Source organism: Streptomyces sp. NPDC033136, assembly GCF_055578235.1.
The window spans coordinates 207,525-320,468 of record NZ_JBVIPD010000002.1 but is presented as its reverse complement, the minus strand read 5'-3'; the positions used below and the strand labels follow the sequence as shown (position 1 = coordinate 320,468).

At 72.0% G+C, this 112,944-nt stretch carries 96 protein-coding genes, 1 tRNA gene and 11 pseudogenes; 46 read left to right on the top strand and 62 right to left on the bottom strand.

Annotated features, from left to right (window positions below; genetic code table 11):
• Positions 1–142 precede the first annotated feature (142 nt).
• The 3 genes from ACZ5TL_RS04600 to ACZ5TL_RS04590 all read right to left on the bottom strand — a co-directional run bounded on the left by ACZ5TL_RS04600 (position 143) and on the right by ACZ5TL_RS04590 (position 3,017).
• Positions 143–388, bottom strand: a complete 246-nt coding sequence (locus tag ACZ5TL_RS04600) for a WhiB family transcriptional regulator (RefSeq protein ID WP_468587604.1) — start codon at positions 386–388, stop codon at positions 143–145.
• A gap of 510 nt (positions 389–898) precedes the next feature.
• Positions 899–1,936, bottom strand: coding sequence for a LacI family DNA-binding transcriptional regulator (locus ACZ5TL_RS04595; protein ID WP_468587602.1), 1,038 nt, complete (start codon positions 1,934–1,936; stop codon positions 899–901).
• Positions 1,937–2,039: 103 nt separating this feature from the next.
• Positions 2,040–3,017 carry a multicopper oxidase domain-containing protein gene (locus ACZ5TL_RS04590; protein WP_468587600.1) on the bottom strand — a complete coding sequence of 326 codons (978 nt, stop codon included), beginning with the start codon at positions 3,015–3,017 and terminating at the stop codon, positions 2,040–2,042.
• Positions 3,018–3,206: 189 nt separating this feature from the next.
• On the opposite strand from ACZ5TL_RS04590, the gene ACZ5TL_RS04585 reads away from it, so the two are divergent.
• Complete coding sequence (locus tag ACZ5TL_RS04585) at positions 3,207–5,687, top strand: ThuA domain-containing protein (protein WP_468587598.1); 2,481 nt, start codon at positions 3,207–3,209, stop codon at positions 5,685–5,687.
• 44 nt (positions 5,688–5,731) lie between these two features.
• Entirely contained in the window at positions 5,732–7,876 is a 2,145-nt protein-coding gene (locus ACZ5TL_RS04580) for an OmpL47-type beta-barrel domain-containing protein (protein WP_468588005.1), read from the top strand.
• Between the two features lie 4 nt (positions 7,877–7,880).
• On the opposite strand, the gene ligD is transcribed toward ACZ5TL_RS04580, so the two are convergent.
• Positions 7,881–8,894, bottom strand: coding sequence for a non-homologous end-joining DNA ligase (gene ligD / locus ACZ5TL_RS04575; RefSeq protein WP_468587596.1), 1,014 nt, complete (start codon positions 8,892–8,894; stop codon positions 7,881–7,883).
• A 74-nt stretch (positions 8,895–8,968) separates the two neighbouring features.
• Here ligD and ACZ5TL_RS04570 point away from each other — a divergent pair, with 74 nt between their 5' ends.
• Positions 8,969–10,033 (top strand): ATP-dependent DNA ligase, encoded by a 1,065-nt coding sequence (locus ACZ5TL_RS04570; protein WP_468587594.1) that lies wholly within the window; start codon positions 8,969–8,971, stop codon positions 10,031–10,033.
• A gap of 7 nt (positions 10,034–10,040) precedes the next feature.
• On the opposite strand, the gene ACZ5TL_RS04565 is transcribed toward ACZ5TL_RS04570, so the two are convergent.
• Positions 10,041–11,231: a zinc-dependent alcohol dehydrogenase gene (locus tag ACZ5TL_RS04565; protein ID WP_468587592.1), complete on the bottom strand. Its 1,191-nt coding sequence runs from the start codon at positions 11,229–11,231 to the stop codon at positions 10,041–10,043.
• Positions 11,232–11,420: 189 nt separating this feature from the next.
• Between ACZ5TL_RS04565 and ACZ5TL_RS04560 the strand changes: the two genes are divergently transcribed.
• Positions 11,421–12,416 carry a DUF3048 domain-containing protein gene (locus tag ACZ5TL_RS04560; RefSeq protein ID WP_468587590.1) on the top strand — a complete coding sequence of 332 codons (996 nt, stop codon included), beginning with the start codon at positions 11,421–11,423 and terminating at the stop codon, positions 12,414–12,416.
• 10 nt (positions 12,417–12,426) lie between these two features.
• On the opposite strand, the gene ACZ5TL_RS04555 is transcribed toward ACZ5TL_RS04560, so the two are convergent.
• Entirely contained in the window at positions 12,427–12,894 is a 468-nt protein-coding gene (locus ACZ5TL_RS04555; protein ID WP_468587588.1) for a MarR family winged helix-turn-helix transcriptional regulator, read from the bottom strand.
• A gap of 206 nt (positions 12,895–13,100) precedes the next feature.
• Between ACZ5TL_RS04555 and ACZ5TL_RS04550 the strand changes: the two genes are divergently transcribed.
• The 8 genes and pseudogenes from ACZ5TL_RS04550 to ACZ5TL_RS04515 all read left to right on the top strand — a co-directional run.
• The gene (locus ACZ5TL_RS04550) at positions 13,101–13,856 is read left to right on the top strand and encodes a CoA transferase subunit A (RefSeq protein ID WP_468587586.1); all 756 of its coding nucleotides are present in this window, start codon (positions 13,101–13,103) and stop codon (positions 13,854–13,856) included.
• On the top strand, positions 13,856–14,500 hold the full coding sequence (locus ACZ5TL_RS04545; protein WP_468587584.1) for a CoA transferase subunit B: 645 nt from the start codon (positions 13,856–13,858) through the stop codon (positions 14,498–14,500). Before ACZ5TL_RS04550 ends, ACZ5TL_RS04545 begins: the two co-directional genes overlap by 1 nt.
• Positions 14,497–15,699: a thiolase family protein gene (locus ACZ5TL_RS04540; protein ID WP_468587582.1), complete on the top strand. Its 1,203-nt coding sequence runs from the start codon at positions 14,497–14,499 to the stop codon at positions 15,697–15,699. Before ACZ5TL_RS04545 ends, ACZ5TL_RS04540 begins: the two co-directional genes overlap by 4 nt.
• 17 nt (positions 15,700–15,716) lie before the next feature.
• Positions 15,717–16,490: a protocatechuate 3,4-dioxygenase subunit beta gene (gene pcaH, locus ACZ5TL_RS04535; RefSeq protein ID WP_468587580.1), complete on the top strand. Its 774-nt coding sequence runs from the start codon at positions 15,717–15,719 to the stop codon at positions 16,488–16,490.
• Between the two features lie 6 nt (positions 16,491–16,496).
• The gene (gene pcaG / locus ACZ5TL_RS04530) at positions 16,497–17,102 is read left to right on the top strand and encodes a protocatechuate 3,4-dioxygenase subunit alpha (protein WP_468587579.1); all 606 of its coding nucleotides are present in this window, start codon (positions 16,497–16,499) and stop codon (positions 17,100–17,102) included.
• The gene (gene pcaB / locus ACZ5TL_RS04525) at positions 17,099–18,394 is read left to right on the top strand and encodes a 3-carboxy-cis,cis-muconate cycloisomerase (protein ID WP_468587577.1); all 1,296 of its coding nucleotides are present in this window, start codon (positions 17,099–17,101) and stop codon (positions 18,392–18,394) included. The genes pcaG and pcaB overlap by 4 nt, the downstream gene beginning before the upstream one ends.
• The gene (gene pcaDC / locus ACZ5TL_RS04520; RefSeq protein ID WP_468587575.1) at positions 18,391–19,512 is read left to right on the top strand and encodes a bifunctional 3-oxoadipate enol-lactonase/4-carboxymuconolactone decarboxylase PcaDC; all 1,122 of its coding nucleotides are present in this window, start codon (positions 18,391–18,393) and stop codon (positions 19,510–19,512) included. The genes pcaB and pcaDC overlap by 4 nt, the downstream gene beginning before the upstream one ends.
• Positions 19,513–19,587: 75 nt before the next feature.
• Positions 19,588–19,758: pseudogene (locus ACZ5TL_RS04515) on the top strand (SDR family NAD(P)-dependent oxidoreductase); the annotation flags it as partial.
• A gap of 166 nt (positions 19,759–19,924) precedes the next feature.
• Here ACZ5TL_RS04515 and ACZ5TL_RS04510 read toward each other — a convergent pair.
• Positions 19,925–22,609, bottom strand: a complete 2,685-nt coding sequence (locus ACZ5TL_RS04510) for an ATP-binding protein (protein WP_468587573.1) — start codon at positions 22,607–22,609, stop codon at positions 19,925–19,927.
• 72 nt (positions 22,610–22,681) lie between these two features.
• On the opposite strand from ACZ5TL_RS04510, the pseudogene ACZ5TL_RS04505 reads away from it, so the two are divergent.
• A pseudogene (locus ACZ5TL_RS04505) lies at positions 22,682–23,302 on the top strand (DUF2510 domain-containing protein); the annotation flags it as partial.
• Positions 23,303–24,319: 1,017 nt separating this feature from the next.
• Positions 24,320–24,835, top strand: coding sequence for a hypothetical protein (locus tag ACZ5TL_RS04500; protein WP_468588031.1), 516 nt, complete (start codon positions 24,320–24,322; stop codon positions 24,833–24,835).
• Positions 24,836–25,144: 309 nt separating this feature from the next.
• Here the strand turns inward: ACZ5TL_RS04500 and ACZ5TL_RS04495 are convergent, their stop codons facing one another.
• The 5 genes from ACZ5TL_RS04495 to ACZ5TL_RS04475 form a co-directional block, all read right to left on the bottom strand.
• Positions 25,145–25,921: an IclR family transcriptional regulator domain-containing protein gene (locus ACZ5TL_RS04495; RefSeq protein ID WP_468587571.1), complete on the bottom strand. Its 777-nt coding sequence runs from the start codon at positions 25,919–25,921 to the stop codon at positions 25,145–25,147.
• Between the two features lie 29 nt (positions 25,922–25,950).
• On the bottom strand, positions 25,951–26,784 hold the full coding sequence (locus ACZ5TL_RS04490) for an ABC transporter ATP-binding protein (RefSeq protein WP_468587567.1): 834 nt from the start codon (positions 26,782–26,784) through the stop codon (positions 25,951–25,953).
• A 13-nt stretch (positions 26,785–26,797) separates the two neighbouring features.
• Entirely contained in the window at positions 26,798–27,589 is a 792-nt protein-coding gene (locus ACZ5TL_RS04485) for an ABC transporter permease (RefSeq protein WP_468587565.1), read from the bottom strand.
• Between the two features lie 4 nt (positions 27,590–27,593).
• Positions 27,594–28,364 (bottom strand): ABC transporter permease, encoded by a 771-nt coding sequence (locus tag ACZ5TL_RS04480; RefSeq protein WP_468588003.1) that lies wholly within the window; start codon positions 28,362–28,364, stop codon positions 27,594–27,596.
• Between the two features lie 98 nt (positions 28,365–28,462).
• Positions 28,463–29,437 (bottom strand): ABC transporter substrate-binding protein, encoded by a 975-nt coding sequence (locus ACZ5TL_RS04475; protein WP_468587563.1) that lies wholly within the window; start codon positions 29,435–29,437, stop codon positions 28,463–28,465.
• 285 nt (positions 29,438–29,722) lie between these two features.
• On the opposite strand from ACZ5TL_RS04475, the gene ACZ5TL_RS04470 reads away from it, so the two are divergent.
• From ACZ5TL_RS04470 to ACZ5TL_RS04460, 3 genes are read left to right on the top strand one after another with little or no spacing between them, the layout of a single operon-like run.
• A complete protein-coding gene (locus tag ACZ5TL_RS04470; RefSeq protein WP_468587561.1) occupies positions 29,723–30,793 on the top strand; it encodes a Rieske 2Fe-2S domain-containing protein in 1,071 nt (356 codons plus the stop codon).
• Positions 30,790–30,972, top strand: a complete 183-nt coding sequence (locus ACZ5TL_RS04465; RefSeq protein WP_468587559.1) for a hypothetical protein — start codon at positions 30,790–30,792, stop codon at positions 30,970–30,972. The genes ACZ5TL_RS04470 and ACZ5TL_RS04465 overlap by 4 nt, the downstream gene beginning before the upstream one ends.
• Positions 30,969–31,904: a PDR/VanB family oxidoreductase gene (locus tag ACZ5TL_RS04460; RefSeq protein ID WP_468587557.1), complete on the top strand. Its 936-nt coding sequence runs from the start codon at positions 30,969–30,971 to the stop codon at positions 31,902–31,904. Before ACZ5TL_RS04465 ends, ACZ5TL_RS04460 begins: the two co-directional genes overlap by 4 nt.
• Before the next feature lie 101 nt (positions 31,905–32,005).
• On the opposite strand, the gene ACZ5TL_RS04455 is transcribed toward ACZ5TL_RS04460, so the two are convergent.
• From ACZ5TL_RS04455 to ACZ5TL_RS04430, 6 genes are all read right to left on the bottom strand, one after another.
• The gene (locus tag ACZ5TL_RS04455) at positions 32,006–32,677 is read right to left on the bottom strand and encodes a GntR family transcriptional regulator (RefSeq protein WP_468587555.1); all 672 of its coding nucleotides are present in this window, start codon (positions 32,675–32,677) and stop codon (positions 32,006–32,008) included.
• Positions 32,678–32,732: 55 nt separating this feature from the next.
• A complete protein-coding gene (locus ACZ5TL_RS04450; protein ID WP_468587553.1) occupies positions 32,733–33,734 on the bottom strand; it encodes a proline racemase family protein in 1,002 nt (333 codons plus the stop codon).
• A gap of 5 nt (positions 33,735–33,739) precedes the next feature.
• A complete protein-coding gene (locus ACZ5TL_RS04445; protein ID WP_468587551.1) occupies positions 33,740–34,630 on the bottom strand; it encodes a dihydrodipicolinate synthase family protein in 891 nt (296 codons plus the stop codon).
• Positions 34,627–36,324, bottom strand: coding sequence for an FAD-dependent oxidoreductase (locus ACZ5TL_RS04440; protein WP_468587549.1), 1,698 nt, complete (start codon positions 36,322–36,324; stop codon positions 34,627–34,629). Before ACZ5TL_RS04440 ends, ACZ5TL_RS04445 begins: the two co-directional genes overlap by 4 nt.
• Positions 36,321–37,475: an NAD(P)/FAD-dependent oxidoreductase gene (locus ACZ5TL_RS04435; protein WP_468587547.1), complete on the bottom strand. Its 1,155-nt coding sequence runs from the start codon at positions 37,473–37,475 to the stop codon at positions 36,321–36,323. Before ACZ5TL_RS04435 ends, ACZ5TL_RS04440 begins: the two co-directional genes overlap by 4 nt.
• 71 nt (positions 37,476–37,546) lie before the next feature.
• Positions 37,547–38,206, bottom strand: coding sequence for an MmyB family transcriptional regulator (locus tag ACZ5TL_RS04430; protein WP_468587545.1), 660 nt, complete (start codon positions 38,204–38,206; stop codon positions 37,547–37,549).
• Positions 38,207–38,444: 238 nt separating this feature from the next.
• Here ACZ5TL_RS04430 and ACZ5TL_RS04425 point away from each other — a divergent pair, with 238 nt between their 5' ends.
• The 3 genes from ACZ5TL_RS04425 to ACZ5TL_RS04415 all read left to right on the top strand — a co-directional run bounded on the left by ACZ5TL_RS04425 (position 38,445) and on the right by ACZ5TL_RS04415 (position 40,067).
• Positions 38,445–39,104: a helix-turn-helix domain-containing protein gene (locus ACZ5TL_RS04425; protein ID WP_468587543.1), complete on the top strand. Its 660-nt coding sequence runs from the start codon at positions 38,445–38,447 to the stop codon at positions 39,102–39,104.
• A 32-nt stretch (positions 39,105–39,136) separates the two neighbouring features.
• The gene (locus tag ACZ5TL_RS04420) at positions 39,137–39,667 is read left to right on the top strand and encodes a toxin-antitoxin system, toxin component (protein ID WP_468588001.1); all 531 of its coding nucleotides are present in this window, start codon (positions 39,137–39,139) and stop codon (positions 39,665–39,667) included.
• 175 nt (positions 39,668–39,842) lie between these two features.
• Positions 39,843–40,067 (top strand): hypothetical protein, encoded by a 225-nt coding sequence (locus ACZ5TL_RS04415; RefSeq protein WP_468587541.1) that lies wholly within the window; start codon positions 39,843–39,845, stop codon positions 40,065–40,067.
• A 212-nt stretch (positions 40,068–40,279) separates the two neighbouring features.
• On the opposite strand, the gene ACZ5TL_RS04410 is transcribed toward ACZ5TL_RS04415, so the two are convergent.
• Positions 40,280–40,939, bottom strand: coding sequence for a 4'-phosphopantetheinyl transferase family protein (locus tag ACZ5TL_RS04410; protein WP_468587539.1), 660 nt, complete (start codon positions 40,937–40,939; stop codon positions 40,280–40,282).
• On the bottom strand, positions 40,936–41,796 hold the full coding sequence (locus ACZ5TL_RS04405) for a metallophosphoesterase family protein (RefSeq protein WP_468587537.1): 861 nt from the start codon (positions 41,794–41,796) through the stop codon (positions 40,936–40,938). The genes ACZ5TL_RS04410 and ACZ5TL_RS04405 overlap by 4 nt, the downstream gene beginning before the upstream one ends.
• A gap of 258 nt (positions 41,797–42,054) precedes the next feature.
• On the opposite strand from ACZ5TL_RS04405, the gene ACZ5TL_RS04400 reads away from it, so the two are divergent.
• Complete coding sequence (locus ACZ5TL_RS04400; protein ID WP_468587535.1) at positions 42,055–43,236, top strand: ATP-grasp domain-containing protein; 1,182 nt, start codon at positions 42,055–42,057, stop codon at positions 43,234–43,236.
• Here ACZ5TL_RS04400 and ACZ5TL_RS04395 read toward each other — a convergent pair.
• The 4 genes and pseudogenes from ACZ5TL_RS04395 to ACZ5TL_RS04380 form a co-directional block, all read right to left on the bottom strand.
• A complete protein-coding gene (locus tag ACZ5TL_RS04395) occupies positions 43,173–43,706 on the bottom strand; it encodes a cupin domain-containing protein (protein ID WP_468587533.1) in 534 nt (177 codons plus the stop codon). The two genes, ACZ5TL_RS04400 and ACZ5TL_RS04395, sit on opposite strands and share 64 nt — an antisense overlap.
• A gap of 188 nt (positions 43,707–43,894) precedes the next feature.
• A complete protein-coding gene (locus ACZ5TL_RS04390) occupies positions 43,895–46,975 on the bottom strand; it encodes an alpha-mannosidase (RefSeq protein ID WP_468587531.1) in 3,081 nt (1,026 codons plus the stop codon).
• Positions 46,976–47,027: 52 nt separating this feature from the next.
• The gene (locus ACZ5TL_RS04385; RefSeq protein ID WP_468587529.1) at positions 47,028–48,368 is read right to left on the bottom strand and encodes a 6-phospho-beta-glucosidase; all 1,341 of its coding nucleotides are present in this window, start codon (positions 48,366–48,368) and stop codon (positions 47,028–47,030) included.
• A 256-nt stretch (positions 48,369–48,624) separates the two neighbouring features.
• Positions 48,625–48,787: pseudogene (locus tag ACZ5TL_RS04380) on the bottom strand (ArsR family transcriptional regulator); the annotation flags it as partial.
• 430 nt (positions 48,788–49,217) lie between these two features.
• On the opposite strand from ACZ5TL_RS04380, the gene ACZ5TL_RS04375 reads away from it, so the two are divergent.
• Complete coding sequence (locus ACZ5TL_RS04375; protein WP_468587527.1) at positions 49,218–50,045, top strand: PaaX family transcriptional regulator; 828 nt, start codon at positions 49,218–49,220, stop codon at positions 50,043–50,045.
• On the opposite strand, the gene ACZ5TL_RS04370 is transcribed toward ACZ5TL_RS04375, so the two are convergent.
• Genes ACZ5TL_RS04370 through ACZ5TL_RS04355 form a run of 4 tightly spaced genes read right to left on the bottom strand, consistent with a single transcriptional unit; the run spans position 50,036 to position 53,826 of the window.
• The gene (locus ACZ5TL_RS04370) at positions 50,036–50,491 is read right to left on the bottom strand and encodes a MaoC family dehydratase (protein ID WP_468587525.1); all 456 of its coding nucleotides are present in this window, start codon (positions 50,489–50,491) and stop codon (positions 50,036–50,038) included. The genes ACZ5TL_RS04375 and ACZ5TL_RS04370 overlap by 10 nt on opposite strands.
• An 11-nt stretch (positions 50,492–50,502) precedes the next feature.
• A complete protein-coding gene (locus tag ACZ5TL_RS04365; RefSeq protein WP_468587523.1) occupies positions 50,503–52,011 on the bottom strand; it encodes an acyl-CoA synthetase in 1,509 nt (502 codons plus the stop codon).
• 10 nt (positions 52,012–52,021) lie between these two features.
• Positions 52,022–52,897: an amidohydrolase family protein gene (locus ACZ5TL_RS04360; protein WP_468587999.1), complete on the bottom strand. Its 876-nt coding sequence runs from the start codon at positions 52,895–52,897 to the stop codon at positions 52,022–52,024.
• Between the two features lie 11 nt (positions 52,898–52,908).
• Positions 52,909–53,826 carry an SDR family NAD(P)-dependent oxidoreductase gene (locus ACZ5TL_RS04355; RefSeq protein ID WP_468587521.1) on the bottom strand — a complete coding sequence of 306 codons (918 nt, stop codon included), beginning with the start codon at positions 53,824–53,826 and terminating at the stop codon, positions 52,909–52,911.
• Positions 53,827–54,017: 191 nt separating this feature from the next.
• Here ACZ5TL_RS04355 and ACZ5TL_RS04350 point away from each other — a divergent pair, with 191 nt between their 5' ends.
• A complete protein-coding gene (locus ACZ5TL_RS04350) occupies positions 54,018–54,479 on the top strand; it encodes a MarR family winged helix-turn-helix transcriptional regulator (RefSeq protein ID WP_468587519.1) in 462 nt (153 codons plus the stop codon).
• Between the two features lie 137 nt (positions 54,480–54,616).
• Positions 54,617–54,876: pseudogene (locus ACZ5TL_RS04345) on the top strand (MFS transporter); the annotation flags it as partial.
• Here ACZ5TL_RS04345 and ACZ5TL_RS04340 read toward each other — a convergent pair.
• On the bottom strand, positions 54,768–55,028 hold the full coding sequence (locus ACZ5TL_RS04340; protein WP_468587517.1) for a hypothetical protein: 261 nt from the start codon (positions 55,026–55,028) through the stop codon (positions 54,768–54,770). The pseudogene ACZ5TL_RS04345 and the gene ACZ5TL_RS04340 sit on opposite strands and share 109 nt — an antisense overlap.
• Before the next feature lie 50 nt (positions 55,029–55,078).
• Here ACZ5TL_RS04340 and ACZ5TL_RS04335 point away from each other — a divergent pair, with 50 nt between their 5' ends.
• Entirely contained in the window at positions 55,079–56,452 is a 1,374-nt protein-coding gene (locus ACZ5TL_RS04335; protein ID WP_468587515.1) for an alpha/beta hydrolase family protein, read from the top strand.
• On the top strand, positions 56,449–57,231 hold the full coding sequence (locus ACZ5TL_RS04330; RefSeq protein WP_468587514.1) for an IclR family transcriptional regulator: 783 nt from the start codon (positions 56,449–56,451) through the stop codon (positions 57,229–57,231). Before ACZ5TL_RS04335 ends, ACZ5TL_RS04330 begins: the two co-directional genes overlap by 4 nt.
• On the opposite strand, the gene ACZ5TL_RS04325 is transcribed toward ACZ5TL_RS04330, so the two are convergent.
• The 5 genes and pseudogenes from ACZ5TL_RS04325 to ACZ5TL_RS04305 all read right to left on the bottom strand — a co-directional run.
• Positions 57,205–58,080: an oxygenase MpaB family protein gene (locus ACZ5TL_RS04325; RefSeq protein WP_468587512.1), complete on the bottom strand. Its 876-nt coding sequence runs from the start codon at positions 58,078–58,080 to the stop codon at positions 57,205–57,207. The two genes, ACZ5TL_RS04330 and ACZ5TL_RS04325, sit on opposite strands and share 27 nt — an antisense overlap.
• Before the next feature lie 73 nt (positions 58,081–58,153).
• On the bottom strand, positions 58,154–59,035 hold the full coding sequence (locus tag ACZ5TL_RS04320; RefSeq protein WP_468587510.1) for an SDR family oxidoreductase: 882 nt from the start codon (positions 59,033–59,035) through the stop codon (positions 58,154–58,156).
• Positions 59,036–59,087: 52 nt separating this feature from the next.
• Entirely contained in the window at positions 59,088–60,707 is a 1,620-nt protein-coding gene (locus tag ACZ5TL_RS04315; protein WP_468587508.1) for a phytoene desaturase family protein, read from the bottom strand.
• Positions 60,700–61,221: an SRPBCC family protein gene (locus ACZ5TL_RS04310; protein WP_468587506.1), complete on the bottom strand. Its 522-nt coding sequence runs from the start codon at positions 61,219–61,221 to the stop codon at positions 60,700–60,702. The genes ACZ5TL_RS04315 and ACZ5TL_RS04310 overlap by 8 nt, the downstream gene beginning before the upstream one ends.
• Before the next feature lie 384 nt (positions 61,222–61,605).
• A pseudogene (locus tag ACZ5TL_RS04305) lies at positions 61,606–62,250 on the bottom strand (helix-turn-helix domain-containing protein); the annotation flags it as partial.
• A gap of 231 nt (positions 62,251–62,481) precedes the next feature.
• Between ACZ5TL_RS04305 and ACZ5TL_RS04300 the strand changes: the two are divergent.
• From ACZ5TL_RS04300 to ACZ5TL_RS04255, 10 genes and pseudogenes are all read left to right on the top strand, one after another.
• Positions 62,482–62,716: pseudogene (locus ACZ5TL_RS04300) on the top strand (transaldolase); the annotation flags it as partial.
• On the top strand, positions 62,713–64,401 hold the full coding sequence (zwf, locus tag ACZ5TL_RS04295; RefSeq protein ID WP_468587504.1) for a glucose-6-phosphate dehydrogenase: 1,689 nt from the start codon (positions 62,713–62,715) through the stop codon (positions 64,399–64,401). The pseudogene ACZ5TL_RS04300 and the gene zwf, both read left to right, overlap by 4 nt.
• Positions 64,398–65,333: a glucose-6-phosphate dehydrogenase assembly protein OpcA gene (gene opcA, locus ACZ5TL_RS04290; RefSeq protein WP_468587502.1), complete on the top strand. Its 936-nt coding sequence runs from the start codon at positions 64,398–64,400 to the stop codon at positions 65,331–65,333. The genes zwf and opcA overlap by 4 nt, the downstream gene beginning before the upstream one ends.
• Positions 65,326–67,014: a glucose-6-phosphate isomerase gene (gene pgi, locus ACZ5TL_RS04285; RefSeq protein ID WP_468587500.1), complete on the top strand. Its 1,689-nt coding sequence runs from the start codon at positions 65,326–65,328 to the stop codon at positions 67,012–67,014. Before opcA ends, pgi begins: the two co-directional genes overlap by 8 nt.
• 1 nt (position 67,015) lies before the next feature.
• Positions 67,016–67,900 carry a phosphogluconate dehydrogenase (NAD(+)-dependent, decarboxylating) gene (gnd, locus tag ACZ5TL_RS04280; protein ID WP_468587498.1) on the top strand — a complete coding sequence of 295 codons (885 nt, stop codon included), beginning with the start codon at positions 67,016–67,018 and terminating at the stop codon, positions 67,898–67,900.
• A gap of 3 nt (positions 67,901–67,903) precedes the next feature.
• Positions 67,904–68,491 (top strand): histidine phosphatase family protein, encoded by a 588-nt coding sequence (locus ACZ5TL_RS04275; protein WP_468587496.1) that lies wholly within the window; start codon positions 67,904–67,906, stop codon positions 68,489–68,491.
• 341 nt (positions 68,492–68,832) lie between these two features.
• Positions 68,833–68,925: pseudogene (locus ACZ5TL_RS04270) on the top strand (TetR/AcrR family transcriptional regulator); the annotation flags it as partial.
• 388 nt (positions 68,926–69,313) lie between these two features.
• Positions 69,314–69,475, top strand: a complete 162-nt coding sequence (locus tag ACZ5TL_RS04265) for a hypothetical protein (protein WP_468587494.1) — start codon at positions 69,314–69,316, stop codon at positions 69,473–69,475.
• 442 nt (positions 69,476–69,917) lie between these two features.
• A complete protein-coding gene (locus ACZ5TL_RS04260; protein ID WP_468587492.1) occupies positions 69,918–71,534 on the top strand; it encodes a hypothetical protein in 1,617 nt (538 codons plus the stop codon).
• A 350-nt stretch (positions 71,535–71,884) separates the two neighbouring features.
• The gene (locus tag ACZ5TL_RS04255; protein ID WP_468587490.1) at positions 71,885–73,114 is read left to right on the top strand and encodes a serine hydrolase domain-containing protein; all 1,230 of its coding nucleotides are present in this window, start codon (positions 71,885–71,887) and stop codon (positions 73,112–73,114) included.
• Between the two features lie 9 nt (positions 73,115–73,123).
• Here the strand turns inward: ACZ5TL_RS04255 and ACZ5TL_RS04250 are convergent, their stop codons facing one another.
• The 3 genes from ACZ5TL_RS04250 to ribA all read right to left on the bottom strand — a co-directional run bounded on the left by ACZ5TL_RS04250 (position 73,124) and on the right by ribA (position 76,140).
• Positions 73,124–74,281: a saccharopine dehydrogenase family protein gene (locus ACZ5TL_RS04250; RefSeq protein ID WP_468587488.1), complete on the bottom strand. Its 1,158-nt coding sequence runs from the start codon at positions 74,279–74,281 to the stop codon at positions 73,124–73,126.
• Positions 74,271–75,332 (bottom strand): saccharopine dehydrogenase, encoded by a 1,062-nt coding sequence (locus ACZ5TL_RS04245; RefSeq protein ID WP_468587486.1) that lies wholly within the window; start codon positions 75,330–75,332, stop codon positions 74,271–74,273. Before ACZ5TL_RS04245 ends, ACZ5TL_RS04250 begins: the two co-directional genes overlap by 11 nt.
• A gap of 148 nt (positions 75,333–75,480) precedes the next feature.
• A complete protein-coding gene (ribA, locus tag ACZ5TL_RS04240; protein ID WP_468587484.1) occupies positions 75,481–76,140 on the bottom strand; it encodes a GTP cyclohydrolase II in 660 nt (219 codons plus the stop codon).
• Between the two features lie 41 nt (positions 76,141–76,181).
• On the opposite strand from ribA, the gene ACZ5TL_RS04235 reads away from it, so the two are divergent.
• A complete protein-coding gene (locus ACZ5TL_RS04235; RefSeq protein WP_468587482.1) occupies positions 76,182–76,910 on the top strand; it encodes a creatininase family protein in 729 nt (242 codons plus the stop codon).
• Positions 76,911–77,068: 158 nt separating this feature from the next.
• Here ACZ5TL_RS04235 and ACZ5TL_RS04230 read toward each other — a convergent pair.
• The 5 genes and pseudogenes from ACZ5TL_RS04230 to ACZ5TL_RS04210 all read right to left on the bottom strand — a co-directional run.
• Positions 77,069–78,328, bottom strand: a pseudogene (locus ACZ5TL_RS04230) (lysylphosphatidylglycerol synthase transmembrane domain-containing protein); the annotation flags it as partial.
• Positions 78,325–79,452, bottom strand: a complete 1,128-nt coding sequence (locus tag ACZ5TL_RS04225) for a methyltransferase domain-containing protein (protein ID WP_468587480.1) — start codon at positions 79,450–79,452, stop codon at positions 78,325–78,327. The pseudogene ACZ5TL_RS04230 and the gene ACZ5TL_RS04225, both read right to left, overlap by 4 nt.
• A complete protein-coding gene (locus ACZ5TL_RS04220; protein ID WP_468587478.1) occupies positions 79,449–80,654 on the bottom strand; it encodes a glycosyltransferase family 4 protein in 1,206 nt (401 codons plus the stop codon). Before ACZ5TL_RS04220 ends, ACZ5TL_RS04225 begins: the two co-directional genes overlap by 4 nt.
• Positions 80,651–81,049 carry a 6-pyruvoyl trahydropterin synthase family protein gene (locus ACZ5TL_RS04215; protein ID WP_384859740.1) on the bottom strand — a complete coding sequence of 133 codons (399 nt, stop codon included), beginning with the start codon at positions 81,047–81,049 and terminating at the stop codon, positions 80,651–80,653. Before ACZ5TL_RS04215 ends, ACZ5TL_RS04220 begins: the two co-directional genes overlap by 4 nt.
• Before the next feature lie 160 nt (positions 81,050–81,209).
• On the bottom strand, positions 81,210–82,202 hold the full coding sequence (locus ACZ5TL_RS04210) for a zinc-dependent alcohol dehydrogenase (protein WP_468587476.1): 993 nt from the start codon (positions 82,200–82,202) through the stop codon (positions 81,210–81,212).
• Positions 82,203–82,310: 108 nt separating this feature from the next.
• Here ACZ5TL_RS04210 and ACZ5TL_RS04205 point away from each other — a divergent pair, with 108 nt between their 5' ends.
• Complete coding sequence (locus tag ACZ5TL_RS04205) at positions 82,311–83,072, top strand: CDP-alcohol phosphatidyltransferase family protein (RefSeq protein ID WP_468587474.1); 762 nt, start codon at positions 82,311–82,313, stop codon at positions 83,070–83,072.
• 25 nt (positions 83,073–83,097) lie between these two features.
• On the opposite strand, the gene ACZ5TL_RS04200 is transcribed toward ACZ5TL_RS04205, so the two are convergent.
• The gene (locus ACZ5TL_RS04200; protein ID WP_468587472.1) at positions 83,098–83,478 is read right to left on the bottom strand and encodes a winged helix-turn-helix transcriptional regulator; all 381 of its coding nucleotides are present in this window, start codon (positions 83,476–83,478) and stop codon (positions 83,098–83,100) included.
• Between the two features lie 113 nt (positions 83,479–83,591).
• Between ACZ5TL_RS04200 and ACZ5TL_RS04195 the strand changes: the two genes are divergently transcribed.
• Positions 83,592–84,011, top strand: coding sequence for a RidA family protein (locus ACZ5TL_RS04195; RefSeq protein ID WP_468587470.1), 420 nt, complete (start codon positions 83,592–83,594; stop codon positions 84,009–84,011).
• A gap of 152 nt (positions 84,012–84,163) precedes the next feature.
• On the top strand, positions 84,164–85,123 hold the full coding sequence (locus tag ACZ5TL_RS04190) for an ATP-binding protein (RefSeq protein ID WP_468587468.1): 960 nt from the start codon (positions 84,164–84,166) through the stop codon (positions 85,121–85,123).
• Positions 85,124–85,263: 140 nt separating this feature from the next.
• Here the strand turns inward: ACZ5TL_RS04190 and ACZ5TL_RS04185 are convergent, their stop codons facing one another.
• The gene (locus tag ACZ5TL_RS04185; RefSeq protein WP_468587466.1) at positions 85,264–85,806 is read right to left on the bottom strand and encodes a hypothetical protein; all 543 of its coding nucleotides are present in this window, start codon (positions 85,804–85,806) and stop codon (positions 85,264–85,266) included.
• A 158-nt stretch (positions 85,807–85,964) separates the two neighbouring features.
• Positions 85,965–86,423, bottom strand: a complete 459-nt coding sequence (locus ACZ5TL_RS04180) for a hypothetical protein (protein ID WP_468587464.1) — start codon at positions 86,421–86,423, stop codon at positions 85,965–85,967.
• Positions 86,424–86,795: 372 nt separating this feature from the next.
• On the opposite strand from ACZ5TL_RS04180, the gene ACZ5TL_RS04175 reads away from it, so the two are divergent.
• Complete coding sequence (locus ACZ5TL_RS04175) at positions 86,796–88,034, top strand: AAA family ATPase (protein WP_468587462.1); 1,239 nt, start codon at positions 86,796–86,798, stop codon at positions 88,032–88,034.
• Positions 88,031–88,699, top strand: a complete 669-nt coding sequence (locus tag ACZ5TL_RS04170) for a hypothetical protein (protein WP_468587460.1) — start codon at positions 88,031–88,033, stop codon at positions 88,697–88,699. Before ACZ5TL_RS04175 ends, ACZ5TL_RS04170 begins: the two co-directional genes overlap by 4 nt.
• 151 nt (positions 88,700–88,850) lie before the next feature.
• Here the strand turns inward: ACZ5TL_RS04170 and ACZ5TL_RS04165 are convergent, their stop codons facing one another.
• From ACZ5TL_RS04165 to ACZ5TL_RS04100, 14 genes and pseudogenes are all read right to left on the bottom strand, one after another.
• Positions 88,851–89,513 carry a hypothetical protein gene (locus ACZ5TL_RS04165; protein ID WP_468587458.1) on the bottom strand — a complete coding sequence of 221 codons (663 nt, stop codon included), beginning with the start codon at positions 89,511–89,513 and terminating at the stop codon, positions 88,851–88,853.
• Between the two features lie 115 nt (positions 89,514–89,628).
• Positions 89,629–91,686, bottom strand: a complete 2,058-nt coding sequence (locus ACZ5TL_RS04160; protein ID WP_468587456.1) for a ThiF family adenylyltransferase — start codon at positions 91,684–91,686, stop codon at positions 89,629–89,631.
• A gap of 153 nt (positions 91,687–91,839) precedes the next feature.
• Entirely contained in the window at positions 91,840–92,406 is a 567-nt protein-coding gene (locus ACZ5TL_RS04155; protein WP_468587454.1) for a hypothetical protein, read from the bottom strand.
• A gap of 76 nt (positions 92,407–92,482) precedes the next feature.
• The gene (locus ACZ5TL_RS04150) at positions 92,483–93,907 is read right to left on the bottom strand and encodes a serine/threonine-protein kinase (RefSeq protein ID WP_468587452.1); all 1,425 of its coding nucleotides are present in this window, start codon (positions 93,905–93,907) and stop codon (positions 92,483–92,485) included.
• Between the two features lie 120 nt (positions 93,908–94,027).
• A complete protein-coding gene (locus ACZ5TL_RS04145; protein WP_468587450.1) occupies positions 94,028–94,390 on the bottom strand; it encodes a hypothetical protein in 363 nt (120 codons plus the stop codon).
• A gap of 52 nt (positions 94,391–94,442) precedes the next feature.
• Positions 94,443–95,006, bottom strand: a pseudogene (locus tag ACZ5TL_RS04140) (GTP-binding protein); the annotation flags it as partial.
• A pseudogene (locus ACZ5TL_RS04135) lies at positions 95,003–95,175 on the bottom strand (YceI family protein); the annotation flags it as partial. The pseudogenes ACZ5TL_RS04140 and ACZ5TL_RS04135, both read right to left, overlap by 4 nt.
• A gap of 10 nt (positions 95,176–95,185) precedes the next feature.
• Positions 95,186–96,415, bottom strand: coding sequence for a patatin-like phospholipase family protein (locus ACZ5TL_RS04130; protein WP_468587448.1), 1,230 nt, complete (start codon positions 96,413–96,415; stop codon positions 95,186–95,188).
• Positions 96,416–96,480: 65 nt separating this feature from the next.
• Entirely contained in the window at positions 96,481–97,560 is a 1,080-nt protein-coding gene (locus ACZ5TL_RS04125; protein WP_468587446.1) for a ComEC/Rec2 family competence protein, read from the bottom strand.
• 28 nt (positions 97,561–97,588) lie between these two features.
• A complete protein-coding gene (locus ACZ5TL_RS04120; protein WP_468587444.1) occupies positions 97,589–99,406 on the bottom strand; it encodes a S8 family serine peptidase in 1,818 nt (605 codons plus the stop codon).
• Between the two features lie 358 nt (positions 99,407–99,764).
• A complete protein-coding gene (locus tag ACZ5TL_RS04115) occupies positions 99,765–100,862 on the bottom strand; it encodes a maleylacetate reductase (RefSeq protein WP_468587442.1) in 1,098 nt (365 codons plus the stop codon).
• Positions 100,859–101,728, bottom strand: a complete 870-nt coding sequence (locus ACZ5TL_RS04110) for an intradiol ring-cleavage dioxygenase (protein ID WP_468587997.1) — start codon at positions 101,726–101,728, stop codon at positions 100,859–100,861. The genes ACZ5TL_RS04115 and ACZ5TL_RS04110 overlap by 4 nt, the downstream gene beginning before the upstream one ends.
• A gap of 219 nt (positions 101,729–101,947) precedes the next feature.
• Positions 101,948–102,058, bottom strand: a pseudogene (locus ACZ5TL_RS04105) (hypothetical protein); the annotation flags it as partial.
• 221 nt (positions 102,059–102,279) lie between these two features.
• Positions 102,280–102,364: transfer RNA gene (locus ACZ5TL_RS04100), tRNA-Leu, on the bottom strand.
• Positions 102,365–102,506: 142 nt separating this feature from the next.
• On the opposite strand from ACZ5TL_RS04100, the gene ACZ5TL_RS04095 reads away from it, so the two are divergent.
• Entirely contained in the window at positions 102,507–103,838 is a 1,332-nt protein-coding gene (locus tag ACZ5TL_RS04095; protein ID WP_468587440.1) for a DUF2254 domain-containing protein, read from the top strand.
• A 71-nt stretch (positions 103,839–103,909) separates the two neighbouring features.
• Here the strand turns inward: ACZ5TL_RS04095 and ACZ5TL_RS04090 are convergent, their stop codons facing one another.
• The 3 genes from ACZ5TL_RS04090 to sucC are packed head-to-tail and all read right to left on the bottom strand — an operon-like array spanning position 103,910 to position 107,569.
• Entirely contained in the window at positions 103,910–105,451 is a 1,542-nt protein-coding gene (locus ACZ5TL_RS04090; RefSeq protein ID WP_468587438.1) for an aldehyde dehydrogenase family protein, read from the bottom strand.
• A 40-nt stretch (positions 105,452–105,491) separates the two neighbouring features.
• A complete protein-coding gene (gene sucD, locus ACZ5TL_RS04085) occupies positions 105,492–106,424 on the bottom strand; it encodes a succinate--CoA ligase subunit alpha (protein WP_468587436.1) in 933 nt (310 codons plus the stop codon).
• 14 nt (positions 106,425–106,438) lie between these two features.
• Entirely contained in the window at positions 106,439–107,569 is a 1,131-nt protein-coding gene (sucC, locus tag ACZ5TL_RS04080) for an ADP-forming succinate--CoA ligase subunit beta (RefSeq protein WP_468587434.1), read from the bottom strand.
• Between the two features lie 176 nt (positions 107,570–107,745).
• Here sucC and ACZ5TL_RS04075 point away from each other — a divergent pair, with 176 nt between their 5' ends.
• From ACZ5TL_RS04075 to ACZ5TL_RS04065, 3 genes are read left to right on the top strand one after another with little or no spacing between them, the layout of a single operon-like run.
• The gene (locus ACZ5TL_RS04075; protein ID WP_468587432.1) at positions 107,746–109,428 is read left to right on the top strand and encodes a thiamine pyrophosphate-binding protein; all 1,683 of its coding nucleotides are present in this window, start codon (positions 107,746–107,748) and stop codon (positions 109,426–109,428) included.
• 10 nt (positions 109,429–109,438) lie between these two features.
• Positions 109,439–110,680 (top strand): formyl-CoA transferase, encoded by a 1,242-nt coding sequence (frc, locus tag ACZ5TL_RS04070; RefSeq protein WP_468587430.1) that lies wholly within the window; start codon positions 109,439–109,441, stop codon positions 110,678–110,680.
• A 4-nt stretch (positions 110,681–110,684) separates the two neighbouring features.
• Positions 110,685–112,829 (top strand): acetate--CoA ligase family protein, encoded by a 2,145-nt coding sequence (locus tag ACZ5TL_RS04065; protein ID WP_468587428.1) that lies wholly within the window; start codon positions 110,685–110,687, stop codon positions 112,827–112,829.
• The last annotated feature ends 115 nt before the right edge of the window (positions 112,830–112,944 follow it).

The following is a 112,944-nucleotide window of genomic DNA, read 5'->3' as shown; positions in this document are numbered from 1 at the left end:
GGACCCGGCACCCACCTCCCGGAGGCCCCGACCGCCATGAGTGGTCGGGGCCTCCGGCGTGAACACGACCGCACCCCCGTGCCGTTCCACGACACGGAGCGGGTGAGCGAGCGCCGCGGGCCGGGAGGCGCGCACCGTGCGGCTACCGCGCCGTCCGCCGCAGCTCGAGCCGCTCCTTCTCCGACAGGCCGCCCCAGACCCCGAAGCGCTCGTCGTTGTCGATCGCGTACTCCAGGCAGGCGGTGCGGATCGGGCACATACCGCAGATCCGCTTCGCCTCCCGCACCGAGCTGCCGGGCTCGGGAAAGAAGAAGTCCGCCCCGGTCTGCGCGCACAGCGCCTCCTGCTGCCAGGCGAGCTCGGGTGAGGTGATGGTGTCGATGAGCATGGCCCGAGCGTCGCGGCCGGCGAAAAACGTTCGATCAACGCGGGATCAACACGGGGTTCACGGGCCTCCGGCCGTCTCGATGGTCGCCCGCCGGACGGGCCGACGCACGGCGGCGCGCGGAGACATCGAAAACTCGGGCACACGCCCCGACGGCCCCCCGGCGGCGGTCGTCCGTGGGCGGCGTGAGACCCGGCAGGGCAGACGAACGGGTCTCCCGGCCGACGACCCCGGCCGACGAGGAGGCGCACCGGCTTCCGCACTTCGAGGTCTTCGAAATCTTCGAACTTCGAGGTCTTCGAGGTCTTCGAGGTCAAGTCGCGGACACGGACGCTGTCGACGCCAGCGCCCGGGAGCCGGGCGGCGCGGTCCGCAGGCCCGCTACCGGCCTGCCCGGCGGCGGCCTGCCAGCCACGGCTCCTTCGCCCATCCGACGGACCCGTACGGCGCCCGTTCCGCGGTGATCCGCAGCGCATCGCGGCAGGACCAGAACCCGGCGTCTTCTTCCGTCTTCTAGGCGGACCCTCGCCGCACCAGCGTCGTCGGCAGCACCACGCTCGACGGCGTGCCCGTAACGCCCCCTCGGGGAGTGTCGCGCTCGAGGTCGCGGAGGAGGAGGCGGGCCATCAGGCGGCCCATCTCCTCGATGTCCTGACGGACGGTGGTGAGGGGCGGGTCGGTCTGTTCCGCGACGGGCTGCATGTCGTCGAAGCCGATGACGGCCACGTCGTCGGGGACGCGGCGGCCCGACGCGCGCAGGACGCGCAGCGCCCCGGCGGCCGTGAGGTCGTTGGCGGCGAAGACCGCGTCCACGTCCGGACAGCGGTCGAGGAGTTCGCGCATGGCCCGCTCGCCGCCGGCGGGGGTGAAGTCGGCCTCGACGATCAGGCGCGGGTCGGCGTCCACCATGACGTCCCGGTACCCGTCGAGCCGGTCGACGGCGGACGTCTGGTCGAGGGCACCGGTGATGTGCGCGATGCGGGTGCGGCCGAGGCCGGCCAGATGGCGGACCGCGTCGCGGGCACCGCCGCGGTTGTCGCTGTCGACGTACACCACGTCGCGCCGGTCGCCGCTCCAGCCGGGCCGCCCGCCGAAGACGGTGGGGATGCCGGCCCGCTGGGTCAGCTCCGGCAGCGGGTCGTCGAGGTGCAGGGAGAAGACGAGGGCCCCGTCGACGTGTCCGCCGGCGAGGTAGCGGCCGACCCGGGCGTGGTCGTCGCGGCCCTCCGTGAGCAGCAGGACGAGTTGGTTGTCGTGGGCCGTGAGCTCCTTGCTGATGCCGCGCAGCTGGAGCGCGAAGAAGGGGTCGGCGAACACGCGGGTCTCCGGTTCGGCGACGACGACGGCGACCGCGTCGTGCCGCCGGGTCACCAGGGACCGGGCGGCCTGGTTGGGCACGTAGCCGAGCTCTTCGACGGCCTTGCGGACCCGCTCCACGAGGATGTCCCTGACGCCGTCCCCGCCGTTGACCACGCGGGAGACGGTGGCCCGCGAGACACCGGCCCGGGCGGCCACGGCCTCCAGGGTGGGACGCGGCGCTGTGTCGGTCACTTCGGGGCTCCTCATCTGCGGTTGCGGATCAGGATAGCCCCGGTGGCGGGGTGGGTGAGAGCGCTCTCCCCCGGGCCGGGGAGCGCCCGGCCGCAGGCGCCCGTCAGTGCTCGTGACCGCCTCCCGCGGGCTCCTTTCCGTGCGCGTGCGGGTCGTACCCGGGAATCGTGCCGTCCGGCTTCTTCACCAGGAACAGCCCCACCATCCCCATGTCGGAGTGGCTCTGGACGTGGCAGTGGTACATCCAGGCGCCGGCCCCGGCCCCCTCCCCCGCGATCACCTGGAAGCCGAAGGAGTCGGCCGGGCCCGTGATCTTGTTGTCGATGACCTGGCTGGGGTCGTCGGGGCCGGTCAGCGTGCCGGTGCGGTTGTCCGCCCAGCGGTGACCGTGCAGGTGGAAGGTGTGGTAGAACTCGCCGTGCGTGATCACGACGAACTCGACCCGGTCGCCCACCGTGGCCTCGAAGTCGGGCCCGGAGTGCGGCGGCCTGTTGTTGATGAGCATGTCGTTGAAGACGACCGTGTGCGTCCGGTCGGGCAGGACGTCGCCCTCGCGGCGCACGACGACCGGCCCGTAGAGGCCCTTCTGAAGCCCCCGCGTACCGTGCTCCGTGCCGACGACGTGGTCGTGGTAGTGCCAGTAGCCCGCGCTGCCCGACCGCCACGTGCCGTCCTTGCGGCGGCCGGGGGCGTGGGTGCGCCAGGTGTAGGTGCGGGTGCCGCCCGGCTCGACATGGCTGCGGTTCAGTCTCGTGCCGTCACTGGTGATCTCGTAGTCCAGGCCGTGGACGTGCAGGCTCACCGCCACGTCCATGGTGTTCTCGAACTCGATGTGCAGCGTGTCGCCCTCGTTGAGCTCGATCAGCGGGCCGGGGACGGTCGCCTTGCCCTTCTCCAGCCCGTAGCCCATCTGACCGTCCGCCAGCTTCTCGGCGTACAGCTTGAGGCGCCTCACCTCACCTCCGGCGGGGGCCCTCTTCGCCGGCCTGTCGGCGCTGACGGCCTCCGGCGCCACGGACAACGAGGTCGCGACGGCCGCGCCGCCCAGCAGGACCCGCCGGTTGAAGCTGCGTCTGTCCATGCGGAACTCCCCACCCGGGTAAGGCTTTTACGGAGACGTACCTGTGATGAACCGGTGAGACGGTACCGGCCGTGCTCCCGTTTATCCACACTCAAGACAAAGTTGGCGCCATCGCGGTCATAGGTATTGGCGGGATGTGCAAAGGGGTTTAGCTTCCTTGGCTGTGTTGCTGTGACCGAGGAGGTGCCCATGCACTTACGAGGGCTGAGCAAGAGAAGACGTGCCGGAGCGGCCTCGATGGCCGCCGCAGCCGTGACCGCCGGACTCCTGTCCGGGCCCGCGGCGAGCGCGCGCCCGCATCCGGAGCCGTCACTGACAACGATGTCGATCAAGTCGCCGCCGGGCGGCGCGAACGTACGAGTGCTGATCTTCCACGGTTCCGCCGCGGCCGGGGACGAGTCGCCCGTGGTGAACGCCGGGATCGAGGCGATCGAGGACATCGGGCTGTCGGGACCGGCGGATCGCCGCTTCAAGGTCGAAGCCACCGGTGACGCCTCGGTGTTCACCCACGAGAAGAGGCTGGGCCGCTTCAACACGATCGTGTTCCTGACCGGCGGGGGCGATGTCCTCGACGCGGAGCAGGAGGCGGGCCTGGAAGCGTACATGGAGGCCGGCGGCGGGTTCGTCGGTATCCATGACGCGGCGCGCGCGGAGCCGTACTCCGACTGGTTCACCGGGCTGGTGGGCGCCCGCCCGGCCGCGTCGAGCCCCGCGGCCGTCCAGCGCGCGACCGTGGAGGTCGGCGACCGTCGGCACCCCGCCACCAAGAACCTGCCGGTGCAGTGGAAGCGCCCCGACAAGTGGCTGAACTGGGTGAAGAGCCCCTCGGGCGACGTCCACACGGTCGCCCGGGTCCGCGAGTCGGGCTACCAGCCGGGTACGGGTGCCAACGGCTGGGACCATCCCGTCAGTTGGTGCCGGGACTACGACGGCGGACGCTCCTTCTACACCGGCATGGGCGGCACGGTGTCGTCGTACGACGAGACCGACTTCCGGGCCCATCTGCGCGGTGCGCTGATGTGGACGACCCGTCTGGAGCAGGCCGACTGCAAGGCGACCATCAACGCCAACTACGCGGCGGAGCGACTGACCGAGCCGAACCAGCCGGGACAGAACGACCAGATCGGCGAACCGCACGGGCTGGTCACCGCGCCCGACGGCCGGGTGTTCTACATCGGCCGGGGCGGCGCGGACTCCTCGCAGCCCGTGATCACGGACTGGAACAATCCCGGCATCGGCAAGGGCAAGGGCGAGATCCACGTCTACGATCCCGAGACCAGGCAGGTCACCCTGGCCGGAGCGCTCACCGTCTTCGGCAACAAGGGCGGTGGCGACGAACTGGTCAAGGTCGAGGAGGGGCTGCTCGGTATCGAGCTGGACCCGGGGTTCGAGCGGAACGGCTGGGTGTATCTGCACTACACGCCGCACGAGCGGATCAACCGCGAGACGCGGATGGCCGAGCGGCGGGTCTCCCGGTTCACACTCGACCAGGCTACGAACAAGCTGGACCTCGGCAGCGAGAAGGTGCTGCTGAAGTGGCCGGTGCAGATCCACAGTTGCTGCCACGCGGGCGGCGGGATGGCCTGGGACTCCAAGGGCAACCTGTACATCGCCACGGGTGACAACAACTCCAGCGGGTTCAGCGACGGTTACTCGGGCAACAATCCGCAGCCGAACTACAAGGGCGTCTCCTTCGCGGACGCGCGCCGCACCGCCGGCAACACCAACAACCTCAACGGCAAGATCCTGCGCATCCACCCGGAGCCGGACGGGACGTACACCCTCCCCGAGGGCAACCTCTTCACCGGGGAGGAGACCGCCGAGGGCGGCGGCAAGACGCGCGGTGAGATCTACGTGATGGGTGTTCGCAACCCGGCGCGCATCTCCGTCGACACGCAGACCGACGTGCTCTACGCGGGCTGGGTCGGCCCGGACGCGAGCGCGCCCTCGACCACCTGGGGCCCGGCCAAGTACGACACGTTCGCCGTCATCACCGAGGCGGGCAACCGCGGCTGGCCGTACTGCATGGGCAACAAGCAACCCTACCGGGACCGTGGTCTGCCGGACCCGTCCAAGCCGCTGGGCTGGTACGACTGCGACCACCCGAGGAACGAGTCGCCGAACAACGACGGCCTGGTCGACCTGCCGCCGGTCACCGGCAACAACATCTGGTACGCACCTCAGGGGGGCGCGCCGGACTACCCGCGGGACGCGAACGGTGTGCCCTCGTACAAGCCGGAGGAGGCGACGTACCGGCTGCCCTGGCTGAAGGGCGGCGGGCAGGCGGCGATGAACGGGCCGGTCTACCGGTACGGCACGGTCGCGTCCGACAGCGCGGTCAAGTGGCCGGAGTACTGGGACGGCAAGTGGTTCGTCGGTGACTTCTACGACGCCGACCAGCCGCGCAACGCGGTGCTCATGGACCCGAGGACGCAAGGCGGCGGCGGACTGCCGGTGCACTCGGAGTCGCTGAAGAAGATCGTGCCGACCGGCAACGACGGCATCAAGAACCTCATGGACTGGAGGTTCGGTCCGGACGGCGCGCTGTACGTCCTCGACTACGGCCGCGGCTTCTTCACCTCCCATTCCAAGTCGGCCCTGTGGCGGGTCACCTACAAGGGCGGCGGGCCGACCCCGGCCGCCGGTCAGCTGGCGAGGGGGTCCGCGTGATCCGGAGACGAAGGATCCGGGCCGCCCTGGTGGCCGCCCTGCTCATGGTGCTCGGGCTGCAGGCGGTGCCCGCGGCCTCCGAACCGACGGCACAGGCGGCCGAGCAGGTGCTCACCTGGACGGCCGGCGACGACATCGACACGTACCTCTCGGCGCCGAGGACGGCGGTCGCCGGCACCGCGACGATCGTGTTCGAGAACAGCGTGGCCACCGGCAACACCACGGGCATGCCGCACACGCTGACGTTCGTGACCAGCGATCCCGAGTTCAACGACGACGTGCAGCTCAACATCCTGGCCAACCCGAACGACGCCCGGGGCGGCAAGCACACCGCCCAGGTCACGCTCACGCCCGGCCGGTACTTCTACCACTGCACGATCCCCGGCCACGGCCGGATGCAGGGCATCCTCGAGGTGACCGAGGGCACCGGCGAGGACACCACGGCGCCCGAGGCGTCGGCTCACGTGAGCGGCACGCGGAACACGCAGGGCCAGTACGTCGGTTCGGCGAGCGTGGCGCTGCACGCCACCGACGAGGGCGGCTCCGGAGTCGAGAAGATCGAGTACGCGCTCGGCGACGCGGGTGTCTGGCAGCCGTACACCGCGCCGGTCGTCGTCGACCAGGTCGGCAGCCACAAAATCCGCTATCGCGCGTTCGACAAGGCGGGGAATGTCTCCGCCGAGAAGAGCGCCGGGTTCACGGTGGTGGCACCGCAGTCGGACGACACCACCGCGCCGGAGACCTCGGCGACCGTGACCGGTGAGCGCGACCCGGACGGGGCGTACATCGGTATGGCGACGGTCACCGTCTCCGCGTCCGACACGGGTTCCGGGGTCAACACCATCGAGTACGCGGTGGGTTCCGGCGCCTGGCAGCCGTACACCGGGCCCGTGATGGTGCACGAGACGGGCGCGCACACCGTCCGCTACCGCGCCACCGACAAGGCCGGCAACGTCGCCGCCGAGAAGAGCGAGCGGTTCACGGTCGTCGCGGCGCCGCCCCAGGACACCACCCCGCCGGTGACGGGCGTGAGCGTGGAGGGAACGAAGAACTCCGACGGGGCGTACGTCAACAGCGCCCGGGTGACCGTCACGGCGACCGACGCGCACGGCTCGGGCGTCGAGAAGATCGAGTATGCGCTCGACGGCGGGCCGTACCTGGCGTACTCGGCGCCGGTGGTGGTCGACCGGGCGGGCGCGCACACCGTGGCGTACCGGGCGACGGACCAGGCCGGCAACACCGCGGCGGCCCGCACGGTGACCTTCACCGTCGTCTCCGGGCAGGTCCCGGCGCCGGACTGCCCGGAGTACGACGAGCGGTTGACGGTGATCGTCGGCACGGTCGACTCCGGGGTGCGCAACCGGGTGACCGACAACCGGTGCCGGATCGGCGAGCTGGTCGAGGACGAGAAGGAGTGGACGTCCCACGCGCTGTTCCTCAAGCACGTGACGTCCGTCCTCGACGCACTGCTGAAGGAAGGCGTGATCGACCAGCGGGAGTCCAGGGCCATCCGGAAGGCCGCCCGCCAGTCGGGCATCGGCAAGCCGGGGCAGACCGAGGGCTACCGGGCGCTCTTCGACGGCAGCGCGGAGTCGTTCGCCAAGTGGCAGCACGTGGGCGGCGGTTCGTTCGGGCTGAACGCCGACGGGACGATCACCTCCAGCACCACGACGCCCGGCATGGGCATGCTGTGGTTCCCGCAGCGCAAGTACGGCGACTTCTCGCTGAAGCTCCAGTGGCGGGACGACGCCCCGGGCACGGGCAACGCCAACTCCGGTGTGTTCGTGCGCTTCCCGTGGGTCCACGGCCACCCGGAGGAGTCCCGGCCGGAGTGGGTGGCCATCACGTACGGGCACGAGGTGCAGGTGCTCGACCGGCCCGACGGCGACATGTACAAGACCGGTTCGGTCTACGGCTTCGACCGCGTGGGTCTGGCCGGCGCGGGCGTGACACAGAAGGGCACCTGGAACGACTACGAGATCCGCGTGGAGGGCCAGCGCTACGCGGTGTTCCGCAACGGTGTGCTGATCAACGAGTTCGACAACACCGGCGGCCAGGAGTTCACCCCGCCCCGCTCGGACGACCCGGGCACGGACGGGCGGCGGTTCGCCTCCGGCCACATCGGGCTCCAGGTACACGGCACGACGGACGTGGTCTCGTACCGCGACATCCGGATCAAGGAGTTGTAGGCCCTCAGGGCGCCTTCCTGGCCCTGCTCGGCTGTACCCGTCTGGGTTCCCCCGGCATCTTCGGATACTCGGGCGGGTACGGCAGGTCCCCGAGCCCGTGGTCGTGCTCGTCACGGCGGGCGAGGTCGAGCAGGACCTCCAGGGAGTAGCGGTGGTCGTCCATGTCCGCGTGCACGTCGCCGAGTTCGGCGAAGCGCGCGGGCATGGTCGCGAGGTCGAAGTCCTGGGGGCGCGCGACCCCGACCTCGTCCCAGCGCAGGGGCGCGGAGACGGGGGCGTGCGGGCGGGGGCGTACGGAGTAGGCGGAGGCGATCGTGCGGTCGCGTGCCGTCTGGTTGTAGTCCAGGAAGATGCGCTTGCCCCGCTCCTCCTTCCACCACTTGATGGTCACGAGGTCCGGCATCCGCCGCTCCATCTCCCGGCCGACGGCGATGGCGGCGCGCCGGACCTGGGTGAAGGTCCAGCGCGGTTCGATGGGCACGAAGACGTGCAGGCCCCGGCCGCCGGAGGTCTTGGGGAAGCCGCGCAGTCCGCCGAACTCATCGAGCACCGCCCGCAGTTCGTGGGCGGCGCGGACGGCGTCCTCGTAGTCGGTGCCGGGCTGCGGGTCGAGGTCGACGCGGAGTTCGTCCGGGTGGTCGACGTCGTCGCGGCGGACGGGCCAGGGGTGGAAGGTGAGGGTGCCGAACTGTGCGGCCCACACCACGGCGCCCACCTCGGTGGGGCACATCTCGTCGGCGCTGCGGCCGCTGGGGAAGGTGATGTGCGCGGTCGGGATCCAGTCGGGCATGTTCTTCGGCGCCCGCTTCTGGAAGAAGTTCTCCCCGCCGACGCCCTCGGGGTAGCGCTCCAGGGTGGTCGGCCGGTCGCGCAGGGCGCGCAGGATGCCGGGGCCGACGGCCAGGTAGTAGCGGGCGAGGTCCAGCTTGGTGAAACCGCGCTCGGGGAAGAACATCTTGTCCGGGCTGGACAGCCGTACGGTGCGCCCGCCGGCCTCCAGCTCCACCGCGTCACCCATGCTCGCCACGGTAGGCGTAGCCCGCACACCTCGCACATCGGGCACACCAGGACACATCGGCGCAGAATCGACCCATGGATCTGCCGGTGATGCCCCCTGTCCTGCCGATGCTCGCCAAGTCCGTGGCAGCGATCCCCGCGGGCATGCAGTACGAGGCGAAGTGGGACGGGTTCCGGGCGATCGTGTTCCGGGACGGGGACGAGGTCGAGTTGGGAAGCCGTACCGGCAAGCCTCTGACCAGGTATTTTCCCGAGCTGGTGGTGGCCGTGCGGGAGCGGTTGCCCCGGCGGTGCGTGGTGGACGGGGAGATCGTGATCGCGCGGGAGGGGCATCTGGACTTCGACGCGCTGACGGAGCGGATCCATCCGGCGGACTCGCGGGTGCGGACGCTGGCGGAGCGGACGCCTGCTTCGCTGGTCGCGTTCGACCTGCTGGCGCTGGGCGACGCGTCACTGATGGACGCCCCGCTGACCGAACGGCGGGAGCTGCTGGTCGGGGAGCTGCCGGGGAAGACGGCGCCGGTGCATCTGGCGCCGGCGACCACCGACATCGAGGTGGCGCGGCAGTGGTTCGAGGAGTACGAGGGGGCCGGTCTCGACGGGGTCATCGCCAAGCCGCTGACCGTGCGCTACCGCCCGGACGAGCGGGCCATGTTCAAGATCAAGCACGAGCGGACGGCGGATGTCGTCGTCGCCGGGTACCGGTTGCACAAGAGCGGCCCCGTGGTGGGCTCGCTGCTGCTCGGCCTGTACGACGAGGGAGGCACGCTCCAGCACGTGGGAGTGTCCGCCGCCTTCACGATGAAGCGGCGCGCCGAGCTGGTGGAGGAACTGGAGCCGCTGCGCCTGGACGACGTGACGGGCCATCCGTGGGCGGCCTGGTCCGAGGAGGCCGCGCACGAGAAGGCCCGGCTGCCCGGGGCGCCGAGCCGCTGGTCGGGCCGCAAGGACCTGTCGTGGGTGCCGCTCAGGCCGGACCGGGTGGCGGAGGTGGCGTACGACCACATGGAGAACGGGCAGCGTTTCCGCCACACCGCCCGTTTCCGCCGCTGGCGCCCGGACCGGACCCCGGAGAGCTGCACCTACGCACAGTTGCAGGAGCCGGTCCGCTACGACCTCGCCGAGATCCTGGGCGCCTGACGGCTGCTCAGGGCTGCATCAGCACCTTGACGGCGCCGTCCTGTTTGCGCTGGAACATCTCGTAGGCGTGCGGCGCCTGCGACAGCGGCACCCGGTGGGTGGCGAAGTCGTCCACGCCGAGGGGGTCCTCGTCGGTCAGGTACGGGATGATGTCGTCGCTCCAGCGGCGGACGTTGGCCTGGCCCATCCGCAGCTGGACCTGCTTGTCGAACAGGGTGAGCAGCGGCAGCGGGTCCGCCGTGCCGCCGTAGACCCCGGACAGCGAGATGGTGCCGCCGCGGCGCACCAGGTCGATGGCGGTGTACAGCGCGGCGAGCCGGTCGACGCTGAAGCGCTCGGCCATCGGGCCGCTCAGCTTGCGCGGCAGCAGGGCGGCGGTGTTCTGCACCAGGCGGGCCGCCGCGCTGCCGTGGGCCTCCGTGCCGACGGCGTCGATCACGGCGTCGGGCCCGCGTCCGTCGGTCTCGTCGCGGATCGCGGCGACGAGTTCCTTCTCGTCGTCGAAGGACCTGAGGTCGTACGTCTCCACGCCCCGCGCGCGGGCCCGGCTCAGCCGTTCGGGGACCAGGTCCACACCGAACACCCGCCCCGCGCCGCGCGCCTGGGCGATGCGGCAGGCCATGTCGCCGATGGGCCCGAGGCCGAGCACGGCGATGCTGCCGCCCTGCGGGACGTCGGCGTAGGCGACCGCCTGCCAGGCGGTGGGCAGGACGTCGGAGAGGTAGACGAAACGGTCGTCGGCCGGGCCCTGAGGGACCTTGATCGGGCCGAACTGCGCCTGCGGGACCCGCAGGTACTCGGCCTGGGCCCCCGGCACCGCACCGTACAGACGGGTGTAGCCGAACAGGGCGGCACCCATGCCCTCGCCGTGGACCTGGGTGGTCTCGCACTGGGTGGGCAGGCCGGTGAGGCACATCCAGCAGGTGCCGCACGCGATCTGGAACGGCACCACGACCCGGTCGCCGGCCTGGAGGTCCGGGACGCCGGCGCCGACCTCCTCGACGATGCCCATCGGTTCGTGGCCGAGGATGTCTCCCGGGGTCATGAACGGGGTGAGCACTTCGTACAGGTGCAGATCGGACCCGCACAGCCCGGTGGAGGTGATGCGGATGATCGCGTCCGTCGGCTCCTGGATCTCCGGATCGGGCACGTTCTCCACCCGCACGTCCCGCTTGCCCTGCCAGGTCACTGCCCTCATCGCCTCGCGCTCCCTCCGTCAGCGTGCGCGTCGGTCGGTCGGCGTGGCCCGGGTACCCCTGGGTCCCGCGCTGAACCTTGAGCCGATCGACGGACGCCGTGGAGACACCCACGCGGCAAAATCAATCAACTATGGCCATCGATGTTCAGATAAGCGCACAATCGAGACAGATCGACGACATGAGGTGCGATGGCGACGGTGGGCAAGGGACGAGGGGCGCGCGGACGGCGCACCGCGACGACGGCGGCGCTGCTGGCCGTCACGGCGACGGCCGCCCTGGCGGCGGGCTGCACGAACGGGGGCGGTACCACCGACGACGGACGGGGGTCGTCGCGAGAGTCGGAGCGGGGCGCCTCACCCACGGCGACCGGCCCCTCGGTGCTCGCCGTCAAGATCGACAACGCGAGCGCGGCCCGTCCCCACACCGGTGTCGACGCCGCGGACGTGGTGTACGTCGAGCAGGTCGAGGGCGGACTGAGCCGGCTGATGGCGCTGTACGCCACCGAGCTCCCGGAGACGGTCGGCCCGGTGCGCAGCGCCCGCGAGTCGGATCTGGAGCTGCTGCGCCAGTTCGACCGTCCCACGCTCGCCTTCTCCGGTGCGCAGAAGAAGCTCCTGCCGCTGATCGACGAGGCGCCGCTGCGGGCCCGGACGCCGGCGAACGCCGCCGACGCCTACTTCCGGAGCGGCGGCAAGCCCGCCCCCCACAACCTCTACCTACGGCCCGAGCGGCTCGTGTCCGAGGCCCCGGGCCAGCTCGCGCTGACCACCGGTTTCCGCTACGGCTCCGCCCCCGGCGGCGGCACGGCGACGGACGCGCAGACGGTGCGCTACCCGGCGGCCCGTTTCACCTTCACCTGGTCGGACTCCCGCGACCGCTGGCTGGTCGGCATGGACGGCAGCCCCGCGACGACGGCCGACGGGCAGCGGATGGCGCCCGCGACGGTCGTCGTGCAGTACGTGAAGGTGCGCGAGTCCGCCTTCCAGGACTTCCTCGGCAACAACACGCCGTACACCGAGACGGTCGGCTCGGGTAAGGCGAAGGTGCTGCGCGACGGACGGGCCTGGGACGTGAACTGGGAGCGGGAGAGCGCCGCGGACGGCACGGCGTTCACCACCGGTGACGGCTCGCCGGTGAACTTCGCGAAGGGCCAGGTGTGGGTGGTGTACGCCGAGGCGTCCTGACCGGCCCGTGTCACTCACGGTTCACGGCCAGGGACTCCTCGGGGTTGCGCAGCCCCTCGGCCGCGTCCGCCACCCGCCGGATGAGATCGAAGAACACCGTCCGCTCGTCGGCGGTGAGCGGGGCGAGGAAGACCTGGTTCATCCGGGCGGTGCGCACGCTCAGCCTGCGATGCGTGCGCACGCCCTCGTCCGTCAGGCGCAGCAGGGAACGGCGGCCGTCCTGTGGGTCGCGGACCTTGTCGAGCAGCCCGCGCCGGCTCAGCCGGCTGATCACCTCGGCGATGGTGGACCGGTCGAGCCCGACCCGCTCCCCCACCGTGCGCTGGTCCAGGCCCGGCTCGTCGACGAGCGTGTTCAGGACCGCGAACTGGGGCGAGGTGATCTCCTCGGAGACCATCGTGTTCCACAGCAGGTAGTGCGCCTGCTGGAGCCGCCGGGCCAGGTGCCCGGGGTGGGTGGTGAGGTCCGCGGCCGCCATGTGCACCCCTCGGTCGTTTTCGTCGGTGCACTGAACAATAGTCGACCGATGCGGAGCCGTCTGCGGTCCGCGCAGGTAATCACAGACGCATATGCCGAGGTCTTGACGCCCCACTGTCCCGATGGCAGCGTGAGGGACAGCTCGCAGCATTACTCAGTGCCCTGATTAATATGGTCGGGTCACTCGGAAGAGATGGGGCCTCTCGGATGGACAAGGTGGTCGCCACAGCCCTGGAGGCGGTGGCCGACGTGCCGGACGGCGCGTCGCTCGCGGTGGGCGGTTTCGGGCTGAGCGGTGTGCCGAACGCGCTGATCCAGGCGCTCCACGAGCGCGGCGTGGCCGGGCTCTCGGTGATCTCGAACAACTGCGGGGCGATGGAGTCGGGCCTGGCGGTCCTGCTCACCGCCGGCCGGATCGCCCGGGTCACGGGCTCCTACATCGGTGGCAACAAGGAGTTCGCCCGGCAGTACCTGGCCGGGGAGATAGAGGTCGAGCTGATCCCGCAGGGCACGCTGGCCGAGCGGCTGCGGGCCGGTGGCGCCGGGATCCCCGCCTTCTACACCCCGGCCGGGGTGGGCACCCAGGTCGCCGACGGCGGGCTGCCCTGGCGCTACGACGGTCAGGGCGGGGTCGCACTCACCTCGCCGCCGAAGGAGGTCCGGGACTTCGACGGCACCCCGTACGTGCTGGAACGGGGCATCCGCACCGACTTCGCCCTGGTCAGGGCCGCGAAGGGCGACCGGCACGGCAACCTGGTCTTCAACAAGTCCTCCCGGAACTTCAACCCGCTGGCCGCGATGGCCGGGCGGATCACGGTCGCCGAGGTGGAGGAACTGGTGGAGCCCGGAGAGATCGACCCGGACGCGGTGCACCTGCCCGGCATCTTCGTGCAGCGGGTGCTCGCACTCACCCCTCAGCAGGCGGCGGACAAGAAGATCGAGCAGCGGACGGTGAGGTCCTGATGGCCTGGACGCGCGAGGAGATGGCCGCCCGGGCGGCGCGGGAGCTGAGGGACGGCCAGTACGTCAACCTCGGCATCGGCCTGCCCACACTCATCCCCAACCACCTCCCCGAGGGCGTCGAAGTCGTCCTCGAATCCGAGAACGGCATCCTGGGCACCGGCCCCTACCCCACCGAGGACACCGTCGACCCGGACCTGATCAACGCCGGGAAGGAGACGGTGACGGTCCTGCCCGGGGCGTCCTTCTTCGACTCGGCGCTGTCCTTCTCGATGATCCGGGGCGGGCACATCGATGTGGCCGTGCTCGGCGCCATGCAGGTCTCCGAGCGGGGCGACCTGGCCAACTGGGCCGTCCCGGGCAAGCTGGTCACCGGCATCGGCGGGGCGATGGACCTGGTGCACGGCGCCCGTACGGTCGTGGTCGTCATGACGCACACCGCCAAGGACGGCTCCCCGAAGATCCTCGCCGAGTGCGCCCTGCCGCTGACCGGCACGAGGTGCGTGAACCGGATCATCACCGACCTCGGCGTCCTCGACGTCACCGACGACGGACTCGTACTGGTGGAGACGGCGCCGGGCGTGACGGCCGAGGAGATCGTCGCGAAGACGGACGCCGAACTGACCGTGCCGGAGGGCGTGAAGTGAGGGACGTCTACATCGTCGACGCGGTCCGCACGCCGATCGGCCGCTACAACGGCTCACTGGCCCCGGTCCGCCCGGACGACCTGGCCGCGCACGCCATCCGTGAACTCCTCGCCCGTACGCCGGAGCTGGACCCGGCCCGGATCGAGGACGTGTACCTCGGCAACGCCAACGGCGCCGGAGAGGAGAACCGCAACGTCGGCCGCATGGCCGCCCTGCTCGCGGGCCTGCCCACCTCCGTGCCGGGCGTGACCGTCAACCGGCTGTGCGCGTCCGGGCTGGAGGCCGTGGTCCAGGCGGCCCGGGCGATCGCGCTCGGCGACGCCTCGATCGCGCTGGCGGGCGGTGTCGAGTCGATGACCCGGGCGCCCTACGTGCTGCCCAAGAGCGACAAGCCCTTCCCGGCCGGGCACACCGAGCTGTACTCCACGACCCTCGGCTGGCGCATGGTCAATCCGCGGATGGAACCGCAGTGGACCATTCCGCTGGGCGAGAGCGCGGAACTCATCGCGGACAAGCACAGGATCGGCCGGGAGCGGCAGGACGAGTTCGCGCTGCTCAGTCACGAGAAGGCCGCGGCCGCCCAGCGACAGGGCCTGTTCGACGTCGAGCTGACGCCGGTGACGATTCCCCGGCGCAAGGGCGACCCGGTGGTCGTCGCCGCCGACGAGAGCGTCCGCTCGGACGCCTCCCTGGCGGCGATGGCCAGGCTGAAGCCGTCGTTCCGTCCGGAGGGCGGGACGGTGACCGCGGGCAACGCCTCGCCGTTGAACGACGGTGCGGCGGCGCTGCTGCTCGTCGACGAGGAGGGGCTGAGGGCGACCGGTCGCGAGCCGCTCGCCCGCGTCCGCGCGTCGGGTGTCTCCGCGACCGACCCGCACTACTTCGGACTCGCCCCCGTCGAGGCCGTGGGCCGGGCACTGGCCAAGGCGGGCAAGGGGTTCGGCGACCTGTCCGTGCTGGAGCTGAACGAGGCGTTCGCCGCGCAGGTGCTGGGGTGTGTGGCCGAGTGGCCCGAGTTCGACCCGGCGATCCTCAATCCGCAGGGCGGTGCGATCGCCCTCGGCCATCCGCTGGGGGCGTCCGGAGCCCGGCTCGCCGGCACCGTCGCTCATCAACTGGCCCGGCGCGGCACCGGCGTCGGTGTCGCCACGCTGTGCATCGGGGTGGGCCAAGGTCTCGCCCTCGTCCTCGAACGCTGACGAAACGCAGGATCACCATGACTCTCACCCAGCACGACATCGATCAGGAGATCGCGGCGCGGCACGCCGCGTACGAGAAGCGGCTCGCCGACGGGGGGCCCGTCGAGCATCAGCCGCGCCGCGACTACGCGCCCTACCGCTCCTCGGTGCTCCGCCACCCCAAGCAGCCGCCCGTCCCCATCGACGTCAGCAAGGATCCGGAACTGGTGGAACTGGCTTCCCCGGCCTTCGGGGAGCGGGACATCACCGAGATCGACAACGACCTCACCCGGCAGCACGCCGGCGAGCCGATCGGTGAGCGCATCACCGTCTCCGGCCGGCTGCTGGACCGCGACGGCCGTCCGGTCCGCGGTCAGCTCGTGGAGATCTGGCAGGCCAACTCGGCGGGCCGCTACGCCCACCAGCGCGAGCAGCACGACGCGCCGCTGGATCCGAACTTCACGGGTGTGGGCCGCACGCTCACCGACGCCGAGGGCCACTACCACTTCACCACCGTCCAGCCGGGCCCGTACCCGTGGAGCCAGCACCTCAACGCCTGGCGGCCCGCGCACATCCACTTCTCCCTCTTCGGCACGGCGTTCACCCAGCGGCTCGTGACGCAGATGTACTTCCCGAGCGACCCGCTGTTCCCCTACGACCCGATCATCCAGTCCGTGACGGACGACGCGGCCCGGCAGCGGCTGGTCGCGACGTACGACCACAGCCTGTCGGTGCCGGAGTTCTCGATGGGCTACCACTGGGACATCGTGCTGGACGGCCCGATGGCCACCTGGATCGAAGAAGGGCGCTGACCTGCCATGACGAAGATCGACACCGCCCTGCCGGAGAGCGTGCTGCCCACCCCCTCGCACACCGTGGGCCCCTTCTACGGCCACGCCCTGCCGTTCCGCGGCGGCGAGGACATCGCGCCCCTCGGGCACCCGGAGACGGTCACCGTGCACGGCTACGTCACCGACGGCGAGGGCGGTCCGCTGCCCGACGCCCTGATCGAACTGTGGGGCCCGGACCCCGACGGCAACCTGCCGACCGCCGACGGCTCGATGCGGCGCGACCCGGCCTCGGGCGGCTTCCTCGGGCGCAACGGCGTGGAGTTCACGGGCTGGGGGCGCATCCAGACCGATACCGACGGCCACTGGTACGCGCGCACCCTGCGGCCCGGTGCGCGGGGGCGGAGCGCCCCGTACCTCAGCGTGTGCGTCTTCGCGCGCGGGCTGCTCGTGCACCTGTACACCCGGATCTACCTGCCGGGCGACGCGGCGGCCCTCGCCGCCGATCCGCTGCTGTCCCGGCTTGAGGACGCCCGCCGCGACACGCTGATCGCCGCCGTGGAGGGTGACGGCACGTACCGTTTCGACATCCGCCTTCAGGGCGAAGGCGAGACGGTCTTCCTGGAGTTCCAGTGACAGCTCCCCACGACGATCCCGGCCTGCTCGCCCCCGGGTGGGCAGCCTCGGCGGCCGCGACCGCCACGAGCGACCACGCGTATCTGCGGGCGCTGCTCGACGCGGAGGCCGCGCTGACCCGGGCCCAGGCGGCATCCGGGCTCGTCCCGGCCGAGGCAGCGACGGCGGTGACCGAGGCGGCCGGGACCGGCGCCTTCGACGTACGGTCCCTCGCCGAACGCGCCCGCGCGGGCGGCAACCCGGTCATCCCCCTGGTCGCGGATCTGACGGAGGCCGTGGGCGAGGCGTACGGCCCCTACGTCCACCGGGGCGCGACGAGCCAGGACATCCTGGACACCGCGGTCATGCTGGCCGCCGCGCGGACGCTGGACCTGGTCCTCGCCGACCTCGGCCGGACCGCGGCGGCCCTGGCGCGGCCGGCCGCCGAGCACCGTGACACGGCGATGCCGGGGCGGACGCTCACCCAGCACGCGGTGCCGACGACCTTCGGGCTGAAGGCCGCCGGATGGCGGTCACTGGTGCTCGACGCGCGGGACCGGGTGCAGATCGTACGAGAGTCCTTGCCCGTCCAACTCGGCGGGGCCGCCGGTACGTTGGCCGCCTTCGGCGCGTACGGCGCGAGCGATCCGACGGCGCTGCCGGCGGCATTCGCGCGCGAACTAGGACTCCGGGCACCGGAGTTGCCCTGGCACACCCTGCGGACGCCCATCGCCGATCTCGCCGGGTGTCTCGCCTTCACGGCGGGCGCGCTGGGCAAGGTCGCCGTGGACGTGCTGACGCTGTCGCGCACCGAGATCGCCGAGGTCGTGGAGGGCAGGGGCGGGGGGTCGTCCGCGATGCCGCACAAGTCCAACCCCGTGCGCAGCACCCTCATCGCCTCCGCCGCGCGGCGGGCACCACAGCTCGCGGCCACGCTGTACGGGTCGATGGCGGCGGAGGACGAGCGGCCGGCCGGGGCCTGGCACGCGGAGTGGGAGCCGCTGCGGGACCTGCTGCGGCTGGTGGGCGGGGCCGCCCGCGACGCCGTCGGGCTGGCCGAGGGACTGCGGGTCAGGGCCGACGTCATGCGCGAACACCTTGACCTCACGGGGGGGTTGATCGTCTCCGAGCGGCTGTCCGCCGAACTCGCCCCCGTGCTGGGCCGCGCCCGTGCCAAGGAACTGCTCACCCGGCTGGCCTCGGAGGGCCGCCCGCTCGCCGAGGCACCCGAGCTGGCGGACGCCGACCTCGATCCCACCCACTACACGGGCTCCGCCGGCGCCCTCACCGACCGTGCCCTGGAGCGACGTTGACCCTCCTGAACCACCGTGTCGAAGGGCCCGCCTCCGCGCCGCCCCTGCTGCTCGGCCCCTCGCTCGGCACGTCGTACGCCCTGTGGGACGAGGTGGCGCCCGAGCTGTCGATCACTCACCGGGTCGTCCGCTGGGACCTGCCGGGGCACGGCGGTTCGGCGGCCGGTCTCGTCCGGGCGGGCGCGACGGTCGGTGACCTCGCCGGGCTGGTGCTTGCGCTCGCCGACTCGCTCGGGATCGAGCGGTTCGCGTACGCGGGGGTGTCGCTGGGCGGGGCCGTGGGGCTGCATCTCGCGGTGCACCATCCGCAGCGGCTGTCGTCGCTGGCCGTGATCTGCTCGTCGGCGCACTTCAACGGGTCCGGTCCGTGGGAGGAGCGGGCCGCGCTGGTTCGGCGCGAGGGGCTGGCCGGGCTGGCGGAGAGCGCGCAGGCGCGCTGGTTCACATCCGGTTTCACCGTGCCGCGGCTGGTGCGGGACCACCGGGAGGCCGACCCGGAGGCGTACGCCGCCTGCTGTGACGCGCTCGCCGCGTTCGATCTGCGGGACCGGATGGCCGAGATCAGGGTGCCGGCCCTGCTGGTCGCCGGCCGTGAGGACCCGGCGACGCCGCCCGCGCATCTGCGTGAGATCGCCGACGCGGTGCCGGGCGCGACGCTAGTGGAGATCCCGGGCGCCTCACATCTGGCACCCGCACAGTGCCCGAAGGCGGTACTGACCGCGCTGCGGGCCCACCTCGGCCAGGACGCGCTCAGGGGCATGGCCGTGCGGCGGGAGGTGCTCGGCGACGCGCACGTCGACCGGGCACAGGCCCGTCAGACGCCCTTCACCGCCCGCTTCCAGGACTTCATCTCGCGCTACGCCTGGGGCGAGATCTGGACCGACCCGACGCTGTCGCGCCGCGAGCGCAGCATGATCACCCTCACCGCGCTGGTCGCGCACGGCCACTACGACGAGCTGGCCATGCACGTCCGGGCGGCGCGCCGCAACGGGCTCACCCCGGAGGAGATCGGCGCGGTGCTGCTGCAGACGGCGGTGTACTGCGGGGTGCCGGCGGCGAACTCGGCGTTCGCGACGGCCCAGCGGGTGCTGGCCGAGGAGGACTCCACGGGAGGGTGAACGGGAGGGTGGCCCTGCTGGTCCCAGCCTCGGCGGTGGCTCGCCCGGGCCGCACGGCGTGCCTACGGTGGGAGCATGTCCACCATCCTGATCACGGGCGCCACCTCGGGTCCCGGCCGGTACGTCGCCTTCGAACTGGTCCGGTCGGGGCATGTCGTCCTCGTCCACGGCCGGGACGCGGGCCGCACCGAGCGGCTGGCCGAGGAACTGCGCACCGAGGGGGACGCCGAGGCGTTCGTCGCCGACGGGGCGCCCGGCGTGCTGGCCCTGGCCACGCGGGACTCGGGCAGCGGCCGGTAATTCGACGGGACGCGTCCGGCACGGGCCCACGAGGCGGCGTACGAGCCGGGGGGTGCGGGCGCGGCCGGCCGCGGTGACCGATCAGCTGGTGCGCGCCTGAGGCACCGGTGGGCTACCGCAGCCCGGCTCCGGACGCCAGTTCGGCACGTGCCCGCGCCACCAGTCCGTCCGCCCCGCACGAGACCGCCAGGTCCAGGCCGCGGTCGAGGTCGCTCGCCGAGCGGGCGGCGATGCCGTACTCGATGCGGGCCGCCGCGTGCTCGTACTGGCAGGGCGAGGCCTCCAGATAGGTGACGGCCTGGGCGTGCAGCCGGACCGCGCGCTGGCCGGTCTCCAGGGCGGCGGCGCAGCGCAGGGCCTCCCCTATGGCGGTGTCCGTGCCGAAGCGCTCGGCCTGGCGGCGGACGTCCACGGCGAGCCGGGCGGCCCGGGCCGGGTCCTCGGTGCTGAGGGCGCGGGCGAGGTCGGTGGCCCAGGGGACGAGCACGGGGTTGTGGTGGCCGCGTGCCGCAGCGGCCTTCTCGGCGGCTTCCAGTTCGTTGATGCCGTCCTTGGTGCGACCGACGGCCAGCAGCAGCCGGCCGCGCACCGAGCGTGGGTCCGGCAGGACGATGGTGGAGGGGTAGGGCGGGGCGAAGCCGTACCGTTCGGCGACGTCCCAGGCCTTGTCGACGTGGCCGCGGGCGAGCAGCGTGTCGACGAGGTTGCACGTCGCGGACCAGTACAGGGGCAGGCCGCGGCCGACGCGTTCGGCGAGGCGCAGCGACTCCCGCAGGGACGCCTCCGCCTCCTTCAGACGGCCGCGCCTGCGGTGGCCGAGCCCGACGTAGGCGTGGGCCAGGGCGAGGTGGCCGCCGCTCCAGCCGGCCGTCTCGTAGGCGCGCAGGGCCTCGTTGTAGAGGGTCTCGGCGCGGTCGAGGCGGTCGGTGAAGGCGTACGCGTTGGCGAGCATCAACAGCAGTTCGATGCCCCATTCGGTGTCGGTCCAGCCGAGGCCCGGGGCCAGGCGGCCGTTGACGAGGGCGCGGTCGCACAGCTCGGCGACCTCCTCGGCGTTCTCGCCATGCATGAGGGCGTCGAAGCCGCGCAGGATGAGCAGGGCGCGTTCGGAGTTGTCCCGGCCGGTGCAGGTGCTCGCCAGGTCGGCCAGCCGCCGGGAGCGGTCGGGTGAGGTGGCCTCGCCGGCGTGGAGGCACTCCCACATGAAGTGCACGGCGTGGAGCCGCATTTGGGCGGGGCCGGGCCGGAGCCGGGCGGCCTCCGCCTCGACCGTGCGGACGGCCTCCTCCAGCTGGTCGTTGTGCAGGAGCGCCTGGGAGAGCCGGAAGACGGCGTCCACCCGCTGGTCGCCGTCGAGGCCGGGCATGGCGAGCGCGGCCCGCAGATGGCCGATGGTGCGGGCGGGCGCGGTCAGGAAGGTGGCCTCGGCCAGTTCGTAGAGCACCTGCGGGTGGGTGTCGGGCCGGGGCGGTTCCCGCAGGGCGCGTTCCAGGCAACGGCGGGCGGCGTCGGGTGCACCGACGGCGAGGTGCTCCCGGGCGGCCTCCCGCAGTTGCCCGACGAGTTCCTCGTCGTCGTCCGCGTGGACTTCGAGGAGGTGGCGGGCGGCGGCCGCGGCGCCGTGCCCCTCGTCGGTGACGATGCGGGCGGCGATGCCGTGCATGGCGGTGCGCAGGGCGTCGGGGATGGAGTTGTAGACGGCGGTGGCGATGAGGGGATGGACGAACTCCAGGTCGCCCTCGGCGGTGCGGCCGGTCGCGGGGTCGGGGGCGGTGAGGATGCGGGCGGTGCGCAGCAGTTCCGCGCAGCGGCGGGCGTCACCGGGTCCGAGGGTGGCGAGCTTGGCGACCAGGTCGATGGAGATGCCGGTGCCGAGGATGGCGGCTGCCCAGGCGAACCTGGTGGCGTCGATGCCGAGTTCCTCCAGGCGGGCGACGAGGCCGCCGCCGCGGGCCGAGCGGTTCAGTTCGCGCAGTTCCCCGGCCCGGGCCTCGACCGGTTCGAGTTCGCTGTCCCGCACCTTGGCGAGGAGTTCGACGGTGTCGTAGGGGTTGCCGGCGGTGACGGCCCAGACCTCGCGGCAGAACGCGGCGTCGGCGTGTGTGCCGAGGGTGGCGCGGGTGAGGCCGGCGGTCGCGGCCGGGGTGAGGGCGCTCAGCGTCGTGACGGGGCCCTCCGCGGCGGCGGCGACGGTGTCGAGGTGGCGGGCGCTCGTGCCGGAAACCTTGTCCGGGCGGCGGGTGACGACGACCAGGACGGACATCTCGTCGAGGCGCTGGGCGAGCCCCGCGAGCCAGTGCAGGGTCTCCTGGTCGGCCCAGTGGGCGTCGTCGATCAGCAGCACGAGCGGCCAGTCCCGGCGGGCGAGCCGGCGCACGGCGGCGACCAGGCCGTCGCACACGCCCTGCGGGTCGGCCTGCCGCTCGCCGGGGTCCGCTATGCCGAGGGCGGGGCCGGCGATGTCGTACCAGTCGCCGAGGTACTCGCGGGCCTCCTCCGGCAGCATCGACACCAGCGCGGGCTGCAGCAACTGCCGTACCACGTTGAAGGGGACCGACCTGAGGGTCTCGCCGCCGCGGGCCGACCAGACCGTGCAGCCGCGGGCCTCGGCGATGCGGCGGGTTTCGGCCAGCAGCGCGGTCTTTCCGAGTCCGGCCTCGCCGCGGAAGAGCAGTAGTCCGCCGGACGAGGAGCGGTCGGCGCACAGGTTGCCGACCGCCCGTGCGACGGCGGCGACTTCCTCGTCTCGCTCCCACAGGGAAGCCGAGGCTCCGGCCGTGGGCCGTACCTCCGTCATCCCGCTACCTCCCCAAGTCGCCCGAATGACGTACAGACGTCGAGCGTAGCCGTCCGATTGCCCGAGTGGAGGATGCTCGGGGCACCAGTTGCCGTGACGGGTGACACCGGGTGCGGCCGGACGACGCGCCCCGGCCCGCCACCAGGGACCTTCGGGTCAACTGTGCGCGGCTGTAAGGGAAATGACGTTCATTCACCGAAATCGGGACACAGGGCGCGGGCGACGGGCGCCGGCCGCGGCGTCGGTGGGCCACCTCACCGGGTGGTACGGGTTCGGCGTCTACGGCCGGCTCGTGACGATCATCGCCGCGCGGTTCCTCACAGCCGGAGGGCGGCAGCAAGGCCGAGGCTCTGGAGAGGGCCTACACCTCCTGCGCGCTCGCGTTCTCCCTCCGGCCCGTCGGCGGCGATTTTCAGCCACCTCGGCGACCGGGCCGCCCGGCGTCCGGCACCGGTCCTGGTGATGACGCTGATGACGGTCGCGCCGACGCTGACCGGCGTGCCGCCGACGCGCGGAACAACTGGGTCCGGCTCCTCTCATGCCTCTTTCACCGACGCCTCATACGGTGGGGGCATGACGCAGGAGACTCCACCCGGGTGGTACCCCGACCCCGGACAGACAAGCGACGGGCCCGCCACGGAGCGCTGGTGGGACGGCAAGGCGTGGACGGCCACCATCCGACCGGCACAACCACCCACGGCTTGGAGCCCCCCGGCAACGGGGGCCTTCCCCTCGACTCCGGTTCCTGACGGGTCTCCGTCGGGGGATGTGACGCCCTCGGGGGATACGGCGACGGCGGGGCAGCCGGAGGCTGCCGGAGCGCCGACCGGCGCGGAGCAGCCGGGGGGTGGACGGCCGGCTCACCGCGAGCAGTCGGGGGCTGCCGGGCACCCGGGTGCCGCCGGGCAGCCGACCGGCGACGAGGCTCCGGGAGCCTCCACCGACCCAGGCGATACCGCACAGCAAGGGTCCCCCGGAGGCCCGGCCGACCCCGGACAGCCGGGCGGCGCCACGGAGCCGGGAGGTGCCGGTCAGCCGGATGCCGCCGGGCATCAGGCCGGCCCCGGACAGCCGGCCGGCGCGGAGTCAGGGACTGCCGAACACCTGGGCGCCTCCGGGCATGCGGAACGTGCAGGGCAGCCGGAAGCCACCGGGCATCAGGCCGGCCCCGGGCATCCGACCGGCGCTGGTACACCCGGAGCCGCCGGCTATCAGGCCGGTGCCGGACAGCCGAGCCCCTCCGGATACCCGGGTGGTGCCGGACAGCCGGCCGACGCCGGGTATCCCGGTGCTGCCGGACAGCCGGCCGGCGCCGGGTATCCGACGGGCGCGGGGTATCCGCCCGGCCCGGGATACCCGGCGGCAAGCCCCGGGTATCCCACCTACCCCGCGGCGCCTCCGCCCGGTAAGGGCCGCCGGCTGCGGATAGGCGCGGCCGTCGCCGCGGCCGTCGTGGTGCTCGCCAGCATCGGCGTGGGGGTGTACGCGCTGACCGACAACGGAGGTTCCGGCGGCGGCACCGCCGGCTCACAGGGGCCCGGCGGCGGCCCCGGAGGCCAGGGCGGGCCGTTCGGCGGACCGGGCGGATCCGGCGGGTCCGGCGGGTCCGGCGGGTCCGGCGGGTCCGGCGGGTCCGGCGGGTCCGGTGGTTCCGGCGGGCGGAGTCCGCAGCCCGAGCAGTCCGAGCCTCCGAAGATCAAGAGTGGTTCCGTGACCGACGCGGTCAACGGGATCAGCCTGCCGATCCCGAAGGGCTGGTACGGGCAGCAGATCAACGCCGGCGCGCAGGTGACGTCCGAGGACTCCTACAAGTGCCCGGGCGACACCTCCTCGACCTGCACCAAGGGCGGCGCCTACTCGGTCCCGGCCCTGGCCCTCGGTACCAAGGGCGACACCGTCGAGGAGATGGCCGAGGCGGACATCGCGGCGAACGCCGAGGAGTCCTACGGCGGCAAGTCCTACGGCGGGATCACCTCCCACGACGTGCTGGCCTCCAGGGCCGTGACTGTCGCCGGGCAGAAGGGCTACATGGTCCGTTGGAAGGCCGTCACGAGCAAGGGCGCCGACGGCATCGTGCAGTCGCTCGTTTTCCCCTCCCCCGCGAACGCGCGGCAGATGGTCGTCGTCCGGGTCGGCGTCGACGCCGACCAGAAGGAGTCCGTCCTCGACGACATCACCAAGGGCATCAAGGTGTCGACGGGCAACGGCAACGGCCAGGACGTCTGACCCACGTCCTCGCCGCCGGACACCGTCGGCCGGGTGGGGCGCCCCCGCCGCTCACAGGGGAACCCCCACCCGGCCGGGGGTGCGCGCCGCCCCGGTCCCCACGGGTCGGCGCGGTCGGGGCCGACCCGGCGCGGGTGCCCCGGCCGCACGACCCGGCCGCCCGTTCTCGACGTGCCCCGCGAACCGCCGCGGAACGCCGTGTCGCCCTCGGCGGTGACCGCCAGGTCGTACCAGCGGCGGCTGACGGCGCCTGACCGGGGCCCCGGTTGGTGTGGCGGACCGCCAGCTCGGCGTCGGCGTCCGGAGCGGCTAGCCGAGGACTTTCAGCTCGGCCTCGATGTCGGCGGCGGTGGCCAGGAGGGGCGGCAGCAGATCGTGGCGTATCGAGTCCGGTGTGCGCCGGCTGACGTGGGTGGCGAGGTTGATGCCCGCCACCACCCGCCGCGCCTCGTTCCGGATGGGTACGCCGATCGCGATGAGGCCCTGTTCCAGTTGCTGGTCCACCAGACACCAGCCCTGTGCCCGCACTTGTTCCAGTTCCGCGGCGAGTGCCTCCCTGGAGGTGATGGTGCCGGGGGTGAGCGGCGTCAGGGAGGCGGTGTCCAGGTAGTGCCGCAGCTGGGGCTCGTCGAGGTGGGCGAGCAGGACCCGGCCCAGGGAGGTGGCATGGGCGGGGAAGCGGGTCCCGATACTGATGGAGACCGTCATGATCCGCCGGGTGGGCACCCGGCTGACGTACACCACGTCCTCGCCGTCCAGGACCGCCACCGACGAGGACTCACGGACCTCGGCGACCAGCTGCTCCAGGTGGGGCTGGGCGATCTCCGCCAGGGACATGCTGGACAGGTAGGCGTAGCCCAGTTCCAGGACCCGGGGCGTGAGGCGGAAGTCGCGGCCGTCCGTGGCCATGTACCCCAGGTCGGCGAAGGTCAGCAGGAACCGCCGTGCGGTGGCACGGCTCATGCCGGTGGTCCTGGCCACCTCCGAGAGGGTCATCGCGGGCCTGTCGGCGCTGAACGCACGGATGACGGCCAGCCCTCGCTCGAGGGACTGCACGAAGTAACGCCCGGGTTCGTTGTCGTCCATACGCTGTGGCTCCTGTGTCGGACGGGGTGTCAGGACTCGGACATGTGCGAGGTGAGCGCGTCACTTCGGTCGGGCACCGTCGTGTCCGTGTCGCCGTTGTGGTGTTTGGCGCGCTGGATCTGCTCGTAGACGTGGGCGCGCAGTTCGGCGAAACGGGTGCTGGAGCGGGTGTGCAGCTGGTCGCGTTCGTCGGGGAGGTCGATGGTGAGGTCCTCCAGTACGACGGTCGGCGAGGTGGACAGGATGAGGGTGCGCTGGCCGAGGTAGACCGCCTCGTCGATGTCGTGGGTGACGAACAGGACGGTGACGCCCAGCTCGTGCCACAGGCGCCGGATGAGGTCCTCGAGTTCGGCGCGGGTCTGGGCGTCGACGGCCGCGAAGGGCTCGTCCATGAGCAGCACCTTCGGCTCGAAGGCCACCGCGCGGGCGATGGCGACGCGCTGCTGCATGCCTCCGGAGAGCTGCCAGGGATAGGCCTGGTGGGCGTCGGCGAGACCGACCACCTCCAGGGCGTGGTCCACCAGTTCCCGGGTCCGCGCCTTGCCGAGCTTCTTGCGGCGCAGAGGCAGGGCGACGTTGTCGCGTACGTTCATCCAGGCGAACAGGGAACGGCCGTACTCCTGGAAGACCACCGCCATGCCGGGCGGCGGCCCGCTCACCGGGCGGCCGTCCAGGCGGACTTCGCCGCTGGTCGGCGTGAGCAGTCCGGCCATGCACTTCAGGAGGGTGGTCTTGCCGCAGCCCGACGGCCCGACCAGGCACACGAGTTCACCGGCACCGATATGGAATGTCAGGTTGCGCAGCGCTTCGACGCTGCGGTTGCGTCCTGCGTAGATCTTCTTCAGGTTGCGTACGTCGAGCATCGACGTCTCCTTGTCAGAGGTTGCGCTGAGCCCGGCGCAGGCCTTGGTACCAGGCCAGGACCCGGTTCTCGGCGAATCGGAAGAGCAGCGACAGGGCGAAGCCGAGCAGGCCGAGCAGCAGGACGCCGCTCCACATCTCGGGAATGGCGAACGAGCGCTGGAACTGCACGATCGTGAAGCCGAGCCCGTTGCTGGCGGCGAACATCTCGCTGATGACCATGAGGATGATCCCGATCGAGAGGGCCTGGCGCATGCCCGTGACGATCTGCGGGCTCGCCGAGCGCAGCACCAGGTGCCGGAGTCGGGCGGTGCCGGTGATGCCGTAGGAACGGCAGGTGTCGCTGAGCACCTCGTCCACGGCGCGGACGCCCTCGACCGTGTTGAGCAGGACCGGCCACATACAGCCGCTGACGATGACGAGGACCTTCATGGTGTCGCCGATGCCCGCGAAGAGCATGATCACCGGCACCAGCACCGGGGGCGGGATGGCCCGGAAGAGCTCCAGGACCGGCTCCAGCACGTCGCGCGCGACGCGGCTCATGCCCACCACCAGCCCCAGGCCGACGCCGATGACGACGGCGAGAAGATAGCCCGTGGCCAGCCGGAGCAGACTGGGTACGGCGTCCGACAGCAGCCGCTCCCCCGTCCACACCTCCCCGAACTTCTCCAGGATGGTGGCCAGCGGCGGGACGTAGAAGTCGGTGCTGTCCGCGGTGGCGAACCACCACACGGCGAACAGGACCGCGGGCAGGCCCAGGATCAGCGCGGCCCGCCGGGCCATGGTGAGGACTGTCGTTGGGATCATCCGGCTATCCCTCCCTGCGAATGGACTGATGCCAGTGCAGCGCCCGCCGCTCGACAGCCCGGGCCACCAGGTTGATCGCGACTCCCAGCACCCCGGTGACCAGGACCAGGGCGTAGACCCGCGGCACGGCGCCGGATGTCTGCGCCACGGCGATCAGATGGCCCAGCCCGGGCGAACCGATGACGAGTTCCGCGGTGATGGCGAGGACGAGCGCCACGGTCGCGGCCAGCCGCACACCCGTCATCACATACGGCAGCGCGGTGGGCCACATGACGTACCGCACCCGCCCCCACCTGCCCATCCGGTAGCTGCGGGCGGTGTCGTCCGCGACCGGGTCGACGTCCTGCATTCCGGCCAGCACCTGGACGAGCACCTGCCAGAAGGAGGCGTACACCACCAGCAGCAGCTTCGACCTCAGGTCGGTGCCGTAGAGCAGGACCGCCACCGGGATCAGGGCCACCGACGGTATCGGCCTCAGGAACTCGATGGTGGAGGCGGTCACCGCCCGCAGCACGGGCACCGAGCCGATCACGATTCCGGCCACCACGCCCGTCACGACGGCGATGGCGAGCCCCAGGCCCCAGCCGGTCAGCGTGTCACCGAGCGCGGTCCAGAACGTGTCCTCGGCGAGCAGGAGCCACAGGGCCCGGCCCATCTCCGACGCGGGCGGAAGGTAGTCGGCGGACACCAGCCCGCTGTACGGAAGGACCTGAAGCAGGATCACCAGCCCGGCCAGGCCGGCCAGTCCGCGCAGCGGGGTGGCGGCTCCCTCCAGCACACGCCGGGCGCGGCCACCGCCCGGACCGCCGGGAGCCGTATCGGCTCCGGCGGCTCCGACGGTCTTCGTCAGCGCGGAAGTGCTCCCTGACCCGGTCACGAGAACAGTGCGGCCAGGTCGGGCTTCTTGCCGTCGAACATGCCGTCCTGCTCACCGAGAGAGGCCACCTTCTCCAGCGAGGCCATGTCGTACTCCGTCGGCCAGGTCGGCAGGGTCAGGCTCTTCAGCACCTCACCGTCGATCTTGGTGTACGTCGTGACGATCTGACGTGCCTCGTCCGGGTGCTCCGAGGCGTACTCGAGCGACTCGGACACCGCCTCGGTGAACTTCTTCACCAGATCGGGGTTCTCCTGCGCCAGCTTGGCGGAGGCGAAATACGTCGCGATGGTGAGCTTCGGGTCGGTCTCCGCGAACGGCGACGCCACGACCCGTGCGCCCTGCCCCCTGGCGATGGTCAGCGCGGGCTCGCCCATCCAGGCGGCGTCCACCTGCCCGCCGTCCAGCGCGGCCGGCATCTGATCGAACGGCATCTCGATGAACTTGACCTTCGAGGGGTCACCGCCGTCCTTGCGTACCGACTCGCGGACGGTGGTGTCCCCGATGTTCCGCAGCGTGTTCACCGCCACGGTCTTGCCGACGAGGTCCTTGGCCGACTTGACCGGGCTGTCCTTCTTGACGCCCACTCCGCTGATGTCCTTGTCGGTGTCACCGGTGGAGGCGGCTCCGTTGACCACGGACTTGATCGGCACGCCCTTGGTCTGGGCGATCATCAGCGAAGTGACGTTGCTGAACCCGAACTGGAACTGACCGCTCACCACACCGGGGATGATCGCGGCACCGCCCTGGGCGGACTCCATCTTCAGGTCGATTCCGCGGCTGCTGAAGAAGCCCTTCTTCTGTCCCAGATACAGCGGCGCCACATCGACGATCGGGATGATCCCCACTTTGACCTGGGTGGCCTTGCCCTCACCCGAGGAGGATGAACCACCGGTCCCGGAAGACGATCCGCATCCGGCCGCGGCCGCGACCGTCACTACCGCTACGGCAAGCCCAAGAACGCGTCTTTGCATGGGTCCTCCTGATGAGAACGATGTGTGCGCATTGCGAACGTTTGTACGTTTACCGAACAAGGCATGCGGAGGCTATGCCCGTGCCCGAATCGCGTCAATAGCTCGCGCCGGGCGCAGTCGCCGACGCCGGCGAGCACGGCAGCCGAAGGCGCGGAGACCAGCACCTTCTCGGGAGCCCTTCCGCCTGGCGGAAGTCGCCTTGCCGAAGCGGCCCCGGCATCACGACCCTGATTCCAACCACGGCACGCGGGGCGACGGCGCCCCGCCGACAGGGACGGGAACCCCATGCCTCACACCACCGCCTTCGCCAGGAACCAGTGGTACGTCGCCGCCTACAGTCACGAGGTCGGGCGGGAGTTGCTCGGACGGACGATCCTCGGCGAGACGCTCGTGCTTTACCGGACCGAGGAGGAGGGCACACCGGTCGTGCTGCACGACCGGTGTGTGCACCGCCGGTACCCGCTGTCGGAGGCGCCGACGCGGCTGGACGGGGACCGGATCGTGTGCGGGTACCACGGCTTCACCTACGACACGACCGGCACGTGCGTGTACGTGCCGGGACAGAAGCGGGTGCCGCGCACGGCCCGGGTCGCCTCCTACCCCGTCATCGAGCAGGACTCGCTGATCTGGGTGTGGATCGGTGACCCGGCGCTCGCCGACCCGCAGGTCATCCCCCGGGCGAGGCACCTGGACTCCCCGGGCTGGGTCACCGTGCGCGGCATGGAGCCCATCGACTGCGACTACGGCCTGCTGGTCGACAACCTCCTCGACCTGTCCCACGAGACGTATCTGCACGGCGGTTACATCGGCACCCCCGAGGTCGCCGAGACGCCGATCACGACGGAGGTCGACGAGGGCGCCGGGATCGTCCGGGTCAGCCGGCACATGGACGACGCCGAGTGCCCGCCGTTCTACGCGAGGTCCACCGGCATCGAGGGCCGGATCACCCGCTGGCAGGACATCGAGTACCACGCCCCCTGCCTGTACCTGCTGCACAGCCGTATCGCGCCGGTCGGAGTGGAGCCCGAGGCGGACGGCAGCGACCCGAACGGCTTCCACACCGAGATCACGTACGCGATCACCCCGTCCGGCGACGGCAAGGTGTACGACTTCTGGGCGGTCTCGCGCGACTGGGCGACGGACGACGCCGAGGTCACCGAGTTCCTGCGGGGCAACAACCACACGGTCGTGATGCAGGACGTCACCGCGCTCAACCTGCTCCAGAAGACGCTCGGCACCGAGCGGACCGGCTACCAGGAGCTGAGCATCAACATCGACACCGGCGGTCTGGCCGCCCGCCGCATCCTCGCCCGGCTGGTGGAGCAGGGCGAGAAGCCCGTGGAGAAGGTCCAGTGACGGCTCCGACCGGCGAGATCTACCGCATCGACTGGCTGCCCGGCACCGACGTCCTGCACGGCACGTGCCACTGCGGCCGTGAGCACACCGCGCAGGACCCGGTCGAGATGTGGGAGTGGATGCTCGCCCATCCACAGGGGCACGTGAGGACCGACGAGCCGCGAGGGGACAGCTCATGAGCGTGTACGAGGCCGAACTGGTCGTCGAGAAGCGGGAGTTCGCGGCCGAGGGGGTGCTCGCCCTGACCCTGCGTCATCCGCTGGGCGAGCCGCTTGCGCCCTGGGAGCCGGGCGCGCACCTCGACGTCGTGCTCGGACCCGGCCTGGAGCGGCAGTACTCACTGTGCGGCGATCCGGCGGACCGGTCCGCCTGGCGGATCGCGGTGCTGCGCGAGCCCGCCGGGCGGGGCGGCTCCGCCCATGTGCACGAGCAGCTCGGCGAGGGCGCCAAGCTCCGGGTGCGCGGGCCCCGGAACAACTTCGGCCTGGAGTCCGCCCCCCGGTACCGATTCGTCGCGGGCGGCATCGGGATCACCCCGATCCTGCCGATGCTGGCGGCGGCCGAGGCGGCGGGCGCCGAGTGGACCCTGCTGTACGGCGGCCGCACCCGCCGGTCCATGGCGTTCTGCGGGGAACTGGCCCGCTACGGGGACCGGGTGACGATCGCGCCCGAGGACGAGACGGGGCTGCTGGACCTGCCGCCGGTGCTGGACGACGTACCCGAGGGCACCCTCGTCTACTGCTGCGGCCCCGGGCCGCTGCTGGACGCGGTCGAGGCCCGGTGCCCCTCGGGGGTGCTGCGCGTCGAGCGGTTCCAGCCGAAGAAGCGGGAGACCGGTGAGAACACCGGGTTCGAGGTGGAGCTGGCGCGCAGCGGCCGGACGCTCAGCGTCGCACCGGACGTGTCCGTCCTCGACGCCGTGCGCGCCGCCGGGATCGAGGTGCTGTACTCCTGTACCGAGGGCACCTGCGGCACGTGCGAGACCGAGGTCCTGGAGGGCGAGCCGGACCACCGCGACTCCGTCCTGACCGACGACGAGCGCGCGGCGGGCGAGACCATGCTCATCTGCGTGTCCCGCTGCCGAGGGAAGCGGCTCGTGCTGGATCTGTGAACCCCGAGGGGGCGTCAACATGCTGTTGCAGCAGGGGCGTTCACTCCGGCTCGGAGTGGGCTCCTCATGGGGCCCCTCGCGAGGCAGGAGGTCGGGATCGGTCAGGGGGCTGCCCACAGGCCACGGACGTGCCCGAGGTGCCGGGTCATCACCGCCCGTACGGCCTCTTCGTCCCGGGCGAGCAGCGCGTCCAGGATCTCCAGGTGCTCCTCGGCGGACGCCTCCAGCCGTCCCTGCTGCACCAGCGCGGTCAGCCCGTACAGCCGGGAGCGGCGTCTGAGGTCCCGTACGACGTCGACGAGGTGGCCGTTGCCGGCGAGGGCCAGCAGGCCGAGGTGGAAGCGCAGGTCGGCCTCTACGTACGCGATGAGGTCGCCCGCCGCGGCGGAGGTGACGATCTCCCGGGCGACCGGGCGGAGCGCCTCCAGTGCCACCGGTTCGGCCGTGCGGGCCAGGCCGGCCGTCGTGGGGATCTCGATCAGCGCGCGGATGTGGGTGTACTCGTCGAGTTGCCTCTCGGAGACGGCGGTGACGCGGAAGCCCTTGTTGGGCACGGTGTCGACCAGGCCTTCCTTTGCCAGGTCGAGCATGGCCTCGCGCACGGGGGTGGCCGAGACACCGAACCGGGCGGCGAGGCCGGGGGCCGAGTAGACCTCGCCGGGGCGCAGTTCACCGGCGATCAGGGCGGCCCGCAGCGCGTCCGCGACCCGCTCCCGGTGACTGGGTTTCCTGCTGCCCAGCACGGGCAGGGCGGGGGTGTGCCGCGGGGCCATGTCGGTCGGGGTTCCTCTCTGGTGCACAGGTCGTGTCCGGCTCACCGGGGCCGGTTCACAGGACGAACCCGGCCGGGAACGGGTCCTCGGGGTCGAGCAGGTACTGGGCGGTGCCGGTGATCCAGGCGCGTCCGGTGAAGCTGGGCAGCACGGCCGGGCGGCCGGCGACCTCGGTCGTGCCGAGCAGTCTGCCGGTGAACCGGGTGCCGATGAAGGACTCGTTCACGAACTCGGTGTGCGGGGGGAGTTCACCGCGTGCGTGGAGCTGCGCCATGCGGGCGCTGGTGCCCGTGCCGCAGGGCGAGCGGTCGAACCAGCCGGGGTGGATGGCCATGGCGTGCCGGGAGTGCCGGGCGGTCGAGCCGGGGGCGGCCAGGTAGACGTGGTGGAGGCCGTGGATGGACGGGTCCTCCGGGTGGACGGGCGGGTCCTCGGCGTTGACGGCGGCCATGAGGGACAGGCCCGCGGCGAGGATCTCGTCCTTGCGGGACCGGTCGAAGGGCAGGCCGAGCCGCTCCAGGGGCAGGATGGCGTAGAAGTTGCCGCCGAAGGCCAGGTCGTAGGTGACCGTCCGGCCGTCGGCGAGGGTGGCCTCTCGGTCGAGGGCGACCGCGAAGGAGGGGACGTTCCGGAGGGTGACCGCCTTGGCGGCGCCGTTCTCGACCGCGACCTCGGCGACGACCGGGCCCGCCGGGGTGTCGAGCCGGATGGTGGTGACCGGTTCGGTCGCCTCGACCATGCCGGTCTCGACGAGCACGGTCGCCACGCCGATGGTGCCGTGCCCGCACATCGGCAGATAGCCGGAGACCTCGATGTAGACGACGCCCCAGTCGCAGTCGGGCCGGGTCGGCGGCTGGAGGATCGCGCCGCTCATGGCGGAGTGGCCGCGCGGCTCGTTCATCAGCAACTGCTTGATGTCGTCGCGGTGCTCGCGGAACCACAGCCGCCGTTCGTTCATGGTGGCGCCGGGGATGGTGCCGATGCCGCCGGTGATCACGCGGGTCGGCATGCCCTCGGTGTGTGAGTCGACGGCGTGCAGGACGAGTCTGCTGCGCATGATCCCTACGACAATCCGGCCGCGACGGCCTTCTCGGTGGCGGCTCGGACGGCGGCCTCCTGCCCGGGCAGCAGCGGCACGCGCGGCGGGCGGCAGGGTCCGCCGTGACGGCCGACGACGTCCATGGACAGCTTGATGGCCTGGACGAACTCCACCCGCGAGTCCCACCGCAGCAGCGGATGCAGCTGCCGGTACAGGGGCAGCGCGGTGTCGAGGTCGCCTGCGACGGCCGCGCGGTACAGCTCGGCCGAGGCGCGGGGCAGCGCGTTCGGGTAGCCGGCCACCCACCCCTTCGCGCCCGCGACGGCCAGTTCCAGCAGGACGTCGTCCGCGCCGATCAGCAGGTCGAGTCCGGGCGCGAGTTCGGCGATCCGGTAGGCCCGGCGGACGTCGCCCGAGAACTCCTTCACGCCCTGGATGTGCCCCTCGCCGTGCAGCCGGGCGAGCAGTTCCGGTACCAGGTCGACCTTGGTGTCGATCGGGTTGTTGTACGCGACGACCGGCAGGCCCGCCTTCGCGACCTCGGCGTAGTGGGCGAGGACGGACCGCTCGTCGGCCCGGTAGGCGTTCGGCGGCAGCAGCATCACCGCCCGGCAGCCCGCCTCACCCGCCTGCTCGGCCCAGCGCCGGGACTCGGCGGAGCCGTAGGCGGCGACGCCGGGCATGACACGCTGCCCGCCGATCGCGGCGACGGCCGTCTCCACGACCCGGGCGCGCTCCTCGGGGGTGAGCACCTGGTACTCGCCGAGGGAACCGTTGGGCACCACGCCGTCGCAGCCGTTCTCGACGAGCCAGGCGCAGTGCTCGGCGTACTGGTCGTAGTTCACGGAGAGGTCGGCGTTCAGCGGGAGCGCGGTGGCGACGAGGACGCCGCGCCAGGGGCGGTGTTCGGTCATGACGGTCCCTCCTGGGGGTGTTGCCGGGCGAGGACGCCGAGCGGCACGGGCCGGGCGAACGGCCGTCTGGACGGGGTGGGGTCACAGCCGGCGAGACCCGCGACCGCGGTGGCGCACATCCGGCCCTGGCACCAGCCCATCCCGGCCCGGGTGAGCAGCTTCACGGTGCGCTCGTCGCCGGCTCCGAGCTCCCGTGCCTCCCGTACGGTCCCGGCGGTGACCTCCTCGCAGCGGCAGACCACGGTGTCGTCGGTGACCTGCTCGGGCCAGTGGGCGGGCGGGGCGTAGGCGGAGTCGAGGGAGGCGGCGGATCTCCTGAGCCGGGTACGGGCCTTCAGGGCGGCGGGGGCCGGCTCGGGGGCGGTGCCGCGCAGGCGGGCCGCGGCGGAGGAGCCGGCGATGTGTCCCTCGGCGAGGGCGAGGGCGGCGCCGCCGATGCCGGTGGCTTCCCCGGCCGCCCAGACGCCGGGCACGCTCGTGCGCTGCTCGGTGTCGACGGCCACGGTGAGCCCGTCGAGCCGGCAGCCGAGGCCGTCGGCGAGGTCGGTGTGCGGGAGCATGCCGTGGCCGACGGCCAGGGTGTCGCAGGGCAGGTGCCGCTCGGTGCCGGGCCGGACGCGGCCGTCGGGGTCGAGCGCGGCGACCGTGACACCGGTCAGCCGGTCGTCGCCGTGGGCACGGACGACGGTGTGGCGGGCGAGGACCGGCACGCGGTGGCGCAGCAGCCGGGCGGCGTGTCCGGCGCCCTCCGGGAGCTTGCCGGCCAGGGCCCCGGCGTGGCCGGCCAGACGCCGGGGGGCGGTGGACTCCACCAGCGCGGCGACCTCGACACCGGCTGCCGCGAGTCCGGTCGCCACGGGCAGCAGCAGCGGCCCGGTCCCGGCCACGACTGCCCGGCGCCCCGGCACCACGAGCCCGCCCTTGAGCATGGCCTGCGCTCCTCCGGCGGTGACGACACCCGGGAGGGTCCAGCCGGGGAAGGGCAGCACCTTCTCGTATCCCCCGGTGGCCAGGAGCACGGCCCGGGTATGCACTTCGGCCCCCACCTCCTGTCCGGGCCCGAGCAGCGCGTGCACCGTGCAGCCGCCGGACGTGCGCTCCACACACCACACATGGTGATCCGTCAGGACGCGCACGGCACTGGCGGCGAGCCCGTCGCGCAGCCGCTCCCAGGTCCGCCACCGGTGGTGCAGCGCCTCGGGCCGTGCGGCCCCGAGCCCGGCGGCGGGCTGCCGGTAGAACTGCCCGCCCGGCTCGGTCGCGGCATCGACGAGCGTGACCCGCGCACCGCGCGCGGAGGCCGCCAGGGCGGCGGCCAGCCCGGCCGGTCCGGCGCCGATCACGGCGAGGTCGGTCCGCACGACCGGCCCCTCGTCGCCCGCTCCCCCACCGGCCGGCCTCGTGTGGCCCGTCCCGTCCTGCGTCGCGATCACGTCCCCCGGCCGCACCGTCACCAGGCAGGCCCGTTGGTCGGGCCGTCCGTTGACGCTCACCAGGCAGTCGAAGCAGACGCCGATCCCGCAGAACACCCCGCGTGGGCGGCCCTCGCCCCGGGTGGTGCGCCAGGACGTGACGCCCGCCGCCCACAGCACGGCGGCGACCGTCTGCCCGGGCCGTGCCTCGACCGGCCGCCCGTCGAAGGTGACGGTGAAGGCGGGGCCGGGCCTGGCTCCCGCCAGTTCCAGCGGATTCACACGGCCTCCTCGGGGAAGCGGTCGGGCCGGAACGGGCCGAGGTCCAGGTCGGGCGTCCGCTCCGTCAGTACCTGGGCGATCAGTTGCCCGGTGCCGGTGGCCAGCCCGATGCCCGCGCCCTCGTGCCCGCAGGCGTGCAGCAGCCCGGGCGCCCGCGGGTCGGGGCCGATCGCGGGCAGATGGTCCGGCAGATACGGCCGGAAGCCGGCGTAGGTCCGCAGGGCCCGGACTCCGGCCAGGAACGGGAAGAGCCCGGTCGCGCCCGCCGCCAGCGCCCGGACGGCCGGGAGGGACAACGACCGGTCGAAACCGACCCGTTCGCGGCTGGCGCCGATGAGGACCGGCCCCGCGGGCGTGCCCTCCACCACCGGAGAGGTCTGCAGCGCCGCCGAGTCGCTCGCGACGTCGGCCACGTAGTCGGCGGCGTACACCTTGTGCCGGATCCGGGGCGGCAGCGGCTCGGTGACCAGGACGAAGCCGCGCCGCGGCAGCACCGGCAGGGACATTCCGGCCCGGGCCGCCACCTCGCCGCCCCAGGTGCCGGCCGCGTTGACGACGGCCGGGGCGTGGAGGTCGCCCCGGTCGGTCCGCACGCCGCGCACCGCGCCGTCGGGCCCTCGCAGCACCCCGGTCACCTCCTGGCCGGTGAGGATCCGGGCGTTCGAGGCGCGCAGCAGGTGCGCGGCGGCGAGGGCGGGCATCACCTGGGCGTCCTGCGGGTAGTGCACGCCGCCCGCGAGGCCCGGGCGGAGATACGGCTCCAGGTCGGGCAGCCGGTCGGGCGGCACCGGGACCGCCTCTACCCCGGCGGCCCGCTGTGCGATGGCGAGTTCCTCCAGCCCGGCCAGGGCCCTGCCGGTGCCGGCGACGACGACACCGCCCTTGGCCTCGTACTCGACCGCCTTCCCCAGTCCTTCCGCGGCCAGTTCGGCCCACAGGCGGGCGGAGAGCAGGGCCAGTTCGAGCTCGGGTCCGGGTTCCTTGTCGGAGACGAGGAGGTTCCCCTCCCCCGCGCCGGTCGTGCCGCCGGCCACCGGGCCCCGGTCCACCACGACGGCGTCGAGACCCGCCCGGGCCGCGTACAGGGCGCAGGCGGCGCCCACCACTCCGGCTCCGACCACCACGACATCGCAGGTCAGCGGCTCGCTCACGGTAGTACTATGTCACACAGCACATTGCCTGGGAATGGGGCGGACCGGGGTCGCGGAGCAGTCGGGCGCGGTCAGTCGGCCGCGGGCACGACCCTGAGGTGGGAGGCGGTACGGCGCGTGCGGCGGTCCCGGGAGGGGGCGCGGCGGGCCTCGCGCAGGACGAAGGTGATCCGGGTGCAGCCCAGTTCGTCGAGCACCCGGGACGTCTCGGCGACGAGCCGGCACTCGGTGGCGCCCCGGCGCGGGTCCGGGTGCAGCAGCGGCCGTACGGCACCGTCCTGCTCGACGGCGCCCTCGCCGACCGAGCGGATCCAGTGCGGCAGGCCCTGCCGGTAGGCGGCCTCCATGATCGGGTCCTGCGCGATGTCCCGGCGGATGGCCTGGAGCCCGTGGTCGGGGCCGAGGCTCTCCACGGTCCGCGCGAAGTGCGCGAGCATCGGCAGGCACCAGCTCGCCTCGTGCTCGCCGAGCACGGTGGGCGCGTCGGGGTGGAAGAGCACGAACCGGAGGAAGTTGTCGCCCGGCATCGCCGTCGGATGCGGTCCGACCGCACTGAAAAGTGACCGGAAGGCGCTGTTGGTCAGCACCACGTCCCAGCAGTGGTCGACGACGAGGGAGGGGAAGGAGACCGCCTCCAGGAGCCCGGCGTAGTCGTCCAGGTAGGCCTGGGCCTCGGGAGTCTCGGGGACGGGCCGCGGTGCCGGCCGCTGCCCTCCTGCCTGATATGCCATCGGGAGGTCACCCCTCTTGCCTGTGCGGCCTTGACGCGGCGCCCCGATCCTGCTGCCCGGAGCTGAGGCGTGTCAACTATCGTGGCATTCCGCGCCCGTTGGCGGCTGAAATTGGCCACAGTTGTGGCGAGACCTGGATGTGAGTTCGAAGCACCCGCTACGCTCCGGGAAGTTCACGCCGGGGTAAGTCACGGCATCCACTTGTGAGAAGCCTGTGAGAGACGTAGGAGATCTGTCGGTGACGGGTGGCTTCGTCGAGGGTCCGGGCGTCACGCCGACGGCCGTGCTACCGGCCGTCGTCTCCCGTGTCGGCGCGCTCGCCGACCGGATCGGCGTGCCGCACGCCGAGGTCTTCGACACCGGCCGGCTGTCCGTCGCCTCCGGGGTCCCTGAGCCCGTGGTGCGGGCTCTCCTCAGCGGCCGGCCGGCGGGGGAGCCCGATGTGCAGGCCCGGTTCCTGCAGCGCCTGGACCTGCTGCGCCGGACCCGGCTCAAGCCCAACGGCCGCAAGTACACCCAGCAGGAGATCGCCGACGGCGCGGGCATGTCCCGGCAGCAGGCCGGGGCCCTCATCAACGGCGACCGGCGGCCGACCATGGAGCACTGCGACGCCCTCCAGCGGTTCTTCCGGGTGCACGCCGGTTTCCTGACGGCCGAGGATCCCGAGGCCCTCGTGAGCGCTCTCCAGCACAGCGAGCAGGAGTTGCTGCAGAAGCTCGCCGACCGGGAGCGGGAGGCGGCCGCGGCGGCGGACGACCCCCTGGAGCGGCTGCTGCAGGACCACGGCGTGCGCGGCATCGCCTGGCGGGCCGCTCAGCTGCCCACCGACCAGCACCGCGACAAGGTCGCGGAGTGGCTGGACATGCTCCTGGAGAGCGTCAAGCGGCCCGAGTCGTGACCGTGGGGAGAACTGTGGGCATCGGTAGGGAAATGCGCCGCCTGTGCGGCGAACTGGTCGCGGAGCTGACCCTCCCCGCGCCGGCACGGCCCGACGAGTTGTACACCGCGCTGTGCGACGCCATGAGCAGACGCCGCGGCCGCCCCGTCCACTTCCGTACGGCCGCCTTCCCAGTCGGGACCGCCAGCGGGCTGTGGCTCGACATGGCCGAGCAGGACCTCGTGGTGATCGAGGAACGCACCGCTCCCGATCATCAGTTGGTGATCCTGGGGCACGAGCTGTGGCACATGAACGCCGGGCACTGCTCCCACCACGTGGAGGGCGCGTCCGTCGCCGCGCGGCTGCTGAACGACGGCGCCGATCTCCAGGCGACCGTGCTGAAGGTCGCCGCGCGCACCCGCTTCGACCTCGACGACGAGAAGGAGGCCGAGAGCTTCGGGCTACTGCTCGCCAGCAAGTGCCGGGCGTGGCTCGCTGGTTCGTCGTCGCGGGGGCCGGTGCAGCGGGATCATCTGGCCGGGCGGATCGAGGCGTCACTGGGGTACCGGGGGCCGCAGGGCTGACGGCCGCCGCCCGGCGGCACGCAGCGGTTCCGCCTCCGCCGAGCGGGCGAACCGGAGGGCTGCGCGGCCGGATTGTCAGTGGTGGACGGCAAGCTGGAGGTGCGCCACCGCTGTGCGGGGCGTGCGCGCCTCGCGGGCGCGGGACCGATGCCGCCGACACGGGGAGAGCCGACCGATGCCCACCGCCGTTCTGACCGACCGCGAACGCACCGCCGTCCAGGCCTATCTGCGGCTGCTCCACACCGTCCGCGCCGCCTTCGACCGCGACGGCGGCCCGCCCCTGGTCCCGCCCGCGGTCCTCGCCGAGGCCGAACAGGCCCTGGAGCGGGCCGGCCTGACGGGCAACGAGGAGACGTTCTTCCGCCTGCTGGAGAGCTGGTGTCCAGAGCCGGGCCCCTGAACGCCGGCTGCCCCGGCAGGCCCGGCCCGGCCTGCCGGGGCGGGTGCCCGGCTTCCGGGCCGAAACGCGCGCCCGGCCCGGCCCGCCGAGGCCCGGGCCTGCCGAGAACCGAGCCCACATTCCGGACCTGACGCGCGCCCGGCCCTGCCGAGTCCCTGTGCCGCGGCTCCGGGCCGAACTGCCGTGACCCGGGCGCGCAAAGGGCGATACACCTAGGCGTGCGGTACGGCGACCGCCGTCGCGACCAGGCCGTGGGCGGTGGTCCAGCGGCCCTCGAAGTGGTCGAGGCGGCGGTCGCCGAGCAGCGGGCCGGGCACGAGCAGCGCCGCGCGGAAGGTGCCGTCCGCGGTGAGCTCGATGTCGGCCTCCATGAAGTCCAGCCACCTGCCGGTGAGGGGGAACCAGGCCTTGTAGACGGACTCCTTGGCGCTGAACAGCAGCCGGTCCCCGTGGATGTCGGGGCGTTCGGCGGCGAGCCGCCGCAGCCGGGCCGCCTCCGTCGGCAGGGCCACGGCCTCCAGGACCCCCTCGGGCAGAGGTCCGTGGACCTCCGCGTCGATGCCGAGGGAGGCCAGGTCGGCGGCGCGGACCAGCGCGGCGGCGCAGTAGCCGTCGCAGTGGGTCATGCTGCCGGCCAGCCCCGCCGGCCAGCCCGGGGCGCCGCGCTCCCCGGGCAGGATCGGCTGGGGCGGCACGCCGAGCTTCTCCATGGCGCGGCGCGCGCAGGAGCGTACGGCGGCGAACTCCCGCCGCCGCTTGGCGACCGCCCGTGCCAAGAGTGCCGCCTCCTCCGGGTACAGCGGGGTGCCCGCGTCCTCGTCGCCGTGCGCCTCCACCGTGACCACCGTGCCGGGCAGCAGTTCCTCGATCATCGTTCCTCGCCCTCTCCCGGCAGGATGCGCCGCAGCCGCCCCGGCGGCCCGGACCGTTTGCGCCACTCGCGCGGATAGCCCACCGACACCTCCTCGAAGCGCACGCCCTCGTGGACGGTGCTGCGGGGGATGTGGAGATGGCCGTAGACCATGGTGTGGACGGGGAGTCTGTGATGCCAGTCGGCGGTCAGGGCCGTGCCGCACCACATGGCGAACTCGGGGTGCCACAGGACGTCCATGGGGTGCCGGTGCAGCGGGTAGTGGTTGACGGGGATCACGGGCAGGCCGTCGGGCAGTTCGGCGAGTCTGCGCTCCGTCCCGGCGACCCGGGCCCGGCACCAGGCCTCCCGGCTCGGGTAGGGGTCGGGGTGCAGCAGGTACTCGTCGGTGCACACGATCCCCGTGCCGTGCGCGTACCTGAGCCCCTGCTCCTTGGTCGCGCACCCGGCCGGCAGGAACGAGTAGTCGTAGAGCAGGAACAGCGGGGCGACGGCCACCGGCCCGCCGGGGCCCTCCCAGACGGGATAGGGGTCCTCGGGTGTCGTCACGCCGAGTTCCCGGCACAGTGCGACCAGGTACTCGTACCGGGCGACGCCGCGCAGGGTGACGGGATCGCTCGGATGGGTCCACAGCTCGTGGTTCCCGGGCACCCAGACGACCTTGCGGAAGCGGGCCGCGAGCGTTTCGAGGGCCCAGCGGATGTCGGCCACGGTCTCCGCGACGTCACCGGCGACGAGCAGCCAGTCCTCGTCCGTGCCGGGCCGCATCTCCTCGACCAGGGCACGGTTCTCCGGGTAACCGATGTGCAGATCGCTGATGGCCAGCAACTGTGCGGCACCACCGGCCGTCGACGTCACCTCTCACCCCTTCGCGCTCCCCGAGACCTCCCCCAAGAGATCACACGGACGCGCCAGGGACAAGGGCGGCCGGACGGCACCGGGCGGAGAACTCGTTCACACGAGCGTTGCACGAGAAGCTCCGCCGAAGCCGTATGATCTGCCCCAACACCACCGCTTCGAACCTCCCTTCCACAGGGGCGGTTTGGTGTCCCTCCATTCATCCTGCCCGGGCACGGGCCGCTGAGCCCTGCCCGCGAACCGTGAAAGGCGGCCTGCATGGTCTCTCGCGTACGCGTCTGGCTCAACCGCACGTACGCGGAGAACGTGTTCTTCATGGATCAGCTGCGGAGAAATCCCAGCGACCGGGCGGTCGAGATCCACGCCACCCACGGCGACCCCGACTCCCCCGTCCTGGCCGCCGCCGACACCGCCGAGCTGGAACCCGAGAACCTCTCCCCCGCCGGGTATGTCGAGTACGCGCTGGACCAGTGCGCGCGGCGCGGCATCGACGTGTTCGTGCCCCGGCTGCACCAGTCGGCGATCGTGGCGCACCGTGCCGAGTTCGAGGCGGCCGGTACGACGGTGCTGGCGCCGCCGCCCGAGGCGGTGGCCGTCTTCCACGACAAGGTGATCGCCTACGAGGCGGTCCAGGCGATCGGCGTGCCGGTGCCGCCGTGGTGGCGGGTCCGGTCGGGTGACGAACTGTTGTCCGCCGTGGAGGAGTTGGAGGCCGCCGGGCACAAGGCGTGCTTCAAGCCGGCGTCCGGGGCGGGCGGGGTGGGCTTCCGCGTGATCACGCGCTCCCCCTTCTCGCTGATGCACCTGAACGGGTTCCCGAGCCCGTACGTGCCGCTGGACCTGGTGCTGGAGGCGCTGGGGCGGGCCGAGGAGCCGGTGGACTGGCTGGTGATGCCGCGCCTGGAGCAGCCCGAGGTGTCGGTGGACTGCCTGACCGGTCCGGACAACCGGGTCCGGCTGGCCGTCGGCCGCACCAAGAACGGCCGCCGCCGGGGCTTCACGCTGCACGAGCAGTGGCTGGAGCCCGCCCGGCGGATCGCGGAGGGATTCGGCCTGCACTACCTGTCCAACATCCAGTTCCGGATGTTCGGTGAGCGGCCGGTCCTCATGGACGTCAACACCCGACCGGCCGGCGGTCTGCACCAGCTGTCCCTGTGTGGCGTCAACGCCCCCTGGGCCGCCGTGCAGCTGGCGCTCGGCGAGGACCCGGGCGAGGTGGTCCCGCCGTTCCTGGGCCAGGACTACACGGTGGTGTCGGGGCCGCGTCCGCTGCGGCCGCTGTCGCTGCCGCAGCAGCGGCCGGAGGCGGCGGAGCCGCTGTCGGCGGTACCCGCGCCCGCGGCGGCCGAGCCGGTCGGCACCGTCGGGGCGGCGGCTCAGGCGGTGCCGCTCCCGGGCCTGGCCGCGAGCGCCTCGCGCCACACCGGGCTGTCGACGTAGTGGTTGTCGAAGCGTTCCGAGGAGGCCTCGATCTCCTGCGGGTCGGCCTCGCCGCGTGCCACGCGGCCCAGTAGCCGGAGATAGTCGAAGCGTCCCGCGCCCGGCGTGAAGACGAACAGTACGTCGGCTGTCGCTCCGGGCGCGGCGGCGAAGGCGTGCGGGGTGTTCGGCGGCACCAGGAGGAAGTCGCCGGCCTCCAGCACCGTGATCTCCTCGCCCACCAGCACCTGGAGCGCACCGTCGATCACATGGAACATCTCGGACGCCTTGGTGTGCAGGTGGGCGGGCGCGCCGACCGTGCCCTCGGCGAACGCCGAGCGGTAGGCGGTGAGCCGCCCGCCGGTGTCCCCGGAGTCGGCGAGGAGGGTCATCACGCTGCTCGGGTCCCGCGTCGTCGCGGCCTCGGCGGCACGGGTGAGAACCGGTGCGAAGCCGCCGGTGTGGCCCGTCTCGTTCGGTGTCGTCGTCATGGCAATGACCCTACGGAGCCGGGCGACCCACGACAGGGGGCATTCCGCTACCGCGATCGTGGGTCAATTCAGCGGCGTCAGAAGCGGCCCTCCCCCCGGGACGGCGCCGGTTCCCCTTCCCGTTCCACGGCCGACGCCGTGGCGTGCGGGACGGTGCCGTCCTGGAACCACGGTCGCATGGCCACCGGTCAGGCCCTTCGCAGGCGCAGCGTCAGGATCTGGAAGGGGCGCAGAGCGACGGCGACACCGCCGCCGGTGATCTCCGCGTCCTCCAGCGGGCGCTCCAGCAGGTCGGTGACCTGGGCCCCGGCCAGCGGGAACCCGGTGCGCAGCACACCCGAGGCACGGCCGCCGCGGGACTCGTAGAGCCGTACGACGACGTCGCCCGAGGCGTCGTCGGCGAGCTTGACCGCTTCCACGGTGACGCCCTCGCCCTCGACGGAGACGACCGGTGCGGGGGCGCCGGCCGCGTCGGCCACCCGGAGCGGGAGGTTGAGGGCATAGCCCTCGGCGACGGCGTCCTCGATGCGCGCGCCGGGCAGCAGCGCGTAGGTGAAGCGGTGGCGGCCCTGGTCTGCCTCGGGGTCCGGGATGCGCGGGGCGCGGACCAGGGAGAGACGGACGGTGGTCGTGGTGCCTCCCCCAGCCTCCGGCCGAGGGGACCCCCAACTCGCTTCGCTCGCCTCGCGGACGGTGCGGGAGATGTCGTGGCCGTAGGTGGAGTCGTTGATGACGGCGACGCCGTAGCCGGGTTCGCCGATGTGCACCCAGCGGTGGCCGGAGACCTCGAAGCGGGCCGCCTCCCAGCTGGTGTTGGTGTGGGTGGGGCGCTGGATGTGCCCGAACTGGATCTCGGCGGAGGAGTGCGGGGCACGGATGTCGACCGGGAAGGCGGCCTTGAGGATCTTCTCGGTCTCGCGCCAGTCGAGGTCCGTCTCGATGTCGATCCGGGGGCTGCCGGCGCGGACGGTGATCGTCTGGGTGATCTTCGAGCCCTTGCCGAAGTCGCGCTCGACGCGGATCGCGCCGATCAGCGGGTCCTGCTCGACGACCGTGACGGACGAGGCGTCGAGGAGGTCCGTGTAGCGGTTCCTGTAGTGCTTGTCGATGTCCCAGGCGTCCCAGTAGTTGGGCAGGTCGGTGTGCAGGCGGAGCAGGTTGCCCGGCTCGGCCAGGACCTCGCGGCCGGCGCGCAGGTCGCGGACGGAGGCCAGGGTGCCGTCCTCGGCCACCTCGACGCGGACCAGCCCGTTGTCGAGGACCAGGCCGTCCACCGTCACCGGCCGCGCGGGCTCGGCGCCGGTGAGCGGCGCGGAGCCGCCCGCGGGCACCTCCACGTACACCGGTGCGCCGTCGGCGGTGCGGACCACCTCGGCGCGGTCGTACGGGCTCGTGTTGAAGACGCGGGTCCCGCCGGCACCGAGCGCGGCCACCGCCTCTGCGGTCAGCGCCCGCAGCTCGCGGGCGACGCGGGCGTACTCGGCCTCGGCCTCGCGGTGCACCCAGGCGATGGAGGAGCCGGGCAGGATGTCGTGGAACTGGTGCAGCAGCACCGTCTTCCAGAGCCGGTCCAGCTTCTCGTACGGGTAGGCGTAACCCGGCGCGTTCAGCGCGGCCGTGGTCGCCCACAGTTCGGCCTCGCGCAGGAGGTGCTCGCAGCGGCGGTTGCCCTGCTTGGTGCGGGCCTGGGAGGTGTAGGTGGCGCGGTGCAGTTCCAGGTAGAGCTCGCCCACCCAGACGGGCGCGTCCGGGTACTCCTCACGGGCCTTGGTGAAGAACGCGTCGGGGTGTTCGACGACGACCTTCGCGGAGCCCTCCAGGTCCGCCAGCCGGCGGGCGCGTTCCATGATCTCGCGGGTGGGGCCGCCGCCGCCGTCGCCCCAGCCGAAGGGGGCCAGGGAGCGGGAGGCGCCGCCCTTCTCCCGGTAGTTGCGCACCGCGCGGGACATCTCCACGCCGCTGAAGCGGGCGTTGTAGGTGTCGACCGGCGGGAAGTGGGTGAAGATGCGGGTGCCGTCGATGCCCTCCCACCAGAAGGTGTGGTGGGGGAACTTGTTGGTCTGGTTCCAGGAGATCTTCTGGGTGAGGAACCACTCGTTGCCGGCGAGCTTGGCGAGCTGCGGGTAGGCCGCGTTGTAGCCGAAGGAGTCCGGCAGCCACACGCCCTTGGTCTCGATGCCGAAGTGCTCGATGAAGAACCGCTTGCCGTGGATGAACTGGCGGGCGACGGCCTCGCCGCCGGGCAGGTTGCCGTCGGCCTCGACCCACATGCCGCCGACCGGTGCCCACTGGCCGTTCTTGACCGACTCCTGGATGCGGGCCCAGACCTTGGGGTAGTGGTCGCGGACCCACTCGTACTGCTGGGCCTGGGAGCAGGCGAAGATGAAGTCGTCGTACTCGTCGGCCAGGGACGTGACGTTGGAGAAGGTGCGGGAGGTCTTGCGCTTGGTCTCGCGGATCGGCCAGAGCCAGGCGGAGTCGATGTGGGCGTGGCCGACGCCGGAGATCGTGTGCGCGCTGGCGTGCGCGGGCTTGGACAGGACCGGCTTCAGCGCTTCACGCACGGCCGTGGCCGAGCCGGAGACGTCGTCCAGGTCCAGCAGGTCCATCGCCCGGTCGAGCGCGTGCGCGATCTCGTGCCGGCGCGGGTCGTGCTCGCCGAGCTCCGGCATCAGCTCGCGCAGCACCTGGACGTCGAGGTCGAGGTGGAAGACCTCCTCGTCGAGGATGGCGAGACCGGCGCTGCGGAAGGTGTAGAGGGGTTTGTCCCCGGCGGTGAGGATGTCGCCGAGCGGGGTGGTCCTCGAGAATTTGTCCGCGAGGATGTCCGGGTTGGAGGCGGCCTCGACCAGATAGTCGACCGTCTCGCCGCCCCGCGCGGGGTTGGCGATCGCCACGTACTGGTTGAGCGGGTTCACCGCCTTCAGCGGGGTGCCGTCCGTGAGGTGCACCAGCGCCTCGGCCTGGTTGCCGGGCCAGCCCCCGACGAAGCCGAGGTCGATGACGGCCTCGACGCGCCTGCCCGCCCACTCGGCGGGCACCTGACCGCGCATGCGGAACCAGGTGGTGCCCCAGGGCGGGCCCCACGGGGTGCCCATCGCGAACGGCTCGTAGGGGGCGGCGGCCGCCTCTTCGAACGGGACCGGCTCCCCCGGGGCCTGCCAGGCCTCCACCTCGAAGGGAACGGTGGCCGCGTAGATCGCGGTCTTGATGCGCTGGTCGTGAAGGCGCTGCACGCGCTCCTCGATGCGGCGGCTCTCGTCGTGCATGGCATGTCTCCAGGAAGCGGGAAGAGCGGGGAAAGCGCTTGCCGAACGGCGCTCACCTAAGGTACGCCAGCCCGGGATGAACCTCGGTGTAGCCCTCGACCAGCCTGCGGGCCACATGGACGGAGTCGACGAGGGGGTGGATCGCGAAGGCCTTCACGGCCGTCGTGCGGGAGCCGGACTCGGCGGCCGCCAGCACCTCGCGCTCGACGGCCTTGACCGCGCAGACCAGGCCGGTGGCGTGGCCGGGCAGCGGGTCGACGGCGACGGGGTGGGCGCCGTTGGCGTCGACGAGGCAGGGGACCTCGATGACGGCGTCCGTGTCCAGGACCGACAGCGTGTGCCGGTTGCGGACGTTGAGGATCAGGGTGGTGCGCTCGTCGCGGGCGATGGCCCGCATCAGCGCGAGGGCGACCTTCTCGTAACCGCCGGACAGGTCGTCCTCGTCGCGTTCGCCGGCGCCCGCGGTCTCGCGGTTCTCGGCCATGTAGGTGGCCTCGCGTTCCGCGCGGGTCTGGTCCCACACCTTGAGGGCGGGGGCGTCCGGGTTGCTCATCTCGGCGTAGAAGCGGGCCTGCTGGTCGTGGAGGAAGGCGCCGCGGGTCTTCTCGGCCTGCCGGTAGGCGCGGACGGCCTCGCGGTTGAAGTAGTAGTAGTGCAGGTACTCGTTGGGGACCGCCCCGAGGGACCGCAGCCAGTCGGCGCCGAAGAGCCTGCCCTCCTCGAAGGAGCCGAGCAGGCCGGGGTCGGCGAACAGCCGCGGGAGTTCGTCCCGACCGGCGACGCGCAGGCCGCGCACCCAGCCGAGGTGGTTGAGGCCCACGTAGTCGATCCACGCCTCGCCCGGGTTCCGCACACCGAGCACGCGCGCGATGCGGCGGCCGAGGCCGACCGGGGAGTCGCAGATGCCGATGACGCGGTCGCCGAGGTGGCGCGACATGGCCTCGGTGACCAGGCCGGCCGGGTTGGTGAAGTTGATGACCCATGCGTCGGGCGCGAGCCGGGCCACCCGCCGGGCGATGTCCACGGCGACCGGGACCGTGCGCAGGCCGTAGGCGATGCCGCCCGCGCCGACCGTCTCCTGGCCCAGCACGCCCTCCGCCAAAGCCACCCGCTCGTCCTGGGCGCGGCCCTCCAGCCCGCCGACACGGATCGCGGAGAAGACGAAGTCGGCGCCGCGCAGGGCCTCGTCGAGGTCGGTCGTGGCGGTCACCTCGGGTGCGTCGGGCACGCCGGCCGCCTGCTCGGCCAGGACCCGCCTCACCGCCGACAGCCGTCCGGCGTCCAGGTCGTGCAGGACGACACGGGTCACCCGGCCCTCGCCGCGGTCCTGCAGGAGCGCCCCGTACACCAGCGGCACACGGAATCCTCCGCCGCCCAGAATCGTCAGCTTCACCGGGTTCCTCCGAATCGGTCGGCCGCGCGGAGCGCGTCGCGAGAGCCAGGCACGTGCCGCCTCCTGGGACGTGCTTCCGTACACCAGGCTGGTTCCGGCCCGGCCGGTGGTGAGGGTGCGGGACCCTCCCGGCCGCTGAGGGCCGCGGCGGCCCGCACAGTCGGCGGGGTGGACGTCGCCGGCCGGGGAGGCGGTGCCGGGGTTGCCGCCGGCGTCGCCGCGGTCGCGGCTCCCCCCGCTTCGGCTGAGGATGGGTTCACCTCTGCACCTTTCCCGCCATGACGACCTCGACGCCCGCCTCCTGGGAGGAAGCCGGCGTCGCCGGGTCGACCGGCTCGTTCGTCGCCACGCGTCCAGGTCCCGGGACCGCGGACCTTCGCCATGCCGTGCCCGGGGAACCTCGCCGCGTCGGCGTGCAGCTGGCGCCCCTACCTATGGTCACTTCTGCTCGGACAATGACCAATCTCCTCCAGCAGTGCACGATTCCGCTCGCAGAAATGAAGAGTTTCGACGACCTCCGTCGAAGCCCGCGCGAGAGGACGCGTCCATGGACGACGACGGGCCCGAGGTGCTGCTGGACGAAGGGCAGGGGCTGCGGCCCGGGCGGCATCGCGCACCTCGCGGCCCGCTCACCGGCATCGCGCGGCCGGTTTCGCCGCCGTGGCGCATCACGACGCACGGGTGCCGCGTGCCGGGGACGGTGGCCCGTGGGCCGACACGTGGTTCTGCGCGACCCCGGTGTTCGTGGACGTGGAAGGTTCCTGACCTGACGGGAGGGGGCCGCGGTGGCGACGGCCGCCCGCGTACAGGCAGGTCACGGACCGATCGAGCGGAGGTACGGTGGGCCGCGTGACCGGTGAGGAGCCGCTGCGGCCCCAGTCCCTGATGCTGACGTTCCTGGGCGACCAGGTGCTCGGGCGCGAGGTGTGCGTGTACTCGGCCAGCGTCATCGACGTGTTCGCCCGCGCCGGGATCGGCGAGCAGGCCACCCGCTCCACGCTGACCCGCATGGTGGGGCGTGACCTGCTGCGGCGGCAGCGTGAGGGCCGCCGTATGTACTTCGGGCTGACCGAGCGCTCGGAGGCGGTGCTGCGCGACGGCGAACACCGCATCTGGCAGACCGGCGCCGTCAACCGGCACTGGGACGGCACCTGGACCCTGCTCGGCTTCTCCCTGCCGGAGTCCTGGCAGCGTCAGCGCCACGACCTGCGCTCCCAGCTGACCTGGAGCGGCTTCGGCCCGCTGTTCAACGGCCTGTGGATCGCGCCGGGTGAGGTCGACGTGTCGGCGCTGGTGGCCGAGCTCGGCCTGTCCGCCCACGTGAAGGTCTTCCGGGCGCACGCCGACGCCGGGATGGACATCGGCCAGATGATCGAGGAGACCTGGGAGCTGTCCGGCCTGGCCGCCGGCTACGAGGGGTTCGTCCGGCGCTGGCAGCCCTGGGAGGACGGCCTGCCGGACCCCGACGACGCGCTCGTGCTGCGGCTGCGGCTCCAGACCGAGTGGCTGCGGATCGTCCGGCGGGACCCGCGCCTGCCCGTCAAGCACCTGCCGGACGACTGGCCGGCGGAAGGGGCCGAGAAGACGTTCCGGGCCGTGCACGAACGGTTCTCACCGCTCGCCCGCGACGCCTCGGAACGCCTTCTCGACCTGGTGCCCGCGCGGCCTCAGGCGTAGAACCGCGAAAGGCTCTGGAGCACCGCGGCCGGCTTGGCGGCGCCCTCGATCTCGACGGCGCCGTCGACCGTGATCTGCACGCCGCCCGGCACCTCCTCGACCTCGGCGAGCTTCGCCGTGAGCCGGATGCGGGAGCCGACCTTCACCGGGGAGGGGAAACGCACCTTGTTGAGCCCGTAGTTGACCTTCGTCGTCACGCCCTGGACGTCCAGCAGCTCGGTGAACAGCGGGATGAAGAGGGAGAGCGTGAGGTAGCCGTGCGCGATGGGTGCGCCGAAGGGGCCCTCCTTGGCCTTCTCGGGGTCCACGTGGATCCACTGGTGGTCCCCGGTCGCGTCGGCGAAGGTGTCGATCCGCTCTTGCGTGACCTCGATCCACTCGCTGGTGCCGAGGTCGCTGCCCGCGAGCTTCTTCAGTTCGTCGAGGCCGTTGACGGTGATGCTCATGGAGCCGTCCTTCACTGGGAGTCGGTGCCGTAGCGCTTGCGCACACGGGCCTTGAGGAGCTTCCCGGAGGCGGTGCGGGGCAGGTCGTCCGCCACCACGACCGACTTCGGGATCTTGTACTTGGCGAGGCGGCCGGCGAGTGACGCGAGCACCTCGTCGGGGTCGAGTGCGACGCCCTCGCGGGGTACGACGACCGCCCGGGGCACCTCGCCCCACTTGTCGTCCGGCACCCCGATCACCGCGCACTCGACGATGCCGGGGTGGGCGAGGAGCTGGTCCTCGACCTCGGCGGGGTAGATGTTCTCGCCACCGGAGATGATCATGTCCTTGATGCGGTCGACGATGTAGACGTAGCCGTCCTCGTCGACCTGGGCGGCGTCGCCGCTGCGGAACCAGCCGTCCGCGAAGGACGCGGCCGTCTCCTCGGGCAGTCCCCAGTAGCCGGGCATGACGTGCGGCCCGCGCACCACGACCTCGCCGACCTCGCCGGCCTCGACCGGCGCGAGGTCGGGCCGTACGACGCGTACGTCGCTGAAGAAGTGCGGCACGCCCGCCGAGCCCGCCTTGCTGACGGCGTGCTCGGCGTCCAGGAACAGCGTGCCGGGGGCGGCCTCGGTCATGCCGTAGCCCTGGAGGAAGGTCAGGCCGCGCCTCTGGTACGCCGCGATCAGCGGAGTGGGAACCGGGGAGCCGCCGCAGGTCAGGATGCGCAGCGACGACAGGTCGGCGTCCGGCCAGCGCGGGTGCCGGGCCACCTGGTCGAACATGGTGGGCACGCCGAACATGAAGGTGATCCGGTGCCGTTCGATCAGGTCGAAGGTGGCGTCCGGGTCGAAGGCCTCGACCAGGACGCAGGTGCCGCCCTTCAGCAGGACCGGCAGGGTCAGCATGTTCAGGCCGGCCGTGTGGAACAGCGGGGCGGAGACCAGGGCGCGTTCGTCGGCGACCAGGTCGTGGTCGATGAGGACGTTGATCGCGTTCCAGGTGAGGTTGCCGTGGGTGAGCATGGCCCCCTTGGGGCGGCCGGTCGTCCCCGAGGTGTACATGATGATGCAGGTGTCGTCCGGGGTGACCGGCGTGTCGATGCACTCAGGGGAGGCCGAGGCCAGCGCCTCCTCGTACTCCGCGCCCGCTTCGAGATACGTACGGACGTCCGTGCTGCCGGGCAGTCCCGCGACCAGACCGGCGTGCGAGGGGCCGTAGACGAGGGCCTTGGCACCGGAGTCGGCGAGCTGGTAGGCGATCTCCGGGCCGGCCAGCCGGGTGTTGAGGGGGACGAAGACCGCGCCGAGCGTGCCGGTCGCGAACAGGGTCTCCAGGTAGGAGGGGTGGTTCGGGCCGAGGTAGGCGACGCGGTCGCCGCGGCGCACGCCCCGGTCACGCAGCGTGTGGGCGAGGCGGGTGGTGCGGTCGTACAGGCAGGCGTAGGTGCGGGTGGTGTCGCCGTGGACCAGGGCGGTGCGGTGCGGGGTCTTGCGGGCCCGGCGTGCGGGCCACGACCCCAGTCCCTCGTTGCGCATGTCACGCCCCTTACGGTTGCGTCAGCCCGAGCAGGCGGGCGGCGTTCTCCTTGAGGATCTTCGGCCGGACCTCTTCCTTGATCGTCAGCTTGTCGAAGTCGGCGAGCCAGCGGTCGGGGGTGAGGACGGGGAAGTCGGAGCCGAAGAGGACCTTGTCCTTCAGCAGTGTGTTCGCGTACTGCACGAGCTGCGGCGGGAAGTACTTCGGCGACCAGCCGGACAGGTCGATGTGCACGCCCGGCTTGTGCGTGGCGACGGCCAGGGCCTCGTCCTGCCAGGGGAAGGACGGGTGAGCCAGGATGATCTTCAGGTGCGGGAAGTCGGCGGCGACGTCGTCGATGTGGAGCGGGTTGGAGTACTTGAGCCTGATCCCGCCGCCGCCGGGGACGCCCGCGCCGATGCCCGTCTGGCCGGTGTGGAACAGGGCGATGGTGCCCGTCTCCTCGATCACCTCGTACAGGTCGTACGCCACCGAGCGGTCGTCGGGGAAGAAGCCCTGGATGCTGGGGTGGAACTTGAAGCCCTTCACCCCGTACTCCTCGACCAGGCGGCGGGCCTGCTTGACCCCCGCCTTCCCCCGGAAGGGGTCGATGGAGGCGAAGGGGATGAGGACGTCGGCATTGGCGGCGGCGGCCTCGGCGACCTCCTCGTTGGGGACGGGCTGGGTGCCGGTGGCGGACTCGGCGTCGACCGTGAAGATCACGGCGGCCATCTTCCGCTCGCGGTAGTACGCGGCGGTCTCCTCCAGGGTCGGCTTGCGCTTGCCCTCCACCTTGAAGTAGGCGGAGGAGGCGTCGTGCAGGTCGTCGTCCAGGGAGGAGTGGCCCTTGGAGGAGACCTCGGCGTGGGTGTGGACGTCGATCGCGACCAGGTCCTCGACGTTCATGGAGGGGGCCATCACGCCTCCGGGAACTTCGGTGCGGGGATGCCGACCGACTGGAGTTCGGCACCGACCGAGGTGGGCCAGGCGTCCGCCAGGGCGTCGGGGGTCCAGCCGCCGTCGGCGTAGGCCGCCCTGATCTCCTGCGGATGCGACCAGAGTGCCACCTTGTCGCCGCCGATACCGACGCACTGGCCGGTCACGCCGCGCGCGGCCTCCGAGGCCAGGAACGGGACCAGGGCGGCACAGTCCTCGGCGGTGCCGAAGCCCTCGCCCTTGCGCAGGAAGTCCGGCAGGGGCTCGCCGCCCCGCATGGCCTCGATGTACGGGGCGAAGGCCGGGATCGTCTCGGTCATCGCGGTCGCGGCGACCGGCACGATCGCGTTGACGGTGATGTTCGCGCGGCCCAGCTCCATGGACCAGGTGCGGGCCATCGCCGCGATGCCGGCCTTGGCGGCGGCGTAGTTCGTCTGGCCGAAGTTGCCGCGCTGTCCGGCCGGGGAGCCGACCAGGATCAGCGAGCCGCCCTCGCCCTGCTCGCGCATCCGGACGGCGGCGGCCCGGGCGCAGGTGAAGGTGCCCTTGAGGTGGGTGGTGAGCACCGCGTCGAAGTCGTCGTCGGTCATCTTCCACAGCACCTTGTCGCGGAGGATGCCCGCGTTGGTGACGAGGACGTCCAGCCGGCCGAACTCCTCGACCGCGCGGGCCACCAGCCGGTCCGCCGCCTCGGTCGTACCGACCGGGACCACCTCCGCCACGGCCTTGCCGCCCGCCTCGGTGATGGACTTCACGGCCGCCTCGGCCACCGCCTCGTCGACATCGTTGACGACCACGGACGCGCCGTGGGCGGCCAGGGCGTGGGCATAGGCGAGGCCGAGGCCACGGCCGCTTCCGGTGACGACGGCGGCCTTGCCGGTGAGATCGATGGTGGGCACGAGTGGGTCCCTTCACACGGTGACGCGGGTGATGCGCATCCGGCGGGATGCGGGGTGCGGCTTCGAGATCGAAGCTAAGAGCAATAATTGTTGACGTCAATAGTTGTTGCCAACCGAAAGGTGCGGGACACTGGACCGGTACCAGCGATCGCCGCACGACCAGGGAGCCCGCCATCAGCCGCCAGCACGCCATGAACCAGGCCCCCATCGACGCCCACGAACCATGGATGCGCGGTCTGCACTCCGACACGGGCTACCTGCTGTACCGCCTGGGCCTGCGCTCGGGGCAGCTGTTCAACACCTGCCTCCAGGAGTCGGGCCTGCGCCTGCGCCACTACGCGGTGCTGCGCTTCCTCGCCACCACCGAGGGCACCCTGCAGCGCGAGCTGAGCACCCGGCTCGGTTACGACCCGAGCGCGATCGTCGGCCTGGTCGACGACCTGGAGAAGCTGGGGTTCGCCGAGCGCCGGCCCTCCCCCGACGACCGCCGCAGCCGGATCGTCGCCCTGACCGGGAACGGCCGGACGTTCCTGCGCGACACCGACGAGGCCGGGCTGCGGGTGACCAGCGAACTGCTCGGCCCGCTGGACCCGGCCGAACGGGAGACGCTGCACGCGCTGCTGCTGCGGATGGCGGAGGACGGACTCAACTGATGTTGTGCAGATGATTGACGGCTGCACGGCGGCTGCATAACTTCACGGCCAAGCGCGCCCCCCGTCCCCGGGAGCCCACCGTGCAGCCACCCCCACCCGTCGGCCAACCCTCCTCCGGCCCACGGCAGTTGCGCCGCGTGGCCGTGTCCGGCCTGCTCGGCACGACCGTCGAGTCTACGACTTCCTCCTCCACGGAACGGTCGCCGCGCTCGTCTTCGGCGACCTGTTCTTCCCCCGGGCCGACCCGGCGGTCGGCACCATCGCGGCGTTCGGCACCTTCGCCGCGGGCTACCTCGCCCGCCCTCTCGGCGGCATGGTCTCCGTCCACTTCGGCGACCGGATCGGCCGCAAGTCGATGATGCTGCCCACCATGGCCCTGATGGGCACGGGCAGCTTCGGAGCACCCCTGATCGGCGCCGGGTTCTCCCCGCTGAGCGCGGGCAGCCTCCTGGCCTCCTTCGGCGGCGGCAGCACCCCGGTGTCCCTGCTGCTGTGCACGGGCGCCGCGATCACCGCGGTCACCGTGTGGCGGGTGCGGGAGACCCACACGGACGCCCTGGACTCCCCCGCCGCCACCCCGTCCTGGAAGGAACCCCGCGTTGAGGATCCGCCTCGCCCTGCTGACCGCCTGCCTGTCCCTGGCGGCGACCGCGCTGCCCTCCCCGTCGGCCGCCGCCACCGGCAGCCACCTGGAGGGCAGGCTCCCCTCCGGCGCCACGTACGTGATGGACGTACCGGCGGCCTGGAACGGCACGGTCCTGCTCTACAGCCACGGCTACAGCCCGGCCGGGGCCCCCAACCCGGCCCAGAACACACCCGGCCCGGCCGCCCGGGACGCCCTCCTGGCCGACGGCTACGCCCTGATCGGCTCGTCGTACGCGACGAACGGCTGGGCGGTCTCCGAGGCGGTGCCCGACCAGCTCGCCACGCTGGATCTGTTCACGGACAAGTTCGGGGTGGCCCGGCGGACACTCGCCTGGGGCACCTCGTACGGCGGATTCGTCACCAGCATGCTCGCCGAGCGGCACGCCGGCCGGTTCGACGGGTCGCTGTCGATGTGCGGGCTGGTGCAGGGTGGCGTCGCCAACTGGAACAGCACACTGGACCCGGTGTTCGCGCTGCGCACGCTGCTCGCCCCGGGCTCCGGCGTCCGGCTCGCCGGGTTCGCGGACCAGGCGGAGGCGACCGCCGCCGCGAAATCGCTCACCTCGAAGGTCGAGGCCGCCCAGCAGACCCCGGAGGGCCGGGCCCGGATCGCCCTCGCCGCCGCCCTGCACAACATCCCCGGCCACAACGACGCCTCGCAGCCCGAGCCGGGCCCGGCCGACTGGAAGTCCTGGCAGTCCAACCAGTACGCCGCCGTCCGGGGCCTCCTCCAGCTGCCCGCCTTCAGCTGGCGGCAGGAAGCCGAGAGCCGCGCCGGGGGCAACCCGTCCTGGAACACGGGCGTCGACTACACGGCCATGCTCGCCCGGTCCCCGCTGTACAAAGAGGTGACGGAGCTCTACAAGGAGGCGGGACTGTCCTTGCGCACCGACCTCTCGGCCCTGGGCCGGGCACCCCGGATCTCCGCCGACCCGTCGGCCGTACGGTGGATGCGGAAGACCAGCGTGCTCTCCGGCCGGCTCACCGACCCCCAGCTGAACATCCACACCACCGGTGACGCGCTGATCCCGGTGCAGGCCGAGAGCGCCTACCGGCGGGCGGCCACCGGGGCGGGCTCCGCCGGGCTGCTCCGCCAGGCGTACGTCGACGGTCCGGGCCACTGCACGTTCACCACGGGCGAGACGCTGGCCGCCCTGCGCACCCTGGAGCACCGCCTCGACACCGGCCGCTGGGCCGCCGACCCCCGCACGCTCAACTCCCGCGCCAAGGCCGAGGACCCGACGGCCGAGCCCCGCTACATCTCCTACCGTCCGACCGCCTACCCCCGCCCCTACGACCTCGCCCACCCGGGAGACGCCCGGCCATGACCCCACCCCCCCAAGGTCTCGGTTCCGCCCGGTCAGGGGGCACCCCCACCGCCCCCGACCGGCTGCTGTCCGTGCTCGCGGCCTTCGACCACGAGCATCCGGCGCTGTCCCTGACGGACATCAGCCGGCGGGCCGGGCTGAGCCTGACCACGACGCACCGGCTGGTGGGCGCGCTCACCGACTGGGGCGCCCTGGAGCGGGACGAGTCCGGCGTCTACCACGTCGGGCTCCGGCTGTGGGAGCTCGCCGCACTGGCCCCGCGCGGCCTCGCCCTGCGGCAGATCGCGCTGCCGTACCTGGAGGACCTGTACGAGGCGACGCACGAGAACGTGCAGCTGGCCGTGCGGGACGGCCGGGACGTCGTCTACACCGAGTGGCTGTCGGGCCGGTCGGCGGTCGGCGTGCACATCCGCGTCGGCGCCCGCTGGCCGCTGCACGCCACCGGCGTCGGGCTCGCCCTGCTGGCCCACAGCGACCCGGAGGCGCAGCAGGAGTACTGCGCGGGCCGGCTCGCCTCCTTCACCCCTTACACGATCACCGATCCGGCGCGGCTGCGGCAGGTGCTCGCCGACGTGCGGCGGTCGGGGGTCGCGGTGAGCGACCGTCAGGTGACGGAGGACGCCCTGTCGGTGGCCGCGCCCGTACGCGGCGCGGACGGTACGGTCACCGCCGCCGTGTCCATCGTGGTGCCCCACGCGGACGCCCAGGTGCCGGTCCTGGTCCCGGCGGTGCGGGTGGCGGCGCGGGGCATCTCACGGGCGCTGGGGTGGCAGCCCTGACCCCTGCCGGGGCGGGGTCATGGCCCAGCGGATGGTCCGGGTCAGGGCCTGGCCGGCCGGGCGCACGGCGAGGCCCTCGACGACCGGCACCCGGGGCAGCCGCAGCAGGCCGCGCGCCCAGGGCGGCAGCAGGGTGACGGCGTTGGCGGCCAGCCCGCCGTAAAGGGGCCGTACGGCCAGGGGCAGGGGTGGCTGGAACAGCAGGAAGCGGGCGGCTGCCCGGGCCTCGGACGTGGCCCGCAGTTCGGGCCGGTAGGCGGCCAGGCGCTCGGACAGGTCACGCCGGTCCCGCGGCGGATCGCTCACCCCGAGCGCCTCGGCGACGCGCGCGGTGTCGGCGACGTAGGCGTCGTAGCCGGCGGCATCCAGCGGCCGGGCCCCGTAGCGCTCGTGGGCGCGCAGGAAGCTGTCCGTCTCGGCGGCGTGCACCCAGCCGAGCAGATGCGGATCGGCCGCGTGGTACGGCACGCCCTCGGCCGTCGTCCCGCGGATCCGTTCGTGAATGCCGCGGACGTGGTCGACCGCCCGCTGGGCGTCCCCGGCGGTTCCGTAGGTCGTCACGGCCAGGAAGGTGCTGGTGCGCTGCAGCCGGCCCCACGGGTCGCCGCGGTAGCCGGAGTGCCCGGCCACCGCCGCCATCGCGAGCGGGTGCAGGGACTGCAGCAGCAGTGCGGTCAGCCCGCCGATGAACATCGAGGCGTCGCCGTGGACCGTGCGGATCGGCCGGTCGGGCCCGAACCAGCGCGGGCCGGGCGTGTCGTGGATACGGGCACGCGTCTGCGGTCCGCCGGGGCCGGCGACGCGGCGGAACAGGGCCTGGCCCAGTTGTTCTCGGACTCCGGTCAGCACGGTCGGCCTCCCTTCCCCTGCTGACCAGTGTCCTGCATGCGCGCGCGTGCCCGGGCAGGGCGGGCCGCCGGCGTCAGGGGCCCGGCCCGGCCGCCGCGCGGTCGGCCGCGCCGCCGGCGCCGAGCGGCCCGGTGTAGCGGACCGGGCCGGTGGCCTCCAGGCGGGGCAGCTCACGGCGTGCCACGCGCAGCACCACCGAGGGCAGGGCCGGGCGCACCGGCTGGACCAGCCGCAGCCACGCCGGCGCGTACACCGCCGTACGGCGGCGTTCCATGCCCCTCACCAGGCGGGCGGCGACCACGTCGGCCGGGTACACCCGGCGGGCCGGCGGGGGCATGTGGGCGCGCAGTTCCCGCAGGACGGCGTACCGGTCCGCGTCGCGGATCATGTCGGTGTCCGTCCAGTTGAGGTAGGCGATGCCGACGGCGACGCCCCGGTGCGCCACCTCCGCCCGCAGGGCGTGCGCGAAGCCCTCGACCCCCGCCTTGGAAGCGCAGTATGCGCTCATCAGCGGGGAGGCGCCGATGGACGCCAGGGAGGCGACCTGGAGGAAGTAGCCCGCGGTGCCGATCAGGTCCGGCAGGAACGCGCGGGCCGTCTGGGCACTGCCGGTGAGGTTGACATCGATCACGCGGCGCCAGGCGCCGGGATCCGAGGTGAGGAATGCGCCACCCTCGGCGATGCCGGCGTTCGCCACCACGGCCGAGGGCCGGCCGAGGGTGCTCCGCACGGTGCGGGCCGCGGCGTCCAGCGCGGGAAGATCGGTGACATCGGCCTCCACGGCCAGCGCCGGGCCGGGCAGGGACGCGGCGACCGCCTCCAGGGCGGCCCTCTCGTGGCCGAGGAGCGCCACCCGGGCACCGCGCCGGGCGGTCTCGCGGGCCAGAGCGGCGCCCACGCCGCGAGCGGCTCCGGTGATGACGACCGTGCGCTCGGCCAGCGGGCTGCTGCGCATGGGCTGCCCTCCTTCCCGTTCCGGGCCCCCGGGGCTGTGGGGGCCACGGGGTTCAGCGCCTGGTCCCGGTGCGGTCGCGGTGGGACAGGAGCCGTTGCGCCCCGGCGAGGCCGGGTGGCCGGTTGCGGCGCAGCGCGGCCCGGGCGGCGTTGGCCCCGGGGCCGCCGTGGACGCCGCCGCCCGGGTGGGCCCCGGAGGAGGCGAGGTACAGGCCCGGCACGGGGGTCTCGGGGCGCCCGGTGCCGGGCACGGGGCGGAGGACGAGCTGCTGGTGCAAGGCGGTGGTGCCCCCGTTGATGGCGCCGCCGGCCAGATTGCCGTCGAGCGCCTCCAGAGTCGGAGGGGCCAGGACGCGGCGGGCACGGACCAGGGAGCGGAAGCCGGGCGCGAAGCGCTCCACCTGGCGTTCGACCCGGTCGGCCATGAGCTCCTGGTCCTTGGTGTCCCAGCGTCCGGTGACGCCCTCGTCGGCGGCGTCGGCGCGGATGTCGTGGGGCAGGTGGGTGTAGGCCCAGGCCGACTCGGTGCCCCGGGGAGAGCGGGAGGCGTCGGAGGTGGTCATCTGGCCGAAGATCAGGAACGGGCGGTCCGGGACCTGCCGCATGGCGATCTGGGCGGCGAAGCGGGTGAGCTCGTCCAGGCCGTCGGCGAGGTGCACGGTACCGGCCCGGGACGCCTGCTCGGCCTGCCAGGGCACCGGGCCGTCGAGGGCCCAGTCGACCTTGAAGGTCGCGAAGTCCCACTGGAAGCGCCGCAGGTCGTCCAGGAGCTGCGCGGGCAGGTGCTCGGGGCCGACCAGCTCGCCGTACAGGGCGGGCACGGACACGTCCGCCAGCACCGCCCGGCGGGCCGGCACCGCGTCACCGGCCGCCGTCCGCACGCCGACGGCCCGCCCGCCGCCGACCACGACCCGCTCGACGCGCTGCCCGCAGCGCACCCGCCCGCCCCGGCTCTCCAGGCGGTGCACCAGGGCCGAGGTCAGCGCGCCGGAACCGCCCGCCGGGACCGGGAAGCCGTACGTCTGCCCCAGCATGGCCATCAGCCAGCCGAAGCCGCCGCTGCCCGCCGACTCGGGGGCGAGGTCGGCGTGCAGGGCGTTGCCGGCCAGCAGCAGCCGGCCGCCGTCGCCGCGGAACTCCTCCTCCCCCATGCGGCGCACCGGCAGCACCAGGGAGCGGGCCACGCGCAGTCCGCCCGCGGCCCGCAGCCGCAGCGCCAGCCGGGCCGTGGCGCGGATGGGCGGGAACGGGGTGAACAGGGCCTGCAGGAGGCCGGGGTGCAGGCGCTGCCACATGTCGTGCAGCCGCTGCCAGGCGGCCCCGTCGCCCGGCGCGAAGTCCTCCAGGGACGCGGCGGTGGCCTCGATGTTCCGGTCCAGCACGGCACAGCTTCCGTCGGTGAGGGGGTGCGCCAGCACACGGGGCGCGTGGCTCCACCGCAGGCCGTGCTCCTCGATGTGGAGAGCGGCCAGGACGGGCGAGGCGGCTGCGAGGGGATAGAAGGAGCTGAACAGGTCGCTGACGAAGGCCGGGTCGACGCCGCGGTCGTGGCGGACCGCGCCGCCGGGTTCGGGCTGCTCCTCCAGCACCTCGACGCTCCACCCGGCGTCCGCCAGTACGTTGGCGGCCACCAGGCCGTTGGGGCCCGCGCCGATCACCACGGCGTCAGGCATGGCGGGCTCCGTCCGCGTCGGGCCCCGCCGTCACCTGGCCCAGGCGTCGGCGGGCGTCCCCCGGCTCACCGGCATCACCGGCCACCTCGGCCTCGCACAGTCTGGCCAGCCGGGCCAGCATGGCGCGGTGGCGCAGCTTGATCAGCGCCTCGAAGCCGACGTTGTGCATCCGGCCGCCGGCGCCGCGCAGGGGGTGCTCGTCCACGATGACCAGGCAGTGCTCGCCCCACGGCCGCAGCTCGATCGCGATGCGTGCCGTGCCCAGCGCGCCGGCGTGGGCCTCCAGCTCCAGCCGGGTGCTCTCCTCGCAGAAGCGGACGATCGTCTCGTTGTGCAGTCGCACCGGACCGAGCCGGACCCGGTAGCGGAGCGCCGCGCCCGTCTGCGGCCACTGCCCGCGCACCGGGTGGGACTCGGAGGTCCCCACCACCCACTCCGCGTAGCGGTTGCCGTCGGCGAGGACGTCCCACACCTCGCTCGGCCGGACTCGGATCAGGCGATGGCGAACGGCCACGGGTACCTCCTACTGCCTTGACCGGTTTGTCCGTCTTCCGCCCCGAGTGCCCCGGCAGCGCCCATTCAACAGCGCGACGCCCCAGCCCGGCCCCGACGGGCCCATCGGCGGTGCGACGCCCCGACCTGCCGCGCCCGGACCCATCGGCAGCACGACGCCCCGACTCCCCCGACCGGGCTCCTCAACGGCGCGACACGACCGGCCCCCGGCCGGACCCATCAGCAGTGCGACACCCCGGCCCGCCCCCCGACCGGACCCACCGGCAGCGCGATACCCCGGCCCGCCCCCCGACCGGACCCACCGGCAACGCGATACCCCGGCCCGCCCCCCGACCGGACCCACCGGCAACGCGATACCCCGGCCCACCTCCGACCGGACCCATCGTCCGACCGCCACGCCGACCCCGCCGATCGGCGGGTCGGTGTAGGCGAGGAGCCGCTTGGCCTCCAGAACCACGCGCTTGTCGATGAAGGCCTTGGGCGTCCCGCCGGTCGTGGCGCGGACCGCGCGGAGCAGGGTGCGGCGGGAGTAGCCGAGCGCGTCGGCGTAGGCGCTGACGCTGTGGCTGGCGGCGAAGTCCCGCTCCACCGCCTCCCGGAAGAGGGTGAAGGTGGAGTCGGACCGCTGCCGCAGCGCCTTGGCCGAACTCGCCGCGAGGTAGGCGAGCCGCAGCAGGAACGCCGTCAGCGAGTGGCACAGGACGGCGGTGTGCAGGCTCAGCGGGAGCGTCACGGTGTCCTCGTACTCGCGCCGGAGCTGGCCGAGCGCGGCCTCCAGAGCGGCGAGTTGGGCCGTGTCGGGGCGCAGCAGCGGCGGCAGGTCGTAGCGGTACAGGCCGGTGGCCTCCACCGTGGCGCGGGGCAGAAAGCCGGGCTGCATGGCCAGCGCGGTTCCGCGGTACTCGCTGCCCCCGGAGGGCCGGCTATCACCCATCGGGGTGATCCGCATGCCGACGCCGACGACGCTCATCTCGACCGGGAAGGGGAACGTTCTGATCCCGCCACCACCTTGGATGCTTCTGTCCACCATGTTTGCCATGTTCGCCATGTTTGCCATGTTCGCCATGTCAGCCACGTCCGCCTCGTACCGCCCTGCTCGCCTGCCGCCGGGTGTCCCACTTTCACCACCGGCTGGCACATGGTGACCTTCCTTCGAGAAGGTCAGACTTCTGGTTGTGAACGCGCCAGACCAGCTACTGCGCTCCTATCGAGGACTTCTTGAAGATGAGCACGCGGTTTTGGCCGGGCGGTCGCCACGCAGGCCCTCGAGGACGCCCGCGCGAACCGGCAGCGCCCCCTTTGGTCCTCCACCGGTGTGAAGGACCCGCTTACAAGGACACCCTGTACGTGGACGAGCTCGTCGGCTCGGCATCGCATACGACGAGGTGGTGCGGCAACTGGAGGACGAGGGAGTGGCCAAGTTCGAGGTGGCCTGGCAGGACCTGCTGGACGCGGTCACCAAGTCCTTGAACAGCAAGGGAGTTGACGCGGAATGAGCGAGGGCATCCCCCAGACGGCCGAGCAGGAGACCAAGGGGAGCAAGGAGGACAAGGAGGCCCGGGCGGCCCAGGAGGCGGCCGGGGTAGAGCAGACCGGGGTGAGCGGCACGGCGGAGACCGCCCCGCGCACGGACCTCGCGGGCACCGGCTTCGTCGGCACCGACTTCGTCAACCCACTGCGCGACGCGCGTGACCGCCGTCTGCCCAGGATCGCGGGACCCTCCGGACTCGTCATCTTCGGCGTCACCGGCGACCTGTCCCGCAGGAAGCTGATGCCGGCCGTGTACGACCTGGCCAACCGCGGCCTGCTGCCGCCGGGCTTCTCGCTGGTGGGCTTCGCCCGCCGGGACTGGGCGAACCAGGACTTCGCGCAGGTCGTGCACGACGCGGTCCGTGAGCACGCGCGGACCCCGTTCCGCGAGGAGGTCTGGCAGCAGCTCGCCGAGGGCATGCGGTTCATCCCGGGCGACTTCGACGACGACACGGCGTTCAAGCAGCTGCGCTCCGCCGTCGAGGAGCTGGACGCCTCCCGGGGCACCGGCGGCAACTACGCCTTCTACCTCTCGGTGCCGCCGAAGTTCTTCCCGAAGGTCGTCCAGCAGCTGAAGAAGCACAAGCTGGCCGGCGCCCCGGAGGGTTCCTGGCGTCGCGCCGTCATCGAGAAACCGTTCGGGCACGATCTGAAGTCCGCCGAGGAGCTCAACGCGATCGTGCACGACGTGTTCGACCCGGAGCAGGTCTTCCGCATCGACCACTACCTCGGCAAGGAGACCGTCCAGAACATCCTGGCGCTGCGTTTCGCCAACCAGATGTTCGAGCCGATCTGGAACCGGTCCTTCGTGGACCACGTACAGATCACCATGGCCGAGGACATCGGCATCGGCGGCCGGGCCGGCTACTACGACGGCATCGGCGCCGCCCGTGACGTCATCCAGAACCACCTGCTCCAGCTCATGGCGCTCACCGCGATGGAGGAACCGGCCGCCTTCGACGCGGCCTCGCTGCTCACCGAGAAGCTGAAGGTCCTCAAGGCCGTGCGCCTGCCGCAGGACCTGGGCCACAACACCGTGCGCGGGCAGTACGCGGCGGCCTGGCAGGGCGGCTCGAAGGTGCGCGGCTACCTGGAGGAGGACGGTATCGACGCCTCCTCCACCACCGACACCTACGCCGCGCTCAGGCTCCAGGTGGACAACCGCCGCTGGGCCGGTGTCCCGTTCTACCTGCGCACCGGCAAGCGGCTCGGGCGCCGGGTGACGGAGATCGCGGTGGTGTTCCAGCGGGCCCCGCACTCCCCCTTCGACTCCACCGCGACCGAGGAGCTGGGCTCCAACGCGATCGTGATCCGCGTCCAGCCGGACGAGGGCATGACGGTCCGGTTCGGCTCCAAGGTGCCGGGCACGTCCATGGAGATCCGGGACGTGACGATGGACTTCGCCTACGGCGAGTCGTTCACCGAATCGAGCCCCGAGGCGTACGAACGGCTGATCCTGGACGTCCTCCTGGGCGACGCCAACCTGTTCCCCCGTCACCAGGAAGTGGAAGAGTCCTGGAAGATCCTCGACCCGATCGAGCAGTACTGGGACAAGAGCGGCAAGCCCGCGCAGTACGCCTCGGGCAGTTGGGGACCCGCAGAAGCCGACGAGATGCTCGCACGAGACGGACGGAGCTGGCGCAGGCCATGAAGATCGACCTGACCGACACCACGGCAAGCAAGATCAACAAGGCGCTGGTGCAGGGCCGCCGCGCCATCGGCACGCCGGCCGTGGGCATGGTCCTGACGATGGTGATCGTCACGGACGAGGAGAACGCCTACGACGCGATCAAGGCGGCGGAGGACGCCTCGCACGAGCACCCCTCGCGCACCCTGGTCGTCATCAAGCGGCACGCCCGCACCCCGCGCGACCGCACCCATTCCCGGCTGGACGCCGAGGTCCGGGTGGGCGCCGACGCCGCCACGGGCGAGACGGTCGTCCTGCGGACCTACGGCGAGGTGTCCGACCACGCCGACTCGGTGGTGCTGCCGCTGCTGCTGCCGGACGCGCCGGTGGTGGTGTGGTGGCCGATGGACGCCCCGGAGGTGCCCTCGAAGGACCCGCTCGGGGCACTGGCCCAGCGGCGGATCACCGACCTGTACGCCGTCGCCAACCCCCTGGAGGTCCTGGAGAGCCGGGTCCGCTCCTACGCGCCCGGCGACACCGACCTCGCGTGGACCCGGCTGACGCCCTGGCGCTCGATGCTGGCGGCGGCGCTGGACCAGGCCCGGGTGCCGATCACCTCGGCGGCCGTGGAGGCCGAGGCCGAGAACCCGGCGGCCGAGCTGCTGGCCCGCTGGCTGGAGGCACGGCTGCACGTCCGGGTCGACCGTGTGGTCACCGCCGGGCCGGTCGTCACCGCCGTACGCCTGGGCACGGAGAACGGCGAGATCGTCATCGACCGCCCCGAGGGACCGCTGGCCACGCTGACCCTGCCCGGTCAGCCGTCCCGGACCCTCGCGCTGAAGGTCCGTGCCACCTCCGAACTCATCGCCGAGGAGCTGCGGCGCCTCGACGCGGACGAGATGTACGCCATCGCCCTGAACGGCGAGGCAACCGAGGAGACCCCCGCTCATGTCTGACTCCCCCTCCGGCTCCCCCAAGCTCACCCGGCGGCCCGAGTGGACCGCCCTGGCGGACCACCGCAAGGACGCCCTGCCGCGGCCGGACCTGCGCGACCTGTTCGCGGCGGACCCCGGGCGCGCCGAGCGCTACGTCGTGCGCGTCGGCGACCTGCGCATCGACTACTCCAGGCACCTGGTCACCGACGAGACGCTGGCCCTGCTCCAGGAGCTGGCCGCCGCCACCGACGTGGCCGGGCTGCGCGACGCCATGTTCCGCGGCGAGAAGATCAACCTCACCGAGGACCGGGCCGTGCTGCACACCGCGCTGCGCGCCCCGCGGGACGCGGTGATCGAGGTCGACGGCGAGAACGTCGTCCCGGGCGTGCACGCCGTGCTCGACCGGATGGCCGCCTTCGCGGAGCGGGTGCGCTCGGGTGAGTGGACCGGGCACACCGGCAGGCCGATCCGGAACGTCGTCAACATCGGCATCGGCGGCTCGGACCTCGGCCCGGCGATGGCCTACGAGGCGCTGCGGCCGTTCGCCGCCCGGGAACTGACGTTCCGCTTCGTGTCGAACGTGGACGGCGCCGACCTGCATGAGGCCGTCCGCGACCTGGACCCGGCCGAGACGCTGTTCATCGTCGCCTCCAAGACCTTCACCACGATCGAGACGATCACCAACGCGACCTCGGCACGGTCCTGGCTGCTGGAGGGCCTCGGGGGCGACGAGAAGGCCGTGGCCAAGCACTTCGTGGCGCTGTCGACCAACGCGGAGAAGGTCGCCGGCTTCGGTATCGACGTCGACAACATGTTCGCGTTCTGGGACTGGGTCGGCGGCCGCTACTCGTACGACTCCGCGATCGGCCTGTCCCTGATGATCGCGATCGGCCCGGACCGCTTCCTGGAGATGCTCGACGGATTCCGCATCGTCGACGAGCACTTCCGCAACGCCCCCGCCGAGGCCAACGCCCCGCTCATCATGGGCCTGCTCGGTATCTGGTACGGCAACTTCCACGACGCCCAGTCGCACGCGGTCCTGCCCTACAGCCACTACCTGTCGAAGTTCATCGCCTACCTCCAGCAGCTCGACATGGAGTCCAACGGCAAGTCGGTGGAGCGCGACGGCCGTCCCGTGGAGTGGCAGACGGGTCCGGTCGTGTGGGGCACGCCCGGCACCAACGGGCAGCACGCCTACTACCAGTTGATCCACCAGGGCACCAGGCTGATCCCGGCCGACCTGATCGGCTTCGCGCGCCCGGTCGCCGAGCTGAGCGACGAACTGAAGGACCAGCACGACCTGCTGATGGCCAACCTGTTCGCGCAGGGCCAGGCGCTCGCCTTCGGCAAGACCGCCGACGAGGTGCGCGCGGAGGGCGTGCCCGAGGAGCAGGTGCCGCACCGCACCTTCCAGGGCAACCGCCCCACCACGACGATCCTGGCCACCGAACTGACCCCGTCGGTCCTCGGCCAGCTGGTCGCCCTCTACGAGCACAAGGTGTTCGTGCAGGGCGCGGTCTGGAACATCGACTCCTTCGACCAGTGGGGCGTCGAACTCGGCAAGGTCCTCGCCAAGCGCGTCGAGCCCGCCCTGACCGAGACGTTCTCGTCAGCCGCTGACGCGGCGGGGTCCGTTCCCGGTCTCGATCCGTCCACGGCCGCGCTGGTGGCCGCCTACCGCACTCTTCGGGAAGTGAACTGACATGCAGATCGGTCTTGTGGGTCTCGGCAAGATGGGCGGCAACATGCGCGAGCGCCTGCGCAACGCCGGCCACACCGTCATCGGCTACGACACCAACCCCGAGAAGTCCGACGTGGCCAGCCTCGCCGACCTCGTCGACCAGCTGGAGGCGCCGCGCACGGTCTGGGTCATGGTCCCGGCCGGCGACCCCACCCAGCACGTCATCGACCGTCTGGCGGACCTCCTCAAGCCGTACGACACGGTGGTCGACGGCGGCAACTCCCGCTGGACGGACGACGAGAAGCACGCCGAGGAGCTGAGCAGGCGAGGCATCGGCTTCGTCGACGCGGGCGTCTCGGGCGGCGTGTGGGGCCTGAAGAACGGCTACGCCCTGATGGTCGGCGGCGAGAAGGAGTACGTCGACCGGCTGCGGCCGGTCTTCGAGGCGCTCAAGCCGGAGGGCCCGTACGGCTTCGTCCACGCGGGCAAGGTGGGCGCCGGGCACTTCGCGAAGATGGTCCACAACGGCATCGAGTACGCCATGATGCAGGCCTACGCCGAGGGCTGGGAGTTGCTGGAGGCCGTGGACTCGGTGGACAACGTCCGCGAGGTGTTCCGCTCCTGGCAGGACGGCACGGTCATCCGCTCCTGGCTGCTGGAGCTCGCGGTCGACGCGCTCGACGAGGACGAGCACCTGGAGACCCTGCGGGGCTACGCCCAGGACTCCGGCGAGGGACGCTGGACCGTGGAGGCCGCGATCGACAACTCCGTGCCGCTGCCCGCGATCACCGCCTCCCTCTACTCCCGGTTCGCCTCCCGGCAGGACGACTCGCCGCAGATGAAGATGATCGCGGCGCTGCGCAACCAGTTCGGCGGCCACGCCGTCGAGTCCGCGAAGAAGGCGTAGGACGTGGGCGATCTGCTGCTAATCCGCCACGGCGAGACGGAGTGGAGCCGGAGCGGACAGCACACCAGCTTCACCGACCTGCCCCTCACCCCGAACGGTGAGGAGCAGGCCGAGTCGCTGGTTCCGCTCCTGGCGGGCCGTTCCTTCGCCCTGGTCCTCACCAGCCCCCTCGGCCGCGCGGTGCGCACCGCCGAACTCGCGGGCCTGACAGGCACCGTGCAGGACGCGGACCTGCACGAGTGGTACTACGGCGCCTACGAGGGCGTCACCACCGAGGAGACACACCGCACCCGCCCCGACTGGGACCTGTGGACCGACGGGTGCCCGCCCGGCCCCGACGGCGAGCCGGGCGAGTCCCCCGAGGAGGTCGGCGAGCGCGCCGACCGGGTGCTGTCCCGGGTGGCCGGCGCGCTGCCCGAGGGCGATGTGCTGCTGGTGGCGCACGGCCACTTCCTCCGCGTTCTGACGGCCCGCCGGCTGGGCCTGCCGCCGTCGGAGGGGCGGCTGTTCCGGCTGGAGACGGGCACGGTCTGCCGGCTGTCGGCCGAGCACGGCCGGCCCGTGATCGCGGAGTGGAACACCAGGGCGTAAGGGGCCCCGGCCGGAGGTGAGTTGACAGCCTCCGGCCGGGCGCGCCATTGTCCCCGCTGATGGAGATCGACAATATGACGCCCGCCGAGGAGCGGGTGTGGCGCGCCTTTCCGCGCGGGCAGGACGTGGACTTCCGGGAGCCGGCGGACGAGGGCCTTGCCGACGGTGCGCGTGGAACCGTGGCGGAAGACGTCCGTGGGATCAGCCCGACGGGACACGCGTCCCTCGCCGCGCGCCTCCCGAGCGGCTCACTCGTGTGCGAGCCCGTACGTCAGCCGTGTCAGCAGTGTCAGTCGTGCCGGCCGGCCACGGCCCGGAAAGGCCCCCGGGCCAGACGGCCCGACCTGCTGGACCGGGCGCAGCGGGCGCACTACCGCGCCATGCTGGGCGACATGGTGATCGCGTATCTCACCGCCGAGCGGTCCACGGGCTGAACGCCGGCGCACGGCCCCTTGGCACCGGCGGCACGCGGGCGCGGCATCCCTGTCCCTCGCCCCTCCCCCAGTAACGGTCCGGTGGGGTGATCAGCACGATCCGCTCGACGGGCCGGCACAGGAGATCGCCCGGCACAGGAGATCGCGGGGACGCGGGTCGCGCTCACGCACGTGGGGGCGCGGGAGTATACGCAGCTCATGAGGCTCGAGCAGTAACCCAGATCACGGCCGGGCTGCGGTGTAGATCATTTACGCTCTGGGCAGTCTCGTAGCGCTTCTCGGTTCAACTTTCGTTCTGCGAAGCCCAGTTCGAGTGCACGGGCGGTCTTGACGGCCGCCGCTTGCAGGGCCGGGGGGACTCTGCGGTCCGTCTCCCGAAAGGAAGCGCATGCCTCAGGACGTCACGCCCGACCGCCCCTTCGAGACCCCCGCCAGCCGACGTCCGGAGTACGCCCAGGAGCGCCGTCCGTGCTGGATGCGGGACATGGGACCGGTCCGCAGCCAGGCCGGGGTGCGAGGGGTCCACGTCATGGGCGTCTTTCGGCAGTAGTGCTTCGGCCAGGGCGGGCCGTTCGCGGAAGGACGGCGGTGTCGAGGGCGAATCCGCCGTGGACCAGCGGCTCGTCCCGTTCGAGAACCGAGCGGGCAGGGTGCGGTGCGTCCTCGCAGGGCAGTGGGCGAGCCGCTCCTCTCGTCAGCCGTCCACGCGGCGGTAGCACCCCTCGCGGTCATGCGCGGCAGGAGCCGGCGCCGGTCGCGTGAGTCCGGCTGGTCAGCGAGGCCGTCGCGGACGGCGCAGCAGATTCTCCGAAACGACCGGTCAGCCACTACGGCCGATCGATTCCGTTGCCAGAACCACAGTTTGAAGGGAGACCGGTGTGAAATCTCGAGTCGAAGGTGCTGGTCCGAAGGCGTCGGCCGACAGCGTGCTCCCGGCGCAGCCTGGCGCCCAGCTCCGGCCCGGGGAGGCGGGGAACACCCTGGCCCGCCTCTTGGGGAAACACGTCAAGGGGCGCACGGAGGAGTACCGAAGGTGCCAGAACGCCGCGCAGCAGCGGCTGGACGCACTCGGAACTCCTCACTCCAACAGCACGCTGCAGGTGCAGGGGGCCCTCCAGCTGACGCCGCGCGCGTTCCTCCCGCCGGACGAGGAGGGCCAGGCCAGGCTGAGACGACTCGACACCAGCCTGGACATGATCGAGGCAGCCTTCCCGCAAGTCAGCACCGATGTCGAGGTCTGCCGACTGACCAGCAGGATGCTGGAAGAGGCCTGGAGGAGCCGGGCACTCACCCCGCCCCGCGAGGAGGAGCAAGCAACCGACTGCGCCTGCCCGCTGTGCCGTCGGCTGCCCACGCCCCTCGCACGCACGCTGGGTGACTACGGTTGGCGGCAGAGCGCCGGTCGTCCCCTCACAGCCAAGACCTGGCCGTACCGCCGGGAACTCGACAGCGTCCTGACCGGTGGCTGGTCCTGGACCCGGCAGATGAACGACCTTGAACGGGACCTCGGCCACCGCCACCGCTTCGAGGACGACATCCTCGTCTTCCACGAATACAAACGCGTGATCGACACCATCGACACCACGCGCCTCACCCAACTCGTCGAAGGCCGCCTGGCTGAGAGTTTCAGCACCAACAGCGCACGGGCCCTGGTCTGCGGACTCTTCGCAGCCCACAAGCGATCCGTTGACGAGTACTGGCTCCAACAGCACGAAGCGGGCGGCGTCGTACTCCCCCAGACCAACCCCCTCAACCAGAGCACCTACGCACTGCTGCAGATGCTGGACTGCCTGTTCTGGCATGTTTCACCCGACACCGAACTCTGGCAGGAGGAACACCTCGCCTCCCTGCTGCTGTGCCGCGTCATCGACGACATGGCCGACGTGCGAGTCGACGCCCTCACCGGCGAGATCAGCAACTTCTGGCTCGCCGAAATGCCCACCCACACCAAGGCTCTCTACGCTGCCTGCGCCATCGCCCTCGTCAAGTACGGCTGCATGCCCGAGGCGCACGCCCCGATGTGGAACACCTGGCTGATGACCACCACCATCGTCTGGATGGGGCTCACGGGCCGCCACGCCCTGTGGTTCGACGGCATCACCCAGGGCCTCCCACCGGCCGAGGCGTGCCCGCTGTGCGACCTGCAGCCCAACGCATGCACCGGCCTCCTCACCCACGGCACCACCCTCACCATCACCCCGCGGCCGACCGCACCGGCACTGAGCCCCCGGGCGGCCGAGCTGTCCGCACGCTGCCGTGCCCAGTACCCCCAGACCTGGGCCCTCTTCGACGCCGAGCTGCATGCCTTCGAAGCACTGCACGGCCCCTGGTACGGCAACATCGACAGCACCTGGGAGATCCTGCGCCGCACGTACATAGCCGCCGTGGAGGCATCCCGCGCCGCACCGTCCCAGGCCCGCGCTCGTCATGTCCAGCAAGACGCCGGCGCGGTCGGATCCGAGAAGTTCCACACCCTGCACGACCCTCGGACCGGCAGGGAGGACACCACACTGCTCGCCTACATGTTCGGCTGCGCCCATCCGCATTTCCTGTGGAACGCCACGGGATTCCGTCCCACGGGCCTCGCGGGCGACTGGCTCGACGGCTGACGCTTCCGTCCCGTTCCAGAAACCCGGTAGATGGCGGTGGGGCCGTCCTCAGCATCGGCCTCGGACCGGTGCCGCCGCCCATTCCCTTTCACCTGGACTGCCCTCAGGGCTCCGGCGTAGTCGCTCGATGCCCGGTTCCTGATCATCTGAGGCCGAGGAGCGGGGAGGGGCGCGGGGCGCGGGCGTTGTGGCGGAGGCGGGGCGACGCTGGTGACGGCGCGGGCCCCTTCAGCCCCTCGTTCACCTGTTCCTGCGCGATCATGAACCGTTCCTGCACCGGGATGGGGTCTGAGGCGGGCCGGGTGGGGTATGCCGGATCTCACCTCGACGAGCGCGACGGAGGAAGATCCATGGCACAGCTGCGACAAGAGGTCGATCCGGGTGAGGCGGGGCTGGATCCGCGGGCGCTGGACCGCCTGGACCGGCACTTCGCCCGGGTGGTCGACGAGGGGCGGCTGCCGGGCTTCCTCGTCTCCGTCGCCCGGGGCGGACGCGTCGCCCACCTCACGACGCACGGCTCGCGCGACATCGCGGCCGGGCTGCCCGTCGAGCCCGGCACACTGTGGCGGGTCTACTCCATGACCAAGCCGGTCACCGCGGTCGCCGCGCTGCTGCTGGTGGAGGAGGGCCGGCTCTCGCTGGACGACCCGGTGGCCGACCATCTGCCGGCCTTCGCCGAACCTCGGGTGTATGTCAGCGGCTCCGGCTCCGGCGTCACGACCCGCCCGGCCGGCGGACCGATACTCGTCCGGCACCTCATGACCCACACCTCGGGCCTGACCTTCGGCTTCTACCACACCCACCCCGTCGACGCCCTGTACCGCGAGGCCGGTCTGGAGTCGTCGGTGCCGCCGGGCGCGGACCTGGCCGAGACCATCGAGGTGTACGCGAGCCTGCCGCTGCAGTTCGAGCCGGGCACCGAGTGGAACTACTCGGTGGCGAGCAACGTCCTGGGCCGGGTCATCGAGGTGGTGTCCGGGCAGCCGCTCGACGTGTACTGCGCCGAGCGGATCTTCGGGCCCCTCGGCATGACCGACGCGGGCTTCCACGTCACGGACGAGCAGGCGCCCCGGCTGTCCGAGATGTACGGGGAGAAGGAGGGCGGCGGCGTCGCGCCGGTGCCAGGGCTTCCGCTGCGCGGCCGGCCGCGGTTCCTGTCCGGCAGCGGCGGCATGGTGTGCACGGCCCACGACTACCACCGGTTCATGGAGATGCTGCGCCGCCGGGGTGAGCTGGACGGCGTGCGGCTCCTCGCCCCCAGGACCGTGGACCTGATGACCCGCAACCACCTGCCCGGCGGCGCCGATCTGCGGGCCTTCGGCAGCCGTCCCGCCCACGACGAGCCGGGGAACGAGGGGCTCGGGTTCGGCCTCAACTGCTCCGTGGTGATCGACCCGTCCCGCACCGTGGCGCCGTCCGGGCTCGGCGCCTTCGGCTGGAGCGGGGTGGCCACGACGACGTTCTGGGTGGACCCGGGCCGCGACCTGACGGTGCAGTTCATGACGCAGGTGCGGCCGAAGACCCCGCACACGGTCTTCAAGGACCTCAAAAGGCTGGTCCACGAGGCGCTGACCGGCTGAGCCGGACGGCTACCGGTCGACGCGCAGCGTGAACTCCACGCCACCCCGGGCGAGTTCACCCAGCCACTGCTCGGACCGGGCCGCCGTCTCGGCCGCCCGGTTCAGGCCCGGCGGCAGCGAGCCGTCCAGGATGTGGCCAGCGCCCAGGGCGAGGGTGCGCGAGACACAGCGGGCCATCGCGCTCTCCCCGGCGTCGCCCACCAGGTCGAGGAGGTAGCCGCCCGCCCAGGTCCGCCCCGACTCGGCGCGCACGTCCAGGGACACCGCGAGCACGACCCGGTCCCGGTCGGCGTCCGTGGTGGGGTAGGCGGCGGCCAGCTCCCGGGCCAGGGCGGCGATCCTGGCGTCGTCGCCCCGCTTCAGCTCCTCGAAGACGGTCTCCCAGGCCCGCAGCCAGCCCTCCAGGCGCAGGGTGCCGCGGACGAACGTCCGCGGTGTCCAGGCGTCCGGCAGCCCGTACTGCGCGACGAACGGGACGCTGTCCCGGTTGGGGTAGACCTCGAAGGTCTCCCCGCCGACGGCATGCTGCCGGGTCGCCTCCCAGGGGCGCCCGGCGACCGTCTCCGCACCGCCCTCGATGTAACGGGCCGGAGAGCGCAGGGCGTTGAGGACACCCGCGGGCGCCCAGCTGAAGCGGTACGTGAAGTCGTTCGGGACGGCGGGGACACCGCCGCAGTACGAGGTGAGGGTGTACGAGGCGGGCGTCCCGTCGCCGATGGCCTCCCGGGCCCGGGCGACGAGGGCGTGCGCGAAGAGATGGTCGATGCCCGGGTCGAGTCCGGCCTCGGTGAGGACGACGAGCCCGGACTCCCCGGCGGCGGGCACCTGCTCCAGCACCGCGTCCGACACATAACTGGAGCAGGCGAAGTGCGCCCCCCGCCGTACGCACGCGGCGAGCAGCGGCGCGTGCTCCGTCGCGGGCAGCATCGACACGACGACGTCGCCGGGAGCGAGTCCGTCGGCGAGGGCGGACAGGGTGTAGGCGCGGGGCTCGGCCCTGCCGGCGAGGCCCAGCCGGTCGAGGGCGTCGGCGGCACGGCTCTCGGTGCGGTGCCAGAGCCGTACGCGCCCGGCGGCGTCGCACAGGGCGGCCAGCCCGCTGCCGGTGGAAAGGCCGGCACCGACCCAGTGGACGGTGCCGCTCGCCGGGGCCGGGTCAGTGGTCACGGGGCTCCCCCTGGTCGAGGCCGTGTTCCCGGCAGGCCTGGCGGAACCGGTCAAGGCAGCGTCCCCAGGGCCCCGAGACGCCGAAGTCGAGCAGGTGGGGCAGCAGGGCGGCCGAGAAGTCGGCGCTGGACTCCAGCGGCAGCAGGGAGGGCAGGTTGTCGATGGCGATCAGGTCGAGCGGGGGTTCGTCCCTCAGCCGGCGTACGGGCTCGTCCCAGTCGGTGGTGTCGTCGTAGAGCGGAAGGACGTTGAGCGGAGAGCCGACGTCGCAGGTCACATCGCACAGGGTGCGCAGGCGGCGGCCCGGGGTGTCGAGGTCCCGCTCGCGCAGGAAGGGCGGGACGGGGGTGGTGGCGAGCACGGCGTTCACCATCACGTCGTGCCGCAGCAGGGCGGGGCGGTCCAGGTCACGGGTCTCGGCGAGGTCCCAGCAGGTCGGGTCGGAGCCGGCGGCCGCGAAGGCCACGCGGGCACCGCGGCCGCTGCGTCCCAGGGCGCCGATGACGAGGCCGGTGAACTCGGCGTCGCCGGGAGCGGGCTGCAGCGTCTCGTCGAGTTCTTCCTTCGTCGTGGGCGTGAGCCGTGCCCGAAGCCGGCCCCGGTGCTGCAGCACGGCCAGGGCGGCGCCCAGGTAGCCGGCCCAGAATCCGAAGGCGGCGAGGCGTCGCCCGGTGTCGTCCACCAGGTACTCCAGGTCGAACAGCGCCCCGCCCCCGGCGGTGAACCGGCGCAGCAGGCCGCCCGCTCCCGGCTGGCCCTTGAAGGCGTGGCCGAAGAAGATGTGCCGGTGCGTCAGCTGGGCCGGCTCGTCGGGCAGTTCCTTCAGGCCGAGCACGACGGTGTCCGGGGGCGCCGACACCCAGGAGCCCGCGGGGGCGACGCGGCAGCCCGCCGCCTCGTACTCCTCGATCGGGAAGACCCGCTGCCGGGACTCCTCGACGGTCAGTTCCACTCCGCTCCCGACGAGCCGCCGGGCGTCGTCGGGCACGATCGGCGTGCGTCGCTCGGTCCTTCGGGCCTCGTGGCGCAGCCACAGGTGGAGCTCGGTCATACCGGGTGGGCCTCCGGACGTGAGGCGTCGGCCGCGGGGAGGCCGACGCTCATGGGTCGGACGTACACGAAGCGTACGCGGCCCGCCTGCGGGTCGCGTACGGATTCGCCCAGGTCACGTCGTCGGGGACCGGAACCGGCCGGGGAGTTCAGGAGGAGCTGACCACGGCGTCCAGGTGGGGCAGGTGGTGGTCGAGGCGCTCCCGCTTGGTGCGCAGATAGGTGATGTTGTTCTCGCACGGCGGGATCAGCAGCGGGACCTGCTCGGCAACCTCGATGCCGTGGTCCACCAACGCCTCGCGCTTGCGCGGGTTGTTGGACATCAGGCGGACCGAGCGCACGCCCAGGTCCTTGAGGATCCGGGCGGCCACACCGTAGTCGCGTGCGTCGACCGGCAGGCCGAGCGCGAGGTTGGCCTCGACGGTGTCCAGGCCCTCCGCCTGGAGGGCCATCGCACGCAGCTTGGCGAGCAGGCCGATGCCGCGGCCCTCATGCCCCCTGAGGTAGACGACGACACCGGCGCCCTCGGCGACGACCGCGCGCAGGGCGGCGTCCAACTGGTCGCCGCACTCGCAGTGCTGGGAGCCGAAGGCGTCGCCGGTCAGGCACTCCGAGTGCAGGCGGATGAGGACGTCGTCCGTGCCGATCTCGCCGTAGACCAGTGCCACCTGTTCGTCACCGCGGTCGTGGTCCAGATAACCGACCGCCTGGAATTTCCCGTACACGGTGGGCAAGGGCGCATTCACGACGCGTTCCACGCCGCTCCGCTGCGGTGACTTCTTGCCGAGTACGCCAATTTTTTCTGTCATGATTCTCGAGTTCCTAAGCAGAGACGAAAGGCCGTGTCGTTATGAGTGATCTGGTGCCGGCGGACACCACGGAAGACGTACGGACGCGGGGCTCCGGTGTCTCACGGCAGGTCGCGGTGCTTCCCGTGGGGAGTTTCGAGCAGCACGGTCCGTACCTTCCGCTGGCGACCGACACGCTCGTCGCCTGTGCCGTCGCGCGAGAGATAGCCGGCGCGTACCCGGTGCACCTCCTTCCTCCGGTGACGATCTCGTGCTCGCACGAGCACGCGGCCTGGCCGGGGACAGTCAGCATCTCCTCGGTGACCCTTCATGCGGTGGTACGGGACATAGCGGCTTCGCTCCGCCGGTCCGGGGTCGACGCCCTGGTGGTGGTCAACGGGCACGGCGGAAACTACGTGCTGGGCAACGTCGTTCAGGAATCCTCCGCCCGCGGCGAGCGGATGGCGCTCTTCCCGGCCCCGGAGGACTGGGAGGCGGCGCGGGAGCGGGCGGGTGTGGTCACCTCGCTGCTCACCGACATGCACGCGGGGGAAATAGAGACCTCCATCCTTCTGCACGCACATCCCGACATGCTCCGACCCGGTTACGAGTCCTCTGATTTCGTCGCTGACGACCGGCGTCATCTGCTCACCCTCGGCATGTCCGGCTATACCGATTCCGGTGTCATCGGCCGTCCTTCGCTGGGTTCGGCCGAAAAGGGGAAGGAACTCCTGGCGAGCCTGGCGGATTCCTTCGGGGCGTATTTCTCGATGCTGACCTCCGACGCGTAGTCACCCTGCGGCGCGGGGCCGGGTTCCGGGGCCGCCGCGGTGGCCCGGGACCCGGTGCGCACGCCCGCGTACCAGCGGGCGACGAGCACGATCAGGCCCGGCAGGCTCGCCACGAGGCTGAGCACGCCGTAGACAACCGCGACGGCCAGCCCCCGGCCGGCGCCGAGGCCGGCGGCGCCGAACGCCCAGGCGGTGACGCCCTCCCGCGGCCCCCAGCCGCCGACGTTCAGCGGCAGGCCCATCGCCAGCAGGGCGAGGACCGCGAGGGGCAGCAGGACGGCGACGGAGGCGGCGGCCCCGGCGACGCGGGCGGCGAGGACGAACATCGCGACGTAACCCGCCAGCACCACTGCGGAGGAGACCACCACCGCGGGCCCGTTGCGCCGGGACAGCAGACCCTCGCGCGCCTCGGCGAGCGCGGAGCGCAGCTTGCCGCCCCGGGGGGAGGGTGCCGCACGGTTCATGCGCAGGGCGAGGACGACGGCGAGTGCGCCCAGGGCGGCCAGGGCCGCGAGCGGGGCGAGGTGCCGGGCCCCGGCCAGCACCGGCGACGGCATGGTCAGCAGCACGACGGCCCCGACGGCGAACAGCGCGAGCTGCCCGGCGGCCCGTTCGAGGACGACGGCCTTCACGCCCCGCCGCAGATCCCCCTCGCTCTGCCCGTGCCGCACGGCCCGGTGCACATCGCCGAGGACACCGCCGGGCAGGGCCGCGTTCAGGAAGAGCGCGCGGTAGTAGTCCGCGACGGCCGGCCCGAACGGCAGCCGGATCCTGAGCCCGCGGGCCACGATCGCCCACCGCCACGCGCTGCACACCGTGGTGACGAGCCCGATCCCGAGCGCGAGCAGCACCGTCACGCCGTCGATCCTGCGCAGCCCGTCCAGGAAGACACCGGTGCCGAGCCGCCAGAACAGCACGCCCAGGATGGCGACTCCGGCGAGGGTGCCGAGGTGCGTACGGACCTTGGGAGAGCCGAGGCGACCGAGGGCGCTACGCAGTGGCCCGCGCGGCGAGGTGCCGGGGCGGAGGGCGAAGCCCTCCGGGCCATGGCCGGGCGACGGGGCTCCGGGGCCGGGCGAGGCCGCGGACTCGGAGCCCGGGCACCCGGCGGTGCCCACGGCCGGCCGGCGGCGAGGACCGGGCTCGGACGGGTCCGAGGCGGCGGGCACGTCCGGGTCGCCCACCGCCGGGCACGGCACGGCCGCGTCGGCCAGGGCCGTGCCCGGGACGCCGGGACCGGCGGACGCGGGAGTACCGCTGCCGGCCGCCGGCGCATCAGGGTCCCGCCGCGGGCCGCCACCGGTCTCCGGGAGCAAGGCGCTGCCGGTCTCCGGGAGCAGGCCGTTGCTCGCCTTCGGGAGGAGGGCGCCGGCAGTGGACACCGGTCGTGGACGTGTTCCCGTCGCCTGGGGGGTCATGACACTCCGCCCGCCGGGCGGCACAGGGCCAGGAGGTCGGTGTGGTGCACGGTGACGCGCAACTCGCCCGCGGCGCAGGCCGCCAGCCGGTTGGTCAGGTAGACGTCGGCTTCGGCCCGCAGCTCCGGGCGTTCCTCGACGGCGGCTCCGACCCAGCCGCGCAGCCACTGTTCGGTGAGCGCGGCCTGCTCGGGGCCGAGCCGCCAGGGGCTCGGGTGCAGCCGTACCGTCGCGCCGTGTTCGGAGAACGCCTCGGCCGCCGCCGTGACCGCGTCGGGGCCGAGCAGGCCGTCGCGGCGCTGGTGGTCGTTGAACGCCTGGGCGATCTCCTTGTCCAGCGGGTGGGACGGGGTCAGTTCCACGCGTCCGGCGACGGACAGCGTCAGCAGGGCCGGGCAGCCGGCTCCGGCGCAGGCGGCGGCGAGCGCGTCGACCTCCTCGCGGGTGAGGACGTCCAGCAGCGCGGACGCGGTCACCAAGGACGCGCCCTGCAGGGCGTCCGGGGTGAGGCGGGCGACGTCACCGCGCCGCGTCTCCACGGAGACCCGGCTGCCGTCGGCGGCCGAGCGCGGGGAGGCGACGGCGGCGAAGTGCAGCAGGTAGGGGTCGCGGTCGTGCAGGATCCAGTGCTGGGCCCCGTCCAGGCGGGACGCGAGCCAGCGGCCCATCGAGCCGGTGCCGCAGCCCAGGTCGTGGATGACGCCCCCGCCCGGCTTCCCCGGCAGGTTGGCGAGCCGGATCCGCAGCGGGTCGAGCAGGTCGTGCGCCCGCGCGGCGGCGTCGGCCGGCTCCCGCAGCTGAAGCCATTCGGGCGCGTAACGGGGCGGATCGTCGGGGTCGGCCTCACGCAGCTTGACCGTGGGCCGTGAGCCGGGCTTGCCACTGGGGCCGGCGCCGGGGATGACGGCACCGGGGGCGTGGGGCGTCCCGGCCTCGTCGCTCGCAACGGCCTGTGCCCCCGGCCCGGACTCGAGGCCGGAGCCGACACCGGCACCCGCCCCCGGCCCGGGAATCCCACGGGTACCCGCGCCCGGAATCACACCGTCCATCGACTCGAGCGCCTCCCTCGGCCCCGGCTGCGCCGGAATCGTCCCGCTCTGCTGGGTCGTCGCCGGGTTCGTCATGCGGCCCTCCGGGGTTCGGTCGGGAGCCGGCGCAGAACCGCCGCCAGGCTCTGTGCGGTCGTCGCCCAGCCGCCGAGGGCCGCGCGGCGGCTGCGGGCAGCGGCCTTCAGACGGCGCCGTACGTCCGCCTCGCCGAACCAGCCGCGCAGTTCGGCGGCGATGGCGGCGGGGTTCTCCGGCGGCACCAGGATGCCGGGCACCCCGCCGTCTGGGGCTCGGCCGACCGCCTCCGGCAGTCCGCCCACGTCCGTGGCCAGCACCGGGATGCCCCGGGCCAGCGCCTCGGTCACGGCCATGCCGTACGTCTCGGCGTACGACGTGAGCACCATCAGGTCGGCCGTGGCGTAACTGGCGTCCAGCGCCGCGCCGGACTGCGGCCCGGCCAGCTCCAGCCGGTCCTGAAGGCCGTGCTCGGCGATGAGGGACCGCAGATGGGCGACGTACTCCGGGTCCTGGGTCAGGCTGCCGACGCACACGCAGCTCCACGGCAGGTCGGTCACCGTGGCCAGTGCCTCGATCAGCCGGTGCTGGCCCTTGCGCGGGGTCACGGCGGCCACGCACAGCAGCCGCGAGACACCGTCGGTGCCGGGCGCGAGCGGCGCGATGTCGGCGCCGGGGGCGGCGACATGGACCCGCTCCGGGGGGAGGCCGTGGTGGGCGACCAGGCGGCGGACCGCCCAGTCACTGGTGGCGATCACCGCCGGCACCGCCCGCAGCACCGCCCGCTCCTTGGCGTCCAGTTCGGCGGCCACGGTCGCGTCGAGTCCGGTCTCGTCACCGAGCGGGAGGTGGACGAGGACGGCCATGCACAGCCGTTCCGCCTCCGGGACCACGATCTCCGGGACACCGCAGGCCACCAGCCCGTCGAGCAGGACGACGGCCCCGTCGGGCAATGCTGCCAGGGCGGCGGCGAGTTCCGTACGGGCGGCGGCGCCCGGCCGGGGCCAGTCACCGGCGACCACGTGCTTGGTCACCTGCCAGCCGAAGCCGGCCAGGTCGAGACAGACACGGCGGTCGTACGCGTTGCCGCCGCTCGGCGCCGTCAGGTCGTCGACGCCGCCCGGGAGCACGAAGTGCACGGTGCGCAGGGACATGGGGATGATCTCGGCGTTCTTCACATTGGCGTGCTGCACGGGAACATAGTTCAGCCGCGCCGGCGCCGGTCCGCTCTGGCCGGGCCGTTCGATGGTCGTGTCGGTCACAGCGCACGCTCGTAACTCGCCCAGGCGATGTGCGACTCGTGCAGGGTGACCGCGAGACCCGCGATGCCCTTGGCGCCCTCGCCCAGCGCCCCCTTGTGGATGCGCTCGGCGAGCCGGTCGGCGATGACCTTGGCGAGGAACTCCGTGGAGGTGTTGACGCCGGCGAAATCGGGTTCGTTGTCGAGATTGCGGTAGTTCAGCTCGCTGACGACCGCTCCGAGTTCCTGGGTGGCGAGCCCGATGTCGACGACGATGTTGTCCTCGTCCAGCTGCTCGCGCCGGAACGTGGCGTCCACGAGGAACGTGGCCCCGTGCAGGCGCTGTGCCGGTCCGAAGACCTCGCCACGGAAGCTGTGGGCGATCATGATGTGATCGCGGACGGTGATGCTGAACAACGGACGACCCTCCAGGTGCGGCGCGTCTGCTCCCCGGCCGATGGCTGCCGGAGATGCCGGGTAGTACGGCTGCTTGTCTTCCCCCGTTCAGCCTCCGCTACGTCTTTTCTCAGGTCAGGCGCTCTCGTCGTAGCAAAGCCCCACCGGATGGATGGAATCGTCAGCCGATGCGTCGATCGCTCTCCTCGTAGCGGACGCGGTGGCACAGCGCGGGGATCTCGCCGGAGGCGAGCTTCGGCAGCACGTCCGGCAGGTCCTCGAAGTCGGATTCACCGGTGACGAGGGCGTCGAGCGCCGGGTCGGCGAGCAGGTCGAGAGCGACGGCGAGCCGGTCGGCGTAGGAGCGGTTCGGACGGGCCGGGGAGACGGTGCCGACCTGGCTGCTGCGGATGACGAGCCGCCGCGAGTGGAAGGCCTCGCCGAGCGGCACGCCGACCTGCCGGTCGCCGTACCAGCTCAGTTCGAGCACGGTCCCCTCGGCGGTGAGGAGTTCCAGGGACCGGGCGAGGCCCTGCTCGGTGGCGCTGGCGTGGACGACCAGGTCGCACCCGCCGAGGGCGCCTTCGGGAGAGGCGAAGCCCACGCCCAGGGCCTCGGCGGTCCTGGCGCGCGACGGGTCGGCGTCGACCAGTTGGACGCGGACGCCGGGGAACCGGGCGAGCAGGGCGGCCACCGAGCAGCCGACCATGCCGCCGCCGACCACGGCGATCCGGTCGCCGATGAGGGGCGCGGCGTCCCACAGGGCGTTGACGGCGGTCTCCACGGTCCCGGCCAGCACGGCCCGTTCGGCGGGCACGGTGTCCGGCACGGGTGTCACGGCGCTCGCCGGGACGACGTACCGGGTCTGGTGCGGGTAGAGGCAGAACACCGTACGGCCGGCGAGCGCCCCGGGCCCCTCCTCCACCACTCCGACGTTGAGGTAGCCGTACTTCACCGGGCCCGGGAAGCCGCCCTCCTGGAACGGCGCCCGCATGGCGGTGTGCTGGCTGACGGGCACACCGCCGCGGAAGACGAGCGTCTCCGTGCCGCGGCTGACGCCGGAGTACAGCGTGCGGACCAGCACCTCGCCCTCGCCCGCTTCCGGCAGGATGACGTCCCGGATCTCCCCTCGCCCAGGCGAGTCGATCCAGAACGACCGTGCGGTGTGCTTCATCGAAGTCCTCCTGAACGATCGGGAAGCTGCTTGCGTACCGAGGGGTGCACAGGCCGCGCACAAGGTAGCGGCGTTGATCGACTCTGTCACACGGCCGGAGGGTGTTCGGTGGCCCTGAACAACACTTACGACGCGAGGCTCGTACAGCAGGAGACCGCCGTGGGGGCGGGAGCGCAGATCCTGCTGCTCGCCCTGATCGGTACGGCGATCGGGATGGGCCCGGCGGGCTGGCTGAGCGGCCTCGCGTTCGCGATCGCCACCTGGGCGGTGCTCTCCCGGGCCCTGCACCGCTCCCGGCTGCGCTCCTTCGGCGCGGCCAACCGGGTCACCCTCGGCCGGGCCACCCTCGTCGGCGGCGTCACCGCGCTGGTCGCGGACTCCTTCCAGAGCTCCCCGCCCGTGTCGCTGTTCGTCGGTCTGACGGCTGTGGCCCTGATCCTCGACGGCGTCGACGGCAAGGTGGCCCGCCGCACCGGCACCTCGACCCCGCTGGGCGCGCGCTTCGACATGGAGGTCGACGCGTTCCTGATCCTGGTGCTCAGCGTGTACGTGTCGACGCAGCTGGGCCCGTGGGTGCTGCTGGTCGGCGGCATGCGGTACGTCTTCGTCGCCGCCGCCCGCGTCTGGCCCTGGCTGAACGCCGCGCTCCCGCCGAGCACCGCCCGCAAGACGGTCGCCGCGCTCCAGGGTGTGCTCCTGCTGCTGGCGGGCGCCGATCTGCTGCCGTACGCCGCCAACTTCGGGGTGGCGGCCCTGGCTCTGGGCCTGCTGGTGTGGTCGTTCGGGCGGGACGTGCTGTGGCTGTACCGCGCCTCGCGGGTCGAGCGGGCCCCGGCTCCGCGGCCGGTGCGGGAACTGGTCGCGGGCTGACTTCCGGATCGGGTCGCGGGCCGGGTCAGGTGCCGAACCGCCCACGCGCTGCCTCTATATGACCGAGATACCGGTGGGTCCAGCCACAGATCGCGTCGACGGTGGCGCGCAGGGCCCGGCCCGGCTCGGTGAGGGTGTACTCGACCTTGGGCGGCACGGTGGGGTGCACCTTCCGGTCGACCAGGCCGTTGCGCTCCAGCATCCGCAGGTTCTGGGTCAGCATCTTGTGGCTGACTCCCTCGACCTCGTCGCGCAACTCGCTGAAGCGCAGGGTGCGTTCACCGAGGGCCTCGATGATCAGAAGCGCCCACTTGTTGGCCACGTCCGAGAAGATCTCCCGCGCCAGGGAGTCCGCCCGCCGCAGGTCCGCGTTCTCGGGCAGGCCCCTCACCTGCTTGGTTACCATCTGGTTCCCCTGTCACTGAAAAGTGCGTTCTTCCAGGTCGGCGGTCACTCTCCTACGGTTTCCGAGTAACCACAAGAGAGCGCGGGTGCGCGCTCGACGGAAGGACGGAAACCATGACCACTCTCGATGACCACGCGGCACCCGACGTCTACGACCACGGCGTGCCGGCCGAGGGCCACTTCGGCTACGCGCAGGCGATCCGGTCCGGCGATCTGATCCATGTCTCCGGACAGCTCTCGTTCGACGAGGCGGGCGGCTTCCGCCCCGAGGACGACGTGGCCGCCCAGCTGAGGCAGACCTACGCCAACATCGACAAGGTCCTCACCCACTACGGCGTCACCCGGAACCAGATCGTCTCCCAGACGCTGTACGTGGTGGACCTGGTGCGGAACGCGGAGGTGGTGGCGGAGGGCAACCGGGCGTACTACGGCACCCACCGCCCGGTCGCCACGGCGCTCGGGGTCACCGAACTGACCTTCCTCGGACAGCTGGTCGAGATCAGCTGCGTGATCGACACGAAGCTGCCCGCGTGAGGGGCTGATCAGCGGCGCGTAAGCGCAAGGGAAGCCCTCAAGCCCCATACGGAGCAGTCGATTTGACATCGCTGACCACCACTCTCTAAAACTCAACCACATGACATCCATTTTCAAAAAGGTGGGACGGTCGTGAGGAAGGCGGGACGGTCGTGAGGATCGCGTTCGTCGGCAAGGGCGGCAGCGGCAAGACCACGCTGTCGGCACTCTTCTCCCGCCACCTGGCACGCTCCGGCGCCCCGGTCCTCGCCATCGACGGCGACATCAACCAGCACCTGGCCGAGGCGCTGGGCGGCGAGGAGGAGTCCGCTCCTCCCCTGGGCGCGCACCTGCCCGAGATCAAGGACTACCTGCGCGGCACCAACCCGCGCATCACCTCCCCCGAGGCGATGATCAAGACGACGCCGCCCGGCCGCGGCTCCCGCCTGCTCCGCCCGCTGGGAGACGACGAGCTGCACGCGCGGCACGTCGGCCGGGCGGGCGGCGTCCCGCTGATGGTCACGGGCGAGTTCGACGAGTCCGACCTGGGGGTGGCCTGTTACCACTCCAAGCTCGGCGCGGTCGAGCTGTACCTCGGCCACCTGGTGGACGGCCCCGGCGAGTACGTCGTCGTCGACATGACGGCGGGCGCGGACGCCTTCGCCTCCGGCCTGTTCACCCGCTTCGACATCACGTTCCTGGTGGCGGAACCCACCCGCAAGGGAGTCTCGGTCTACCGCCAGTACCGCGACCACGCGGAACAGTTCGGCATCCGCATCGCGGTCATCGGCAACAAGGTGACCTGCGAGGACGACCTCCTCTTCCTCAAGGAACAGGTGGGGGACGACCTCCTGGCCCACCTGGTGCAGTCCCCCTGGATCCGCGCGGCCGAACAGGGCCGCGCCGAGCCCGGCCCGGACGCGCTGGCGTCCTTGGAGCCGCACAACCTCCACGCCCTGCGCATCCTGCGCGAGACGGTCGACTCCCAGCCCCGCGACTGGGCCCGGCTCCACCGTCACGCGGTCGAATTCCACCTGCGCAACGTCCACGCCTGGGCGGACGCCCGCACGGGCGGGGACCTGGCGGCCCAGGTGGATCCGGAGTACGTCCCGGGCGCCCTGCCCCTCACCTGACGCTCGTGGCGTTCCGCCCGGAGGCAAGGGAGGCAAGGAGTGAAGACACCCCCGACCGCTCCCTGTCGGTGCGAGCCCGGATCCTGAACCCGTCGCTGGAGCGACGCCGGAGGTCAGGGACCGCTGCCCCACCGCACCGGCTACTCGATCCCCGTGGCATCGAGTAGCCGGACCAGGTCCTTGCGCCCGTATCCGAGCAGTCGGGCGCGGTCGGCGGCCATCAGCACCAAGTGCGCGACGGTCTTCGCCGCGTATCCGTTCTTGTTGTCCGCGTCGAACCATTCCTGGGGCTTCTCGACACCCAGGCTGTTCATCACCAGCCCGTGCTCCCGGCGGATCTCCGTGACGGTACCGGCGACCGCGTCCATGAGCGTCTTCCCCGGCCGCTCGCACTCCAGGGCGAAGCACCCCCAGTCGACCGGCACGCACCCCTCCGGCGGACTCGCCCGCAGCCCCGCATACCTCTCGTCCCCGAACCCGGAGGCCCGGAACTCGTCGTGCACCAGAGAGAACCGATGGAACCCGGGCGGCACCGGAGGCGGTGCAGGCGTGTACTCCCACCCGGCGTCCTCGTACAACTGCCGCTTCACCTCTTCTTCTTCGGCATGCGTCACCGTGAAGCCGTTGGCCTCGTTCCGCCCGGTCGTCGTGCCGTCGGGGTTGCGGTGGAAGTGCAGGCCCATGGTGTGCTCCCGTCGCCGTGATGACAGTGGACGGGAAGTCCCCGTCACCCGCTCGAACGGCTCGCGCGGCCGGCCCGTGCCCGCTGCTCCGCCGCACCACCCGATCGCGTGAAATCAGGCGGCGTGGGAACTGGCCGACCCAGCCGGACCGGCGGTTGTTACGCTTCTGCGGTGAGGATTCCGGGCCCCGCAGAGCGCTGACACTCAGGAACAGGAAGACCGAATCGGGCTGCTCCATATCGGTCCGCTTCTTCGGACATCCGCCCGCCGGAGTCAGTGAGGAAGCCCTGATCACCACGCTTGTCGACCTTGTCGTAGGCGTATAGCAGGCCTCGCCGCCTCACTCTCGTGGCCTCGGATCCAGTCGGCTCCATGGATCTCGCGCCTGTGCTCTCGCCCTTCTTGCCCGCCTCGATGGAGGCATGGCGCCGCTGTAGAAGCTCGGCGCGCTCCTCGTCCGGAATCGTCATCGACTCGGCGAGCACGGCGGCGAGCGCGTCCACTTGAGTGTTGGCGATGTCGGCGCGGAAGAGCCACCGGATGCCTTCGTCGCGCGTGATGAGGTCGATCGCCAGGCGCTCACTCTTGTCCTGTGTCGCTGCTCGGAAGCATCGCACTCGGTCGATCGGGATTTCCTGACGGATTTCGCCCTGCTCGAGGAAGGCGTTCGTCTTGGTGATGATGCGGCGGTCCGTGACGGCGACCAGTGTCTTCGCCGCGACCTTGTCCCTCGCTGCCGCCAGCTTCTCCTTTGCCCCCCGATGATCGCGGGGATCGAGCCGAGGGCGTCGAGCTGGTCGGGGAAGCCGAGGACACGCAGGGTCTCACCGAATCCCGGGCCCGATGTCAGTGACTCGGCCTAGCCTTTTCCCCGTGTCCGTTCACCCCACACCGGACCGCGCGCGGACAGGACGGAGGACGCAGCAGCGCGGGCACCGCATTCGGCCCACGCCCCGCACCGCGATCACCGACCCGATAGGTTTCGTCCCATGCCTGGCCGTCTCCTCGAGCTGCACGTCGAGAACTTCCGCAGTCTGCGTGACGTGACCGTTCCGCTCGGTCCGCTCACGGTGTTAGTGGGCCCGAACGGGGCGGGCAAGTCCAATGTGCTGAAGGTGTTCGACTTCCTCGCCGACATCATCCGCACCGACCTCCAGCCGGCCCTCGACACGCGCGGTGGGTTCGACGAAGTGGCCTTCTGGGGCGGGCACAGACCCCCGACGTCCATGCGCATCCAGCTCAAGGCCACCTGGACGACCAACTCCACCCTCAACGCACCGGACGAGTACAGCCTCACCATCCGGCGCCGCTCCCTGCGCACGAAACCGACAGATGAACGACCGTCCTACTACAGCCTCTCCCGCGAGGAGAGCTTCGCGTTCAAGCGCAAGCAGGGCCGCGGGCGGCGTATCACCATTTCGGGTGAGGAGGCACGGATCCTCGACGTACGGGCGGGCGAGAGCAAGGACAGCGGCAGCTTCGGCATCCGGAGGCTGAGCAGCGGCCTGTCCACGCTTCCCCGGCTCGGTCCCTCCGACGGCGGCGACGAGGTGACGCGAGTGGCCGACCGCCTGTCGTCGTTCCGGGTCTTCGACGTCGACGTGACCGCGGCCCGGCAGCCGACCCGCCTGCGCGGCACGGACTTCGCCACTCTCTCGCCGCACGCCGAGAATCTGGCCGGGTTCCTGATCCACCTCAGCGGCCGCGAGGAGATCTGGGACGATCTCGTCGCCGACGCCCGTACGGTCCTGCCGCAGTTGGAGAACATCGAGTTCGAGGAGGTCGGCGGGGCCACCGACCAGCTGACGGTCGTACTGCGCGAGCGCGGTCTGCGCCGCCTGACCCCGCTCGCCGACGCCTCCTACGGAACCGTCCGTCTTCTTGGACTCCTGGCCCTGCTGTACGACCCCAACCCTCCGGCGTTCACGTGCATCGAGGAGATCGACCACGGGCTGCATCCGCAGGCGCTCGAACTCGTCGTGCAACGGCTGCGTGAGGCGGCCGAGCGGACGCAGTTCATTGTCGCCACCCACTCGCCCGCGCTCGTCAACCGGCTGCGTCCGGAGGAGTTCGTCGTGTGCGACCGCGATGAGGACGGCGCGTCGATCATCCCCGCCCTCACCGTCGACGAGGTGAGGGACATCGTCGAGGAGTCGGGGGAACAGCCACTCGGGGAGTTGTGGTTCTCCGGCGTGCTGGGCGGCGACCTCACCGGGGGTGAGCTGTGACCTCGAAGGGGCGGCAGGCCGGGCGGACGTCCCGGGCTCAGGGGCGGGGCGTCATCGTGCTGGCCGGTGAGGATCAGAACGACTGCGAGATCCTGGCCGCGCTCATACGCGCCCACCGGCCGGATCTCAGCACCGTGGCCAAGCTGGTCCGTATCAACGACCCGGTGCGGCTGCGCAGGAAGTCCGGCGCGGACCTCGCCGCCGCGGTGAGGGCACTGACCGGCAAGGCCCGGGCCAAGGCACGCCAGCAGCGGGCCGACCTGCTCGGGTTCGTCGTCCACGAGGACCTGGACGGCTTCACCGACGCCCAGTACGACCGCATCCGTACGGCACTGACCGACGAGTTCGCCCGCCAGTGCCAGGAGTTCCGGTCGGCCATCGCGCTCGCCGCGTGGGAGAGCGAGGGCTGGCTGCTGCTCTTTCCGGACGCATTCCCTCACGTCCGCCCGCGCTGGAAGGTCCCCGACCGTCTGCTCGACAAGGACACCGGCCGCATCAAGGACGCCAAGGAGGAGCTGAAGCGAGGGCTCGGTGCACCGGTCTTCCGGGAGAGCGACGGCCCCACGGTCGCTCGCGAGGCGCTGCGGCACCGGCTGATCCATTCCCCGCGTGGCACCAACCGCTCGTACGCGGACTTCGTCGTCGATCTCGCCGGCTGGAGCTGACCACCGGTCACGAGAAGGCAGGCATACGGTGTCCTGCATACCGTTGCCTGTCAGCGGTCGTTGACCGTCAGCGCCAGTGGACGCGTGTCCCGCCGGTGGAGTCCGGGCTCCGGCCGAGCGGATCGGTCGCGGCCGCGAAGGCCCTGCCGTGTCATTTGGGGCGTCGGAACAGCATCAGCAGAGAGAGCCCGCCGATCACGGCCGTCACCGGCCACATCCTGAGCGCCCACGGTCCCAGCGCTGTCAGCGCGGCGAAGCCGTAGACAGCGGCCGACCATCCCAGTAGTGCGTGGAAGGCGGCGGGCAGCGCTCTGGACCACCGCAGCGCGAACGCCGCGGCCACCGCGATCGCGGGGTACAGCCACTGTTTCTCCACGGCGGGCCCGCTGAGGAGCACGTACTGGACCAGGTCGCGGTACCAGGGTGCGGCCTCCTCCCGCACGGCGAGTTCGGCGGGCCATGGCCAGGACAGGCGGACTTCGTCGGCGAGTTCGAGAGGGAGCTGCCAGCCTGTGGTCAGCAGGACAGTCCACAGCAGTGCGCTGAGGGCGGCGGCGTGACCGAGACGGCTGGGCTCACCTGTGCCGAACCGGGGAGTTCGGTTCGCGGGCGCTCCGCCGCCCCGTGATGTCGGCGCACTCCGCCTCGGGACCGGACGCGGCTTCGAGGGCTGATCAGGCGCACGCCGGGGGCGCGGTGGCGCGGGCTGGAGGTGCGTCGCGGTCCGGGGGCGGAGGTTCGCGGGTGCCTGGTTCTGCTCCTCCAGGCGTCGCTGACGTGCCTCGCGCATGCGTCTGAGCTGTTCATCTCCCATGATTCCCGGGTGCTCCGTGTTCATTCGTTCGATCGCAGGTGCCGGCGTCGTCGGCCCTGGGGAGGGTGGGCACGGGCAGCGCCTGTGAAGTCGGCAGGGTGTGCGGGGCGGGCGACTACCGGGAGCCGGAGACCGCCCGGCGGGCACGGAGAGCCTGCTGCATCTGTTCCGTGGCCGCCGAGTCCTTGGCATCGCCGTGGTACTCCAGCGGGTCGACGCGGCGGGCTTCGTCACCGCAGACCGGACAGTCCGGGCGTCGTCCGGTGCGCACCCAGATGCTCTGGAAAGCATGCTGGCCGGGCACCTTTTCCATGACTTTCGGGAAGAACCAGTGGTCAGGTTCCATGGCCATCAGCACCATCGGCAGGTGCTCCTCAAGGGGCTTCGCCAAAAAGCGAGTGATCCGGTCCTGCGCATCGTCGTGGAGCAGCGCCAGAGCGATCTTCGCGCCGGACGAGGAGACATGCTGGATGTCGGGCAGGAGTCCGGGGACCGCGAAGCTGCGGCCGGTTCCGTAGTCCGTGGCCGGCCGCATTCCCAGGTTCCCCAGCGTCTCGCGGACACCCCCGGTCGAACACGCCCAACACGGCAGCGGCGGCCTGGAGAAGACCACCTCGCCGCCGGCCGCACCCTCGTAGAGCCCGACGAAGACGGCGGGCTTGCCGAACCAGTAGGCCAGATGGTTGAGGCGCTGCTGGGCGGCGTTGTCGTCGGTCGCGGCGATGATCAGATCGACGTTCGGCAGCGTCTTCCTCCAGCGCTGCGGCTTGATGTCATCGACGCTCGCCCTCCAGGCCCGCGTCCTGATGCCGGGGTGGACGTTCCGCAGGTGACGAGCCGTGGCGTTGGCCTTCGGCGAGCCGATGTCATGGGCGGTGAACAGTGAGCGGCCGATGTTGGCGGCTTCGACGCGATCGGGGTCCACGACGGTCATCCGGCCTACGCCGGACCTCACGAGCACGTCGGCGAGATAGGAGCCGACCGATCCCGCGCCCACCAGCAGGACGTGGCGGTCGGCCAGAGCCGGCGACAGGAGGCCGCCGGTACGCGCGAACAGCGCGTGTCCGAGGGACGTGCGGCTGGTGAGACCGAACCACGCGCCGACCCGGCGCAGCATGCCGCGCCGGGCGGGACGGCCGGGCACCGCCGAGGCACCCGGTGCCGCGGGTGTGCCGGGATCCGGCAGAGCACCGGACACCGGCATCGTGCCGGTGTCCGGTCCCGTCGTGCGAGAGGCGGCGGCCTCGCGGGCGACCGGCCATGCGTGCCCGGCCGGGGCAAGCGGCCGGTGACCTCCCTCTGCCGGTGCCGCAGCCGCCTCCGGTGCCGCTTCCACTGACGCCTCACCACCTTCCGGGGCCGGGGGCGTCGTCGCCGTGCCGTTCGCCTTCCGGCCCGTCGACGGCAGCCCGTTCACCCCGTTCATGGTGCGGAGCACGGACTGGAGCGCACCTGCCAGACGGGCGACGGGAGGGGACGCGAGGTCCCACGGCAGCGCGCGCACGCCGGCTCCGTCAAGACTGTCGAGGTCGTACACCACGGGCGCGGTGAAGGGGAAGTGCGCCGTCACGAAAAGGTGCCGGCAAGGCCCGAACAGATCATCCGGAAGCGGCACGCTGACGCCGTGGACGTCGTCGAGCACCTGCACCGTGCTCTCGGGGAAGGGCAGACCGGCCCGTTCGACGGCTGCGCGCAGGGGGATGCGGATCGGGCGCATTCGCTCCAAGGTGAACCGGGGGCCGTCGAACGTGCCGCAGAAGAACGAGATCCGGACCCCCGGGGATGTGCGCAGTTCGTGCGGCCCGAGCGCACTGCCGCCGTCGTGCGTGACGATCGGCCCGATGTACCGGCCGAGCTCCGGATTGGCCTCGAGGGCCGTGGCGAACTCGTGCCGGTCCTGATGGGAGGGCTGGGGCGTTCGGGCGGGGTGGGAGTGCACGATGCCCTTGAAGCGCTGCACACCGGACTGCTCGCGCTGGGTGATCTCGTCGAGCAGCCACTGCGAGTTCTGGTACTCGATGCGGGTCACCCGGGCGGTGGGGTCGTGGATGAACGAGGTCACCACGTCCTGGCCCCGGAGCCCGAGCAAGGCGCCTCCCTGCTCGGGCTGCACGGCCCCGAGGGTTCCGTCCAACGCGTCGAGGACGAAGTCGAAGATGCGGACAGGCAGCATGCAGGGGTCTCCTCAGCGGCTGGGGCAAAGCCCGGGGAACTCCGGCAGTCCGCGACCGCGGACTGCCGGACCTTCTCACGGCGGTGCTCTGGGAACTCGCTGCGGGCTCCTGTGGCTTCGGCCGTGCTGTCAGCGGTACGGAGATCTGCCGCGTCACTGATTGTGATTGAAGGGGAACGAATGCCCCATCTGTACGAAGTCGACACCCAGTGCCCACACGGCCGACCGCGAGTACGCGGTCTCCAGGTCGGGCATGCCGCTGCCGGAGCTGCTGCTCAGGCAGATCTTGCCGCTCTTGTACAGGTGGTTGCCGTGCTGGTCGAGTTTCGGAACGCTCTCCAGCGGTGGATCGAGCAGCCGCACGTCGTACTGCGTGCCGTTGAACGTCGCGCACATCACGTAGGTGTTCCCGAACTCCGTCGCGATGCTGTACACCCACCCCTCCGCGCCGGGGGTGTCCTCGTAGTAGGCGTTGGCGGGCAGCTTTCGCCGTGCGACCTGCCGCTCCTCCGCCAAGCGCTGTGCCTTGCTGAGCACCGCGAACGTGCCATGGGGGACCTTGGACAGCGGTGCGTCCCCCTCATCGCCGGTGCCCAGGCGGACCCGGCCGGTCCGGTCCACGTACACCTGCTGGTCGGGGACGGTGGGCGCCTCGGAGTTGCGTCGCTGGCTCGCGAAGAAGCTGTCGCGAACGGCGTTGAGGTCGTACTTGTCTGCCACGAGCGGGTCGCCTTCTGCTCGAAGTGATGGAAAGGGGGACGCGGCCGGTGTCCGGGCGTCCGGGACGGCCCTGCCGTCAGGCGCGCAGTGCCGGGTATCGGGCCAGGCAGTTGCGCAGGAACCGGGTGTCGTCCCCGTCGGGGCCGAAGATCGTGACGTGATCGGTGAGCAGCGCGTCGAACAGTCTGCGTGCGGCGGCGACGTCACCTGCGGCATAGCTCCAGTGCGCCTGGTCGAAGCGTGCTTCCAGAAGCGTCCGGTCATCCGCGCTGTTCTCGCCTCTTACCGAAGCGAGCAGCTCGCCCAGCTGAGCGGCTGCCTCCGCGGGGCGGCCGCACTCGCCGGTGTAACGAGCGAGATTGAGCCGGCAGAGGACGGCGATCGGGTCACCGGCGGGCAACCGCGACATCAGCTGGGTGCGCAGCATCGTCAGCAGCGACACCGCCTGGTCGGGCCTGCCCGCCTCCCTCATGGTCCGCCCGAGGTTCAGCGCGATCAGCCAGGTGACGCCGTGGTCGGCGGAGAGGGCGTCGACAGCCTTTCGGAGGAGCTCCTCCAGTCGCTCGGTGCGTTCGTGCGGGCTCGCCACGGACATGGCGCCTCGAAACTCGGCCTCGATCCTGTGCACGGCTCCGACCTGGTCAGCGGCTCCACGGCGCGGCCGTCGCCCTGGAGCTGCGCGCACGGAGACGATCCCGTCGAGGCGGGCGAGCACTTCGGCCGTGCCTGTGGGGCGGTCGGCGGGAGACTTGGCGAGCAGGTCCCTGACCAGGTCGTCGAGCGGGACGGGAACGTCGGGTCGTTCGGCGCGGAGGGAAGGGACGAGGGCCTCTCGGTGCGCATTCCAGTAGTCGGTGAAATCGGCCGCCTCGGAGAAGGGTCCTCGGCCGGCTATCGCCTCGAAGAGGATGCAGCCGATGGAATAGAGGTCGGATGCGACACTGGGAGCCGCACCGGTGAAGAGCTCCGGCGGTGTGTAGGCGGCGGTTCCCACGAAGTAGCCGTGCTGAGTGAGCCCCGTGTCGAGGGAGCCGGATTCCCTTGCGGAAAGAGGGCGGGCGATACCGAAGTCGATCAGGACGAGCCGTGACTGTGCGCCGCCAGGGACGGAGACTCCCGAGACCGGGCAGAGCATGAGGTTGGCGGGCTTGAGGTCGCGGTGGACCAGGTCCCGCGCGTGGACCATGGCAACCGCCTCGCACAACTGCGCTATCAGTGAAACCACTTCGGACACCGAAGGCCGAGGGCGGGCGGCGAGGTACTGCTGGAGGGTGAGGCCGTCGAGGAACTGGGTGATCAGGTACAGGCAGTAATCCTGACCGGACGGTTCCACACTCACGTCGTAGATCTTGACGATGCGCGGGTCGTCGATGGCCGCGAGCACTTTGGCTTCCCGAACGAAGCGCTGGGCGAGTGCGTCGCCGGGCGTTCGGACCCGAAGGGACTTGATCACCACTGTGCGGTTCAGCAGCAGGTCCCTGGCTTTCCAGACTTCAGCCATCCCCCCCGAAAGCCGTTCACGAAGCTCGTATCTGGCCGGTTCTGTGCTCGGCACTCCCACTTTCGCCCCCCCCGACGAATCTGGCGCGAAAGGCACTGTGACACGACGTCAGGTCTATGACTATCCGTTTGCCTGAAATTTCACCCTAGAGGGTGATGGGCTCCCCGTGGTACACGACAGGACCTCGGCACCCACAGGGACCGCCCGCTCGCAGGCGTCTTCCGGCCGTGGTCGTCCTCCGGCCTCCGCGTCCGCCCGCCGCGCCCGGCTGAAGTCCGGCAGTCGACCAGGCGTGTCCGAGAACTCCATGCGCCCGCTGGAGGCCTGCTCCTCCAGGTACCGCTGCGGAGCGTGTTCCAGGAACGGCGCGTAGGCGAGCGGACGGCCGCCCGGCGACTTCAAGTAGGAGAAGACACCCTGACTGCTCTTCAGGGACTTCATCTTCCGGACTTCGTCGTCGGTCAGCGTCCGGTAGAGCACCATCGCCCGCTCCCGGGGCTCACTCTGCTCGGGCTGCACGGACACCGTGAAGGGTGCCTGGGAGGCGGTACGCCGAGCCGCACAGCACGACCACGCCGTCGCCGTCCCGGGTCAGGTCCCGCAGTGCCGCGGAGAGAGTCCGCTCGCGGAGTGAGCCCGTGGAGCAGAACTCCTCCAGTGCGCACGGGTGGAGTTCCGCCACTGCCTCCTCCAGCGCCCGGCGGCGGGCGGCGGCTTCGTCCCGCAGGTCGTCCCGCACCGGTGCGGCCCCCGGAGCGTCTGTGTCCGTCCACGGCAGGGCGCGCATGCGGACGAGGTCGACGACGCCGTTGAAGGAGTCCTCCGCGCCGATCGGCAGTTGCACGGCCAGCGGAGCCGGGTGCAGTCGCTCCCGGATCGACGCCACGGCCGCGTCGAGGTCCGCACCGGCGCGGTCCATCTTGTTGACGAACGCGAGCCTCGGTACGCCGTAACGGTCGGCCTGCCGCCACACCGACTCGCTTCGCGGTTCCACCCCGGCCACTGCGTCGAACACGGTCACAGTGCCGTCGAGTGCCCGCAGTGCCCGCTCCACCTCGTCGGCGAAGTCGACGCGCCCCGGGGTGTCGATGAGGTCGTCGGGCCGACCGCCGCGATGCCAGGGGCGGCATGGAACACCAGGTTGAGGGTGTGGTCCTCGCGGTGCGGTTCCGCCGTGGCGAGAGCCGCGCACTCAGTTCCTGCCCGTAACCGCCATTGATGGTGCCGGGGTACGTGGTGTCCAGGGACACCGAGCGGCTCACGCCGTGTGTCGAGGTGTCACGGTCGCGGCGGGCGCAGGGCTGTCAGGTCGTCCGGAAGCCACTCCGGGTGGTACGTCGCCAGGGCGGCGCCGCCGAGCCACCAGCCGCGGTGCACCAGGGCTCGGCACAGGCCGGGGTCGAGGCGGTCGAAGACGGTCGGGACGAGAGCGAGGTGCCGGCCGTCGTGGGCCGGGTGTTCGGCGAAGGCCTCGCGCCAGCGGCGCAGGGCCTCGGGGCCGTCCGCGGGGAAGTCGGTGGAGAGCTGGACGAGGACTCCCCGGCGGGCACCGCGTGGCGGTTCGCCGTCCGGGCCCGCGGCCCCGGCGTGCTCGAAGCGTTCGACGGTGGCCCGGGTCCGCAGCGTCGTGCTCTGCCGGTACAGCAGCGAGTTCGCCCGGGCCAGGTCGCGGACCACCGGGACGCGCCCGTACACGCCGGGGCGCAGCAGTCCTCCGGCGTTGAGGACGCACAGGAAGGTGTGGCGGTAGCGGTCGCCGTCGATGGCCTCCAGACCGGTGTTGTCGTACGTACCGCCGTCGAGCAGCGCGGGCGGGTGGGTGGCGCAGGGGAAGGGGCCCTGGTCGAGGACGACGGGCGGGAACGCGCCGGGCACCGCGGCGGAGGCCGACACGGCCCGGCTCAGCCGCAGCCGGGTGCCGGCCGTGGGGGCCAGGCCGATGGTGTAGTCGCCGTACACGTCGCGTTCGAAGGTGAAGCGGGCACCGGTGGCCAGGTTGGCCGCGTTGACGATCCAGCGCACCTGCGGGTCCAGCCGCTCCAGTTCGGTCTTCTGGAAGAACCACTCGTCCAGACGTCTGGCCAGCAGGTCCGTGCGGGTCGTGGGGCCGAGGGTCCGCCACAGGCCGCAGAGGAGAGCACGCTTGAGGGAACGGGAGGAGACGCGGTCGACGACCGGCGCGATGACCAGCTCGTCGACGGCGCGCGCGGTGAAGTCCTCCTGCCGCAGCGCGGGCCAGGCGGTGGCCAGGCAGCCGTTGGCGATCGAACCGCCGGACACGGAGGAGGAGTACCGCAGCCGGGGCAGCAGCCCGGTGTCGGCCAGCAGCCGGACGAAGCCCAGGGCGGCGAGGGTGGCGCGGAATCCGCCACCGGACAGCGCGAGCGCGACCGGGTGTGCCGTGGCGGGTGGTTCGGCAGGGCGGAGGGTGTCGCCGCAGGGACGCGCCACGAGGCCGGTGCCGACCGCGGGCGAGTCCACGATCCATCGCGGACCCGCGGCTGTCACGGCGTCAGCCGGGGGCACGGGAGGGGCGGGAGGGGCGGGAGGGGCGGGGGCCTGCCGGGAGGAGGTCATGGCCGGTCTCCGATCGTGATGAGGAGCGCTTGCTCGGCGGGCGCCCGGACGGCGACGTCGAAGGCGCGGCCCTCGCGCAGGCGCGTCAGCTCCTCCTCGGCGAACGGGATGTGGTTGGTCAGGTGGACGACGTAGGCGTCGTCCGGTGCCCGGGACTCGACGAGCCAGCGCAGGGTGTCCTCGTGGGGGTGGTGGTGGCGGATGCCGTCGGCGGATATGACGTAGTGGTCGGCCCGCACCTGCTCGAAGAAGCCCGCTTCCACGTTGCGGTCGCTGCCGTGGTGCGGCAGTTTCAGCAGATCGACGTGGAGGGGTTCCGCGTCGCCGAGCAGGCCCAGTTCGCGCAGCCCGGTCAGGACGTGGTCGCCGCGGGCGTCACCGGTGAGCAGGGCGGTGCGGCCCTCGTGGCGCAGCAGCAGGACGAGGCTGGAGAGGTTCGGCACCGACCCGTCGGTGTACCCCGCCGTGAGGATGCCGGGATCGCCGCGTTGTTTCGCCTTGCGCCACCGTTCCTCCAGTTCCTCCAGCGCTTCCTCGTCGGGCGCGACGACCGTGACGTCCAGGTCGTCGAGGGTGGCCTCGGCGCCCTCGGTGAGCGGGCCGCCGAACGGGGTGTTGCCGTCCAGGCGCAGAGCGGTGGCCGCGTTGCGGATGTCGCGGCCCTGCTGGTAGCTGGCCCCGACCGCCGCGTCGGTGGCGGCGCGTTCGAGGAGCGGGCGGACGGATGCGCTCAGCCCGGGGGCGCGCGTGTCGACGAGTTCCTCCACGGAGTTGAACCACAGGGCGTCCACCGCGTACGGCAGGACGTCTCCGTCCTGGAGGGCCTGCCTCATGTCCCGGAAGAGCCGGACGAGTCCGCCGGCGTGGTCGTCGTCGACGTGGGACAGGCACACGACGTCGAGGTGCGGCGGGCCGCCGCCGTCCGGGCCTGCGAGCTGGAGCAGCCGGCCGCGGAGCGTGGCCCGGTAGACGCCGCCCGGACCGCCGTCGACGAGCATGACCCGTTCGGCGGGCGCGCCCCAGCGGACGAGGAAGCAGTCGCCGTGCCGGGCGTCGAGGAAATCGAAGGTGAGCATGTCGGCTCCTGGCTGGTGGGCCGGGTCGTCAGACGGACTGGATGGCGCGCAGCACGTCGACGAGTCCATGGCCCTGGAAGTGGCGTTCGCGAGCGAGGTCGGTCGCCGTGGCGCAGAGGATCTCCTTCACGCGTTCCGGGCGGCCGAGCAGTTCCCGGTGACGGGCCAGCAGCATGGCCGCTGCTCCGCTGACATGGGCGGCCGCCTGGCTGGTCCCGTGCATGGCGGCGATGCCCTCGCCGGGGATGGGTCCGTCGATGTCCTCCCCCGGCGCCACCAGGTCGGGCTTGGGCCGCCCGTCGCCGGTGGGGCCCCTGCTGGAGAAGTAACTGACGCCGTGGCGGTGCGGGTTGCTGCGGTGGGTGGAGCCGACGGTGATGACGGACTCGGCGTTGCCGGGGTCGGAGATGCTGATGCCCCGGTAGTCGGTGCCCACGGTCCGCACGGTGCCGGTGAATCCCGCGTTGCCGGCCGCGGTGACGACCACGACGCCCGACCGCGTCAGGCGGTCGCACTCGACGCACACGGGTGTCCATCCGGTGGAGTGGCTGGCGACGTCGTGCGGGACCGACAGGCTGATGTTGACCCCGGCGACGATGTACCGTCCGGCCTGTTCGTTGATGTGCCGGATCGCCTGGAGCGCGGTGACGATGGAGAACTCGTCGCCGCCGCCGTCGTCGTCGAGGACCCGGAAGTCGTAGAGCCGGATGCGCGGGCAGACGCCGCGGAAGTCCAGCTCCGGCCACCAGCCGCCGATGATGCCGGCGATGTGCGTGCCGTGCTGGTCGCCGGGCGGTGGCCGTGCGGGCTGTTTCGGGGACGGGGTGGTGTCGACGGACGGCAGGGCGGCCGACCAGTTGACGAGGCCACCCACGAGCACGTCGGCGGAGAGTTTCTCCCGTACGTCGGTGAAGTCGAAGGAGCGGGCGATGCGCGTCTCCAGTCTCCGCGGCGTGGAGCCGGTGGTGTCCCAGTCGTGGAAGGCGGGGTGCCGCGGATCGATGCCGCTGTCGACCACCGCCCAGCCGATGGAGGCGGTGTCGACCGAGAAGACCTGCTCCGCCGCGTCGGCTTTGATCGTCCGGCGGGACCGTACGACCGCGCCGGTCGCCGGCCGGTTCGTCGTCACGGAGACGACCGGGTACTTCTGTCTTCGGTCGGCCACCCGCCCGGCGGGTGCGTGCGGCCTGCGCACGGGGCCGGTGTCCACGACGACGGCGTCCAGCATGTCGACGAGTACGCCGGTCACGGCCCGTTCCCGGGTCTCACCCGGGGCCGGGGCCGGCCGCGCGTCCTCCACGACACGGTGCAGCAGCCGCAGGAGCCAGGTGACGTGGCGGCCGCGCTCCTGCCGGCGCTCCATGCTGTCGTGGATCTCGCTGGTGGCCGGGGTCCTGACGTGTCCGGCGAGGGCCGCTTCGACGCCTTCGGTCCCGCCGCTGCGGGCGAGCTCGTGGGCGACGCGTACGGCGCCGGCGAGACTGGTCAGGGGCAGGACCTCGCTGACGAGTTCCTTCAGGGTCAGCTGCGCCGCCACGAAGCTGCCGGCCGCGATCGGACGGCACTTCTCCATCAGCGCGCGGCTCTGGAAACGCTCCAGCACCTGCTCGACGCCGTATTCCTCACGGATCGCGAGAATCAGGTCCTGCCGTCCCGGCTCTGCCGTGCGGGCCGCGGCTCCGGGGCCCTGGCCGACCCCGCCCTCCGGTCCGTCGGCGTTCCCGCGCGAGGGCGGCGGCTGGGCGAACGCGAGCCACACGTCGAAGTGCACGGGGCAGTAGGTGGCCCACAGGACAGGTACGGCATCCTCCCCGTAGAACACCGCTGAGAGGTCGGCTCGGTCCATGGGGACTCCCGGGGCGCTGTGCGTTCGGCCCTGCGCATGGCGGTGGGAGACGGCGACAGCGGCCGAGGGCCTGTCTCCATTTTCCGCCCTGGTCATGAGCGGCTGCAACCGCAAGGGCGACCGCGCCGGCACGCCCGGTGGGGCACGTCGACAGACGTCCGCGAGCCCCGGGATCGTGGGGCGCGGGGCTCGCCGTACGCGGGAAGCGCCGTAGGCGGGGGTTCCACGTACGCAGGGCTCCACATGCCCGGGAAGGTTCGGCGGTGCACCGGCAGCGCGCTGACGCCACGACAGGCGGAGCGCGGTGATGTCGCGTCACGGCGGGCCGTGCCCTGCCGGGGCGGGCAGGGGCAGCTGACTACCGCCCCTGCCCCTGCCCCTGTGCCGCCGAGGGCGGCCCTCCCTCGTACGCCGCGAGCAGCACGGCCCGGGCCCCCTCCGCCGTCACCTCGCGCGGGTTGGCGTACGGCTCGGCCGCGACCCGGTCCGCCGCCGGGATCACGTCGCCTGCCGAGAGGCCGAGGCCGGCGAGGGAGCGGGGTGCGCCGAGGCGGCCGGCCAGGTCCCACAGGGCGCGCGGCACGTCGTCGGTGCCGAGGGCGCGGCGCAGTACGGTCAACGCCCGTGGCGCAGCAGGGGCGTTGTAGGCGAGGGCGTGCGGCAGGACGACGGTGTGGGTCTCGGCGTGGGGCAGTCCGTAGGTGCCGCCCAGGACGTGGCACAGCTTGTGGTGCAGCCCCATGGTGGTCACGCCGAGGCAGGCGCCGCACAGCCACGCCGCGTACAGCGCCCGGCCGCGCGCGTCCAGGTCCTCCGGGTCGGCGGTCAGCCGGGGCAGGGCCTCGGCCATCGCCCGGACGCCCTCCTCAGCCATGACCGACACGAGCGGGGAGACGTCCGGGGCGTACAGCGCCTCGACGGCGTGCGCGAGGGCGTTGACGCCGCTGGTCACGGTCAGGGAGACGGGCAGGGAGAGCGTGAGTTGGGGGTCGTAGACGACGCTGCGGGGCTGGACGGCCGGGTCGCGGCCGGTGCGCTTGACGCCGTGCTCGGTCAGGCCCCAAACCGGGGTCATCTCGGAACCCGAGTAGGTCGACGGCACGGCGATCAGCGGCAGCCCGGTGCGCAGGGCGATCGCCTTGCCGAGCCCGATCGCCGACCCGCCGCCGACCGCGACGCAACCGTCCGCCCCGGCCGCCCGTACCGCCGCGACGGCCCGGTCGGCGTCCTCGACGGGGACGTGCATCCGGGCCTCGGCGTGCAGTCCGGCGCAGCGGTCGCCGAGCGCGTCGGCGACCGCCCGGGCGACGCGCTCGCCGTGGCTGCCGCACACCACGAGCAGCCGTCTGAGGCCCAGGCGGGCGGCTTCGTCCGGGGTCGCGGTGACGGCCGCGCCGGGCCGGAAGACGACCCGCACGGGCCGGGTCTCGTACGTGAACTCCTCCTGGAACGTCATGCGGTGCGCTCCAGGACGAGGTCGAAGTCGGCGTGACGGAAGGGGCTGGGCACGCCGAACTCCCGGGCCAGGGAGGGATCGTCCGTCTCCGCGAAGTCCCGGACCAGGCTCTGCTTCACGGCGAACACCGCGTCGGAGTCGAGGTAGTCGCCGCCCGCCACGAAGATGTGCGTGGTGACGGGGGTGTGTCCCGCGGCCGAGGCGATGAAGTGGATGTGCGCGGGGCGGTAGGGGTGCCGCCCGGTCGCGCGCAGCAGCCCGCCCACGGGGCCGTCGGTGGGGATGGGGTACGCCGCCGGAACGCAGGTGCGGAACCAGAAGCGGCCCTCGGCGTCGGCGGTGAACAGTCCGCGTCCGTTGCCGGCGGGCTGGATGCCGGGCTGCTGGACGTCGTAGAAGCCCTTGTCGTCGGCCTGCCAGACGTCGACGACGGCGCCGGGCAGCGGGATGCCGTCCCCGGACCGTACCCGGCCGCTGACCACGCACGGCTCGCCGCCGCCCACCAGGTCGATGTCGTCGCCGAGCGCGCGGACCGGCGACTCGCTCAGGTGGAAGGGGCCGAGCACGGTCGACTCCGTGGCCCCGGGCGCGCGGCGGCCGTTGACGGTCTCCACGAGCATGGAGAGTCCGAGCACGTCCGACAGGAGGATGAACTCCTGCCGGGTGTCGGTGCAGGCCTGTCCCGTGGCCGTCAGGAACGCGATCGCCCGCTCCCACTCCTGCTGTGTCAGCCGCGTCTCGCGCGCGAAGTCGTGCAGGTGACGGACCAGTCCGGTGAGCAGGTCCCGCAGCCGCGGGTCGGCGGTCGCGTGGAGACTGGCGACGGCCTGTTCGGTGACGCTGGTCCCGGTCGCGTCGGTGGTCATCCCGGCTCCTCGTCGTCGGCGTCCGCTTCTTCCATGATGGCGCGCGCCTTCTTCCATGATGGCGCGCGCCTTCTTCCATGATGGCGCGCGCTCAGGCGTGGCCGAGGAGCCGCCGCAGCGCGTCCGCGAGCGCTTCCCCGGCGTCCGGTGCGGCGGAGGCGTGGCGGAGGAGTGGCGGAAGGTAACGAATCCGTCGGGGCGTACGAGGAGGGCGCCCGCGTCGGGGATCTCGCGCGAGGCGCGCCAGTCGCCGTAGGAGTCCTCGTACTGCTGCCCGGGGCCGATCACCACGATGACGATCGGAATGTCCTGAGCCGAGGCGGCCCGCACCCAGGCCTCTCCCCGACGCCGGTCAGCAGGGTGAAGCGGCCCCGGCCGATCCTGTCGAAGGTGGAGAGGGTGCGGTGCCGGCCGTGATCCGGGCGTGCGGGAGCCGGGCGCCGGGGCTGGTGGGCGGCTTGTGGTGCAGGTCGGGGCTGAACGGCGACGCACAACAGCTCGGGCGGGTCGGGAAGCTTCCCGACCCGCCCGTGCTGGTCTGTTTGTGTCTGTGTCCGAGGGGGGACTTGAACCCCCACGCCCGATAAAGGGCACTAGCACCTCAAGCTAGCGCGTCTGCCATTCCGCCACCCGGACCAGGTGTCTGCCGCCTTGCCAGGGGTGCTCCCGGCGGCGACACGGACAACCATACCAAGGTTTCGCAGTGCCTTTCACCTGCGTTTCCTTCCTCGGGGCGGAGGTCCGGGACCTGGCGCCCCGATGCACCTAGGGTCACACCATGAGTGACTGGATGGTTACGCAAAGCTCTGCGGCGGGGCGTCGTCCGCGTGCGCTGTCGCCGCTCAGGGAGCATCTGCGCGACACGTTCTGGTTCGCCCCCACCGCGGCGATGCTGAGCGTCTTCGTGGTCTGGGTGGGGGCAGAGGCGCTCGACGCGGCCATCGTCGAGCGGCTCCAGGAGGAGCGCGACTACGAGACGCTCGGCGAGCTGCTGCGGTTCGCGGCGGACGCGAAGGCCGTGGTGAGCACGGTCAGCTCCGCGATGATGACCTTCATCGGTGTGGTCTTCAGCATCTCGCTCGTGGCCGTGCAGATGGCGAGCGGGCAGTTCACCCCGCGCGTGGTGCGGCTCTTCGTCCGCAGCCGGATCACCAAGGCGACCTTCGCGGTGTTCCTTGCCACCTTCGTGCTGTCCCTGCTGGTCCTGACCGCCTTCGACAGCACCGACGACCCCCGTGCCGTCATGTCGGTGCCCCTGGTGCAGTCCGCCCTCACGCTGTGCATGGTCGCGCTGAGCCTGCTGCTGTTCGTGCTGTACGTGAACAGCACCCTGCGGCTGATGCGGATCAGCCATGTGATCGCGCGGATCACCACGGAGTCGTTCCGGGTCGCCGCTTCGATGCCCGTGCGGGTCAGCGGACGGGACGACCCCGGCCTCGGTTCCGAGGCCGCGTGGGTACCGCACGAGGGCCGGGCCGGTGTGCTGCGGGACGTGCACATCGCGCGGCTCGTGCGGGTGGCGCGCAAGTACGGTCTCGTGCTGCGGCTGATCCCGCGGATCGGGGACTTCGTGGTGCCGGGGATGCCCGTGCTGGCGGTCCACGGCGGCCCGGTCCCGCCGCGCAGGGCGCTGCGTTCCGCGATCTCGGTGGGGGTGGAGCGGACCTACCACCAGGATCTCGGCTTCGGGCTGCGGCAGTTGTCCGACATCGCGCTGCGTGCCCTGTCGACCGCGATCAACGATCCGACGACGGCCGTCCAGGCGCTGGACCGCATCGTCCAGTTGCTGACCGCGCTGAGCCGTCGGCCTCTGGACGCCGCCCTGCACCGGGACCGGGGCGGAACGGTGCGGCTGGTGCAGGCCGTGCCCGGGTGGACCGAGCTGGTGGATCTGGGGTTCACCGAGGTACGGGGGTGCGCCGTCGGGAGCCCGCAGGTTTCGCGGCGCATGCTGGCCGGCCTGGACGACCTGCTCCTGCTCGCCCCGCCGGAACGCCGCGAGCCGCTGCTGCGTCATCGCGCACTCCTGCGCCAGGCGGTCGACCTCGCCGCCCCGACCCCGGCGGACCGCGCGTTCGCGCTGCGCCCGGACAGGCAGGGCATCGGCTGAGCGAGGCTCAGGTGGCGCCCGACAGCGGTCGGCCAGGGGCCCCACCGGCGAGGGGCACCGGGAGCTCCCTCTCACGGAAGCAACTGGTACTCCGGGAAGTTCCCCGGCAGCCTCTCCCCCACCGGTCCCCGCGTCACCGCGCGCACCAGCAGTTCCCCGCCCACGAACGCACCCCGCCAGGACGCGCCCAGCCCGCCGAACAGCTCGTCCCGGTCGCCGCGTGAGCGGGGCCGCCCGTGACCGACCTTGAACGCGCGGATCTGCGGGGCGAGCCGGTCGTAGGTGACCCGGTTGTCCGTGGACAACGTGGCGACCAGCGCGCCGTTGGAGGCGTTCGTCGCGGCCAGCAGCTCCGCCTCCGTGTCGACCAGGACGATCGTGTCGACCGGGCCGAACGGCTCCGCGTGGTGCAGCGGAGAGGACGAGGGCGGGTTGAGGAGTGTGACCGGCTGGACGTAGGCGGAGGTGTCCTGGCCGGGCAGGAAGCGCGCGTCGTCCGGGCTGCCGCGGTGCAGCGGCACGGCGCCGCGCTCGATCGCCTCGGTGACCTGGTCGCGCAGTTCCTTCGCCTTGGCCGCGTTGATCACCGGCCCGAAGTCCAGCTCGGGGTACGGGTCGTCCCGCTGCTCCACGGCGAGCGGATGCCCGACCCTGAGCGTGCGCACCGCCGGGAGGTACGCCGCCAGGAACGCGTCGAACAGGTGCCGCTGGACGACGAAGCGCGGGTACGCCGTGCAGCGCTGCTTGCCGTAGTCGAAGAGCCCCGGGATCGCCGCGGTGAGCGCGTCCCAGTCCGAGTAGTCCCAGATACCCCAGGTGTTGAGTCCTTCCTGTTCGAGTACGTGTCGTTTGCCGAGGTCGGCGACGTCCGTGGCCACTGCGGCGCCGGTGTCGCGACCGCCGACGAAGGAGACGCAGCCGATCTCGGGCGCCCGCACCAGTGCCTCGGACAGCTCGCCTCCGCTGCCGCTGACGAGGGTCACGGGAACTCCCTCGCGGGCGGCGAGCGCGCAGGCCAGGGTCAGACAGGCGACACCGCCGTCGGTCGGGGTCTTGGCGATGACCGCGTTGCCCGCCAGTGCCTGCACCAGCACTGCGTGAACGAGCACGCTCATCGGGTAGTTCCAGCTCGCGATGTTGGACACCGGGCCGTCCAGCGGGGCCCGGCCGGCGAGCATCGGCTCGGCGCCGTCGACGTACCAGCGGACCCCGTCGATGGCCCGGTCGACGTCCGCCTGGGCGAGCCGCCAGGGCTTGCCGATCTCCCACACGAGCAGCAGTGCGAGGAGCCGCCGGTGTTCGGCGAGGGCGTCGAGGGTGGCCGCGACGCGGGCCCGGCGCTCCTCCAGGGGGAGGTGCCGCCAGGCGCGATGCTGGTCGAGGGCGGCGCGCACGGCCCGGCGGGCGGTGGCCCCGTCCAGGCGTGGCGGGCCGGCGATCGGGCTGCCGTCGACGGGGCTGACGGCGGGCAGAACCCGGCCGTCCGCCTGCCAGGCGGCGTTCCAGAGGTTGAGGACCCGGTCGTCCCGGAAGGCCTCGGGCGCGACGGTGAGGCAGCGCCGCCATGCGTCGGGCCAGGACGTGCCGGCTTTGAGGGTGAGGGTGGGTGCCATGGGATCGCTCCGCTCTCGGTGCGCAGTCGGGGGCGGGGAATCAGGCTCGGGTGACGCGCTGTCGGCCTTCGAGCCGCGCGAGCACGAGATTCGCCGTCTCGGTCGGTGTGCTGCCCACGCTCACCCCGACCGCTTCCAGCGCCTCCTTCTTCGCCTGCGCCGTGCCGGAGGAACCGGACACGATCGCGCCCGCGTGCCCCATGGTCTTGCCCTCGGGCGCGGTGAATCCGGCGATGTAGCCGACGACGGGTTTCGTGACGTGCTCGCGGATGTACGCCGCGGCGCGTTCCTCCGCGTCGCCGCCGATCTCGCCGATGAGGACGATCAGTTCGGTGTCGGGGTCGTCCTGGAAGGCGGCGAGGCAGTCGATGTGCGTGGTGCCGACGACCGGGTCGCCGCCGATGCCGACGCACGTCGAGAAACCGATGTCGCGCAGCTCGTACATGAGCTGGTACGTCAGCGTGCCCGACTTGGAGACGAGGCCGATGCGGCCCGGCTTGGTGATGTCGGTTGGGATGATGCCCGCGTTGGACTGGCCGGGCGTGATGAGGCCCGGGCAGTTGGGGCCGACGACCCGGGTGCCCTTCTCCTTGGCGTGGGCGGTGAAGGCGACGGAGTCGTGGACGGGGATGCCCTCGGTGATGACGACGGCGAGGCCGATGCCGGCGTCCGCGGCCTCGACGACGGCCGCCTTGGCGAAGGCGGGCGGCACGAAGACGACGGTGACGTCCGCCCCTGTCGCACGCATCCCGTCGGCGACCGAGCCGAAGACGGGGACTGCCATGGGGGCACCTCCCAGGCTTTTGAGGCACTGGGGGACGTCGAAGTCGACGGTGTGGCCGGCCTTGCGCGGGTTGACGCCGCCGACGACGTTCGTGCCGGCGGCCAGCATGCGCCGGGTGTGCTTCATGCCCTCGCCGCCGGTCATGCCCTGGACGAGGACCTTGCTCTCCTTGGTGAGGTAGATGGCCATGGCGTTCCCTCTCCTCAGACCCGAATGGCGAGTTCGGCGGCACGGGCGGCGGCGCCGTCCATGGTGGTGACCTGCTCGACCAGCGGATGCGCGTGCTCGTCGAGGACGGCCCGGCCCCGGGCCGCGTTGTTCCCGTCGAGGCGCACGACGAGCGGCTTGGTCAGCCGTACGGTGTCCAGCGCCCGGACGATGCCGTCGGCGACCGCGTCGCAGGCGGTGATGCCGCCGAAGACGTTGACGAAGACGGACTTCACGGCCGGGTCGGAGAGGATGACCGACAGTCCGTCCGCCATGATCTGGGCGCTCGCTCCGCCACCGATGTCGAGGAAGTCGGCGGGTCGCGCGCCGCAGCCCGCGACCACGTCGAGGGTCGACATGACGAGGCCGGCGCCGTTGCCGATGATGCCGACCTCGCCGTCCAGCTTGACGTAGTGGAGGCCCTTCGCGGCGGCCGCCGCCTCCAGCGGGTCGTCGTGCTCCGTGCCCTCCGCGCCCCAGCGGGCCTGCCGGAAGCGGGCGTTGTCGTCGAGGGTGACCTTGCCGTCGAGGGCGAGGATCTGCCCCTGCCCGGTGCGGACGAGCGGGTTCACCTCGACCAGGAGGGCGTCCTCGCGGACCAGGACCTCCCAGAGCCGTACGAGGACGTCGACGGTCTGCGGCGGCAGCCCGGCGGCCTCGGCGATCTCGCCCGCCTTCGCGGAGGTGACGCCCTCGGCGGGGTCGACGGGGACGCGGGCCACGGCCTCGGGGCGGGTGGCGGCCACCTCCTCGATGTCCATGCCGCCTTCGGCCGAGGCGATCGCGAGGAAGCGGCCCGCCGCGCGATCGAGCACGTAGGACACGTAGAACTCGGTGTCGATGTCCACGGGCTGGGCCAGCATCACCTTGCCGACCGTGTGGCCCTTGATGTCCATGCCGAGGATCTGACGGGCGGTGAGTTCGGCGGCGGCCGGGTCGACGGCGAGCTTCACTCCGCCCGCCTTGCCGCGCCCACCGGTCTTCACCTGGGCCTTGACCACGACACGGCCGCCGAGCCGGCGTGCGATCTCCCGGGCTTGCTTGGGTGAGTCCGTCACCTCGGCCCGCGGCACCAAGATGCCGTGCTCTTCGAAGAGTTCCCTTGCCTGGTGTTCGTACAGGTCCATTCCGGCTCCTGACTGCCGTCTTTTCCGGGGAGCGCCCCCCGGCCCCCCGAAAATGCCGCACGCCCCCTGGACACCACCCACCGGATGCGGGATAACAAGCTTCATACAGTATTCGTCGACTGTATGCAATGTACCGCGAGTCGTTCCAACCCCCTACGAAGGGACAGGACTTCGTCATGCCCGACGACACCCAGGACGTGATCTCCGGTGGTCATCTCGTAGCCAAGGCGCTGAAGGCCGAGGGGGTCGAGCGCATCTACACGCTGTGCGGCGGCCACATCATCGACATCTACGACGGCTGCGTCGACGAGGGCATCGAAGTCGTCGACGTCCGTCACGAACAGGTCGCCGCCCACGCCGCCGACGGCTACGCACGCATCACCGGCAAGCCCGGCTGCGCCGTGGTCACCGCCGGGCCGGGGACGACCGACGCCGTCACCGGCGTCGCCAACGCCTTCCGGGCGGAGTCACCGATGCTGCTGATCGGCGGTCAGGGAGCCCTCACGCAGCACAAGATGGGATCCCTGCAGGACCTGCCGCACGTCGACATGATGAACCCCATCACCAAGTTCGCGGCAACCGTGCCGGACACGGCACGCGCGGCGGACATGGTGTCCATGGCGTTCCGCGAGTGCTTCCACGGCGCGCCCGGCCCCTCCTTCCTGGAGATCCCGCGCGACGTGCTCGACGCCAAGGTGCCTGCGTCCAAGGCACGCGTGCCGCGGTCCGGGTCCTACCGCGCCTCGACCCGCTCGGCCGGCGACCCCGAGGCGATCGAGAGGCTCGCCGACCTGCTGGTGCACGCCGAGAAGCCGGCCATCCTGCTCGGCAGCCAGGTGTGGACGACCCGGGGCACCGAGTCGGCCATCGAGCTGGTGCGCACGCTGAACATCCCGGCCTACATGAACGGCGCCGGCCGCGGCACCCTCCCGCCCGGCGACCCGCACCACTTCCAGCTCTCCCGGCGGTACGCCTTCTCAGGCGCCGACGTCATCGTCATCGTCGGTACGCCCTTCGACTTCCGCATGGGCTACGGCAAGCGGCTGTCCCCGGACGCGACCGTCGTGCAGATCGACCTCGACTACCGCACGGTCGGCAAGAACCGCGACATCGACCTCGGCATCGTGGGCGACGCGGGGCTGGTGCTGAAGTCGGTCACCGAGGCCGCCTCCGGACGCGTCAACGGCGGGGCGTCGAAGCGCAAGGAATGGCTGGACGAGCTGCGGGCGGCCGAGCAGACCGCTCTGGAGAAGCGGCTGCCGAACCTGAAGTCGGACGCCTCACCCATCCACCCGTACCGGCTGGTCAGCGAGATCAACGACTTCCTCACCGAGGACTCGATCTACATCGGAGACGGCGGCGACATCGTCACCTTCTCCGGGCAGGTCGTGCAGCCCAAGTCGCCCGGGCACTGGATGGACCCGGGGCCCCTGGGCACGCTCGGCGTCGGCGTCCCCTTCGTGCTCGCGGCCAAGCAGGCGCGGCCCGACAAGGAGGTCGTCGCGCTCTTCGGCGACGGCGCGTTCTCGCTGACCGGCTGGGACTTCGAGACTCTCGTCCGCTACGACCTCCCCTTCGTCGGCATCGTCGGCAACAACTCCTCCATGAACCAGATCCGCTACGGCCAGGCCGCCAAGTACGGCAAGGACCGCGAGCGGATCGGCAACACCCTCGGTGACGTCCACTACGACAAGTTCGCCCAGATGCTGGGCGGTTACGGCGAGGAGGTCCGCGACCCCGCCGACATCGGCCCGGCCCTGCGGCGTGCCCGCGAGTCCGGCAAGCCGTCCCTGATCAACGTCTGGGTCGATCCCGACGCGTACGCCCCCGGAACCATGAACCAGACCATGTACAAGTGAGGTGCCCCCGATGACTGCTCCGTCCACCAAGGCCCTCGAAGGCATCCGCGTCCTGGACATGACCCATGTCCAGTCCGGGCCCTCCGCGACCCAGCTGCTCGCCTGGCTCGGCGCGGACGTCGTCAAGCTGGAGGCGCCGGCCGGCGACATCACGCGCAAGCAACTGCGCGACCTGCCGGACGTCGACTCCCTCTACTTCACGATGCTCAACTGCAACAAGCGGAGCATCACCCTCAACACCAAGACCGAACGGGGCAAGGAGATCCTCACCGAGCTGATCCGGCGCTCCGACGTCATGGTCGAGAACTTCGGACCGGGCGCGGTCGACCGGATGGGCTTCACCTGGGACCGCATCCAGGAGATCAATCCGCGTATCGTCTATGCCTCCATCAAGGGGTTCGGCGAGGGCCCGTACACCAACTTCAAGGCGTACGAGGTCGTCGCGCAGGCCATGGGCGGGTCGATGTCGACCACCGGTTTCGAGGACGGGCCGCCGCTGGCGACGGGGGCCCAGATCGGGGACTCGGGGACGGGCGTGCACGCCGTGGCGGGCATCCTCGCCGCGCTCTACCAACGGGAGCGCACCGGGCGCGGGCAGCGGGTCAACGTGGCCATGCAGCACGCTGTACTCAACCTGTGCCGGGTGAAGCTGCGGGACCAGCAGCGTCTGGCACACGGGCCGCTCGCTGAATATCCCAACGAGGACTTCGGCGACGAGGTTCCCAGGTCCGGAAACGCGTCCGGCGGCGGCCAGCCCGGCTGGGCCGTGAAGTGCGCGCCGGGCGGGCCGAACGACTACGTGTACGTCATCGTGCAGCCCGTCGGCTGGCGGCCGCTCAGCGAGCTCATCGGCCGCCCGGAGCTGGCCGACGACCCCGAGTGGGCGACGCCCGAGGCCCGGCTGCCCAAGCTCGGCAAGATGTTCCAGCTGATCGAGGAGTGGTCCTCGACCCTGCCCAAGTGGGAGGTGCTGGAGCGACTCAACGCGCACAACGTCCCGTGCGGGCCGATCCTGTCCACCAGGGAGATCATCGAGGACCGGTCGCTGGCCGCCAACGAGATGGTCGTCACCGTCCCGCACCCCGAGCGGGGCGAGTTCGTGACCGTTGGCAGCCCGCTCAAGCTGTCCGACTCCCCCGTCGAGGTGACCAGTTCACCTCTGCTCGGCGAGCACAACGAAGAGGTCTACGTCGGCGAACTCGGCCTCGGCGACGAGGAAGTGCGCCTGCTCAAGTCGAACGGGGTGATCTGACGTGATGGCCGAAGACCGGGTTCTGCGGGTGCGGTCCCTCCTCGCATCCGTGCGGGCCGAGGGCCGGACCGCGCTGACCGCGCCCGAGGGCAAGGTCATCGCCGACGCGTACGGGATCGCCGTACCGGGCGAGGAGTTGGCAACCGACGTCGACGAGGCCGTGGCGTTCGCGGCGCGTTTCAGCGGGCCCGTCGTGATGAAGATCGTCTCGCCGGACATCCTGCACAAGACCGACGCCGGCGGGGTGATCGTCGGCGTCGAGGGCGCCACGGGCGTACGGGCCGCGTTCCACACCATCATCGACAACGCGCGTGCCTACGACCCGAACGCCCGCATCTCGGGTGTGCAGGTGCAGGAACTGCTGCCTAAGGGGCAGGAGGTCATCGTCGGGGCGGTCACGGACCCGACGTTCGGCAAGGTGGTCGCGTTCGGGCTGGGCGGAGTGCTCGTCGAGGTCCTCAAGGACGTCACCTTCCGGCTCGCGCCGGTGGACGCCGACGAGGCGCTGTCCATGCTCGACTCGATCCGCTCGGCGGAGATCCTGCGCGGGGTGCGCGGCCAGGCCGGTGTGGACCGGTGGGCCGTCGCCGAGCAGATCCGCCGGGTGTCGGAACTCGTCGCGGACTTCCCGGAGATCGCGGAGGTCGACCTCAACCCGGTGATCGCCACCGCGGAGGGGGCGGTGGCCGCGGACATCCGGGTCATCCTCGCCGAGTCGCAGCCCGCGCCGCGCCGGAAGTACTCGCGGGAGGAGATCCTCACGTCGATGCGCCGTCTGATGCAGCCGGGTTCGGTCGCCGTCATCGGGGCCTCCAACGAGCAGGGCAAGATCGGCAACTCGGTGATGCGCAACCTCGTCGACGGAGGTTTCGCGGGCGACATCCACCCGGTGAATCCCAGGGCCGATGACATTCTGGGCCGCAAGGCGTACAAGAGTGTCACCGACGTTCCCGGTGAGGTGGATGTGGCGGTCTTCGCGATCCCCGCCAAGTTCGTGGCCTCGGCCCTGGAGGAGGTGGGACGCAAGGGCATCCCGAACGCCGTGCTGATCCCCTCCGGGTTCGCCGAGACCGGCGAGCACGCACTGCAGGCGGAGATCGTGGCGATCGCCGAGCGGCACGGCGTCCGGCTGCTGGGGCCGAACATCTACGGCTACTACTCGACCTGGCAGGACCTGTGCGCCACGTTCTGCACGCCGTACGACGTCAAGGGCGGGGTCGCGCTGACCTCGCAGTCGGGCGGCATCGGGATGGCCATCCTGGGCTTCGCCCGCACCACCAAGACGGGCGTGTCGGCGATCGTCGGGCTGGGCAACAAGTCGGACCTGGACGAGGACGACCTTTTGACCTGGTTCGGGGAGGACCCGCACACCGAGTGCATCGCGATGCACCTGGAGGACCTCAAGGACGGGCGCGCCTTCGTGGAGGCCGCGCGGGCGACCGTGCCGAAGAAGCCGGTGGTGGTGCTGAAGGCGGGGCGTACGGCGGCGGGTGCGAGGGCGGCCGGTTCGCACACCGGCGCCCTGGCGGGCGACGACGCCGTGTACGACGACATCCTGCGGCAGGCCGGCGTCATCCGGGCGCCGGGGCTGAACGACATGCTGGAGTACGCGCGCGCGTTGCCCGTGCTGCCCGCTCCCGAGGGTGACAACGTCGTGATCATCACGGGTGCCGGCGGCAGCGGAGTGCTGCTCTCGGACGCCGTGACGGACAACGGCCTGTCGCTGATGGAGATCCCGCCCGACCTGGACGAGGCGTTCCGGAAGTTCATCCCGCCCTTCGGGGCCGCGGGCAATCCGGTGGACATCACCGGGGGCGAGCCGCCGTCGACGTACGAGGCGACGATCCGGCTCGGTCTGGAGGACCCGCGCATCCATGCGCTGGTCCTGGGCTACTGGCACACGATCGTCACTCCCCCGATGGTCTTCGCCGAGCTCACCGCGCGCGTGGTGGCCGAGTTCCGGGAGCGCGGCATCGAGAAGCCCGTGGTGGCGTCGCTCGCGGGGGACGTGGAGGTCGAGGAGGCCTGCCAGTACCTCTTCGAGCGCGGTGTCGTGGCGTACCCGTACACGACCGAGAAGCCGGTGGCCGTGCTCGGTGCGAAGTACCGCTGGGCGCGGGAGGCGGGGCTGCTGGGGGGCGGTACATGAGGTGAGGGAGCGGGGGGGGGGGGGGGGGGAGGGGGCCCCCCCCCCCCCCCCCCCCCCCCCCCCCCCCCCAAAAAACCAGAAAAAAAGAAAAGCCAAAAAGAACACCCCCCCCCCC

Coding starts and splice junctions, on each gene's coding strand:
- ACZ5TL_RS04600 (WP_468587604.1), bottom strand. CDS start 388: ATGCTCATCGACACCATCACCTCACCCGAGCTCGCCTGGCAGCAGGAG.
- ACZ5TL_RS04590 (WP_468587600.1), bottom strand. CDS start 3,017: ATGGACAGACGCAGCTTCAACCGGCGGGTCCTGCTGGGCGGCGCGGCC.
- ACZ5TL_RS04585 (WP_468587598.1), top strand. CDS start 3,207: ATGCACTTACGAGGGCTGAGCAAGAGAAGACGTGCCGGAGCGGCCTCG.
- ACZ5TL_RS04580 (WP_468588005.1), top strand. CDS start 5,732: ATGGTGCTCGGGCTGCAGGCGGTGCCCGCGGCCTCCGAACCGACGGCA.
- ligD (WP_468587596.1), bottom strand. CDS start 8,894: ATGGGTGACGCGGTGGAGCTGGAGGCCGGCGGGCGCACCGTACGGCTG.
- ACZ5TL_RS04570 (WP_468587594.1), top strand. CDS start 8,969: ATGGATCTGCCGGTGATGCCCCCTGTCCTGCCGATGCTCGCCAAGTCC.
- ACZ5TL_RS04565 (WP_468587592.1), bottom strand. CDS start 11,231: ATGAGGGCAGTGACCTGGCAGGGCAAGCGGGACGTGCGGGTGGAGAAC.
- ACZ5TL_RS04560 (WP_468587590.1), top strand. CDS start 11,421: ATGGCGACGGTGGGCAAGGGACGAGGGGCGCGCGGACGGCGCACCGCG.
- ACZ5TL_RS04555 (WP_468587588.1), bottom strand. CDS start 12,894: ATGGCGGCCGCGGACCTCACCACCCACCCCGGGCACCTGGCCCGGCGG.
- ACZ5TL_RS04550 (WP_468587586.1), top strand. CDS start 13,101: ATGGACAAGGTGGTCGCCACAGCCCTGGAGGCGGTGGCCGACGTGCCG.
- ACZ5TL_RS04545 (WP_468587584.1), top strand. CDS start 13,856: ATGGCCTGGACGCGCGAGGAGATGGCCGCCCGGGCGGCGCGGGAGCTG.
- pcaH (WP_468587580.1), top strand. CDS start 15,717: ATGACTCTCACCCAGCACGACATCGATCAGGAGATCGCGGCGCGGCAC.
- pcaG (WP_468587579.1), top strand. CDS start 16,497: ATGACGAAGATCGACACCGCCCTGCCGGAGAGCGTGCTGCCCACCCCC.
- ACZ5TL_RS04510 (WP_468587573.1), bottom strand. CDS start 22,609: ATGACGGAGGTACGGCCCACGGCCGGAGCCTCGGCTTCCCTGTGGGAG.
- ACZ5TL_RS04495 (WP_468587571.1), bottom strand. CDS start 25,921: ATGGACGACAACGAACCCGGGCGTTACTTCGTGCAGTCCCTCGAGCGA.
- ACZ5TL_RS04490 (WP_468587567.1), bottom strand. CDS start 26,784: ATGCTCGACGTACGCAACCTGAAGAAGATCTACGCAGGACGCAACCGC.
- ACZ5TL_RS04485 (WP_468587565.1), bottom strand. CDS start 27,589: ATGATCCCAACGACAGTCCTCACCATGGCCCGGCGGGCCGCGCTGATC.
- ACZ5TL_RS04475 (WP_468587563.1), bottom strand. CDS start 29,437: ATGCAAAGACGCGTTCTTGGGCTTGCCGTAGCGGTAGTGACGGTCGCG.
- ACZ5TL_RS04470 (WP_468587561.1), top strand. CDS start 29,723: ATGCCTCACACCACCGCCTTCGCCAGGAACCAGTGGTACGTCGCCGCC.
- ACZ5TL_RS04460 (WP_468587557.1), top strand. CDS start 30,969: ATGAGCGTGTACGAGGCCGAACTGGTCGTCGAGAAGCGGGAGTTCGCG.
- ACZ5TL_RS04455 (WP_468587555.1), bottom strand. CDS start 32,677: ATGGCCCCGCGGCACACCCCCGCCCTGCCCGTGCTGGGCAGCAGGAAA.
- ACZ5TL_RS04450 (WP_468587553.1), bottom strand. CDS start 33,734: ATGCGCAGCAGACTCGTCCTGCACGCCGTCGACTCACACACCGAGGGC.
- ACZ5TL_RS04445 (WP_468587551.1), bottom strand. CDS start 34,630: ATGACCGAACACCGCCCCTGGCGCGGCGTCCTCGTCGCCACCGCGCTC.
- ACZ5TL_RS04430 (WP_468587545.1), bottom strand. CDS start 38,206: ATGGCATATCAGGCAGGAGGGCAGCGGCCGGCACCGCGGCCCGTCCCC.
- ACZ5TL_RS04420 (WP_468588001.1), top strand. CDS start 39,137: ATGCGCCGCCTGTGCGGCGAACTGGTCGCGGAGCTGACCCTCCCCGCG.
- ACZ5TL_RS04415 (WP_468587541.1), top strand. CDS start 39,843: ATGCCCACCGCCGTTCTGACCGACCGCGAACGCACCGCCGTCCAGGCC.
- ACZ5TL_RS04410 (WP_468587539.1), bottom strand. CDS start 40,939: ATGATCGAGGAACTGCTGCCCGGCACGGTGGTCACGGTGGAGGCGCAC.
- ACZ5TL_RS04400 (WP_468587535.1), top strand. CDS start 42,055: ATGGTCTCTCGCGTACGCGTCTGGCTCAACCGCACGTACGCGGAGAAC.
- ACZ5TL_RS04395 (WP_468587533.1), bottom strand. CDS start 43,706: ATGACGACGACACCGAACGAGACGGGCCACACCGGCGGCTTCGCACCG.
- ACZ5TL_RS04390 (WP_468587531.1), bottom strand. CDS start 46,975: ATGCACGACGAGAGCCGCCGCATCGAGGAGCGCGTGCAGCGCCTTCAC.
- ACZ5TL_RS04370 (WP_468587525.1), bottom strand. CDS start 50,491: ATGAGCATCACCGTCAACGGCCTCGACGAACTGAAGAAGCTCGCGGGC.
- ACZ5TL_RS04365 (WP_468587523.1), bottom strand. CDS start 52,011: ATGCGCAACGAGGGACTGGGGTCGTGGCCCGCACGCCGGGCCCGCAAG.
- ACZ5TL_RS04360 (WP_468587999.1), bottom strand. CDS start 52,897: ATGAACGTCGAGGACCTGGTCGCGATCGACGTCCACACCCACGCCGAG.
- ACZ5TL_RS04350 (WP_468587519.1), top strand. CDS start 54,018: ATGAACCAGGCCCCCATCGACGCCCACGAACCATGGATGCGCGGTCTG.
- ACZ5TL_RS04330 (WP_468587514.1), top strand. CDS start 56,449: ATGACCCCACCCCCCCAAGGTCTCGGTTCCGCCCGGTCAGGGGGCACC.
- ACZ5TL_RS04320 (WP_468587510.1), bottom strand. CDS start 59,035: ATGCGCAGCAGCCCGCTGGCCGAGCGCACGGTCGTCATCACCGGAGCC.
- ACZ5TL_RS04315 (WP_468587508.1), bottom strand. CDS start 60,707: ATGCCTGACGCCGTGGTGATCGGCGCGGGCCCCAACGGCCTGGTGGCC.
- zwf (WP_468587504.1), top strand. CDS start 62,713: ATGAGCGAGGGCATCCCCCAGACGGCCGAGCAGGAGACCAAGGGGAGC.
- opcA (WP_468587502.1), top strand. CDS start 64,398: ATGAAGATCGACCTGACCGACACCACGGCAAGCAAGATCAACAAGGCG.
- pgi (WP_468587500.1), top strand. CDS start 65,326: ATGTCTGACTCCCCCTCCGGCTCCCCCAAGCTCACCCGGCGGCCCGAG.
- gnd (WP_468587498.1), top strand. CDS start 67,016: ATGCAGATCGGTCTTGTGGGTCTCGGCAAGATGGGCGGCAACATGCGC.
- ACZ5TL_RS04265 (WP_468587494.1), top strand. CDS start 69,314: ATGCCTCAGGACGTCACGCCCGACCGCCCCTTCGAGACCCCCGCCAGC.
- ACZ5TL_RS04255 (WP_468587490.1), top strand. CDS start 71,885: ATGGCACAGCTGCGACAAGAGGTCGATCCGGGTGAGGCGGGGCTGGAT.
- ACZ5TL_RS04245 (WP_468587486.1), bottom strand. CDS start 75,332: ATGACCGAGCTCCACCTGTGGCTGCGCCACGAGGCCCGAAGGACCGAG.
- ribA (WP_468587484.1), bottom strand. CDS start 76,140: ATGACAGAAAAAATTGGCGTACTCGGCAAGAAGTCACCGCAGCGGAGC.
- ACZ5TL_RS04235 (WP_468587482.1), top strand. CDS start 76,182: ATGAGTGATCTGGTGCCGGCGGACACCACGGAAGACGTACGGACGCGG.
- ACZ5TL_RS04225 (WP_468587480.1), bottom strand. CDS start 79,452: ATGACGAACCCGGCGACGACCCAGCAGAGCGGGACGATTCCGGCGCAG.
- ACZ5TL_RS04210 (WP_468587476.1), bottom strand. CDS start 82,202: ATGAAGCACACCGCACGGTCGTTCTGGATCGACTCGCCTGGGCGAGGG.
- ACZ5TL_RS04200 (WP_468587472.1), bottom strand. CDS start 83,478: ATGGTAACCAAGCAGGTGAGGGGCCTGCCCGAGAACGCGGACCTGCGG.
- ACZ5TL_RS04195 (WP_468587470.1), top strand. CDS start 83,592: ATGACCACTCTCGATGACCACGCGGCACCCGACGTCTACGACCACGGC.
- ACZ5TL_RS04185 (WP_468587466.1), bottom strand. CDS start 85,806: ATGGGCCTGCACTTCCACCGCAACCCCGACGGCACGACGACCGGGCGG.
- ACZ5TL_RS04175 (WP_468587462.1), top strand. CDS start 86,796: ATGCCTGGCCGTCTCCTCGAGCTGCACGTCGAGAACTTCCGCAGTCTG.
- ACZ5TL_RS04165 (WP_468587458.1), bottom strand. CDS start 89,513: ATGGGAGATGAACAGCTCAGACGCATGCGCGAGGCACGTCAGCGACGC.
- ACZ5TL_RS04160 (WP_468587456.1), bottom strand. CDS start 91,686: ATGCTGCCTGTCCGCATCTTCGACTTCGTCCTCGACGCGTTGGACGGA.
- ACZ5TL_RS04150 (WP_468587452.1), bottom strand. CDS start 93,907: ATGGCTGAAGTCTGGAAAGCCAGGGACCTGCTGCTGAACCGCACAGTG.
- ACZ5TL_RS04145 (WP_468587450.1), bottom strand. CDS start 94,390: ATGGTGCTCTACCGGACGCTGACCGACGACGAAGTCCGGAAGATGAAG.
- ACZ5TL_RS04125 (WP_468587446.1), bottom strand. CDS start 97,560: ATGCTCACCTTCGATTTCCTCGACGCCCGGCACGGCGACTGCTTCCTC.
- ACZ5TL_RS04120 (WP_468587444.1), bottom strand. CDS start 99,406: ATGGACCGAGCCGACCTCTCAGCGGTGTTCTACGGGGAGGATGCCGTA.
- ACZ5TL_RS04115 (WP_468587442.1), bottom strand. CDS start 100,862: ATGACGTTCCAGGAGGAGTTCACGTACGAGACCCGGCCCGTGCGGGTC.
- ACZ5TL_RS04110 (WP_468587997.1), bottom strand. CDS start 101,728: ATGACCACCGACGCGACCGGGACCAGCGTCACCGAACAGGCCGTCGCC.
- ACZ5TL_RS04095 (WP_468587440.1), top strand. CDS start 102,507: ATGAGTGACTGGATGGTTACGCAAAGCTCTGCGGCGGGGCGTCGTCCG.
- ACZ5TL_RS04090 (WP_468587438.1), bottom strand. CDS start 105,451: ATGGCACCCACCCTCACCCTCAAAGCCGGCACGTCCTGGCCCGACGCA.
- sucD (WP_468587436.1), bottom strand. CDS start 106,424: ATGGCCATCTACCTCACCAAGGAGAGCAAGGTCCTCGTCCAGGGCATG.
- sucC (WP_468587434.1), bottom strand. CDS start 107,569: ATGGACCTGTACGAACACCAGGCAAGGGAACTCTTCGAAGAGCACGGC.
- ACZ5TL_RS04075 (WP_468587432.1), top strand. CDS start 107,746: ATGCCCGACGACACCCAGGACGTGATCTCCGGTGGTCATCTCGTAGCC.
- frc (WP_468587430.1), top strand. CDS start 109,439: ATGACTGCTCCGTCCACCAAGGCCCTCGAAGGCATCCGCGTCCTGGAC.
- ACZ5TL_RS04065 (WP_468587428.1), top strand. CDS start 110,685: ATGGCCGAAGACCGGGTTCTGCGGGTGCGGTCCCTCCTCGCATCCGTG.